Genomic DNA, 115,343 nt, shown 5'->3' on the forward strand with positions numbered 1-115,343 from the left:
ACACCGCACCCACCTGGCCCACCTCCAACGCCCCGGTCGCCGCGCCCTCTTCGACGTACGTCCTCGCCTACGGGTCCCAACTGGACGGCAACGTAGGCCTGGTGTTCCTCGAACCGCTGTCGGCGGCCGTGGTGAACGGGCTGCACCAGCAGGTGATGACGGCGCTCGGGCTACAGGCCGCGCCGGACACGCATCCGGTGCGGGAGCAGTTGCGGACGGTGGCGAGCGCCGAGGCGCTGGTGCTCAACCTGCCTTATTTGCGCGGGAGTCTGGGTTTCCGGATCACCTTGCGCGTGGACGGCCGGGACCGGGACGTGGACCTGCGGATGCGGCTCGCGAACCCGGTGGCGGCGGCCCGGTACGGGCAGGCCGAGGGCGCCGAGCGGGACGTCCGGGTGGAACGGCGTGGCATCGGTTCCCAGGAGTCGGTGTCGTCGGAGGCCTCCGGCAACATCCGTACGCTGATGCTGCCTTGGACCGCGCTGTTCCCGGTGAGCCGGGCGATCCCGGTGCGCGGTGTCGATGTCGCGCTGACCCTCGCACTCACGTTGAACCAGCTTTCGTCGACCGCGTCGGTGACCACCGTGGTGCAGTCGACGACGGCACAGCGCAGCAACGAGCCCTCGGAGCCCTACGACTTCACCGCCCTGTGGGACGTACGGCTGGACACTCCGGCGCTGGCCGCGCCCGTCACCTGGGGGGCGACGCAGGCGCACGGGCCGGTGACGTTCTGGTTCCCGCAGCATCTGGCGCGGGACGAGGAGGGGGAGTTGCCGGCGGCGGCGGGTCTGGACGTTCTGCCGGTGTGGGGCGTGGACACGGTGGCGGAGCCGGGGCGGCTGCTCGCGGAGGCGTTGCAGCACTTCGACGCCCAACTGCGGACGCTGGACAGGGACTCCCTGGCGGAGCTGGAGACGTTCCTGTCGGAGCCGTTGCTGCGGGGCACCCTGCCGATGCAGCGGGACCGGGGCGTCTTCTCGCCGGTGCTCCTCGACGGCTCGGGGCGCGCGGTCGGCATGTTCCAGTTGCTGACCGACGTGGAGGTGGGGGAGCCGCTGCGGCGGAGCGTCCCCGGGAAGATCAACCTGGAGAGCCACCTGATGCAGGTGGTGAAGATCGACGCCCAGTCGAGGTTCAGCAGCGGTGTGTCCCTGTCCGGGAGTGTCGGCCCGGCGTTCACCGGCGATCACACCGAGGGGCACCCGGACGCGTCCCGGCGTCCGGGCGGCGGTCTGCTGGGGCGGGTCTCGGTCCAGGCGGCGACGAACGGCGCGCTGACCCAGAGCGGCAGTGCGGCACTGATGCACGCGGTGCGCACCAACCGCAGTCATCTGCTGGCCCCGGCCCAGGTGCACCACACCCTGGTGCTGCATCTGCCGGGCGGCGGGCGGCGGACCTTCGAGCCGGGTGACTGGCCGCGCGGTATGCATCTGCGGGTGCTGACCGCAGAGGACGCTCAGGGGCATGCGCCGTCGGAGGACGAACTGCGGCTGCTCCCGGCGGAGTTGGAGCATCTGCGGGCGATCGGCACCACGGCGACACCGCTGGAGGTGCAGGGCACCGAACCCCTCTTCGTGCACGCCGAGAACTGGCTGCGGAGGGAGGGATTCCTGCCCGGCGACACCACCGCCCGCAACCGCGTGCTGCCCGACGAGGCGCTGGTGCAGGCCCAGTTGAACAATCTGCGCAGGTTCGAGCAGACCCGCTCGCAGGTCGGGCAGCGGGCCGCGGCGGACTCCATGGTGGACGGCGGCCACTCGCTCTTCCTGGAGATCCCGACCGTGAGTGGCACCCGCCGGGTGCGGCTGGTGCTCAGCGCGGTGCGCGGCGCGGGCGAGAGCACACACACCACGGTGCTGCCCGATGTGCAGGGCATCGGCCTGTCCTCGCTGTCGACGGTGGCCACCGACCAGAACGGCTCGCAGTACGGGGCGTCGTACGGCGGCGGCGGTTCGTTCGGACTGCCGGTGCGCGACGGTGCCTGGACCGTCGGCGGCACCGGCGACCATGTGCGCTCCCACCAGGTGCAGCACGACAACAGCGCGCAGCTGTCCCTCGGGCACGACCAACAGTTCATCGGCAGCGGGGCGGGCCAGCGCAGCGAGGTGTTCGAGGTGCCGGCCGACCTGGCGCTCGACCTGTACGAGGGACCGGGGGAGGAGCCCCTGCTGCGGTTCGCGCACGAGACGGTCCAGCAGCCGTACGTCCCGCACGGTACCCAGCAGCCCGGCCCGAACGACCCGGCCCCGCCTCCGCCGCCGGACCGGGTACCGGGTGCGTTGCGGCTGTCGGTGCCGACGCACCGTACGCTGCCCGCCGACGAGCCCGTCCCGGTGGCGCCCGGCGCGCACACCGTGCGGGCCGCCACCGACGCCGACCGCACGCTGCTCGATCTGACCGACGCGGCGGGCGCCCCGCTGCCCGACTCGGTACCGCTGCCGGACGACGCGATGGTGGAGGTGTTCCAGGCCTCGGCCGCGCTGGACGAGGCGTTCCGCGCAGTGCTCGGCAACACCTACACGGGGCATCCGGCACGCGGCCTGCTGGACGGGATGCGGGACGCGGTCGCGGAGCGAACTCCCGCTCCGGTGGCCCGTGTCGGACGCGCCGTCGGCGAGTCGCTGGCCGGCGCCGCGGCCACCGACCCGACCACGGTCACGGCCGAGATGCTGACCGCCGCCCGCAGCCCCGCCGCCCTGCTGGCCCGCGGCCACCAGGTGTTCAAGGGCGCCTACGTGATCGAGGGGCTCACCCTGCCCGGGCTCGCCGCCGACGAGGTGCTGTCGGTGGAGATCCGCGGCGCCCTGCGCGCGCCGCGGGCCTCGGACGAGATCACCCAGTACTTCGAGACCGGGCTCGGCGCCGCCGACGGCGCCGGACAGCAGCGCGGGGTGTCCAGTGCCGCGCAGTGGGCGGGCGGCCTCACCGCGGTCCGCAACAGCTCCTCGGTACAGACCCCGGGCTCCGACCAGGCCGCCGGCAACGACGGCGACGTCGGCGGCCTCGACGACGGTGCCACGCTGCTGCGCCGCGCCGACGACCCGGAGCAGCAGGAGGGCGCCGCCACGACCACCGCCGCGCCCCGCAGAACGACCCTCAACCCCTCGGGCCGCTACACCCGCACCACCCGCCGCGACAAGGCACGGGGGCTCGCCTCCTCGACGGTCGTGAACCGCACGGCCACCGAGAGCGGCGCCCAGCACCGCATCACCGCCGACGCGCTCCTGCTGGTCACCTTCCGACGCGGCACCCGCAACGCCGTGGGCAACGCGCTCGGGCAGGGCGAGGGCCGCGCCGTGACGGTGGCGGTCGAACTCCCGGACGCCGTACGGTTCCTGGCCACCCCGGCACAGATCCGGCGGCACGCCGCCTGGTTCACGACCGTGCCCGGGCTCACCCTGCCCGCTCCGGTACCGGGCTCCGTGCAGCTGCCGCGCCGCTTCGTCGCCTCCCGCGAGGTGGGCCTCGGCAGCGTCCAGGCGATGGACGAGTACACCGACGCCACCCGCACGGTGCAACGCCCCGACCTGCTGCGCCGCCAACTCCTCACCCTCGTCGAGGACGAGGCCCCCGGCACCACCCGCCCGGGCCACGCGTCGTACCTCTCCGGCGTCGCCACCCGCATCGCCGACCTCACCTCCACGGCGGGCCTGCGCACCCTGGCAGGCCGCGGCCCCGGCCACGTCCAGCGCTTCCGCTTCCGCCATGTCGGCTACGGCGGCGCCCGCCTCGTCGAGGTCACCCTCGCCGCCCAGCCGGACGCCGACGACCACGCGCTGCGACTGCTGCGCGGCCACCCCGCGGCAGCGGGCTCCGGCATCGAGCAGTACCACGGCCACACCCCGGCCTCGGTGACCGACCGGACCGCCGACAGCACCCGGCACTCCGGGTTCGTCCAGCTCCAGACCCGGCTCCCGAGGCCCACCGGCGGCCCCCGCACCGACCGCGCGGGCGCGCTGCTCGGCGCCGACACGGTGCGCGGCAACTCCGCCCGGGTCACCCGGGCAGCCGAGGACCGGCACTGGCTGCGCACCGACAACGTCGCCGACTTCGACGGCGTCCCGTACCGGATCGTCGCCACCGTACGGTCCACGCCGACCGCCGACTGGCTGGTGGACCTGCCGGGCAGCGTCCTCCAGCACGGCGTGCTCAGCCTCACCGACGCCGACGTCCCGCTGGCCAACCGCATCGCCCACCTCTTCCTCGGCCGCCCGGCGCGGAGCGTCACGGTGCACACCGCCGCCGCACTGCGCTTCACCGGCAGCGAGACCGCCGAACCCGCCCCGCCCGAGGCGCAGTTGACGGCGGGCCACTCGGTACGACGACCGACGCCGACCGGACGCCGCTTCACACCGGGCGGCCCCGCACCGGTCTTCGCCTTCGACGCGGGCACCGAACTCGCCACCGCGCTCGGCGAGGTGGCCCCGGCCCTGACCCGTTCCTGGCGCGCGCTCGCCGCCTCCGACTCCGCGGACGCCACCGCCGTACGGATCGGCGAACTCCTCCAGGCGGGCACGATCTCCCTGGACCACCCGCGCGGCTCCGCCGGCCTCACCACCACGGTGCCGGGCGCCTACCCGTTCCAGAGCGCTCCCGGCACCCCGCCCCGGCTCACCCTGGAGCTGTACCGGCCGCGCCCGGTGACCGACACCGGGGACGTGACGATCGACCGGGTCCGGCTCAGCACGGTCAGCGCGGGCTCCGCCTCGCACGCGGGCATCACCGGCAGCCTCGCGGCGCAGGGCGGCTTCAGCGCCGACGACTCCAACCGCCAACTCCTCGGCTTCACCGTGCCGGTACTGGCCCGCCAGCCCCAGGACCCCGGCACCGGCGCGGCCGTCGGCGGCACCCGCCGCGAGTGGCTCAAGCACGGCAACACCACCACCCCGGCGGGCTCGCGCGGCACCCGCAGCCACGAGATCCTCGCCGACGCCCTGCTCACCGTGCAGGGCCCGAACGGCACCCGGTACGTCTCCGGCACGGTCCGGCTGCGCCCCCTGGAGCGCGACCTCCTCGGCCACGGCGTCACCACCTCCCGCACCGACCCGGGCGTGTACGACGGCGCCTCCCTGACCCGCGAGGCCGCCGACGCGCAGGCACCGGGCGACCGCGCGGACGAGGTGCTGCGCGACTGGCGCACGGTCCCGCTCCGCGACCTCCCGACCCTGCTGTCCCAAGGCGTCCAGGCGGACCCCGAAGCACCCGGCCCCGACGACACGCTCCAGCTGTGGCTGGCCACGAACGGCAGCCCCGAGCAGACGGCCCGCGCCCTGTACGCCGCTTCGGGCACGGCCACGCTGCTACGGCGGCCCGTCGAACTCGCGCTGCGGGACGGCGAGGGCGTGCGGTTCCGGCGGTTCGACGCCGCCGGGAATCCCGACGTGACGCCGGGGTCGGACGAGCGGGACGAGGAGGAGGGGTACGGCGCGGGCCCGAGCGGCTCGGGTCAGGGCGGTGCGGGTCCGAGCAACGCGGGTCGGGACGGAGCGCGGCGGGACGGCCGGGGCGCCCCTGCTGACGACGCCTACTGGGCGGCCGTACGCGATCAGATAGGTGTGCTGGAGGTGGCCGGGCGCGCGGAGGACGCCGCGCGGGCGCAGGAGGCCCAGCTCCAGGCGGAGGTGCCGGACGCCGAACACGCGCTGGCGGAAGCTCTGCCGCCGCTGGCACAGGCGGAACAGGTCCTGGACGACGCCCGTACCGCCGCGGACACCACGACCGCCGAACGCGTCGCCGCCGAGCGGACCGTCGTGGCCGCCGCCCGCGCCGATCAGGAACGGGGCGCCCGTGTCACGGAGTTGACCGCGGATCTCGACGACCAGACCGAGCGGGTGGCGGACACGACCCGGGCGGCCGGGGAGTACCACGACGCGGTCCGGACGGCGGAGCAGGAACTGGCGGCGGCGGAACGGGCCGTACGGCAACCTGCCGACTCGGCGACACCGGGCGGGAGTTCGCAGCGCGCCGAGGGCAACTCCGCCGCGGGTGGCCCCGATTCACCCGCCCGGCGTGCGTCGCGCCGGAACCGGGCGGAACGCGCACTGCACCAGGCCCGGATCGCGGCCTCGGCGGCCGACCGCGCCGTCGAGACCGCCCGGCACGCCGCCGACGACACCACACGCCGGCTCGGTCTGGCCCGGGACGCGGCCCGCACCGCCGCCGAGGACCTGACCCGGGCCCGGACCATCGCCGTGACGGCGACCGCGACGGACCGCACGGCCCAGGCGGAACTCGCCGAAGCCACCGCACACCGCGACCAGCTGGCCGCCGCGCGGGACGAGGCCCGGGGGGCGTTGGACGCGCTCGGCCGCGACATCGCCGAGGCGCTGGCGGAACAGGCCGGGCAGGCGGCCCGGCAGCGCAACGCGCAACAGGATCTGGCCGACGTCGTCACCCTCCTGGAGACACAGCGAGCGGCGACCGGCGACGGCACGGCCCCCCTCCCGACCGGCTCCCTCGCCGCCACCCCGGCCACCTGGCCCCGCCGCACCCCCCGCCCGACACCGGCCCGCATCGGCCCGGGCCCGGCGCCCGAACAGACGGAGGACCCGCAGGAAGACCCTGAGGACGAGCCCGAAGTGGAGCCCCAGGAACGGGAGTTCCGGCCGGGCGGAGCCGCGGGCGTGACCGGCGGGGAACCCGAAGGCGAGGAGTCCGAGGGCGAGGAGTCCGAGGGCGACGAGGACGAGGACGGCGACGAGGAGAGCGACGGTGAAGACGATGGCGACGGCGGCGACGAGGACGGCGGCGCGAACGGGCAGCGCGGTGAAGGCTCCGGCGGTGCCCGATACCGCCTCGCCGTATCGCGGGCGGAGCGCCCAGCGACGTTCGTCCGTTCACTGGCGCGGCTCCTCGCCGCCCCCGGCACCTCCGCTCATGCCACCCCCGCCCCCACCTGGACCGGTACCCGCGACCCCCACGCCGCCCTCCTCACCTGGGCCCAGGTCGACGTGGCGGCTCACGGCGCCCCCGACGACGCGGTGCTCCCGGCGCCCGGCGCCTCGGTGCGGACCGACGCGCTGGCCGAAATCGGCGCTCTCACCGAGGAGTTGCGTGCCCAGTCGATCCTCCAGAACGGCACGGTGACCGTCGCGGAGGCCGGACTGGACGACGTCGCGCGCCTCGCCCTGGTGCTGGCCCGCCCCGACACCCCCGCCTACGTGTCCACCCTGGCCGCGCTGGTCGCACGCGACACCGGGCGGCCGGTCCAGGTGCTCGGCCCCGACGACCTCACCCACCGGTTCGGCCCGGCCGACGGCACCCCGCTCACCCTGTACTTCGACGGCAACCGGTTCTCGGTCGACCCGCCCGCCCCGGAGGACGACTGACCGGTCGTCACCCGATCACTTTTCTGGAAGGAACAGCATGTCCGGCAAGAACAGCCCGCAGCACCAGGCAGCGACGGGCGGGACGGAGCCCGCCCCGGCCCCGGACACCACCGCGGGCGGCGCCCCCGAGACCGAAGCGGCGGCACTTCCGCCGACCAGCGGCGAGACGACGGCCGCCCGCACCGGCGCCCCGGAGACGGCGGCGAAGACGGAGGCGGAGGCGGAAGCGGCACTTACGACACCGGCCCAACTCCCGGCCGCCGGCACGGGAGTTGCCGCGACAGCCGCTGCCGGTACCGACGAGACCGCGACCCCGGAAGCGGCAACCGGCACCCACGCCGACCCCGATACCGCCCCCGACCCGGGCGCCGACGCCCTGGCCGCGACGGCGGCCGGATCCGGATCCGGATCCGAGCCCGGCGAAGACGCAGCAGCAGCCGCCCCCGCCTTCGGCCGCCCCTCCCGAGGCATCCTCGCCGGAGCCGCGATCGCCGGCGCGCTGCTGATCGGCGTGCCGTTCCTGGTGTCCGGCATGCTCGGCAAGTCGGGTTCGGACTCGAAGCCGTCGGACCAAGTGGCCGACGCCGGCACGGTGTTGAACGGCGCGTCGCCGGACATCGGCGCCGGCGCCTACGGTTCGGCCAGTCCGGACCCGACGACGAAGCCGAACCCCTCGCTCACGACGGGCGGCGGCAAGAAGAACACGGTGAAGAACGGCGCGGGCGCCGCGGTGGCCGGCGGTGCCGGTGCCGGAGTGGTCGTGGGCAGTTCCGCCGAGGCCCCCAAGAAGGCTTCCTCCGGCGGGAGTTCGAAGAAGAAGTCCACCACGACCAAGGCCACGGCCACCAAGACCAAGACGGTGACCACCGCGCCCGGCACCACCATCTACGGCCACGCCTCCAACAAGTGCATCGAGATGGTGAGTCACAAGGGAACCGACGGTTCGCCGCTGCAGATCAACAGCTGCACCGGCAAGAACTGGCAGAAGTGGGACTTCCGTTCGGACGGCACGATCCGCTCGATGGGCCTGTGCATGGACGTCGCCTGGGGCTCGTCGGCGAACGGCGCGGTGATCCAGCTCGCGGTGTGCAGCGGCAACCCGGCCCAGCAGTTCCGCCTCAACTCCAGCAACGACCTGGTCAATCCGCAGGCCAACAAGTGCGTGGACGTCAAGGACCAGAAGACCGCGGCCGGCACCCGGCTCCAACTCTGGGACTGCAACGGCCAGGACAACCAGAAATGGAGCACCCGCTGAACACGGCGGTGCCGCCGCACCCGTAGAGGCACGGCGGCACCATGGACACCCAGACGCTCAAGCCCGGTGCTAGATGTCCCGGAAGATCTCGATCTGCGCCCCGACGGAGTTGAGCCGCTCCGCCAGATCCTCGTAACCGCGGTTGATGACATACACGTTCCGCAGCACGGACGTGCCCTCCGCCGCCATCATCGCGAGCAGCACGACCACCGCGGGCCGCAGCGCCGGCGGGCACATCATCTCGGCGGCCCGCCAGCGGGTCGGGCCCTCGACCAACACCCGGTGCGGGTCGAGGAGTTGGAGGCGTCCGCCGAGGCGGTTGAGGTCGGTGAGGTAGATCGCGCGGTTGTCGTAGACCCAGTCGTGGATGAGGGTCTGGCCCTGTGCGACCGCCGCGATCGCCGCGAAGAACGGCACGTTGTCGATGTTCAGGCCGGGGAACGGCATCGGGTGGATCTTGTCGATCGGCGCCTCCAGCTTGGAGGGCCGGACCGTGAGGTCCACCAGCCGGGTACGGCCGTTGTCGGCGACGTACTCGGGGGTGCGGTCGTGGTCGAGGCCCATCTCCTCCAGGACCGCGAGCTCGATCTCCAGGAACTCGATGGGCACCCGGCGGACCGTCAGCTCCGACTCGGTGACGACGGCGGCGGCCAGCAGGCTCATCGCCTCGACCGGGTCCTCGGAGGGGGAGTAGTCCACGTCGACGTCGATGGTCGGCACGCCGTGCACGGTGAGGGTGGTGGTGCCGATGCCCTCGACCTTGACACCCAGCGCCTCCAGGAAGAAGCACAGGTCCTGGACCATGTAGTTGGAGGACGCGTTGCGGATGACCGTGACGCTCTCGTGGCGGGCGGCGGCCAGCAGCGCGTTCTCGGTGACGGTGTCGCCGCGCTCGGTCAGCACGATCGGCCGACCGGGGGAGACGGACCGGTCGACCTGCGCGTGGTAGAGCCCCTCGGTCGCGGCGATGTCGAGCCCGAACCGGCGCAGCGCGATCATATGCGGCTCGATCGTGCGCGTCCCGAGGTCGCAGCCGCCCGCGTACGGCAGCTTGAAGCTGTCCATGCGGTGCAGCAGCGGGCCGAGGAACATGATGATCGAGCGCGTGCGGCGGGCCGCCTCCGCGTCGATCGACTCCATCTCCAGCTCGGCCGGCGGCACGATCTCCAGGTCGACGCCGTCATTGATCCAGCGGGTGCGGACGCCGATCGAGCCGAGTACCTCCAGAAGGCGGTACACCTCCTCGATCCGCGCGACCCGGCGCAGCACTGTGCGCCCCTTGTTGAGGAGCGAGGCGCACAGCAGTGCCACGCACGCGTTCTTGCTGGTCTTCACATCGATCGCGCCGGACAGCCGGCGACCGCCGACCACCCGCAGATGCATCGGACCGGCGTAGCCCAGAGAGACGATCTCGCTGTCCAGGGCTTCACCGATTCGAGCGATCATCTCAAGGCTGATGTTTTGGTTGCCGCGCTCGATGCGATTGACGGCGCTCTGACTGGTGCCGAGCGCCTCGGCAAGCTGCGTCTGTGTCCAGCCCCTATGTTGCCTGGCGTCACGGATGAGCTTGCCGATACGTACGAGGTAGTCGTCTGCCATGAGGCCGAGGTTATCTCAGATATGAGATGGCGCCTCTTGAGGGGGGCCGTTCGGGTGACGGCCGGTCAGCAATCCTGCCGGCTGCCGTCAGTCGTCCTTCTCGGTGCGCGTCTTGCGCCACCCGAACGGCCCGGGCAGGTTCATCGATGTCGTACGGCGCCCCGAGGTGCTGCGCGTGTACCGCGGGCCACTCTTGCCACCTGTCGTGAACGACATGGACCCCTTGTTGATGTTCAGCCGAAGCCAAGGAAGGATCCGGAAGCTCTTGCGGAACGTGAGCGGCATACCCGCCCCCTTTCGTCCCGCACCGGGTACCCCGAAGTCCCGGGAATATGGCGTCAGTTCAGCGGAGCGGGCGCCGGGGTGCCGTAGAAGGTGATCGACGGCCGGCCCCGCGAGGCGATGAAGTCGTTGAGCGCGTCGGCGAGGTCCGTGGGGGAGACGGCGTTGGCCGCCTCGGGCGCCTCGCTCGCGGCGACGCTGAACTTGATCGTGAGCCGCGGACGCTCGGAGCCCAGGGAACTCGCCCCCGCGAAGAGCGTTCCCGCGGGGAAGTCGACCGACGTGGTGTCCGCAGTGTCGATGGTGTCCGTGGTGGCCACCGCGGCCTGGGCCGGCCGTGCCGCCGCCGCGCCGCCGACCATCGCGCCGACGGCGGTCGTTCCGGAGTATTCGAGCAGGGATCGTCCGGTTGTGCGGGAGTGGAGGGCGGCCGGGCATGACCAATCCGCCCCCGTGTACTAGAGTTATCTCGACATCGAGATATATGCCGAGGTGCACCGCAGCCGCACACTCCGCCGATCCAGTAGTAAGGCTTGCCTAACTTAGCCTTACCTTAGCGGATCGGCCAAGACGTCGTAGCGGCAGGATGCGGTGGGAACGCGCACATCAATGAAGGAGACTGTCGTGTCGGCGAACAGCTTCGACGCCCGCAGCACGTTGCAGGTGGGCGACGAGTCGTACGAGATCTTCCGCCTGGACAAGGTGGAGGGCTCGGCCCGGCTCCCCTACAGCCTTAAGGTCCTGCTGGAGAATCTGCTCCGCACCGAGGACGGCGCGAACATCACCGCCGACCACATCCGCGCCCTCGGCACCTGGGACTCGCAGGCCCAGCCGTCGCAGGAGATCCAGTTCACGCCGGCCCGTGTGATCATGCAGGACTTCACCGGCGTGCCCTGCGTGGTGGACCTCGCGACCATGCGTGAGGCCGTGAAGGAGCTGGGCGGCGACCCGGCGAAGATCAACCCCCTGGCGCCGGCCGAGCTGGTCATCGACCACTCCGTCATCGCGGACAAGTTCGGCACCCACGAGGCGTTCGCGCAGAACGTCGAGCTGGAGTACGGCCGCAACCGCGAGCGCTACCAGTTCCTGCGCTGGGGCCAGACCGCGTTCGACGAGTTCAAGGTCGTCCCGCCGGGCACCGGCATCGTCCACCAGGTCAACATCGAGCACCTGGCCCGGACCGTCATGGTCCGAGGCGGCCAGGCGTACCCCGACACCCTGGTCGGCACCGACTCGCACACCACGATGGTCAACGGCCTCGGTGTGCTGGGCTGGGGCGTCGGCGGCATCGAGGCCGAGGCCGCGATGCTCGGCCAGCCGGTCTCGATGCTCATCCCGCGCGTCGTCGGCTTCAAGCTCACGGGCGAGCTGACCCCGGGCACCACCGCCACGGACCTCGTGCTGACCATCACCGAGATGCTCCGCAAGCACGGCGTCGTCGGCAAGTTCGTCGAGTTCTACGGCGAGGGCGTCGCCGCCACCTCCCTCGCGAACCGCGCCACCATCGGCAACATGTCGCCGGAGTTCGGTTCCACCGCCGCGATCTTCCCGATCGACGACGAGACCCTGAAGTACCTGCGCCTGACCGGCCGCGACGAGCAGCAGGTCGCGCTCGTCGAGTCGTACGCCAAGGAGCAGGGCCTCTGGCTGGACCCGGCCGCCGAGCCCGACTTCTCCGAGAAGCTGGAGCTGGACCTCTCGACGGTCGTCCCCTCGATCGCAGGACCGAAGCGCCCGCAGGACCGCATCGTCCTCGCGAACGCCTCCGAGCAGTTCAAGAGCGACGTGCGCAACTACGTCGCCGACGACGACGAGGCGGGCAAGGAGTCCTTCCCGGCCTCCGACTCCCCGGCCGCCAGCAACGGTGTACCGAGCAACCCGGTCACCGTCACCGCCCCGGACGGCTCGACGTACGAGCTCGACCACGGCGCGGTCACCGTCGCGGCCATCACCTCCTGCACCAACACCTCGAACCCGTACGTCATGGTCGCCGCCGCGCTCGTCGCGAAGAAGGCCGTGGAGAAGGGTCTGACGCGGAAGCCCTGGGTCAAGACCACCCTCGCGCCCGGCTCCAAGGTCGTCACCGACTACTTCGACAAGGCGGGGCTCACCCCCTACCTCGACAAGGTCGGCTTCAACCTCGTCGGCTACGGCTGCACCACCTGCATCGGCAACTCCGGCCCGCTGCCGGAAGAGGTCTCCAAGGCCGTCAACGACCATGACCTGGCCGTGACTTCGGTGCTCTCCGGCAACCGCAACTTCGAGGGCCGGATCAACCCGGACGTCAAGATGAACTACCTGGCGTCCCCGCCGCTGGTCGTCGCGTACGCCCTCGCCGGCTCCATGAAGGTCGACATCACCAAGGACGCGCTCGGCGTCGACCAGGACGGCAAGCCGGTCTACCTCGAAGACATCTGGCCGACCGAGGCCGAGGTCAACGACGTCGTCGCGAACTCCATCGGCGAGGACATGTTCAACAAGTCCTACGCCGACGTCTTCGCGGGCGACGCCCAGTGGCAGGCGCTGCCCATCCCGGAGGGCAACACCTTCGAGTGGGACGCCCAGTCGACCTACGTCCGTAAGCCCCCGTACTTCGAGGGCATGACGATGGAGACCACCCCGGTCTCGGACATCGCCGGTGCCCGCGTGCTGGCCAAGCTCGGCGACTCGGTGACGACGGACCACATCTCGCCCGCCGGTGCCATCAAGGCCGACACCCCGGCCGGCAAGTACCTCACCGAGCACGGCATCGAGCGGCGTGACTTCAACTCCTACGGCTCCCGCCGAGGCAACCACGAGGTCATGATCCGCGGCACCTTCGCCAACATCCGCCTGCGCAACCAGGTCGCGCCCGGCACCGAGGGCGGCTTCACCCGCGACTTCACGCAGGCGGACGCCCCCGTCTCCTTCATCTACGACGCCTCGCGCAACTACATCGAGCAGGGCATCCCGCTGGTCATCCTGGCCGGCAAGGAGTACGGCTCCGGCTCGTCCCGCGACTGGGCCGCCAAGGGCACCGCGCTCCTCGGCGTCAAGGCCGTCATCGCCGAGTCCTACGAGCGCATCCACCGCTCGAACCTCATCGGCATGGGCGTCGTCCCGCTCCAGTACCCGGCGGGTCAGACCGCCGAGTCCCTCGGTCTGACCGGCGAGGAGTCCTTCTCCGTCGCGGGCATCACCGAGCTGAACGACGGCACCACCCCGAGCACGGTCAAGGTCACCACCGACACCGGCGTGGAGTTCGACGCGGTCGTCCGCATCGACACCCCCGGCGAGGCCGACTACTACCGCAACGGCGGCATCCTCCAGTACGTGCTGCGCAACCTGATCCGCAACTAGCGGCTACGGCAAGGCAGTTGAGGGCCGCATCCCCGGCGACGGGGGTGCGGCTCTCCGCGTCTGTCCACCGCCCGTCCGCGCAGGTCATCGCCAGCGCTCAGGTGGAACACAGGGTTCCCCCAGCAGGCCGGGACAGAATCGGGACATGACTGGCACATCGGGGTCCCGCGGCAGCCGAGTGCGCGTGCTCATCGTCGACGACGAGCCCGCGCTCACCGAGCTGCTCTCTGTCGCGGTCACCGAGGCCGGCTGGCGGCCCTACCCCGCGCCGGACGGACACAGCGCGCTGCGCATCGCCCGCGGCTGCGCCCCGCACGCCGTCGTCCTCGACGGCATGCTGCCCGACCTCGACGGCATCCAGGTGCTGCGCCGACTCCGCTACGAGAACCCCCGGCTGCCCGTCCTCATGCTCACCGCCCGCGACGCGATCGAGCACCGCCTCGACGGCCTCGAAGCGGGCGCCGACGACTACGTCACCAAGCCCTTCTCCCTGGAGGAGGTCGTGCTGCGGCTGCGCGGACTGCTGCGCCGGGCGGGCAGCGAACAGACCCCGACCGACGACTCCGTACGGGTACTCGGCGATCTGGTCCTGACCGGCGAGACCCGCGAGGTGCGGCGCGCCGGTGAGCCGGTCCAGCTCACCGCCAAGGAGTTCGACCTGCTCACCCTGTTCCTCGACCATCCCCGCCAGGTGCTGAGCAAGGCGCAGATCCTCGACCAGGTGTGGAGCAGCTGCTTCGACGGCGGCGGCAACCTCGTCGAGGTCTACATCTCCAGCCTCCGCCGGAAGATAGACCGGGGCCGCGCTCCGATGATCCACACCGTGCGCGGGATGGGATACGCCCTACGGCCCGTGGAGGACGCCAGATGAACCTCCGTATCCGCAACCTCCGTACCCGCAAGCTCCGTATCCGCAACCGAGGCCGCCTGCACGGCCGTTCACTGCGCACCCGCCTCCTCCTCTTCATCAGCGCGACCCTCGTAGTCGTGTGCGCCGCGATGGCCCTCACCACCGTGTTCGTCCAACGCGCCTCTCTGCTGGGCGACTTGGACGACCGGGTCGGCAACGCCGCCGAGCGCAGTCTGGGCGGGGCCCAGCATCACCCGGACACGGCCGGGGACCTCGGGTTCCTCATGGAGAACGGTCACGCCGTCGGGACGCTCGCCGCGCGGTTCGACGCCAAGGGCTCGATCATCGCCGCCGCCGTCGTCAGACAGGACGCCCCGCCCCAGAACCTCACCGCCACCCAGCGCGCCGCTCTCGCGGGCATCACCGCCGACAGCGCGATGCACACCCGTACCGTCCCCGGCCTCGGCACCTACCGGCTCACGGCCCTCAACACCGATGGCGTCCGAGTCCTCACCGGCCTCCCGATGGACGACGTACAGGACATGATCAGCGGCCTGGTGGCGGTCGAGGCCGTCGTCGCCCTCGCCGGCCTGACCGTCGCGGGCTGCCTGTGCGCGGTCGTCATACGGCGGCAGCTACGGCCGCTGGGCCGGGTCGCCGCCACCGCGGTCGAGGTCTCCCGCTCGCAGCTCGGGCACGGCGAGGTCACCGCGCTCACCCGGGTGCCCGAGCGCGACACCGACCCCGGCAGCGAGGCCGGCCAGGTCGGCGCCGCGCTCAACCGGATGATCGACCACGTCGAGTCCTCGCTCGCCGAACGCCAGCGCAGCGAGGAGCAGATGCGCCGCAGCGAGGAACGCATGCGCCGCTTCCTCGCCGACGCCAGCCACGAACTCCGCACCCCGCTGGCCTCCATCGCGGGCTACGCCGAGCTGATGAACCGTGGCACCGACCGCATCGAGCCGGGGCTCGCCTGGCGCCGGGTCACCGCCGAGTCGGCGCGCATGACGGGCCTGGTGGAGGACCTCCTGCTGCTCGCCCGGCTCGACGAGGGCAGGCCGTTGCAGTCCGCCGAGGTGGACCTCGCGGCGGTGCTCGCCGAGGCGGTGTGGGACGCCCGCGCGGCCGGCACCGGCCACGAGTGGCAGCTCCAACTGTCCCTGGACGCCCCGGCCCTGGTCATCGGCGACGAGGCCCGCCTGCACCAGGTGTTGGCCAACTTGTTGGCCAACGCGCGTATGCACACGCCTGCTGGCACGACGGTCACGGCGAGCGTCCAGGCCACCGCCGCCCACACCGTCGTCATCCGGGTCCGCGACGACGGCCCCGGCATCCCCCCGGCCCTCCTCCCCACCGTCTTCGAACGCTTCACCCGCGCCGACGCCTCCCGCGCCAGGGCCGGCGGCAAGGAGGGCGGCTCCGGCCTCGGCCTGGCCATCGCGACGGCGATCACCGGAGCCCACGGCGGCCGCATCGACGTCACCAGCGTCCCGGGCCGCACGGAGTTCACCATCGAACTCCCCGCGGCCCAACTCCCGCCCGTCGAACCGGCGATGCGCGCCCGCACGGCGCCGGTCTAGAGAGCACCGGGCGCCGGCGGACGCGCATCACCGTGGCTGTCCTCGTAGGCCTAGGGAGTGGTCGTGAACCCGTCGAAGTCGGCCTCGCCAGTCGTGCCCGAGGCATGCGAGGTCTGGGTGAGGCCGACGTCCTGGGTGGCCGCGGCGGTCGGGACGTCGATGGTGCCGACCAGGTTCCAGGTGGCGTTGTCGGTCGAGTAATAGCCGCTGTACGAGGTGCCGTTGCGGACGAGCTTCAGCCACGAGGGGTAGGCGGCGGTACCGGCGGAGTCCTGCGAGTCGAGCTTTCCGTCACCGTCGCTGTCCCAGTCGAGGAGATAGCCGTTGCCCGGGGTCGCGACGAGCGCCACATACCCGGGGGACGTGTTCGACTGGGTGATGTCGTTGCGGACCATGATCCCGGCCTTCGCCCAAACATCGGTGTCCGACTGCGAGTTGAGCTTCACGGTCGTCACCGAACCGTCGTGCTCCGCACCCGGCAGATAGATCGAGCCGTACTCATTGGTGCCGTTGTACAGATCCGCACCCTGCGCCCGGATACCGAGTTGGGTACCGGACTCGCTGAAGCTCGCCGTGGTGGAGGCGAACGTCCGGTAAGGGGCGGTCACTTGATGGTTGACGGTGATCGTGTCACCGGCGCCGAGCCGGGTCTTCCCGCCCGACCGGAAGCGGTAACTCGCCGTCCCCTGGAAGTCGTTGGAGGCGAAGAGCTTGGTCGAGGGCGGGATGGACACGGAGTACGTGACCTTCAGCGCGTGACTGCCCCGGATCGTCCGGGCCCGTGTCACGTCACGCGTGGTGATCTTCGTGCCGGCCGGCCCGGTGAGGGTCAGGTCGGCATCGGTGACGGACCGAGACCCGCTGTCGGACAGGACCGCCGTCACCGTGCGGGTGGTGCTGTCGCTGGACGCGGGCGCCCAGTTGAGCCCGAACGACACGTCCGGAGCCGCACCGGTCACCGTGCGGTGGGTGGCGTGAACCCGGTACAGGACCACACCGTGCGCGGGCACATTGGCGGCGATCCGTCCCGCGGACTCGGTCAGCCGCTGGCTCCACAGATCCCGCAGGGCGTAGTCACGCGCCGCGGGCAGCCCCAACGCGGAAGCGGTAGTGGCGACTTCGCGGGGAGCCGACCCGGTGTTGAACAGACCGACCACGGCATCCCCGTCGGCCTCGGTCTTGGCGAACACCTGCGAATTGGCGTCCGAGGAGATCCGCTTGGCGTCGATACCGTCCTGGTCGACCGCGAGGACGTCGGTGTTCTTCAGCAACGCGAGGTCGGCCGGGTCGAGATGGGTCAGGTCGGTGCCGAGGATGAGCGGCGAGGCGGCCAGCGACCACAGACTCATCTGCGTCCTGCGCTCGTCGGGGGTGAGGCCGTTGTTCGCGCCGTTCCCGATTTCGAGGGAGTCGTAGTCGTTGTAACCGCCGGGCCCGCCGTACGGCGCCCAGGCCGCGACCTGGTCGAAGCGGGAGGCGATGGAGGCCCAGGTGGTCAGGGGGTAACTGCTGTCGTCCGGACCGCAGTAGCACTCGATGTCGCCGCCGGTGCGCCAGCCGTTGGAGAGCTTCTTCCAGGTGGCCGCGTTGTTGATGTCGAGGTTGTTGGACAGCTCCAGATGGATGGGCCGCCCGGTGTGATGCAGGGCGTCCGACCAGGCCTGGACGTCCTGTTGGTCGGACGTGCCGACACCGTCGATCTTCAGATAGTCGATGCCCCACCCGGCGAACTGCCCGGCCCACGAGTCGATGAAGGTCTGCGCGCCGGGCTTGGTGTAGTCGATGCCCACCATGCCACCGCAGTTGTAGTTGCTCTCCGTCGCCGTGGTGGCGATGTCCCGCGCGTGGTAACTGGTCCCCTTGATCTCGGTGTTCTTGGCGACCGCCTGCTGGGAGATGCCGGGCGTGACATACAGGCCGAACCTCAGCCCCAGGGAGTGCACATAGTCGGCGACGACCTGGACGCCGTTCTCACCGCCGCGCGGCGGGAACTTGACGGGGTCGGTGACCCAGCGGCCGTACTGGTCGACGTCCGGTCCCTGGCTGCCCGGGCACTGGTACCAGAAGTCGTCGACGTTGGCGTAGACGAAGCCGTTTTTCGCCAGGCCACTGGTCTTGAGCGCCTTCGCCTGCGCCTCGATGGTCTGCGCGGTCGGATTGCGCCGCACAAAGCTCCAACTGCTCCACCCCAGCACGGGTTTGAGCCCGACACCGTTGTCATCGGCCCGCGCGGAATGACCGCCGGTCGCGGTGACTCCCATGGTGAGCAGCAGCGCTCCGGTGAACGCGGCCAGTGCACCGCGGATCTGTCTTCTCATGAGCTGTTCCTCCATCGCAACGCCCACTCGACTCAGAAAACGTCAAGAACCAACCCCGTGGACGCGACAAGTGAACAGGACCGAACGCCAGTCACCACATGGCGCGCTTGGCCAAAACTGGGTCAAGTCTGTGGGGCCACTGTGGCGCCGGCCGGAGGAAGTCCTGTCTGTCCCACCCCGCACATCGGCTCGTTCGGTCATCGCGGCCATCTGCCGCCGCCCGTACGCCCGCCCAGCAACCGCGCCTGTTCCAGCTTCAGTTCGCCGAATCCCCGCCGTGCGTACGCGGCCAGCTCCGCGCTCGGGAACGCGACCAGCGACAGGTGCTCCGCGAAGTCGCCCCGCGCCCAGCGCGCCGTGGTGATCTCGTATCCGGCCGCGTGCGCGCACAACTCCAGCAGCAGCGGCGGCATCTCCGGCTCGCGCAGCAGATCCGCCCGTCCGACGACGAGTTCGCGCATCTCCCGCAGGGTCGGCAGGAAAACGGTCGCCACCCACAGCCGCCACTCGGCGAGTTCCTCGTCGGTCGGCGGAGTTCCGCCGCTGAAGGGCGAGATGCCTCCGGGCCGGGCGTGTCGCTCCACGAACGCGGCGAAGGTGCGGGCGTTGGCCTCCGTCAGCGCGAGCAACGGTCCGTAGAGGTCGCCGAGTTGACGATTGACCCGGGCGAGCCGCTCCTGTCGCTGGGTCAACCGGAGGCCGTTGAGGTATGTGGCGGCATACCCGGCGAAGGCCAGTGCGACCGTGACGACGACTGCGATCATGCCGGGATCGTATGAGACCCGGCTCCGAACAAGCCCGCCCCGAGCGCCACTTCACGCGCCGCCAGCCGTTTACAGCCACCCCAGTCCGCGCTAACTTCACGGACAAGTGGGGTGGGAGCGCTCCCACCCGCCCGACGGTCCGGAACCCGCCGGGTGGCCGGGTCGCCCCACCCCACGCATCCATCTCCGCACGTTCCTCGCACTCGCCGACCGAAGGGACGTAAAACTGTCATGCCTATGACAACCCCAACCCCAACTCCCCGCGCGGTACCGCGATTACGGCGCCCCACCCCCCACCGAGCCCTCTTCCTCGTCCTCCTCGCGCTCCTCACCACCGTCCCCGCCCTGGCCCTGATCCTCGCCACGGGTGGCCGGGCGGAGGCCCACGGCACCCCCATGAAACCCGGCAGCCGCACCTTCCTCTGCTGGCAGGACGCGCTCACCGACACCGGTGAGATCAAACCGATCAACCCGGCGTGCAAGGCGGCCCAACAAGTCAGCGGCACAACGCCGTTCTACAACTGGTTCTCCGTCCTGCGCTCCGACGGCGCCGGCCGCACCCGGGGCTTCGTGCCGGACGGTTCGCTGTGCAGCGGCGGCAACCCGAACTTCACGGGCTTCGATCTCCCGCGCGACGACTGGCCGTTGATGCATCTGACCTCCGGCGCGACGGTCGACTTCTCGTACAACGCCTGGGCGGCGCACCCGGGTTGGTTCTACGTCTACATCACCAAGGACGGCTTCGACCCGACCAAGACGCTCACCTGGGACGACATGGAGGACGCCCCGTTCCTCACGGTCGACCACCCGCCGCTGAACGGCACCCCGGGTACGGTCGAGGCCAACTACTCCTGGACCGGGCAACTTCCGGCGAACAAGTCGGGGCGGAACATCGTCTACATGGTGTGGCAGCGCTCGGACAGCGCGGAGACCTTCTACTCCTGCTCGGACGTCGACTTCGACGGCGGCAACGGCGAAGTGACGGGCATTCACGACCCGGGCAACCCCACCGACCCGGTACCCGGCGTCTGTTCGGCCACCCGGCACACGACCGGAACCTGGCCCGGCGGCTACCAGTCCGAGGTGACCGTCACCAACTCCGGCGACGTCCCGATGCTCGGCTGGATGGTCAACTGGGCACTCCCCGCAGGCCAGTCGGTCGCCAGTCTCTGGAACGGCAACGCGACCTACAGCGGCCAGGACGTGATGGTCCACAACGCCGACTGGAACGGCTCACTGAGTCCGGGGCAGAGCGCCACCTTCGGATACGTCGTGAACGGCGACGGCGGGGACACGGCAACTACCCTGCCCTGCCAGGTGGGTTGAGTCTGAGCTCGGGGCGGACCCGGTGGTCGGGGGCCACCGGGTCCGCGAGCCGGACAGGCAATGGGGGTTGAACCTGTCCGGGTGGTGCGTGGCTTGGGGCGACACTGCGGTGCGACAACGTTGTCGAATGGTCTGCATATGACTCTACCGCCCCAACGGACAACGATGTCAAGCCAGTTGGCCTGCGGGCGCCGTCCGAGTGGATGCCTTGCGTGCCCTCGCCGGCCCACGCGCTCTTCCGTGGTACGGGTGGCGCACGTTACTGTCCCTGCGGCTTGTGCGACCTGTGGTGCGCGACCCGTCCGAAGGAGGAGGGGCCGCGTCATGCGTTTCCGTCCCATGTCCCTGATGCTCGCCGCCGCGCTCGCGCTCGGCGGCGCCACCCCCGCCCTGGCGGCCACCACCGCCCCACCGCAACTCGTCAAGGACCCCAGCGCCTATGTCGATCCGCTGATCGGCACCAAGAACGGCGGCAATGTCTTCCCGGGCGCCGTCGTGCCCTTCGGCATGCTCTCCTGGAGCCCGGAGAACACCAGAGGCAGCGCGACGAGCACGGCCGCACCAGGCGGCTACCAGTACGACGCCACCCGCATCCGCGGCTTCAGCCTCACCCACATGTCCGGCACGGGCTGCGCGGGCGGCAGCGGCGACATCCCGTTCTACCCGTACGCCGGTGAGGTCACCTCGTCCCCGGCGAGCGACACCAAGGACGCCGTCTACGCCTCCGACTTCAGCCACACCGACGAGACCGCCGAGCCCGGCCACTACAAGGTGGGCCTCGCCTCCGGCGTCACCGCCGACCTCACGGCGACGGCCCGCACCGGCTCCGGCCGCTTCACCTACCCCGCCGACAAGCCGGCCTCGCTGCTGATCCGCACCGCCAACTCCGAGGTGGGGTCCGCCGATTCGGCGGTCACCATCGACCCGAAGACCAACACCGTCTCCGGCTCGGTCACCTCCGGCAACTTCTGCGGCTACCTCGACCCCGAGGGTCAACGCGCCTACTACACCCTGTACTTCACCGCCACCTTCGACCGCGCCTTCAAGACCACCGGCACCTGGCAGGACGACAGGCTCACCCCGGGTTCGACGAACGCCACCGGCGGCACGGGCGGCTTCACCACCGGCGGCCGTCCCGTCGCGGGCAAGGGCGCGGGCGGCTACGTCGAGTTCGAGCCCGGCAGTGGCCCGGTCGGCGTCAAGGTCGGTATCTCGTACGTCAGTCAGGCCGGCGCCAAGGCCAACCTCGCGGCGGAGAACCCGCCGAAGCGGTCCTTCGACGGCGTCGAGGACGCGGCCCACCGCGCCTGGCGCGACCAGCTCGGCGCGATCAAGGTGGGCGGCGGCACCGACCCCGAGCGCACCACCTTCTACACCGCGCTCTACCACTCGCTCCTGCACCCGAACGTCATCAGCGACGCCGACCGCAGATACACGGGCAGCGACGGCAAGGTGCACAAGGTCGGCCGGGGGCATCAAGCGCAGTACGGCACCTTCTCCGGCTGGGACATCTACCGGTCGCAGGTCCAACTGCTCACCCTCCTCAGCCCCCGCACGGGCTCGGACATCGCCCAGTCCCTCTACGAACTCGCCCAGCAGAACGGGGGAGTCTGGGACCGCTGGCTGCACGGCGCGAGCGGCACCCACGTCATGAACGGCGACCCCTCACCCACCGCCCTGGCCGGCATCCGCGCCTTCGGCGGCACCGACTTCGACCTCAAGGGAGCCCTCGCCTCCCTCGTCCAGGCGGCCACCGTACCCACCGCACAGGACCTGTCCTCCTCGGGCAAGCCGGTGCTCTCGGTGGGCCAACGCCCGTCCCTGGACAAGTACTTGAACCTGCACTACATGCCGTCCGTCTCCAACGCCTGGGGCGGCGCCGCCGAAACCCTGGAGATGTCCACGGCGGACTTCGCGCTCTCCCAACTCGCCACGGCGGCAGGGAAGAAGAGTACGGCATCCGACTTCGCCAAGCGCGCCCAGTGGTGGCAGAACAACTTCAACATCGCCGCCGACCCCACCGGCGGCTACATCGCCAACCGCAAGGCGGACGGCAGTTGGGTCACCGGCTTCACCCCCGGCACCGGCAACGGCTTCGTGGAGGGCACGGCCGCCCAGTACACCTGGATGGTCCAGCACAACCCGGCCGGCCTCTTCGCGGCGATGGGCGGCACCGACAAGGCCCTCGCCCGCCTCGACTCCTTCTTCCATGAGGCGGACGGCAGTTGGGCCTTCACGGGCAGCGGCGGCGACAAGTCCGAGCTGGACAACGAGCCGTCCGTCAACGTCCCCTACCTCTACGACTACGCGGGCGCGCCCTACAAGACCCAGGAGACGGTCAGGGCGGCCATGAAGCAGCTCTGGTCGACCGACCCGGCCGGCATCCCCGGCAACGACGACCTCGGCGAGATGTCGTCCTGGTACGTCTTCTCCGCCCTCGGCATGTACCCCCAGGTCCCCTCCCGCGCCGAACTCACCCTCGCCTCCCCGCTGTTCGAGCGCATCGAGATCAAGCGCCCGCAGGGCAACGACATCTCCATCCGCGCGAAGGGCGCTGCGACCGACGCCCCGTACATCCAGTCCCTGAAGGTCAACGGCCGTAGCACGCAACAGCCTTGGCTCTCGTCCTCGATCGTCAAGAACGGCGGCACCCTCGACTACACCCTCTCCACCACCCCGAACCGCACCTGGGGCAGCGCCCCTTCGGACGCCCCGCCGTCCTTCCGCACCGGCGAACAGCCGTACCAGATCGGCGTCGGCCCGACCGCCGCGACCCTCGCCCCCGGCGAGAGCACCAAGGTCAACATCAAGGCCCTGTCCTTGAGCGGCGGCACCGGCCCCGAGGTCCGCTACAGCGTCGAGACCCCCGCCGGAGTCACGGCAACTCCCGCGCAGGGCACGGTCGTCGACGGCTCCCAGGACATCACTCTCACCGCCGCCGACGACGTCACACAGGGCTTCCACGACGTGAAGGTCACCGTCACCTCGGGCGACACGTCGTACGAGCAGCCGGTGTCCCTGACCGTGGCCGCGCCCGGCACCCTCCTCGCCGCCTACAACAACACCGGCGTCTCCGACGACACCGGCGAGCACGACGAGGCGGACTACGACGGAGGCGGCTGGAGCTACTCCCTCCAGGCGCTCGCGGCGGCCGGGCTGACCCCGGGCGGCGCGGGCACGGTGGACGGGCTCGGCTTCACCTGGCCCAGCTCGCCCAACGGGCGCCCCGACAATGTCTCGGCGGCCGGTCAGACCGTCCAACTTCCGCAGCCCGCGGCCAACTTGTCGTTCATCGGCAGCGCGGTCAACGGCAACCAGCAGACGAAGGCGACCGTCACCTACACCGACGGCAGCACCGACGCGATCGACCTGTCCTTCACGGACTGGACGGTCGGCGGGGGTGGCGGCACCGTGCAGTACGGCAACGAGGTCGTCGCCAGGACCACGTACCGCAATGTAGCGGGTGCGGACAAGGATCCGGTCGTCACCTATGTGTTCGCCACCAAGCCGTTCGCGGCACCCACGGGCAAGACCATCAAGAGCGTGACACTTCCGGACGACACGGATCTCCATGTGTTCACCCTTGCGGTGAACTGACGTCCACAATGTGTGCCCTCGCCCGTTCTGGTGGCGGGGGCACATCGTCGCGTGCGAGCATCCGCAGATGGTGAAACGGCCGCAGCTGCCCGAGGAGTTCCGGGCCGAAGCCCGTACGGCCTTCGCGTTCCTGGTGGGGGACGAGGGCTTCGCGCCGCCGGAGGACATAGACGGCGGCCTGCGCTATCTGCGCGGGGATCTGATGGTGCGCGTCTGGTTCCTGGGCGGCGCCGAATCGGAGGTTCTGACACGACTGATCCCCCTGGCGCCGGACGGCACCAGGGGGAGCGGGGCGTGGCTGGACGACCTGTACGCGGCCGCCGCGTGCGGTCCGGCCCAGGATGTCCCCGTCTTCGCGTCGACCAGGAGAGGCGTGCTCAGACGGGTTCACCAACACGCGGAGGCGTTGCGGAAACTGCTGCCCCGCCTCCCCGTGTCGTGAGGTGAGCTCAGGCCAGCAGTTCCACTTCCGCGAGCGTCGCGGAACTGTCCAGTACCAGGCGGTAACGCGCGTACGAGCCCGGTGACTTGACCGAGAAGACGCGCGTCTGCTTGTCCCAGGTGAAGGACTCGCCGGAGCGCTTGTCGAGCGTCTTCCACGTGGTGCCGTCGGCAGAGCCCTGCAGGGTCCAGCCGGTCGGTGCCTGCGTGTGGTCCGCAGACGACGTGAGCGTGTACTGGATGCCCTTGGTGGCCTTGGCGATCGGCAGGTCCACCGAGGTCACCGTCGCGCTCGTGGCCGACGTGTTGTCGAACAGGGCGCCGACACCGGCGAGTTGGTCGCTGCGGGGTGTCGGCACCTTGTCGTTCTTGGTGATCGACACCGGCGCCGCGTTCTTGCCGCTGCCCCACGACGAGGGCTTGGAGCCCATGGAGAAGTCCAGCACTCCGCCCTTCTCCAGCAGCGAGTGGGGGAGTGAAGTCTTCGTCCAGTTCTGGCCGTTGACCTTCAGACCCTGCACGTAGATGTTCTTCGTGCTGTTCTTCGGCGCCTTGACGACCAGGTCCTTGCCGTTCTCCAAGTGCACGGTCGCCTTGGTGAACAGCGGGGAGCCGATGGCGTATTCGCCGCTGCCCATCACCAGCGGGTAGAAGCCGAGCGCGGAGAAGAGGTACCAGGCCGACTGCTCGCCGTTGTCCTCGTCACCGTGGTAGCCCTGCCCGATCTCGCTGCCGGTGTACAGCCGCGACAGCACCTCCCGCACGTCCTTCTGCGCCTTCCAGGGCTCACCGGCCGCGTCGTACATGTACGTGACGTGGTGGGCGACCTGGTTGGAGTGGCCGTACTGGCCCATGCGGACGTCCCGTGCCTCCGTCATCTCGTGGATGACACCGCCGTAGGAACCGGCGTTGGTGGGTGAAGCGGTCTCCGGGGTGCTGAAGTACTGGTCGAGCTTGTCGCCGAGGGCCTGCTGGCCGCCGTAGAGGTTGGCGAGGCCGCGGCTGTCCTGCGGGGCGGTGAAGGCGTAGCCCCAGCCGTCGGTCTCCGTGTAGTCGTAGCCCCAGATCTTCGGGTCGTAACTCGCCGAGTCCACCCGCCAGTTGCCCTTGGCGTCCTTGCCCTGGAAGAACCCGGCCTGCTTGTCGAACAGGTTCACATAGTCCTGGGCCCGGTTGAGGAAGTACTCGGACTCCTCCTTGTAGTGCTTCTCGCCGGTCTTCTTGTAGAGGGCCAGACCCATCTGCGCGATGCCGTAGTCGTTGTTGTAGCCCTCCATCGCCCAGGAGAAGCCCTCACCGGTGTCGGTGCTGGTGTAGCCGAGGAAGGGCGAGGTGGTCATGCCCTTGCGGCCCACACCGGACGCGGGCGGGACGACGGTCGCGTTCTTCACGGCCGCGTCGTAGGCCGACTTGGCGTCGAACTTCACGCCCTTGACGTACGCGTCCGCGAACGCCACGTCCGAGGACGTGCCGGTCATCAGGTCCGCGTAGCCGGGCGAGGACCAGCGCGAGGTCCAGCCGCCGTCCTTGTACTGCTGCACGAACCCGTCGACCATCTCACCCGCCTGACTGGGCGTCAGGAACGAGTAGGCCGGCCAGGTCGTCCGATACGTGTCCCAGAAGCCGTTGTTGACGTACACCTTGCCGTCGACGATCTTCGCGCCGGTGTGGGTCGGGGTGTCCTGGCTCGTCATCGGGGAGAACGGCGACGCGTACTGGTACGTCGAACCGACCTTCTCGAAGCCGGAGTTGGGGTACAGGTACAGCCGGTACATGCTGGAGTACAGCGTCGTCAGCTGGTCCGGCGTGGCGCCCTCCACCTCGACCTTGCCGAGCAGCTTGTCCCACACCTTCTGGGCCTGCTTCTTGACCGTGTCGAAGGAGGTGCCGTCCGGGATCTCCTGGCGCAGGTTGTCCTTCGCCTGGTCGACGCTGATCAGCGAGGTGGCCAGGCGCAGGGTGACCGTGTGGTCGGCGCCCGGCTTGAACTTCAGATAGCCCTTGACTCCGCTGGAGGAGCCGTCCGTCACCGGCGCGTCGAACGTGCCGTAGACGAAGAGCCGCGTAGCGCCGGTGGACAGCCCGGACTTGACGTCCGAGTAGCCGGTGACGGTCCCGTTGGTCTTGTCGAGGGTCAGGCCCGCCTGCTCGGTGACGTTGTCGAAGATGACGCTCGCGTCGTCGCCGGGGTAGGTGAAGCGCAGTGAGGCCGCGTGGTCGGTCGGGGCCATCTCGGCCTTGAGACCGTTCTCGAACGTGACGCCGTAGTAGTACGGGCGCGCGGTCTCGTTCTCGTGCTTGAACGCCAACTCCCGTGCCGTGGGAGAGGTGTTGGGGGTGCCCGAGGCTGCCGACGGCATCACCTGGAAGGTCTGCCGGTCGCCCATCCAGGGGCTGGGCTCATGGCTCAGGCTGAGCGCCTGGAGCGTCGGCAGGTTGTCGTCGTTGTTCGCGCGTGCGTAGTCGTAGAGCCAGCTCAGCGACGACGAATTCGTCACCGGGGTCCAGAAGTTGAAGCCGTGTGGCAGCGCCGCGGCGGGGAAGTTGTTGCCGCGCGAGAAGCTGCCGCTGGAGTTGGTGCCCCGAGTCGTCAGCGCGTAGTCGGACAGATGCGCCTTCGGCTTCTCCGGCGCGACCGACTTGAGGCTCACGTCGTCCAGCCAGCCGCGGAACTTCGCCGGCCCGCTGGGGGAGTCGTAGTCCAGCAGGATCCGGTCGACGGTCTTCCCGGCCGCGACCGAACCGATCCGCGAGAGGACGTTGTTCCACTGGTTGACGTAGAGGATCTTCGCCGCGCCCTGCCCCTGCGGAGTCAGCGCGAAGCCGTGCGAGTCCGTCGCGCCGAGATCACTGAGATAGGTGCCGTCCGTGAAGGCCAAGTCGACGGAGACGTTCGTGGCGTCGTAGTCGAGATCGCCGTCGGACATCTGCGGGAAGATCTTGTACGACAGCGCCGTGTCCTTGCCGACCGGCACGTTCACGTCGAAGACCTTGTTGTACGAGTACGCCCGTCCCGTGGCCGTGTGACGGCCCGCGTAGCGCAGTGCGCGCTTCCCGGTGAAGCCGGCGCCCGCCTTGGCGGTGGGGGAGCCGCTGGGGCCCCGGTCGACCAGCGAGAGCATGTCCTCGGGGATGGGCGCGGTGGTCCCGCCCGTCGAGAACTGGACGTCGGCGAGCTGAAGGATGCCGCTCGCGCCGTTGTTCTTCGTGATGTCGAGCCGGAAGTGCTGGTACTCGGCCGGCTCGGCGAGGTCGTACGACTTCGTCTGGAACCGGTCGGCGAAGGACTCGCCGGAGCGGGTGTCCAGGGTCTTCCAGTCCTTGCCGTCCGTCGAGCCCGACAGCGTCCAGTCCTTCGGATCGCGTTCGGCGAAGTCGTTCGCCGAAGTCAGGGCGTACGTCACTATTTTGGCCGGCTTGTCGAGGTCGAACTCGACCCAGCCCGTGGACGCGAACGTCAGCCACTTGGTGCCGGACTCGCCGTCGACGAGGTTCTCCTTCACCTCGCCGCCGCCGGTGTTCTCGGAGCTGGCCCGGACGTCGGTGACATGATCGGTCACATTTCCCGGGATGCCGGTGCTGTAGCCTCCGTCGACACCCGAGGCACGCTTGGTGCCGTCCGGCGCGGTGTCGACCGTGTTCAGCCAGTCCGGTGCCGGATCTCCCGACTCGAACGAGGAGGCGAACTCCCCGCCGGTCGGGGCCTTTGCGGGCAGGGCGACCGTCACCCCCTGCGAACCCACGAGCAAAGCCAGTGCGGCGGTCGACACGACCGCCGTACCCCACCATCTGTGATGCATACGAGGGCATCCTCCCTGCACGCTGGACAACGTTGTCAGATTCGACGCGCAAGCAACAGTAGGGAGTCAAGTGGCCAGGGATGTCAAGGGTGTTGAGTGAGGCATTCGAGGGCAATAACGCGGATTTCTCCGTCATCGAACGCACAGGGCGTTCATATTTCCGCGAGGTCTCACTTCGGAAAAGACCGACAACCTACCCTGCATTCGATCTTGCTCTGTCGGCGGGAAGTGGACTATACCTGTCGCGTTCGACACCGCTCTCACAGCAGCACGCACGAAGTACCTCTGCACGACCAAGCTCGACCTGACCGCGGTGCCGGGGAGGATCCGGTTCACCGCCTGAGTCCTGTTGAAGGCGAGGACTTGAGCATGGGATCCACTTCCGCCGAGAACAACGGTTCCAATGGCGTCGGCCGCCGTGACCTGATCAAGAGGTCGGCCGCACTCGGTCTGATCTCCGTACCCACGATGAGTTTCCTGTCCGCGTGCGCGAGCAGCGACAGCGGCTCGGACAAGAAGGCCACGGCGGGCACGAAGACCGCCAAGAACCCCCTCGCGGTGAACGCCACCGCGCCGATGGAGTTCGTGCTCTTCGACGGCGGTTTCGGAAAGGAGTACGCCGAGGACGCCGTAAAGATCTACGAGAAGGACTTCCCCAAGGCGAAGGTCAAGTTCTCCGCCACGCAGAAGATCCAGTCGACGCTGCAGCCCCGCTTCAACCAGGGCACCCCGCCCGACCTGATCGACAACTCGGGTGCCGAGCAGATGGACATGGGCGTCCTGGCCAGCAAGAAGCAGCTCACCGACCTCACCCCGCTGCTGGACGCCCCCTCCTACGACGACCCGTCGAAGAAGGTCCGCGACACCCTGCGGCCCGGCATCGTCGAGATGGGCCAGCTCGACGGCGACCCGGTCTGGATCATGTACTACGCCTACACGGTGTACGGCGTCTGGTACTCGCAGAAGGCCCTGGACTCGCTCGACGAGAAGTACCCCGAGACCTGGGACCAGATGCTCGCGGTCTGTGCGAAGGCCAAGAAGAAGGGCATGGCGGGCTGGACGTACGCGGGCAAGTACCCGTACTACCTTCCCTTCTCGCTCTACCCGATGATCGGCAAGGTCGGCGGCCGTGAGGTCCTCGACGCGATCGACAACCTGGAGCCGAACGCCTGGAAGCACCCTGCCGTCAAGGCCTGTTTCGAGGCCTACTACGAGCTCTTCAAGAAGGGCTACATCCTCAAGGGCACGCCTGGCATCGACCACATCCAGTCGCAGACCGCGTGGGCCCAGGGCAAGGCGCTGTTCATCCCGAACGGCTCCTGGGTGGAGAACGAGTCGGCCAACGTCATCCCCAAGGACTTCAACCTCGCGGTCTCCGCGCCGACCGGCATCGACAGCTCCGACAAGCTGCCCTTCGGCACCATCTGGGCGTCCGGCGGTGAACCCTTCATCGTCCCGGCCAAGGGGGCGAACGCGGCGGGCGGCATGGAGCAGCTGCGCATCATGCTCAGCGAGGCCTCCTCGAAGAACTTCACCAGCAAGGTGAAGTCGCTGACCGCGTACAACGGCGGCACCACCGGGATCACCCTCACGCCGGGCCTCACGTCCGGTGTGGCGGCGCTGAAGCTGGCCGGTGCCAACGTCTTGAACCCGCGTCTCCAGGACTGGTACGTGCAGTTGCAGAAGGAGCAGATCGGCGTGGCGGGCCTCGGCGAGATGATGGCCGGCCGGGCCACCCCGGCGGAGACCATCAAGAAGATCCAGGGCTACGCCGACGCGACCGCCAAGGACACGTCGATCAAGCACTACAAGCACCAGTGAGGATCCGTCACCAGCGGCGGCGCCCGCCCAGAGAACGGGGTCGGTAGCAATGCAGCACGGCAAGTACCGGTTCATCGTGGGGTTCCTGACGGTTCCCCTCGGGCTGTACGCGCTCTTCGTCGTATGGCCGTTCATCCAGTCCATCTACTATTCGTTCACGGACTGGACGGGGCTGAGCCCGGAATTCAAAATGGTCGGCTTCGACAACTACAAGAGAATGTTCCACGACGAGATCTTCTGGAAGTCGTTGCAGCACAGTCTCTTGTTCGCGTTGGTGCTGCCGCTGGTGACGATCAGTCTGGCGCTGTTCTTCGCATTCATGATCAACGTGGGTGGACGGCGCCGGGCGGGCGGCCCGGTGATCTCGGGCGTCCGCGGCTCCTCCTTCTACAAGATCGTCTATTTCTTCCCGCAGGTTCTGTCGATCGCGATCGTCGCCCTGTTGTTCGCCTTCGCGTACAACCCGGACAGCGGCGCGATCAACTCCCTGCTCCGCGGGATCGGGCTCGACAGCGTCCAGCCGCTGTGGCTCGGTGATCCGAGCCTCGCCCTGTGGTGTGTGATGGCGGTCCTCGTCTGGTCCTCGGTCGGGTTCTTCGTGGTCCTCTTCTCCGCGGGTATGGCGTCCATTCCGGCGGAGTTGTACGAGGCGGCGCTGCTCGACGGCGCCAACCGGATGACCACGTTCTTCCGCCTCACCCTGCCGCTGCTGTGGGACACCGTGATGTCCGGCTGGGTCTACATGGGCATCCTCGCGCTGGGCGCCGAGTCGTTCGCGGTCGTACAGATCATGACGACCGGTCCCGGCGGTCCCGACTACTCGACCACCGTCCTGGTCCTGTACGTGTACCAGAAGGCGTTCCGGGACGGACAGGCCGCCTACGCGACCACCATCGGCGTCGCCCTGCTCGTCGTCACGCTGGCCTTCGCCGCCATTGTGATGCGACTGGGCCGTCGTGAGCGGCTGGAGTTCTGATCACATGAAGACGACCGAGCCCCCCGTGCCAGCCGAGTCCGGTGTCCCCGTCGCCAAGGTCGACACACCGCCCGGAAATTCGCCGAAGCGGAAGAAGAAAGAGGGCAGAGTCCTCAGCGTCTTCTCGCACGGCATGCTCATCCTGTGGGCGTTCATGGTCGTCCTGCCGCTCGTGTGGGCGGTGATGACGTCCTTCAAGAGCGACAGCGCGATCTTCAGCTCGCCCTGGGCACTGCCGGACAAACTGCACTTCGACAACTGGGCGCGGGCCTGGACCGACGCCAACATGAGCGACTACTTCTTCAACACCATTCTGGTGGTGGGTGGTTCACTCATCGGCACGCTGGTGCTCGGTTCGATGGCCGCGTACGTGCTCGCCCGGTTCGACTTCCCGGGCAACCGCTTCATCTACTTCCTGTTCATCGGCGGCATGAGTTTCCCGATCATGCTCGCCCTGGTCCCGCTGTTCTACGTCGTCAACAACATGGGACTGCTGAACACGATCCACGGTCTGATCCTGGTCTACATCGCGTACTCGCTGCCGTTCACGGTCTTCTTCCTGACCGCGTTCTTCCGCACGCTGCCCACCTCGGTGGCGGAGGCGGCGTTCGTGGACGGGGCCTCGCACACCCGGACGTTCTTCCAGATCATGCTGCCGATGGCCAAGCCGGGCCTGATCAGCGTGGGGATCTTCAACTTCCTGGGCCAGTGGAACCAGTACATGCTGCCGACGGTCCTGAACACCGACCCGGACAAGCGGGTCCTCACCCAGGGCCTGGTGCAGCTCGCCGCCAGCCAGGGCTACAAGGGCGACTGGTCCGGGCTCTTCGCCGGTCTGGTGATGGCCATGCTGCCGGTGCTCGCCGCCTACATCGTCTTCCAGCGTCAGGTGGTACAGGGCCTCACCGCGGGGGCGCTCAAGTAGCGACCCGCCCCTGAATCGTGTGTGCCGCTCCGGGCCTCCGGAGCGGCCTGCACGCATGTGTGCAAGTACCCGGATGCGGTTCAACCTCTTGACGGGAGGCGACCCGAACAGCTCAGCTTAGAGTTCACTAGTTGGACATAGACGGGGCCTCATCGATGCGGTCCCGCGCGCAGGAGGTCGTCGTGGAGACTCCGGGGTCGCAGTCGTCACTGCACCGAGCCAATCTCGAACGGGTCGTGCGAGCGGTGCGGTTGGCCGGGTCGCTGACGCAGGCGGAGATCGCGAGGACGACGGGCCTGTCGGCCGCGACGGTCTCCAACATCGTGCGCGAACTCAAGGACGGCGGAACGGTCGAGGTCACGCCCACCTCGGCGGGCGGCCGCAGGGCCCGCAGCGTCTCGCTGAGCGGGGACGCCGGCATCGTCATCGGCGTCGACTTCGGGCACACGCATTTGCGCGTCGCGGTCGGGAATCTCGCCCACCAGGTGCTGGCCGAGGAGTCCGAGCCCGTCGATGTGGACGCCTCCTCGACGCAGGGGTTCGACCGGGCGGAAGAGCTGGTCAACCGGCTGATCACGGCGACCGGAGTGGACCGCTCCAAGATCGCCGGGGTGGGCCTCGGCGTGCCCGGCCCGATCGACGTGGAGTCGGGCACCCTGGGCTCCACCGCGATCCTCCCGGGCTGGACCGGCACCAGACCCGCGGAGGAGCTGGGCAGCCGTTTGGGCGTACCGGTGCACGTGGACAACGACGCGAACCTCGGCGCCCTCGGTGAGCTGGTCTGGGGCAGTGGGCGGGGCGTCAGGGACCTGGCGTACATCAAGGTCGCGAGCGGGGTCGGCGCCGGACTGGTCATCAACGGCAAGATCTACCGGGGCCCGGGTGGCACAGCGGGAGAAATCGGGCATATTACTCTTGATGAGTCCGGCCCTGTCTGCCGCTGCGGAAACCGGGGCTGCCTGGAGACCTTCACGGCGGCGCGCTATGTGCTGCCGCTCCTCCAGTCCAGTCACGGGACCGACCTGACCATGGAGGGAGTCGTGCGGCTGGCGCGGGACGGGGACCCTGGTTGTCGTCGGGTGATCGCCGACGTCGGCCGCCACATCGGCAGTGGAGTCGCCAATCTCTGCAATTTGCTGAACCCGAGCAGGGTGGTCCTCGGTGGCGATCTCGCCGAGGCCGGTGAGCTGGTGCTCGGGCCGATCAGGGAGTCTGTCGGCCGCTACGCGATCCCCAGTGCGGCGCGTCAACTTTCCGTTCTCCCGGGGGCACTTGGAGGCCGTGCGGAAGTGCTCGGAGCGCTCGCTCTCGCACTCAGCGAGATGGGCGATTCGACCCTTTTGGACGGGTCGCTGACCGCAGCGACACCTGTCTTCACTTAGAGAACGCACGACGCCGTTGCCATCTCGTTAAGTATTTACTTCTTGACGCCGAACGCGCGGCCGAGTTGACTTCCAGCCACCTCGGCCGCAACGACGCGGCCTCGTCAGGGAGGTTTCAAAGTGAACACGCGCATGCGTCGTGCCGCCGTTGCAGTGATCGCCACCACGATGGCCGTTTCGATGGCCGCCTGTGGCAAGGCGGGCGACGACAAGAAGTCCGACAGCAGCTCCAGCTCCGCGGGCGGCACCACCGCCAAGATCGGTCTGCTCCTGCCCGACAGCGTCACCACTCGGTACGAGAAGTTCGACAAGCCGTACTTCGAGGCGAAGGTGAAGGAGCTCTGCTCCGGCTGCACCGTCGAGTACAACAACGCGAACGCCAGCGCGGCCACCCAGGCCCAGCAGGTCAGCAGCATGATCACCAAGGGCGTCAAGGTGATCGTGGTCAGCGCGCAGGACTCCGCCGCGATCAAGTCCTCGATCCAGCAGGCCGTGGACAAGGGCATCAAGGTCGTCGCGTACGACCGGCTGGCCCAGGGCCCGGTCTCCGCGTACGTCTCCTTCGACAACGTCCAGGTCGGCAAGCTCCAGGGCGAGGCGCTCCTCACCTCGCTGGGCTCGAAGGCCACCAAGTCGTCCAAGATCGTCATGATCAACGGTGACGACGCCGACCCGAACGCCGCGCAGTTCAAGAAGGGCGCCCACGAGGCCCTCGACGGCAAGGTCGACATCGCCTACGAGCAGTCCGGCCTCTGGAAGGACAGCGTCGCGGGGCAGAAGATGTCCGCGGCCATCACCCAGCTCGGTGCCAAGAACATCGCGGGCGTCTACTCCGCCAACGACGGCATGGCCGGCGGCATCGCCACCGTCCTCAAGGGCGCCAAGATCGGCAGCATCCCGCTGACGGGTCAGGACGCGGAGCTCGCCGGTATCCAGCGCATCGTCGCCGGTACCCAGTCCAGCACCGTCTACAAGGCCTTCAAGCCGGAGGCCGAGGCGGCCGCCACGCTCGCCGTCGACCTGGCGCAGAACAAGAGCATCTCCTCGCTCGCCACCACGACCCAGACCAGCGGCTCCGGCAACAAGGTGCCCTCGCAGCTGCTGACCCCGGTGTCGGTCACCAAGGCCAACATCAAGGACACGGTCATCAAGGACGGTCTCTACACCGTCGCGCAGATCTGCACCGCCGACTACGCCGCGGCGTGCAAGGCGGCCGGTCTCCAGTAATCACCGCCCAGCGGTGACAGACCCCCTTCGGCGTCCGCCCCACCTTCCAACCCCGCTGTGGGGCGGGCGCCGATCGGAACCCGTGCGGACGCAGCCGTTGCCAACTGGCACCGGCCGCGCGCATGTTCATCTTGTAAATCTGTGCCTAGGCACAACCCTCCGCGGCTTTTGACAAGCGCGGCATCCCCGCCGGTCAGGCGGCGAAGGAGATGGTCAACGTGTCCGCTACGCCCGTGCTGGCGTTGCGCGGAGTCTCCAAGCGATTCGGTGCGGTGCAGGCCCTCACCGAAGTAGAGCTGGAGGTCCACGCCGGAGAAGTCGTCGCACTGGTCGGCGACAACGGCGCAGGAAAGTCCACCCTGGTGAAGACCATCGCCGGGGTGCATCCCATCGATGAGGGAGTCATCGAGTGGGAGGGCAACCCGGTCAGCATCAACAAGCCGCACGACGCCCAGGGACTCGGCGTCGCGACGGTCTACCAGGACCTCGCGCTGTGCGACAACCTCGATGTCGTCGGCAACCTCTACCTCGGACGTGAGCTGCTGCGCCACGGGGTCATCGACGAGGTCACGATGGAGAAGAACTCCCGTGAGCTGCTGAGCACGCTCTCCATCCGCATCCCGAGCGTGCGCATCCCGATCGCCAGCCTCTCCGGTGGTCAGCGACAGGTCGTCGCCATCGCCCGCGCGCTGATCGGTGACCCCAAGGTCGTCATCCTCGACGAGCCCACCGCCGCCCTGGGTGTCGAGCAGACCGCACAGGTCCTCGACCTGGTCGAGCGGCTGCGCGAGCGCAACCTCGGCGTCATCCTCATCAGCCACAACATGGCCGACGTCAAGGCGGTCGCCGACACCGTCAACGTGCTGCGCCTGGGCAAGAACAACGGCTCCTTCCCGGTGAAGGACACCAGTCAGGAAACGATCATCGCCGCGATCACCGGTGCCACGGACAACGCCGTGACCCGTCGTGCGGTGCGCAGCACGGAGGCGGCAAAGTGAGCGACACGTCAGACACCGTGAAGAAGGACGCGGTGGCCACGGCCAACGCCGCGCCCGCGGAGGACCCCACGGCGGCGGCCGCGTCCGCCACCGTCGTCGACCCGCGTCTGCTGGTCCGCGAAGAGGGCTACAAGGGCTACATCACCGAGTTCAAGCGCAAGGTCAAGGGCGGTGAACTCGGCTCGCTGCCGGTCGTCGCCGGCCTGATCGTCATCGGCATCATCTTCCAGGCGCAGAACAGCCGGTTCCTGAGCGCGGACAACCTGTCCAACATCAGCTACTACCTGTCGGCCACCGGCATGCTCGCCATCGGCCTGGTCTTCGTGCTGCTGCTCGGCGAGATCGACCTGTCCGTCGGCTCGGTCAGCGGTCTGGCGTCCACCCTGTTCGCCGTCTTCGTGGTCAACCACGGGATGAACGGCTGGCTGGCGCTGGTCCTGACGATCATCACGGGTATCGGAATCGGCGCGCTGCACGGCTTCTTCTTCGCGAGGATCGGCGTACCGGCGTTCGTCGTCACACTCGCCGGCTTCCTAGGCTGGAACGGTCTGATGCTGTGGCTGCTCGGTTCGAGCGGCACCATCAACATCCCGGACCAGGGTCCGGTGCACCTGCTCGGCCAGGGCTCCTTCTTCATGGACCAGTCGATCGCCGGTGCCTACATCCTGGCCGCGCTCGGCGTCGCCTCCCTGGCCTACGGCTCGCTCGTCGAGCAGCGTCGCCGCAAGGCCGCCGGGGTGCCGTTCCGGCCCACCAGCGAGATCGGGCTGCGGGTCGGTCTGCTCGCCGTGGCCGCGTTCGTCACCGCGTACGTGCTGAACTCCTCGGCCGGTGTCTCCAACTCCCTGGTGATCTTCCTCGCGTCCCTGGTGATCGTGGACTTCGTCCTCCGTCGTACCCCGTACGGCCGTAAGGTCTTCGCGGTCGGCGGTGGCATCGAGGCCGCGCGTCGTGCCGGTATCAACGTGTCCATGATCCGGATCACCGTGTTCGCCATCTCCGGCGGCTTCGCGGCGGTCGGCGGTATGTTCTTCGCCGGTCAGACCCAGAGCGCCACGCTCAACGCCGGCGGCGGCAACACCCTGATGCTGGCCATCGCGGCCGCGGTCATCGGCGGTACGAGCCTCTTCGGCGGTCGCGGCACCGTCTGGTCCGCCCTCCTGGGCATGCTCGTCATCCAGTCGATCCAGACCGGCCTCGACCTGCTCAACATGAACACGTCGATCCAGTACATGATCACCGGCGGCGTTCTGCTCGGCGCGGTCGTCATCGACTCGGTGTCCCGCAAGAGCCAGAAGGCGTCCGGTCGCGGCTGACCCGCCCCTTCGCGCAGACTGTGCCCGGTACCGAACACGGTGCCGGGCACAGTCATGTCGTAGGAAAGGCTGTTCGTGGGTACAGCCGATCGCGTGACGTATGACGCAGAGCCCGGGCGCCGTCCGCAAAGGCGGAACATTAGACTCGACAAGCCCGGCAACAGCTCGATCAGCTCTACTCGCAAGGAGGCACGGGTGCCGCTGCTGACCCGCATCAGGGGACCGCGCGATCTGGACCGGCTCAGCCTGGAGCAGCTGGACCAGCTGGCCGGGGAGATCCGGACCTTCCTCGTCGACGCCGTCTCCAAGACCGGCGGCCACCTCGGCCCGAACCTCGGTGTGGTCGAGCTGACCATCGCCCTGCACCGCGTCTTCGAGTCGCCGAAGGACCGGGTGCTGTTCGACACCGGCCACCAGTCCTACGTCCACAAGCTGCTCACCGGCCGCCAGGACTTCTCGAAGCTGAAGATGAAGGGCGGCCTCTCCGGCTACCCCTCGCAGGCCGAGTCCGAGCACGACGTCATCGAGAACTCGCACGCCTCGACGGTCCTCGGCTGGGCCGACGGCCTCGCCAAGGCCAACCAGGTCCTCAAACGCGACGACCACGTGGTCGCGGTGATCGGTGACGGCGCGCTGACCGGCGGTATGGCCTGGGAGGCGCTGAACAACATCGCCGACGCCAAGGACCGCCCGCTCGTCATCGTCGTCAACGACAACGAGCGCTCCTACGCACCGACCATCGGCGGCCTCGCGAACCACCTGGCGACCCTGCGGACCACCGACGGCTACGAGCGCTTCCTGGCCCGCGGCAAGGACCTCCTGGAGCGCACTCCGGTCGTCGGCAAGCCCCTCTACGAGACGCTGCACGGCGCGAAGAAGGGCCTGAAGGACTTCATCGCCCCGCAGGGCATGTTCGAGGACCTCGGTCTGAAGTACGTCGGCCCGGTCGACGGCCACGACATCGACGCCCTGGAGTCCGCGCTCGCCCGCGCCAAGCGCTTCGGCGGGCCCGTCATCGTGCACTGCCTCACCGAGAAGGGCCGCGGCTACCAGCCCGCCCTCCAGGACGAGGCCGACCGCTTCCACGGCATCAGCCCCATCCACCCCGACACCGGCCTGCCCATCAAGGCCTCCGGCGCCGACTGGACCTCCGTCTTCGGCGACGAGATGGTCGCCCTGGGCCAGGAGCGCGAGGACATCGTCGCGATCACCGCCGCGATGCTCCAGCCCGTCGGCCTGAAGAAGTTCGCCGACGCCTTCCCGGACCGCATCTACGACGTCGGCATCGCCGAGCAGCACGCAGCCGTCTCCGCGGCCGGCCTCGCCACCGGGGGACTGCACCCCGTCTTCGCCGTCTACGCCACCTTCCTCAACCGCGCCTTCGACCAGGTGCTGATGGACGTGGCCCTGCACAAGTGCGGGGTGACCTTCGTCCTGGACCGGGCCGGCGTCACCGGCACCGACGGCGCCTCCCACAACGGCATGTGGGACATGTCGATCCTCCAGGTCGTCCCGGGCCTCCGGCTCGCCGCACCCCGCGACGCCGACCAGGTCCGCGCCCAGCTGCGCGAGGCCGTCCAGGTCGAGGACGCGCCGACGGTCGTCCGCTTCTCCAAGGGCGCGGTCGGACCCGCCGTACCCGCCGTGGGCCGGATCGGCGGCATGGACGTGCTGCGCGCGCCCGGCACCGACGCACCGGACGTCCTGCTGGTCTCGGTCGGCGCCCTGGCGCCCATGTGCCTGGAGATCGCCGCCCTGCTCGACAAGCAGGGCATCACCACCACCGTCGTCGACCCGCGCTGGGTCAAGCCCGTCGACGAGGCCATGGCCCCGCTCGCGGAGCAGCACCGGGTGGTCGTCACCGTCGAGGACAACTCCCGTGTCGGCGGCGTCGGTTCGTCGATCGCGCAGGCGTTGCGCGACGCGGGCGTGGATGTTCCGCTGCGCGACTTCGGCATCCCGCCGCGCTTCCTCGACCACGCCTCCCGCGCCGAGGTGATGACGGAGATCGGCCTCACCGCGCCGGACATCGCCCGCCAGGTCACCGGCCTGGTCTCGAAGCTGGACGGCCGCTTCGACCGCCCCACCGCGGAGGTCGACTCGGTGGAGCCCGCACGCGACTGAGGCACGGTCAACGCCGCTGAACGGGCCGCTTCCACCACCCTTTGCAGTGGTGAAAGCGGCCCATTCGCGTGAATCCCCTCGCGCCGGGGCATACGCACTACGCCCCCTCTCGATCATGTCGAGGACGCCAAGCGTGGGAGGTACACCCGTGAGCAGCACACTCTTCCGGACGAAGAGAGTCGAACAGTCCATCAAGGACACCGAGGAACCGGAGCACGCGCTCAGAAAGTCTCTCTCGGCCCTGGATCTGACCGTGTTCGGCGTCGGCGTCGTCATCGGCACCGGTATCTTCGTCCTCACCGGCACGGCCGCCAAGAACACCGCCGGTCCAGCGGTCGCCCTGTCCTTCGTCGTGGCCGGCGTCGTCTGTGCCCTCGCGGCGCTCTGCTACGCCGAGTTCGCGTCCACGGTCCCGGTCGCGGGCTCCGCGTACACCTTCTCGTACGCCTCGCTCGGCGAACTCCCCGCCTGGACCATCGGCTGGGACCTGGTCCTCGAACTCGCCCTCGGCACGGCGGTGGTGGCCGTCGGCTGGTCCGGCTACATCCACTCGCTGCTGGACAACGCGGGCTGGCACCTGCCCGAGGCGCTCAGCGGCCGGGACGGCGCCCACGGCTTCGGCTTCGACATCCTCGCCGCCGCGCTCGTGCTCGTCCTCACCGCGATCCTCGTCCTCGGCATGAAGCTCTCCGCGCGGGTCACCTCCGTCGTCGTCGCCATCAAGGTCGCCGTCGTGCTCGTGGTGATCGTCGCCGGCGCCTTCTTCATCAAGGGCGACAACTACAAGCCCTTCATCCCCAAGGCACAGTCGGTGGAGGCGGGCGGAAACCTCAAAGCCCCGCTGATCCAGCTGATGTTCGGCTGGGCGCCCTCCAACTTCGGCGTCATGGGCATCTTCACCGCCGCGTCCGTGGTCTTCTTCGCCTTCATCGGCTTCGACGTCGTCGCCACCGCCGCCGAGGAGACCCGCAACCCGAAGCGCGACGTGCCGCGCGGCATCCTCGGCTCGCTGGTCATCTGCACCACGCTCTACGTCGCCGTCGCGGTCGTCGTGACCGGCATGCAGAAGTACAGCTCACTGTCGATCGACGCCCCGCTCGCCGACGCGTTCAAGGCCACCGGCCACCCGTGGTTCGCGGGCCTGATCAGCTTCGGCGCCGCGATCGGCCTGACGACGGTGTGCATGATCCTGCTGCTGGGCCAGGCCCGCGTCTTCTTCGCGATGAGCCGCGACGGCCTGCTGCCCCGCTTCTTCTCGCACGTCCACCCGCGCTTCCGCACCCCGTACCGCCCGACCATCCTCCTCGGCGTGATCATCGCGATCGTCTCGGGCTTCACGAGCCTCAGCGAACTCGCCGAACTGGTCAACATCGGCACGCTGTTCGCGTTCATCGTGGTCGCGATCGGCGTGGTCATCCTCAGGAACAAGCGCCCGGACCTGCCCCGCGCCTTCCGCACCCCCCTGGTCCCGGCCCTCCCGATCGTCTCGGTCCTGGCCTCCCTCTGGCTGATGCTCAACCTCCCCGCCGAGACCTGGCTCCGCTTCGCCATCTGGATGGCGATCGGCTTCGCCGTGTACTTCTTCTACGGCCGCACACACAGCCGCCTGGGCCTGCAACAGGCGGCGGAGGCGCGCGAGTCGACGGCACCGCCGAGCGGAAACGCGTCGTAGTTCCTTCGCGATCAACCCAGTTGGTTGTCCGGCCCGTAAGCCCCGCTCGCTGGAGGGGACTTGCGGGGCCGTATCGCGTGCCGGCCGTCGGGATCGTAAGTTCCGCTCGGTGGAGGGGGTTTGCGGGCCTCGTCGCATGCGGGTCAGCCCCGTACGCTGCGCGGCCCGGTGACCTCCGCGCCCAACTCCGTGACCCTGCGCCGCAGTTCGCGGTCCGCGGTGACCACCAGGCAGGGGCGGCCGTGGGCCTCGGCGACCAGTTCGACCATGCGGTCGTCGCCGCTGCCGGGTGCCGAGTCCACCCGTACGCCCGGGACGGACGCCACGCCACGGGCCGCGCCCTCCACGACGAGGACGAGTGCCACGGGGTCCGTGCGGCCCGGCAGACCGTCGCTCGCGAGCCGGTCGCGGAGGCGCTCGGCGGCACCCTTGCGGTCGCGCCACCAGCCGTCGGGCACCGAGCCCACGACGTTCGCGCCGTCGACGATCACCAGCAGGGGAGTGTCCTCGTCCATGGGGCAAGGGTCGCACGCGGGCCGGGGGCGCCCCGCGCGGCAGCGGCCGCCCCAATTACAGTGAACCGGTGAACGGCGACTGGCTCATGCGCGGCCGTGACGGCCGGCTCAGTGTGTATCTGCCCTCGGGCGACGCCGTCCTGTGCCGGGCGGAACGCGGCCCCGGCGGCCTCTGGAGCGACCCGCGCAAGGTCGGCGGCGACCAGAAGCTGCACCCGGGGCTGCTCGCCGTCGGACAGGGCGCGGACGGCTACGCCCACCTGGTGTCCTGGCGCCCCACGCGGCCCGGCGAGTCCGGGCTGGTCCACTCCACGCACTTCCGGCCCAGGCTCGCGGCCCTCGACTGGTATCCGATCGGCCACCCGAACAGGACGGGCGACCGCACCGGCGTACCGGCGGTCGCGGTCGACGCGGAGGGCCGCGCCCATGTCTTCGTGCGCAACGCGGCGGGCGGCGCGAGCATGCTGGCCCAGAAGGAGAAGGGCGGCTGGGGACCGTGGCGCGACCTCAAGGGGAGCGACGTTCATGAGGACCTGGCGGCGGTGACGGGGGAGTCCGGCACGGTCGAGCTGTACGCGGCGGTACCCGGCGCGATCCTGCACTGGCGCCAGGAGGAGACGGGTGAACAGCCGGTGTTGGAGGAGGCGATGGAGTCCGGCATCCGCCCCGGCACACTCCGCGCCCTGGCCACCTCGCCGGAGCACACCACCCTCTTCTACACGGACGACTCCGGCGACCTCTGCGTCTGGCGCCCCGGCACCAAGCCGCTCGCCCTCCTCCCCTCGGCAGGACCCGGCCCGGTCTCCGCGATCCGCTGCGAACTCGACGGCCACGACTGCACGTTGCTCGCGCAACGCTCGGCCAGCGGCCGGGTCGCCTTCGCCGCGTACCCCACGGAGCAGGAGTCGGCGGGCGCCTGGTGGACCGAGTCGGGCCCCCAACTCCCCGCGGACGCCGAGGTCTCCCTCACCCTGGACGAGGACGACCGGGTCGCCGCCGCCACGGTGTCCCCGTCCGACGGCCGGCTCCTGCTCACGCGGCGGAAGGACGAGGAAGGGCTGGCGCTGGGGGCCTGGCGGGAGGTCTGATCACCGGGGAACGGCTCCGCACCGGAGCCCGGGCACCTGCCCGCGGGCAACATATGATGACCGGTGTTTCAGCCAATCCGTACGCATGACGCGTCGGCATCAGGGGAGTGCGGCAGGCCATGCGGAAGAAGTCGTCAGGTCCCGTCGGCACCGTCCCTCCGGACGCGGCGGGCGCGCGGACCCCGGGACCGGCCGCGTCCGGTGCCGCCCACGGCGACTGGCTGACCCTCGGCAGGGACGACCGGCTCAGCCTCTACGCACCGACCGAGGGCGGCCTGCTGCGCTGGACCGAGACCACCGTGGGCGGAGCCGACTGGAACGGACCCCATCTCGTGCCCGGGGCCGGGCTGACCCACCTGACGGTGGTCCAGGGCGACGACTCCTACGTCCACTTCCTCGGCCGCCGGGAGCGCGTCGGCGCCGACGGGGCTCGCCGGGTGGACGTCGTGCACGCGATCCAGTACCAGACGGGGCTCGCCTTCACGGACTGGCGCTCACTGGGCAACCCGCACCCCGACCGGGAGCAGGGGCTGCTGCTGGGCCCGCCGGTGGGCGCGGTCGCGTCGGACGGCAGTGTGCATGTCTTCGCCCGGGGCGCGCACGGCGGTCTGGTGCTGCGCCGTGAGGCACCGAACGGCAAGTGGCGGGCCTGGGAGAACCTGCAGGGCGTCGGTCTCAGCCCGTGGCCCGCGCCGGTGGCCCTCGCCGGAGGGCGGATCGAGGTGTGCGTCGACGCCGAGACCGGGGTGTTCGTGTGGCGCCAACTCGAAGCAGGCGGTGACTTCACGGGCCCGCGGGGCTTCGCGCTGCGTCCCGCGCCGGGCACCGTCGCCGCGTTGGAGACCGGCCCGGAGCAGGCCACCTTCTTCTGGACCGACGCCGACAGCGGCGCCGCGGTCTCCTGGCGGGCGGGCGGCTGGCCGACGCCGCTGGGCGGCTCCCCGGCGCAGCGGCCGTACGCGACGCTGCGTACGACCCTGGACGGCTACGACTGCCTCGTCCTCGCCTACCGGGACCCCGACGGACACGCGGTGTTCGGCGTGGGCGGTGTCGGGGACGAGGGCAACGGCCTGTGGTGGTACGCGCTGACCGAGCCCTGCGAGGGCTCGCCGGCGCTGGCCAGGGACGGCCGCGGACGGGTGGTCATGGCGCTGATCGACCCCGAGGGCAGGCCGAGAGTGGCCCGGCAGGAGCCGGGCACGGGGCTGAGCCTGGGCCCCTGGTCCGAACTCTGACCCGTCCGCGCCGTACAGATCTCGCGCGGGCGGCTCAGCCGCCCGTCGCCGGTGACTTCTTCGCCGACTCGGGGATGGTCGAGTCGCTGCGGACCGCCTTCCAGAGTGTGCTCGCCTGCGGCTCGGCGGCCACCACCCGGTTCGGGTCGACCTTGTCGTACGCCACCGGGAGCATGATCGTCTCCATGGTGGACGGGTTGACGCCGTTCAGGCTGCGGCCGAACTCCGCGAGCTTGGTGAGCGAGGCGAGTTCGGAGTCGGTGGTCAGCGCGGCGGTGAGCTCGTCGGCGATCTTGTAGGCCTTGACCGGACTGCCCAGCAGGTCCTGCTTCTGGATCTCGGTGAGCAGCGCGAGCATGAACTGCTGCTGGAGACCTATCCGGCCGAGGTCGCTGCCGTCGCCGATGCCGTGCCGGGTGCGGACGAACTGCAGGGACTGGGTGCCGTTGAGCTTGTGGGTGCCCTTGGTCAGGTCCAGGCCGCTGGAGGTGTCGTGGATGTCCTGGTCGACGGTGATGGTCACGCCGCCGATCGCGTCCACCAGGTTCTTGAAGCCGGCGAAGTCGACCTCGACGTAGTGGTCCATGCGGACCCCGGACATCTGCTCCACCGTCTTCACCACACAGGCCGGACCGACCTGGGAGTAGATGGAGTTGAACATCACGCGCTTCGCCGACGCGACCGAGGAGCCGTTTGATTTTGTGCACTTCGGGCGGGTCACCAGGGTGTCGCGCGGGATGCTCACCGCCACCGCTTTCTTACGTCCCTCTGGTATGTGCATCACCAGCGCGGTGTCCGATCGGGCGCCGGAGACATTGCCCGTGTTCAGCTTCGCGTTGGCGCCGGCGCGGGAGTCGGAGCCCAGTATCAGGACGTTCTGGCCCGAGGTCGGCAGCTTCTCCGGACGGTCGTCACCGATCGCCTTGTCGATGTCGACGCCCTTGATGTTGCCGTCGATTCCGCTGTAGAGCCAGTAGGCCGTACCGCCCGCCGCCAGCACCAGGACCAGCAACGACACCAGGATGACGCGCCCGCGGCGTCTCTTGCGGGGTGGGGTGGCTCTCCGGCCGCCGGTCGACTTCCGGGCACGCCGGGGCTCGGTCGTGGCGCTGTGTGACATGGGGGTGCGGTTCCTCTCCTCACGGGCTCCGCTTCCGCGGAGGTGCGGGGCCCGGGTAGGGGGGATTCCGGCCCAACTGATACGAGCAGTGCAGTGGCAGAACTATAGGCATCCCCGTGACCCTGCTTTAAGCCGGGATGTACGGATCCTCAGGTAGCGATGAACGCCACATGGCCTGTCCTTGACCCATGGTTAGTATCTGTTAAGAATATGGGGATCCTGTGGCTCCCGGTGGAGGGGGCTCTGTCCGAGGTCACAGGGGCGGCAGTTGCGTGCCAGCGATGGGGCTGGGGGGCGTGCCGAGTCAGGGGGGTGTCCGCCCGCAGTGGGCTTCTCGACCAAGCTCAGCGGGCGAATTGTCTCGGTAGGAGTCGGAGTTGGCGGATCATCCGCGTCTCAGTGTTGTCGTTCCCTTTCAGGATGTTGAGTCTTATCTCGCGGAATGTCTGGAGTCGATCGCGCGTCAGTCGTTCCGCGACTTCGAGGTGATCCTCGTCGACGACGGTTCCACCGACCGTTCGACGGAGATCGTCGCCGAGTTCTGTGCGGCGGACCCGCGCTTCAGACTGATCCGCCAGGAGTCGCACGGGCCGGGGCACGCCCGGAACACCGGCCTGCGGGCCATGCATCCGCGCGGGGAGTTCGTCGCGTTCGTCGACGGCGACGACGTCATTCCCGAGTACGCCTACGAACTGCTCGTCCGCACCCTGGAGGAGTCCGGCTCGGACTTCGTCTCGGGCAACGTGCAGATGATGAACTCCACCAAGAAGTGGCAGTCACCGCTGCACAAGACCCCGATGCAGAAGAACCGGCGCGGCACCCACATCACCAAATTCGAAGCGCTCATCTACGACCGCACCGTCTGGAACAAGCTGTTCCGGCGGTCCTTCTGGGACTACCACTTCATCGAGTTCCCCGAAGGCGTCCTCTACGAGGACTCCTGGGTCAACATGTTCGCCCACTTCCGTGCCGCCAAGGTCGACGTCATCACCGACATCGTCTACTACTGGCGCCGTCGCGAGGGCGGCGCGGCCCCCTCGATCACCCAGCGCCACACCGAGCTGTCCAACCTGCGCGACCGGGTCGCCGCCGTCCAGTCCGTCAGCCGCTTCCTGGCCGAACGGCGCTCGCGGCTGTACGAGGAGAGCAAGCGCAAGTACGACCTCGCCTGCCTCAAGTCCGACCTGATGCTGCATCTGAAGGTCCTCCCGGACGCGGACGAGGAGTACCAGCAGGCCTTCATGGAGTGGGCCAACGAGTTCCTCGACGAGGCCGACGCCACCATCATCGACGAGCTGCCGGCGGACGCCCGGGTCAAATGGCTCCTGGTGCGCGACGGACGGCTGCCCGAGCTGCTGGAGGTCATCCAGTTCGAGCGGCGCGGCGGCCCGATGCCCGTCCAGCGCCGGTTCCACCGCTACCTCAAGTACCCCTACCTCGGGGACCGGGAGGTCGGCCTCGACAAGAAGGCCTACCGGCTCGACAAGGAGTTCTCGCTGCACGGCTCGCTCGGCGGGGCCCGCTGGAGCACGAACGGCCATCTGCTCACCCTGAGGGGCTCGGCATATGTCCGTCTGATCAACGTGCACAAGAAGCACATGTCGGTGAAGGCCATCGCCCTGCGCAACAAGAAGCAGGGGCGGATGGTGATCACCACGGCGAAGACCACCTACGCGCCGCAGGCCACCGAGCAGTCCAACCAGAATCGTTACTGCTACGACTGGGCAGGCTTCGAGGCCAGGATCGACACCACCCGGCTCAAGCGCAAGGGCCAGTGGGTCGAGGGCACCTGGGACGTCGCCGCCGGGGTGCTCAGCCGGGGCCTGTTCCGCTACCGGGGCATCGACCGGGGCGGCGCCGGATCCGCCGCCAACCCGCCGTACCGCTACGTCGACAAGAACACCCGCGTGCTGCCCGTGTTCCTCCAGGGCAAGCTCAAGCTACGCGTGGAGATCGTGCGCTGCCGGATCACCGGCCACCGCGTCAACGGCGACCAACTGGAGCTGAACGGCGTCTATCTCGGGTCCAAGGTCCCCGAGTGGGGCAAGCTCCGGGTCACCAGCATGAGCGGCACCGGGGAGCACGACGCACGGGTCCACTTCGGCGCCGGCGGCGAGGGCTGGTGCACGTTCACCGCCCGGGTTCCGCTGCGCGTCCTCATACCGGGATACCGAGCCGAGGCCCAGGCCGGGGCGGACGTGCCCCAATCCTGGGACATGGGCAGCAACGGCTGGAAGACCACCTTCCATGTCGAGGGCCGGAAGATGACCATCTATCCGGTGGTCGCGGAGGAGACGCCCGACGGGCACTACCGCATGCCCTCCGCGCTCCAGACCCGCGAGGGCGACCGCGAGGTCGTCGTCCACCGCAACGGCTCCGGCTACCTCGTGCTCTTCGAGCGCGCGACCCTGCCCACGGCGAGCGACTTCGCCTGGGGCGAGGACGGTTCACTGCAGATCACGGGCCGCTATCTGGCCGCCGACCGGCTGTCCGCGCGGGAGTACCGCGACGCCCATCTCGTGGTGCGCTCGCGGGCGCACGGGGCGGAACGCACCGTACCGCTCCAGTGGGACGGCAACGCGTTCCGCGCCGTCCTGTCACCGGCGGCCATGCGGACCCTGGCCGGCGAGATCCCGCTGGCCGCCGGGCGCTGGGACTTCTTCCTGCGCCGTCAGGACCTGTCCTCGGTGGCCCGCGAGGACCGCCTCGAAGACCTCATGGTGAAGATCGAGCAGTCCCTCGTCGCATCCTTCCCCCAGGACTTCGAGGAGAACGAGCGCCGCTACGAACTCCAGGCCGAGGCCTACGACCGGCTGTCCCTCCTCGTGCACTCCGCCATGCCCGACTACGCGCGCGGCCCGTACCGCCAGAAGCTGTTGCGCACCAAGGCCTACCCGGCCGCGCGGCGGAAGAAGGTACGCCCCGCGATCCTCTTCGACGCCTTCAAGGGCACCCAGTACTCCGACAGCCCCCGCGCCCTGCACGAGGAACTGGTGCGGCGGGGCGTCGACATCGAGCACCTCTTCGTCGTCCGCGACGACCAGGTCCAGGTCCCCCCGACCGCCACCCCGGTGCGCATGTGGTCGCCGCAGTGGTACGAGGCGCTGGCCACCAGCCGGTACATCGTCGCCAACAACCACCTGCCCGACTGGTTCCAGAAACGTGACGGTCAGATCGTCGTACAGACCTGGCACGGCACCCCGCTGAAGAAGATCGGCCATGACATCGAGGCCATCCACTTCGCGGACCAGCGCTATCTGGAACGGGTCGAGAAGGAGGTGCAGAACTGGGACATGCTGGTCTCGCCCAACAGCTTCTCCACCCCGATCCTCAAGCGCGCCTTCGGATTCCCGGGCGAGATGGTGGAGTCCGGCTACCCGCGCAACGACATCCTGCGCAGACCCGACACGGAGCAGCAGGAGCGGGAGATCCGCCGACGCATCGGCCTGCCCGACGGCAAGCGGGTCGTGATGTACGCGCCCACCTGGCGCGACGACCAGTTCTACGCGCCCGGCAAGTACAAGCTGGACTTCCGCGTCGACCTCGCGGACGCCCGGGCCCGCCTGGCCGCCGACCATGTGCTCCTGGTCCGCCGCCACCCCAACGTGGTCGACCCGGTGCCGGGGGCCGGCGACGGCTTCGTCTTCGACGTCTCGGACTACCCGGACATGGCCGATCTGTCCCTGATCACCGACGTGATGATCACGGACTACTCGTCCCTGATGTTCGACTACGTCAACACCGGGCGCCCGATCCTCTTCTTCACCTATGACCTGGACCACTACCGGGACACCCTGCGCGGCTTCTACTTCGACTTCGAGCGCAGCGCGCCCGGCCCGCTGGTGTACTCCTCCGAGGACCTGGTGACCGCGATCCGGGAGATCGACCGGATCCAGGACGCCTACGCCGAGCGCTACCGCTGGTTCCGGCGGGAGTTCTGCGACCTCGACGACGGCTACGCCTCGGCACGCCTGGCGGACCGGATGCTGGTCGCCGGCGGCGACCTCGCCCAGGAGGAGGCGCGGGCGCCCGCTGTCGGCTCCCTGGACACGAGTCACTCGGGCCGTCCGCTCACGCCGGTCAGCTGGAACGCCCAGCACTGGTTCACCCCGCAGCGGTACCCGGCGCAGCCCGCCACCGAGGTCCCCGGGTCCGTGAACGCGCTGCCCGCCCAGCCCGCGCCGGCCGACACCCTCGTCTCCCGTGGCGCACCGGACGGGCCGCAGCGGCGGATGGTGCGGCCGCAGCAGTCGGCCGCGCCCGCCGGTGCACAGCAGAATCGTTCCCGTGACGAGTCGTCACCCCCGGGAAGGGTCGTCGAGGGCGTGGTCGTATGACGGCGACCGAGCACGGCACCTCATGACGGAGCAAGCCGGTGGACCCTCGGCCCTCGACACCACCGTCGAGGGTCGCCGAGGGTTTCGCTCAGCCCGTGCGCACCCTAAGGAGCAGGGCGAAGTGATCCGACCTGCCGGTGTCACGCACCGTGCAGCGGACCCTGGGCAGCCCGGCGAAGAGGTAGTCGAACTTGTGGCCCGACACATGGGTCGCCCGGCCCGCCCGGGAGGACCCGGAAGCCTGGTCGCACTCCCGCTGGGCGGTGTAGGGGCCGGACGGCCACACCCAGGAGAAGGGGTTGCGGGATCCCGGCGGATTCACGTTGAGATCACCGCCGTACACCGTGCGGCGGGCGGCCCCCGCGTGGGCCAGGGCCTTCAGCTGGTCGTCGCGGAACTCCCAGCCGGGGTGCGCGGCGTCGCTGTGCCGCGGGCTCAGATGGGCGGTGCACACCCGGAGGTCGTGCGCCGCGACCGTGGCGCACAGGATCCCGCGCCGCACCCCCACCGTGGGCTGTTGCGAGGCCACGGAGGCGACGGCCGACAGACGATAGGCGGACAGGATCGCGAAACCGGCGGTACCCGCCCCGGGCGTCGCGCACCGGATCGGTGTCGTACGCCCGGCCCGGTCGCCGCTGGAGTACGCACGGAACGCCGTGTGCCAGGACGTGCCGAGTCCCCGGCGCGCCGACTCCAGCTCCGCGCCGCAGGTCTCCTGAAGGAAGATCACCCGAGCCCCCGCCCGCGTGGCGAGATGGTTCAACTGCGTCTTCTTCTCCGCCCAACTGCCGGTGTCGGCGCACCCCCACTGCCGGACACCGCACATGTTCCACGTCGCCACGGTCAGCGCCCGGGTGGACGCGGCGGAGCGGGTGGGCCCGTACGTCTGGACCATGGTCACCACGGTGGCGAGTCCCAGCAGCGCCGCCGCGGCGACGGCGAGCCTGCGCCACGGGATGCCCATGTGCCCGGTCCCGGGCGGGGAGGTAGCGGGATGCATCACGACATCATGGCCGACCTCCCGATCCGGCCTCGCACCGGCCCGGCTCCGCAGCACCCGACGAGAGCGAAAGCGCACCATGTCTGAAGCAACTGCCAAGGGCCGCAAGGTGATCGGCGGGATCGACGCCTCGGGCGGCCACCCCGTCGAGTACCGGTTCACCCACGCCCGCAGCGGCAACCGGCATCTGATGGTCGTCTTCGCCAACATCTACGCCCCGGACGACTACGGCTGGGCCACCGGCATCCTCGACAACCTGCGCTCCAACATCCTCTGGATCCGCGACCGGTTCGACGACGGGAACACCTACTACCTGTGCAGGGAGATGGACTTCACGGTCGAGCAGTCCGTGATCGGGCTCATCACGAGAGTGATGAAGTCCCTCGGGCTGACCCCGGGAGACGTGACCCTGTGGGGCAGTTCGAAGGGCGGCAGCGCGGCGCTGTACTTCGGGCTCAGATACGGCTTCCGCAATATCGTCGCCAGCGTCCCGCAGTTGCGGATCGGCACCTTCGTGCGCGACGTCTATCCCGACACCGGCCAGCACATGCTCGGCGAGGCGATGACGGACGACGACGTCCGCGTCCTCGACGCGGTCCTGCCCGACCTGCTGGCCTCGGGAGCCAGTCCGGAGACCAACCTCTACCTGGTGTCCTCGCCCCAGGACGAGCAGTATCCGACCCAGGTGGAGCCCTACCTCGGGCTGTTGCAGCGGTACCCGAACTTCAACCTCATCTTCAGCGAGTCCCCGTTCATCACCGACCACGGCAAGGTGACCCAGCGCAACACACCCCCGCTGCTGGGCATCGCCTACCTCCTCGTCGAGGGGATCGCGCCACGCCTGGGGCTCACCAGACACGGCTACGAGGAACCCGACGCCGACAAGTCGGGCATCACGTCCTTCCTTGAGTCGACCGCCGTGGTGCAGGGCTCGTTCGCCGCACCGGTCGTGACCGCGCCCCGCCGGCACGACCTGCTGTCCACGATGCACGTCCGCCTCGCCGGCCGGGCCCCCGGCGCGGTACGCGTCAGCATCTGGGAGCACGGCAAATACCTGGCGTCGGCGCCGGTCGACGCCGACGGCGGATGGACCTGGCACCGGGAACAGCCGTGGGCCGCCGGTGAACACCGGGTCCGGCTCTTCGCTGTCGATGCCAGCGGCTACCAGTCCGAGCGTACGGAGGTGCGGTTCACCACCTCCGAACACGTCACGGCACCGGTGCCGGACTCCCCGGAGCCCCGCCGGACCCTGCTGCCCCCGCTGGTGCACACGCCGGAGCCCTACCAGCAACTCCTCGACGTACAGGTCCGGTTGACCGGCGCGGCCAACGGCGCCACCCAGGTGGGCTTCCGGGAGAACGACGTCTTCCTGGGTTCCTGCCCCCTCGCCCACGACGGCCGCTGGCTCTGGAACGCGGACTGGCGGTGGACCGAAGGCCCGCACACCGTCGAGGTGTTCGTGGTGAACGCCGCCGGCGACGAGTCCCCGCCCGCCCCCGTCACCTTCGCGGTCATCCCGACCCCGGCCGCCCCCGCCCACTGAACCCAGACACCCAGGAACGGATGACGCCCATGTCCCCAGCACCCGTGAACGGGAGGCACCTGCTCACCGGCATCGAAGCCGCCGGGGCGTTCCCCGTCGAGTACCGGTTCGCCCACGCCCAGAAGGGCAACCGGCACCTGGTCGTCGTCTTCGCCAACTTCTCCGCACCCGGTGACTACGGCTGGTCCAACGGGGTGTTCGACAAGCTGCGCGCGAACATCCTCTGGATCCGGGACAACTTCGAGGGCAAGCAGAGCTACTACCTGTGCAGGGGAATGGACTTCGGCCTGGAGCAGTCCGTCGTCACCCTCATCTCGAACGTGATGAAGTCCCTCGACCTCACCACGGAATCCGTCACGCTCTGGGGCGGCTCGAAGGGCGGCAGCGCGGCCCTCTACTTCGGCCTGAAGTACGGCTTCAAGAACATCGTCGCCATCGCGCCCCAGTTCTCGATCGGCACGTACGTGAAGAACGTGCACCCCGGTACCGCCCGGTTCATGCTCGGTGAGGGCGTGCCGGAGGAGAACGTACGGATCGTGGACTCGCTCGTCCCCGACCTGGCCCGCTCCGGCGCCAACCGCGCGGCCAACATCTACCTGGTCTCCTCCCCGCAGGACGACCAGTATCCGACCCAGGTGGAGCCGTTCCTCGGGCTCTTCCAGCACTACGAGAACTTCAACTTCGTCTTCAGCGACTCCCCGCACATCGCGGACCACACCCAGATCGCGGGACGCAACGTCCCCATGCTGATGGGAATCGTCAACCTCCTCATCGACGGCATCGCCCCACGACTCGGGTTCGTGAGCAACGGCTTCGAGGAGCCGAACCGCGACCGGTCCGCCATCGACTCCTACCTCGCCGCCACGAGCAGGGTGCGCGGGGACGAGTTCCTGCCCCCCGCGGTGACGGCACCCGGGCCGGGCGCGGAACTGCGCAGGGACGCCGTACGGCTCACGGGCCATGCCCCGGGGGCGGTCCGGGTGGTCGTCTGGGAGCACGGCAAGTACCTCGGACAGACCGATGTCGACGCCCACGGCGCCTGGTCCTGGGAGCTCGGCAGGGCCTGGAGCAAGGGCGAACACCCCGTGAAGGTCTACGGAGTGGACGCCTCGGGCTTCCAGTCCCGGCGGACCGAGGTGCGCTTCACGGCCGTCGACTCCGGCGCTGCGGCGGTCGCCCAGCCCATGGAGCGGGCTTCCGTCATCTCGACGGCCGGGCCGAGCACCACCGCACCGGTGGTGCTCGAACCGGTGGCCCACGAGCAGGTGATGGACTCACGCGTCGTCTTCGCCGGCTCGGCCGCCGCTTCCACCCAGGTGGGGTTCCGGGAGAACGGAGTCCTGCTGGGCGGCACGGCCGTCGCCCTGAACGGCAGCTGGTCGTGGGAAGCGGGGTGGCAGTGGGCCGCGGGGGCGCACGTCATCGACGTCTTCGCTGTCGACGCCTCCGGTACGGAGTCCCCGGCGACCAGGGTCCCCTTCACCGTCATGCAGACCTCCACCGGAGCGACACCCGCGTCGTACTACGGCGGAACGTACTGAGGCACCGGGCAACCAACCCGCGGACCGAAGGGTCGTACACCCCATGACAGTCGGACGAAGAATCTTCCTCGGCGCCTTCACCGCGGGCGCCGTCACCGTCGCAGCCGGCCCGGACGCGGCGGCCGACGGCGAGTACACCGAGTACACCGCGCCCGCCCAGTTCTACGGCACCTCCACGACCGCCCACACGGTGACCATCAACCACAAGGCCACCTCCGGGTCGGCGGTGGCACTCAACGTGACCTCGGACAACCCCGAGACCTCGGCGATGTATCTGACCGGTGTGGAGACCGGCCGGGGCACGCTGAAGATCGCGCACGTGGGACACGCCGACGGCTCGGACGCGAACGCCTCCGCCCTCTCCATCGACCTCCAGACGACGGGCACGGCCTCCCAGGGCATCTACCTCACCGCCACCAACGGCGCGACCAAGGGCGCCCTGCTCGTCCTGCGCAACAACGACGGCCTGGACGACCTCGTCGTCAAGGGTACCGGCCGGATCGGCGTCGGCATCGACCGCGGGGCCACACCCCAGTCCCAACTCCACGTGGTCCAGCGCACCGGCGCCGCCTCGGCCATCCTCGCCGAGGGCGCGGTACGCCTCGCGAACGTCACGGCGGAACCGACCAACGCGCCCGCCGCGGCCGGCGGCGGCTCCCTCTACGCCCGCGACGGCAAGCTGTTCTGGAAGGGCTCCGCCGGCGCGGTCACCCAACTGGCCTCCGCGTAAGGGGAATTCGGCATGCAACTCACCCCCGACGAACTCATCTCCGAGTTCCACGACGCCGTCATGGAGCTGTACTTCGCCCGCAAGCGCATCGCCAACTTGGAGGCGGAGAACGCCGAGTTGAAGGCGAGGCTGGCAGCGACCGACGCCGAGGCATGAGAAGAGGGCCCCCGCCCAAAGGCGGAGGCCCTCCCCAAGTCACGTCCGTACGGCGGTTGTTACGCCGGAACGCTGGCCACACCCGGCGCCAGGAACGGCTTGCCGTTCACCCGCTCCGACACACCCTCCCGGTCCAGGTACGGCGTGATGCCGCCCAGGTGGAAGGGCCAGCCGGCGCCCGTGATCAGGCACAGGTCGATGTCCTGCGCCTCGGCGACGACACCCTCGTCGAGCATCAGCCCGATCTCCTGCGCCACCGCGTCCAGGACCCGGTCCCGCACCTGCTCCTCGGTCAGCACGGAGTCGCCCTGCTGGAGCAACGCGGCGACCTCGGGGTCGAGTTCGGGCTTGAAGCCGTTCTCGGCGGAGTAGACGTAGAAGCCGCGCTTGCCCGCCTTGACGACGGCCGCGAGGTTCCGGGAGACCGTGAAGCGGTCCGGGAAGGCCCGGTTGAGAGTCTCCGAGACATGCAGCCCGATGGCCGGACCGACCAACTCCAGCAGCACCAGCGGGGACATGGGCAGGCCGAGCGGCTCGACGGCCTTCTCCGCGACCGCGACCGGGGTGCCCTCGTCGATGACGTTCTGGATCTCGCCCATGAAGCGGGTGAGGATGCGGTTGACGACGAACGCCGGGGCGTCCTTCACCAACACCGCTGTCTTCTTCAGCTTCTTGGCCACCGCGAACGCGGTCGCGAGCGAGGCGTCGTCCGTCTGCTCGCCGCGCACGATCTCCAACAGGGGGAGGATCGCGACCGGGTTGAAGAAGTGGAAGCCGACGACCCGCTCGGGGTTCTTCAGCTTCGACGCCATCTCGGAGACGGACAGCGAGGAGGTGTTGGTGGCGAGGATCGCGTGCGCCGGGGCGACCGCCTCGACCTCCGCGAACACCTGCTGCTTGACGCCGATCTCCTCGAAGACGGCCTCGATGATGAAGTCGGCGTCGGAGAAGCCCTCGGCCTTGTCCAGCACACCGGTGACCAGGGCCGTGAGGCGGTTGGCCTTGTCCTGGTTGATACGGCCCTTGCCGAGCAGCTTCTCGATCTCGGCGTGGACGTAGCCCACACCCTTGTCGACGCGCTCCTGGTCGATGTCCGTGAGGACGACCGGTACTTCGAGGCGGCGCAGGAAGAGCAGGGCGAGCTGCGAGGCCATCAGACCCGCGCCGACCACACCCACCTTGGTGACCGGACGCGCCAGCGACTTGTCGGGCGCACCCGCCGGACGCTTGCCGCGCTTCTGGACGAGGTTGAACGCGTAGATGCCGGCGCGGAGTTCGCCACCCATGATCAGGTCGGCGAGGGCCAGGTCCTCGGCGTCGTAGCCCTGCTGGAGGTCGCCGTTCTTCGCGGCCCCGATGATGTCGAGGGCGCGGTAGGCGGCCGGGGCAGCCCCGTGCACCTTGGAGTCCGCGACGAAACGGCCCTTGGTGACGGCCTGGTCCCAGGCGTCACCGCGGTCGATCGCCGGACGCTCGACCTTGATGTCGCCCTTGAGGACGTTCGCCGTCCAGATCAGCGACTGCTCCAGGAAGTCGGCGCCCTCGAAGAGCGCGTCGGCGATCCCGAGGTCGAAGACCTGCTGGCCCTTGAGCTGCTTGTTCTGGTTGAGGCTGTTCTCGATGATCACCGAGACGGCCTTCTCCGCGCCGATCAGGTTCGGCAGCAGCGCGCAGCCGCCCCAGCCGGGGACGAGGCCGAGGAAGACCTCGGGCAGCGAGAACGCCGCGATGTGCTTCGATACCGTGCGGTACTCGCAGTGCAGACCGACCTCGACACCGCCGCCCATGGCCGCGCCGTTGTAGTACGTGAAGGTCGGGACCGCGATGTCCGCGAGGCGCTTGAAGACCTCGTGTCCGCCCTTGCCGATGGCGAGCGCGTCGTCGTGGTTCTTGAGGAGCTCGACGCCCTTCAGGTCCGCGCCGACGGCGAAGACGAACGGCTTGCCGGTGATGCCGACACCGACGATCTCGCCGGCCGCGGCCTCCTTCTCGACCTGGTCGATGGCGGTGTTCAGGTTCGCCAGCGAGGCCGGGCCGAAGGTGGTCGGCTTGGTGTGGTCGAAGCCGTTGTCCAGCGTGATGAGCGCGAACCGCCCGGCGCCGTACGGCAGTTCCAGGTGGCGGACGTGCGCGGACGTCACGACCTCGTCCGGGAACAGCTCGGCCGCACCCTTCAGAAGCTCGGTGGTGGTGCTCACTTGTCCCCCTCGAAGTGCGGGTTCTCCCAGATGACCGTGGCGCCCATGCCGAAGCCGACGCACATGGTGGTCAGGCCGTAGCGGACGTTCGGTTGCTCCTCGAACTGCCGGGCCAGCTGCGTCATCAGACGCACACCCGACGAGGCCAGCGGGTGACCGAAGGCGATCGCGCCGCCGTACTGGTTGACGCGCTCGTCGTCGTCCGCGATGCCGTAGTGGTCGAGGAAGGCCAGCACCTGTACGGCGAAAGCCTCGTTGACCTCGAAGAGGTTGATGTCCTCGATACCGAGGCCCGCCTTGGCGAGCGCCTTCTCGGTCGCCGGGATCGGGCCGTAGCCCATGACCTCCGGCTCGACGCCCGCGAAGGCGTACGACACGAGACGCATCTTCACCGGCAGGTTGTGCTCGCGCGCGAAGTCCTCGCTGGCGATGATCGAAGCGGTGGCACCGTCGTTCAGCCCGGCCGCGTTACCGGCGGTGACCCGCCCGTGCACACGGAACGGCGTCTTCAGACCAGCCAGGTTCTCCAGGGTGGTCCCCGGACGCATCGGCTCGTCGGCGGTGACAAGACCCCAACCGGTCTCGCCCACCTGCTCGTTGGTGTTGCGCACCGAGATCGGCACCAGGTCCTGCTGGATCTTGCCGTTGGCGTACGCCTTGGCGGCCTTCTCCTGCGAACGCACCGCGTACTCGTCGGCACGCTGCTTGGTGATGTGCGGGTAGCGGTCGTGCAGGTTCTCCGCGGTCATGCCCATGAACAGCGCGGAGTCGTCGACCAGCTTCTCGCTCACGAACCGCGGGTTCGGGTCCACGCCCTCGCCCATCGGGTGACGGCCCATGTGCTCGACCCCACCGGCGATGACGGCGTCGTAGGCACCGAAGGCGATGGAGCCCGCGGTGGTCGTGACGGCGGTCAGGGCGCCCGCACACATACGGTCGATCGAGTAACCGGGCACCGACTGCGGCAGCCCGGCGAGAATGCCCGCGGTCCGCCCCAGGGTCAGCCCCTGGTCACCGATCTGCGTGGTCGCGGCGATGGCGACCTCGTCGATCTTCGCGGGGTCGAGTCCGGGGTTGCGGCGCAGCAGCTCCCGGATCGCCTTCACGACGAGGTCGTCGGCCCGGGTCTCGTGGTAGATGCCCTTCGGGCCCGCTTTGCCGAACGGGGTGCGGACGCCGTCGACGAAGACGACGTCCCTGACGGTACGAGGCACGATTGGCTCTCCTCCAGGGTGCGGGATCGGCACTGCCGCGATGCGCTGAGCGCGCGCTCAGTACCCATGCTACTTGCGGGTAACCAACCTGCCCACCCCCGGGGCCCCAAGCGGTGAACGTCACACTCCGAAGACCCTTGCGCCCTACATGCCTGCACATGTCGCCCAAGGATCTTGGCGCGATCTCGACGTTCCCGGACCAGTTGACGCGCCCCTTTAAGGGGCGCGGGGAACTGCGCGACGAGCCACAGCGGACCCGCACTCGCGCTACAACAGAAACCTCTTACGGCGCTTTGGCGGTCAAAGCCTCCACCAAAACCGGCGCAACCTGTTCAACCTGCCAAGCCCGAGCCCCGTACCCCGCAAGCGCGGCCCCCACAGACTCCACATCCACACTCTTCGGCGGCTCCCAGCAAACCCGCCGCACAGTGTCCGGAGTAATGAGGTTCTCCTGAGGCATGTTCAGCCCCTCGGCCACCGCCGACACCGCAGCCCGCGCCGCGGACAACCGAGCCGCAGCCTCAGGATCCTTGTCGGCCCAAGCGCGAGGCGGAGGCGGCCCAGTGACCGGCTGCCCAGGCTGCGGCAGCGCAGAGTCGGGAAGGGCCTTCGCCCGATCGACCGCCGCCTGCCACTGCTCCAGCTGCCGCCGCCCCATCCGATGCCCGAATCCGTTCAACCCGGCCAGCGCCTGCACGTCGACGGGAAGAGAGAGCGCGGCCTCCACGATCGCCGCGTCCGACAGCACCTTCCCCGGCGACACATCCCGCCGCTGCGCGATCCGGTCCCGCGTCTGCCACAGCTCCCGTACGACACCGAGCTGCCGACGCCGCCGTACCTTGTGCATCCCGGACGTACGACGCCACGGATCCTTGCGGGGCTCGGCCGGCGGCGCCGCCGCGATCGCGTCGAACTCCTGGCGGGCCCAGTCCAGCTTGCCCTGCCGGTCGAGTTCCTTCTCCAGCGCGTCCCGCAGATCGACGAGGAGCTCGACGTCGAGGGCGGCGTAGCGCAGCCAGGGTTCGGGCAGCGGGCGGGTGGACCAGTCGACGGCGGAATGTCCCTTCTCCAGGACGAATCCGAGGACGTTCTCGACCATCGCGCCCAGGCCGACCCGCGGGAATCCGGCGAGCCGACCCGCCAGCTCGGTGTCGAAGAGCCGCGTCGGCACCATGCCTATCTCGCGCAGACAGGGCAGGTCCTGGGTGGCGGCGTGCAGCACCCACTCGACGCCGGAGATGGCCGTACCGAGGCCGGAAAGATCGGGGCAGGCCACGGGATCGATGAGTGCGGTGCCCGCGCCTTCACGGCGCAGCTGCACCAGATAGGCGCGCTGCCCGTACCGGTAGCCGGACGCGCGCTCGGCGTCGACGGCCACGGGACCCGTGCCGGCGGCGAAGGCCGCGATCACCTCGGCGAGGGACTCCTCGTCGGCGATCACGGGCGGAATGCCCTCTCGGGGCTCGAGCAAAGGGATCGGCGCCGTTTCGACGTCGTCCGGAGGGGCGCCTCCGGTGGTTCGCAGTGAGCTGTCTGCTGCGGTTTCTTGGGCGTCGGTCACCTGTCAAGGGTATCCGTGTATGGACAACGCCCGCCGACGGAACGTTCCGTCGACGGGCGTCTGGGGGTCGTAAACCAGTCAGGTAAGTGAAAGATCCGGTTCACGGCTCGATGGGGGAGCGGGAAGGAGAGCCGAAGGGGGTGTGGGGACGGGGTTGCGGGACAGGGTCAGTGGATGATTCCGGTGCGCAGCGCCACCGCGACCATGCCGGCGCGGTCACCCGTGCCGAGCTTGCGGGCGATGCGGGCGAGGTGGCTCTTGACGGTCAGTGCGGACAGGCCCATGGAGACGCCGATCGCCTTGTTCGACTGGCCCTCCGCGACCAGACGCAGGACCTCGACCTCTCGGCCGGACAGTTCGCGGTAGCCACCCGGGTGGCTCGGGGAACCCGGGGGGCGGCGGTGCATACGGGCGGCGGCGGAGCCGATGGGGGCGGCGCCGGGTCGGGTGGGGAGCCCGACGTTGTTACGGGTGCCGGTGACGACGTAGCCCTTGACGCCGCCCGCGAGGGCGTTGCGCACGGCACCGATGTCGTCGGCGGCGGACAGGGCCAGGCCGTTGGGCCAGCCTGCGGCTCTGGTCTCGGAGAGCAGGGTGAGACCGGAACCGTCGGGAAGGTGGACGTCTGCCACACAGATGTCGCGGGGGTTGCCGATGCGGGGACGAGCCTCCGCGACGGACGAGGCCTCGATGACGTCGCGCACACCGAGCGCCCACAGGTGGCGGGTGACGGTGGAGCGTACGCGCGGGTCGGCCACGACCACCATGGCGGTCGGCTTGTTCGGGCGGTAGGCGACCAGGCTTGCGGGCTGCTCGAGGAGAACGGACACCAGGCCTCCTGGGGTGTGGGACGACTTTCAAGGTCACAGTCGTCTTCGGCACCAAACCCCAGGTCCTTTAGAGAAAGATCACGATTTAGTGAGTATCAATCAGTTCAATTCGGACACGCTGTCGATCGTTCGGTGAACGAAACGGCTCGTTCGAGGGGCCACTCCTGATTGAAAGTGGCCGTATCGACAAAGACACCGGAAATGGTCGGTAAGACCTCGGTGTGCCTCGGGTAAGGCTCAGCGTGACTGCGGGCCCCGGCGTTGCGGCAGCGTGACGATGGACGCGTCGCCCGGACCCGCCGGCGGCAGGCCCGCGACCTGGGCCAGCAGATCGCACCAGGAGGCCAGATGCGCCGCCGTGTCCGGGACACCGCCCAGCCCCTCGCGCGGAGTCCACGAGGCGCGGATCTCGATCTGGGACGCGGACGGGCGCTCGGACAGCCCGCCGAAGTAGTGGGAGCTGGCCCGCGTGACGGTGCCGCTCGGCTCGCCGTACGTCAGTCCGCGCGCCTGGAGCGCACCGGTCAGCCACGACCAGCACACGTCGGGCAGTAGCGGGTCCGCCGCCATCTCCGGCTCCAGCTCCGCGCGCACCAGCGTCACCAGCCGGAACGTGCCGTGCCAGGCGTCGTGCCCGGCCGGGTCGTGCAGCAGCACCAGCCGGCCGTCGGCCAGGTCCTGATCGCCGTCGACGACCGCTGCCTCCAACGCGTACGCGTAGGGGGCGAGCCGCTGGGGCGCGGGCGTCGGATCGATCTCGATCTGCGGCCGCAGCCTGCTGTTCCGCAGCGCCTGGACCGCTGCCTGGAAAGCCGGCGGCGCCGTACCGCCCCCATCCCGGTCCCCCTCCTTGGAGTCGTCCATCCCGTCAGCGCCATCCGACAATCGTCCCTGAGCCGCAGCCATGCGGGAAGATTAAGGGGAACGGAGGCATCGTGCGGGACTAGACACCCGCTCTTGCGTTCAGCACACCGTGTAATCGCCTTCTGCCGCCGTGCGAGACTTGCCCTCGTGAGTGCCAACCAGAGCCCCGCGGGCCAGCAGCAGACCGCCACTTACGACTCCGCCTTCATGAAGGCGTGCAGGCGCGAGCCCGTCCCGTACACACCGGTGTGGTTCATGCGGCAGGCCGGGCGCTCGCTGCCGGAGTACCACAAGGTGCGCCAGGGCATCCCCATGCTGGAGTCCTGCACGCGGCCCGAGCTGGTCACCGAGATCACCCTCCAGCCGGTGCGCAGGCACGACGTGGACGCGGCGGTCTACTTCAGCGACATCGTCGTCCCCCTCAAGGCAATCGGCATCGACCTCGACATCAAGCCCGGCGTCGGCCCGGTCGTCGAGAAGCCGATCCGCACCCGCGCGGACCTGGCCCAGCTCCGCGACCTCACCCCCGAGGACGTCTCCTACGTCACGGAGGCCATCGGCCTGCTGACCGCCGAGCTCGGTTCCACCCCCCTCATCGGCTTCGCCGGCGCCCCGTTCACCCTCGCGAGCTACCTCATCGAGGGCGGCCCGTCCCGCACGTACGAGAACGCCAAGGCGATCATGTACGGCGACCCCGAGCTCTGGGCCGACCTCCTCGACCGCCTCGCCGACATCACGGCCGCCTTCCTCAAGGTCCAGATCGAGGCGGGCGCCAGCGCCGTCCAGCTCTTCGACTCCTGGGCCGGCGCGCTCGCCCCGGTCGACTACCGCCGCTCGGTGCTCCCCGCCTCCACGAAGGTCTTCAAGGCCGTCGAGGGCTACGGCGTCCCGCGCATCCACTTCGGTGTCGGCACCGGCGAGCTGCTCGGCCTGATGGGTGAGGCCGGCGCGGACGTCGTGGGCGTCGACTGGCGCGTCCCGCTGGACGAGGCCGCCCGTCGCGTCGGCCCCGGCAAGGCGCTCCAGGGCAACCTGGACTCGACCGTCCTGTTCGCCCCCACGGAGGCCGTCGAGGCGAAGACCCGCGAGGTCCTCGACTCGGCGAAGGGCCTGGAGGGGCACATCTTCAACCTCGGGCACGGCGTGATGCCGTCCACCGACCCGGACGCGCTCACCCGGCTCGTCGAGTACGTCCACACGCAGACGGGCCGATAGGCGCCCTCACCACGTGTGCCGGGGCCGGGCCCGCCTGCCGAACAGCAGGCCGCGCGGTTCCGGCGGCGGGGGAGTGCCCGCCTTGAGCGGCCAGGCCAGCAGCATGCCCGCCAGGAACCCGACGACATGCGCCGCGTACGCCACGGTGCCCGCGTCGGAGACGCCCTCGCCGGACGAGTAGAACGCCTGAAGCACGAACCAGAAGCCCAGCACCAGCCAGGCCGGCAGGCGCAGCGGCAGGAAGAACAGGAACGGCACCAGGACCCACACCCGGGCCTTCGTGTACAGCACCAGATAGGCGCCCAGGACACCGGCGATCGCCCCGGAGGCGCCGATCAGCGGGTCGGTCGAGTCGGCGTTGAGCAGCGCGAAGCCGTAGCCCGCCGTGTAACCGCACACTACGTAGAAGAGCGTGTAGCGGATGTGGCCCATGCGGTCCTCGACGTTGTTGCCGAAGATCATCAGGAACAGCATGTTGCCCAGCAGATGGATCCAGCTGCCGTGCAGGAACATCGCGGTGAAGACGCTCAGCGGGGCCGACTTGTCGTAGCTCGGCGGGCCGACGGCGCAGCCCGCGCCGCCGGGGCCGGCCTGGACGGCGCCGGTCGGGACGATCTGGGGCATCTGATGGTGGATCAACTCCCGCGGTACGGCCGCGTAGTGGTCCAGGAACGCCTGCAGATGGCACAGCTGCGAGAGGTCGCTGCCGCCCGCCACGGAACCCGCTATTCCGGGCGTGAACAGGAAGACGAGCACGTTCGCGGCGATGAGCGCATACGTCACCCAGGGCGTGCGGCGCACCGGGTTCACGTCATGGACGGGGATGACCACAAGGGATTAGTGCCCCCGATCCGCGCGGCGAACCGGTGAACACCGCCGTCCGCCTGTGCGTATGACTCCTCAACCGCCTGCGGCGCGGGGAAGGCGTGTCGCGGGGACGACGTGAGGAACAGGCGATGAACGACCGGATTTCCCCTCAGATGACCGCCACGCCCGACGGCGAGGCCGAGATCTCCCTGGTGGTGCGCCTCCCCTGGGAAGACGTCGCCAGGCTCGGCCAGGAAGCGGGACGCCTGGCCGCGCAGATGCAGCGGCCGGTGACCCTGGACGAGGCGGTGAGCAACCGGCTGCGGTCCAACGCGCTGGGTGCCCACGCGAAGCCCGCGACGGCGGCACAGCCCGCCGCGATGATGCCGCCGAGCGCGTCGGTGTCCTCGCTGCCCGCCAGGCCGCCGGCCGAGCAGGCACGGCAGGCCATAGACCGCATCAACGGAACCGCGTAACCACGCTCAACGCCCGCTCGCCTGGACCTTGGCGGTCGCTTTTCGGGCCGCCACCAGGACCGGGTCCCACACCGGTGAGAACGGCGGGGCGTAACCCAGGTCCAGGGCCGTCATCTGCTCCACCGTCATCCGGGCCGTGAGGGCGACCGCCGCGATGTCGACACGCTTCGCGGCGCCCTCCCGGCCGACGATCTGCACGCCCAGGAGACGGCCGGTCCGGCGTTCGGCGAGCATCTTCACCGTCATGAGGGAGGCCTCGGGGTAGTAGCCCGCGCGGCTGGTCGACTCGATGGTGACCGCCTCGAACTGCAGCCCCGCGCGGTGGGCGTCCTTCTCGCGCAGTCCGGTACGCGCGATCTCCAGGTCGCACACCTTGCTCACGGCCGTACCGACCACCCCCGGGAAGGTCGCGTAACCGCCGCCCGCATTGGTGCCGATGACCTGCCCGTGCTTGTTGGCGTGGGTCCCCAGGGCGATGTGCCGCTCCTGCCCGGAGACCAGGTCGAGGACCTCGACGCAGTCGCCCCCGGCCCAGATGTTCTCGTGCCCGCGCACCCGCATCGCCATGTCGGTGAGCAGCCCGTCGTGCTGCCCGACCGGCAGCCCGGCCGCCTTCGCGAGCGTCGTCTCGGGCCGCACCCCGATCCCCAGGACCACCACGTCCGCCGGATACTCCGCGTCCTCGGTGACCACCGCCCGCACCCGCCCGTCGTCCCCGGTGCGCAGCTCGGTGACATGGGCGTCGTTGACCATGGTGATGCCCAGGCCCTCCATCGCCTTGTGCACCAGCCGCCCCATGTCCGGGTCGAGCGTCGACATCGGTTCCTTGCCCCTGTTGACGACGGTCACGTCATACCCGCGGTTGACGAACGCCTCCGCCATCTCCACCCCGATGTACCCGGCCCCGACCACCACGGCCCGACGCCCACGCGTGCGTGCCAGCGAGTCGAGCAACGCCTGCCCGTCGTCGAGCGTCTGCACCCCGTGCACTCCGGGCGCGTCCACCCCGGGCATGTCGGGCCGGATCGGCCGCGCCCCGGTCCCGATCACGAGTTTGTCGTACGACGTCCAGGACTCGGCCCCGGAATCGACGTCACGCGCGCGTACCCGCCCGCCCGCGACGTCCAGCTCCACGACCTCGGTCCGCATCCGCAGGTCGATGTCACGCGCCCGGTGCTCCTCGGGGGTGCGGGCGATCAACTCCTCCGGCGCGGACACGTCACCACCCACCCAGTACGGGATGCCGCACGCCGAGTACGACGTGAAGTGGCCGCGCTCGAAGGCCACGATCTCCAACTCGTCCGGCCCTTTCAGGCGACGTGCCTGCGACGCCGCGGACATGCCCGCCGCGTCGCCTCCGATGACGACCAGTCGTTCCCGGGTGCCCCTCGCACGGCTCATGTCCATGCGAACACGCTACGGGGGCCGGTCATTTCAGTCCTGCCCACCCGACTCCTCCAGCCGGGCCGCCGGAACGGTCGCGGCCCGACGCGCCCGTACGAGACGCAGCCACACGACGAGCGCCAGCGCCGCCACGGCCGCGAACGGCAGCACCGCGCCGAGCGCCAGGGCGATCCAGCGCAGCATCGTCACGAAGACGTGCCAGCCGCCCGCCACGGCGTCCACGAAGCCGGGGCTGTCGTCCTTCGCGGCGGCCTGCGACAGGGACAGGGTGATGGTGGCCAGGCCGGTGCGGTCCTTCAGGGAGGCCTGTTGGGCGAGCAGCGCCTCCAGGTCGGACTCGCGGGTGCTCAACTCGCCCTCCAACTGCACCACATCGCTGAGCTTGGTGGCCCGGTCCATCAGCTCACGCACGCGTGCCACGCTGGCCCGCTGCGAGGTGATGCGGCTCTCCACGTCCACCACCTGGTCGGTCACGTCCTGAGCCTTCGCCGTCCGCTCCAGGAGCTTGCCCGCGCCCTCCAGATCGGCGAGGGCCTCGTCGTACTTGTCGGTGGGCACCCGCAGGACGACCCGCGTGCGCTCGTGGCCCTGCCCGTCGCGGCTGGTCGACTCGTTGCCGACGAACCCGCCCGCGTTCTCGGTGGTGGTCCGCGCCTCGTCGAGCGCCTTCGGCACGTCCTTGACCCGGACGGACAGGGAGGCCGTACGGATGATGCTGCTCGCGGTGAGCTTGGGCGTCGTCTTGGTGTTCCTGGCGTTGCCGCTGCCGGACGCGCCCTCCTGCTGGGCGGTGTCCGGGGCGACTGCCTTGGCGCCCGCGCCGGCATCGCTGGCGGAGGTCGCCTTGTCCGCGCTGCCGCTGCACCCGGCCAGCGCGAGCGCCGAGGCCAGCAGCAGACCGGCCAGGGCCTGGACGGGGCGTGCGGAGTGTCGTGTGCGCATGGGTCGGTACCCCCGAGGATCGTCGTGACGACTGACGCTCCTTCGACGCCGGGACCGGGCGGGACGTTGGCCGGAAACGGTCCCGATGCGGTCACGGTCGGGACTCGCACCGGACACCGGGCAGGACACCGGGCCGGAGCCGGACTGTCAGTGGGGTCTGAGAGGCTGGGAACATGCGCGAAGTGGAGACCCGTACGGGCACAGGGCATGTCGTCGTCATCGGCGCCGGGATCGGCGGGCTGGCCGCCGCACACCGGCTGCTGGACAGAGGCGTGCGCGTGACCGTCGTCGAGGCGTCGGACCGGGTCGGCGGCAAGCTGCTGCCCGGCGAGATCGCGGGCGCCCGCGTGGACCTCGGCGCCGAGTCGATGCTGGCCCGCCGCCCCGAGGCCGTCGCACTGGCCCGCGAGGTGGGCCTCACCGACCGCCTCCAGCCGCCCGCCACGGCCACCGCGTCGATCTGGACCCGGGGTGCCCTGCGCCCCATGCCCAAGGGCCACGTCATGGGCGTCCCCGGCACCGCCGCCGCCCTCTCCGGAGTCCTCTCGGACGAGGGCCTGCACCGCATCGAGCGCGACGCCGATCTGCCCCGCACGGAGGTCGGCGACGATGTCGCGGTCGGTGAGTACGTGGCGGCACGCCTCGGCCGCGAGGTCGTCGACCGTCTCGTCGAGCCCCTCCTGGGCGGGGTCTACGCGGGCGACGCGTACCGCATCTCGATGCGCTCCGCCGTCCCGCAGCTCTACCAGGCCGCGAAGACCCACGACTCGCTCACCGAGGCCGTCCGGGGCATCCAGGAGCGCGCCGCCGCCGCACAGCAGACCGGCCCGGTCTTCATGGGGATCGAGGGCGGAGTGGGCCAACTCCCGCTCGCCGTCGCGGAGTCGGCACGGGCGCGGGGCGCCGAGATCCTGACCGGGACACCGGTGACGGAGCTGCGCCGCAGCGGGACATCGGGCTGGCGGATCGTCGCCGGAGACCGCGTGCTCGACGCGGACGGGGTGATCGTCGCCGTACCGGCCCCGGTCGCCGCCGAGCTGCTGCGGCCCGAAGCACCGGGCGCCGCCGCCGAGTTGAGCGCCGTCGAGTACGCGTCGATGGCCCTGATCACCCTCGCCTACCGCCGCGCGGACATCGAACTCCCCGAAGGCAGCGGCTTCTTGGTGCCGCCGGTCGACGGCCGCACCATCAAGGCGTCCACCTTCGCCTCCCAGAAGTGGGGCTGGATCGCCGACGAGAACCCGGACGTGCTGGTTCTGCGCACCTCGGTGGGCCGGTACGGCGAGACGACGATCCTGGAGCGCGACGACACCGGCCTCGTGGACGTCTCCCGGCACGACCTGCGCGAGGCCACCGGCCTCGAAGCCACGCCCCTCGAAACCCGAGTCACCCGCTGGACCGACGGCTTGCCGCAGTACCCGGTCGGCCACCACGCGCGCGTGGCCCGCATCCGCGAGCACGTGGGCAAGCTCCCCGGCCTGGCGGTCTGTGGCGCGGCCTACGACGGTGTCGGCATCCCGGCCACCATCGCGAGCGCGTACGCGGCCGTCGAGCGGCTGACCGGTGACCCGGTGCCGAGCGCCTCCGGCGGAGCGGGAGAATAGCCCCATGAGCGACGACGCCCCCACCACCGAGCCCGACCGCATCCCGAACAAGGGCAAGCTGGCCAAGGACCTCAACGAGGCCATCCGCTACACCCTGTGGTCCGTCTTCAAGCTGAAGGACGTGCTGCCCGAGGACCGCGCGGGATACGCCGACGAGGTCCAGGAGCTGTTCGACCAGCTCGCCGCGAAGGACGTGACCGTCCGCGGCACGTACGACGTCTCGGGCCTGCGTGCCGACGCCGACCTCATGATCTGGTGGCACGCCGAGACCGCCGACCAGCTCCAGGAGGCGTACAACCTCTTCCGCCGCACCAAGCTCGGCCGCGCCCTGGAGCCGGTCTGGTCGAACATGGCGCTGCACCGCCCCGCCGAGTTCAACCGCTCGCACATCCCGGCCTTCCTGGCCGACGAGACGCCGCGCAACTACGTCAGCGTGTACCCGTTCGTGCGGTCCTACGACTGGTACCTGCTGCCCGACGAGGACCGCCGCCGCATGCTCGCCGACCACGGCAAGATGGCCCGCGGCTACGCGGACGTGCGCGCCAACACGGTCGCGTCCTTCTCCCTCGGCGACTACGAATGGCTCCTGGCCTTCGAGGCCGACGAACTCCATCGCATCGTCGACCTCATGCGCCACCTCCGCGCCTCCGAGGCCCGCATGCACGTCCGCGAGGAGGTCCCCTTCTACACGGGCCGCCGCAAGGACATCGCAGACTTGGTAGCCGGCCTCGCATAGTCGCCCTGTTTTTAGTCTTTTAGGGGCGCGGGGAACTGCGCGACCAGCCCCCACCGGGCGGCAGACTACTTACTGCCCGGTCGCGCAGCCTTCGGCTCAGCATGCGGCGCACAAGCAGCCCGCCGCTCCGGCAACCGCCCTTCCAGCAGGTAAGCGTCCAGATACCCGTTGACGCACTTATTGGATCCACCGGCGATCCCATGGGTCCCCGCATCCCGCTCGGTCACCAACACCGAGTCGGACAACCGCCGTTGCAACTCAAGCGCCCCGTCGTACGGCGTAGCCGCATCCCGCTCGGCAGCAAGGATGAGCACTGGCGGCAACTCACCCGGCCCGGTCCGCACATCAAGCGGCTGCTGACGCGGCGCGGGCCAATACGCGCACGGCAGATTCATCCACACGTTGTCCCACGTCTCGAACGGCGCCACCCGCGCCAGCCGCGTGTTGTCCCGGTCCCAGACACTCCACTCGGTAGGCCAGGCCGCGTCGTTGCACTCGACGGCCGTGTACACCGCGTTCCCGTTCTCCGCCTCGACAGCGGCCCCCGGCGTCGGCCCGGCCTGCTGGATCAGCTGCTTCGGGTCGCCCTTCAGGTACGACGACAACGCGGCGGCGCTGTGCGGCCAGTAGTCGTCGTAGTACCCGGCGGACAGGATCGCGCCCTGCAACTGCGCAGGACCGACCTTCCCGCCCGCGGGCTTCTCGGCGAGCCGCGCCTCGGCCTTGCGGTAGTTGCCGAGCACCTTCTCCGGCGTGTCGCCGAGGCCGTAGACGTCGTCGTGCTTGGCGATCCACTCGCGGAAGTCCGTCCAGCGGCCCTCGAACGCGGCCGACTGGTCGAGGTTGTTGCGGTACCAGATCTGCTCGGGGTCCGGGTTCACCGCCGAGTCGAACACCATCCGCCGTACGTGGGAGGGGAACAGCGTCGCGTACAGCGCCCCGAAGTACGTCCCGTAGGACGCGCCCATGAACGTCAGCTTGTCCTCGCCGAGTGCGGCGCGCAGGACGTCCAGGTCGCGGGCGTTGTTCAGGGAGTTGTAGAAGCGGAGCTTGCTGCCGGAGCGCTTGGCGCAGCCGCGTGCGTAGCTCTTGGCCTCGGCGATGCGTTCCTTCTTGTACGACTCGGAGGGGTACGTCGGCGACTGCGAGGGTGCCTTGAAGAAGTGCTTGGGGTCCTCGCAGGACAGTGGCGCCGACTTGTCGACCCCGCGGGGGGCGTAGCCGACGAGGTCGTAGGCCGACGCGATGCGCTTCCACTCGGGGAGCATGCCGATCAGCGGGAAGTAGAGGCCGGAGGCGCCGGGGCCGCCGGGGTTGTAGACCAGGGAGCCCTGGCGGGGGACTCTGCGCTTGCTGTTGTGCGGGTCCTTGTGGGTGGCGCGGGCCCGGCCGACGGTCAGTTTGATCTGCTTGCCGTCGGGGTGCGCGTAGTCGAGCGGGACGGAGACCGTGCCGCACTCCATGGTGCCGGGCAGGTCCTGCGCGTCGGGGCACTTCCCGAAGTCGATGCCCCGCGCGCGGGCGTGCGCGGCGGCCAGCGCGGTGCCGGTCAGCTCGGCGGCCCGGACGCCGGGAACGCCCGGGGTACCGGTGGCCGGGGCGGCGGCGAGGGTGGTCAGCAGCAAGGACCCGGCGGCCGAGTACAGGGCGGCGGCTCGCATGGTGGGGTATCCCTTCGGAGCACGGCAGCAACAGAAGGGATGTTTCGTTCGCTTGTTGACGAAGGCAAGCACCGTCGGGCGGTGTCGGCCCCAATGACCCCTGTGCGCCCCCGGGGAGCGCCTTCACGCTGTGGTCAGCGGCGCCACTCGTCGAACTGCTCGCGGTACTGCTCGCGATGCGCGAAGGCCGCCCGCAGATCCGGCTCACCGACCGCGCGGATGCCGCGTACGGCGACGGACGTCAGATACGTACGGTCGTCCCCGCTGCCCGCGTGCCGCGCAAGCGTGCCCAGCAGCCGCTGACCGGCCGGGGAGGCCCAGCGCGAGTACGGGTGCACCTCGACCCGCGCGATGGCCAGACAGCTCAGCGTGAGGGCGAGCGGCAGCCCGAACCAGAGCGCGACCAGCCCCCGCGGCATCTCGGCCCCCGGCGTCAGCAGCGCGATCACGCCCAGCGCGAGCACGACGAGCGCGGCGGCCCGCACCTGCCGTACCCCCGCCGCAACGGTCGTACCGCTGCCGTCCGGTACGGCGAGACCCGCGTCGACGAGCCGGACCGCGACGTCGCGCACCGCGTCCGTGGCCGCCGCGTTGGCCCGCACCGGGCCGATCCTGGACTGTCCTTCGGGCCCGATCGCGCCTATCACCGACCGCTCGATGGCGTCCCGGCCGCGCGGGTCGACGACGGTCGCCCAGCCGGTGTGGGCGAGCAGCAGCCGGTGCTGCCGCGCCATGGAGACGAGCGTCAGATCGGCGACCCGCGCGGGACCGCCGGACAGGAACGCCGCCTCGTAGAGCGTCAGATCGTGTCCTTGGCCCGCGTCGTCCGTGTCGACGGCCGCCGCTCTGACGGCGGCCAGGCACAGCCGCGTGCACGCCGTGCTGGCGACGGCCCAGGCCAGGAGCAGGAGGAGGACCCAGAACATGCCAAGTTTCTATGCCAAAGGCCCAGTGCGACGCCATGCCTTGTTCACAATCCGGACGGAGCGTTGTCGGTATGTGACGTTCCGAATGTCCGGAAACGAACCACGGCCGAAAACAGCTCTACGGCTGGTTCGGCGCCGGTGGGCTGGAGGCGGCCGGCGGGAGTGTGTAGGTCGGGGAGACCGACGGGGTCAGCGGGACGACCTGGCCGGGGTCGGCCGCGGCGGAGACGCTGGGTACGGGCGAGCTCGACGTGGCCATGTCCCGGGCCAGCGCGCCGAAGTCGACGTAACCGGTGGCCTCCAGGACCTTGATGTGGTCCAGGACGGTCGTGTTCGCGTCGTCGGCGAGGGCGCGGACCAGGGAGTTCTGGGTGGTGGCGCGGACCTGCGCGACCACCGTGAACACCTTGCCGTGCGCGAGACGCAGGATGTTGGCGAACTCGCGGTCGAAGTCCACGCCCTGCGCCGCGTTCAGTGTGGCGAGCCACTGCTGTTGCTGCGCGTTGGGCTGGTTCGGCAGCGGCAGCCCGAGCCGGGCGGCGACGTCACGCACCCGCTCGTCGAGGAACGTGTGCCCGTCGATGAGGTGCTGACCCGCCGTCCGTACGGCCGCGGTCGTGCCCTTCTCCTCGGCCTGCCGGCCGGCCGGCAGCTCCCACAGCCCGGCCAGCCGGACCTTGGTGACGAAGTCCCGGTCCAGCGCGGACAACGGCCCGTACTGCGTGGTCACGGTCTGGTCGCTGAGCACGCTGGCACCGGTCGTCCCGGACCGGTCGGCGTAGGACCAGACCGGGAAGACCAGCGCGGCCAGGGTCGCGGTCAGGCCCATGATGATGACGCCTGTGCCACTGAATATGCCTCGGCCCTGTACGGGGGGTCGCGGTCGCATGGGATGCCTCCTGTCACGGCACCGCACATGAGTGTGCTTTTCGTGCGCTTCTCGTGCGGAACCGCAATATTACTGTGGAGTCACTGTCACCTTCCAAGGCCCCACGTCAGCGCCGCCGCCCGCCCGCTGTCGACCCCTCAACGCCGCAGCAGCACCCGCCGGGTGGCGCGGGCGAGCCGGACCGCGGGCCGCGTCGAACGCGGCGCGGGCCCCGAGCGCTCCAGCCACCACTCCCGCAACTCCCGCCGCGCCCCGGCGTCCTCGGGCCCGCCCGAGAGCAGCAACTGCCCGGCGAAGTCCAGCGCGTCACGCCGATAGCCGCCGGTCATCGGGTGCGAGTGGGCGTACGCGAGGAAGGCCGGCCGGTACGACTCCCCGAGGATCAACGGCAGTTCGGGAGCCACCTTGGCCACGACATCGGCCCGCTTCACCCCGAGCGCTCGCGCCTGCACACCGAGCCGAATCCGGTCGAACCCGTCGGGAACGGGCGTCCCGGCGACCAGGGCGGAGAGCAGGGCGGTCTGGGCGAGGGCGAGGCGTTGGCGGGTGCAGTCGGAGGACTGCGGTGCGGCCGGGGAAGTGGGAGGGGTGGGCCGAGCAGAGGCGGTGGTGGTCTCGGGCGTGGGTGCCGCCTCCCGCGAGGGCACCCTGCTCGCGGCCGACCGTGCCCATCCCTTGGTCAGCGCCCCCTGAATCGCCTCCAACTCCCGCTCCAGCGCGGCCGGTTCGGGGAAGTTGTCGTCGCGCTCCAGCAGCACCCCCGGCGGGGAGACGCGGGACGCCAGGTCGGTGAGGATCGCGAGGACGGAGGCGGGGACGGGGTGGGCGTGGGTGTCGTGCCAGACGCCGTCGCGTTCGACGCCGCCCGCGACATGGACGTAGGCGATGGCCTCGACGGGGAGTTCGGCGAGGGCCTTGGCCGGGTCCTCGCCGCGGTTGACGTGGTTGGTGTGCAGGTTGGCGACGTCGATGAGGAGGCGTACGCCGGTGCGGTCGGCCAGTTCGTACAGGAACTGGCCCTCGGTCATCTCCTCGCCCGGCCAGGCGAGGAGCGCGGCGATGTTCTCGACGGCGAGGGGTACGGGCAGCGCGTCCTGGGCGATGCGGATGTTCTCGCAGAGGACGTCGAGGGCGTCGCGCGTGCGCGGGACGGGCAGCAGGTGGCCGGCTTCCAGGAGCGGGGAGGCGGTCAGCGGGCCGCCCGCGCGGACGAACGCGATGTGTTCCGTGACCAGCGGCGCGCCCAGCGCCTCGACCCGCTCGGCGAGTGCCGTCAGCCTGCCCCCGTCGGGGCGGTCGGCGCCGCCGAGGCCGAGGGAGACGCCGTGCGGGATCACGGTCACGCCGCGCTCGCGCAGCCGTATCAGCGAGTCGGGGAGGTGGCCGGGGCAGACGTTCTCGGCCACGGCCTCGACCCAGTCGATGCCCGGCATGCGCTCCACGGCGTCCGCGATCTCCGGCCGCCAGCCGATGCCCGTTCCCAGTCGCTCCATCGTCCGTCCCCGTTCTCCAGGCAAGCCATGAACTCCACAAGTTCGCTGTTCGGTGTGACGGGGGTATCACCCACGGGCAAGGCCCCGAACCTCGGCCGCGTCACCTTCAGAGCAACATTTGAGGTTCGGGGCCCGGACTCGGGTGGCCGGGGGCGGCCTAGCCCAGCACGCCGTTCGAGTCGACCGGATCCGGTCGGCCGGTGTTGACCGTGCCCGGGGCCGCCGGGGACGGCCGGGAGGTGGTCCGGATGTTCGGGCTCGCCTCGGCGACGGGGGCCGAGGGCGCCACCTGGCCGGGCACCGGCGCCGCGGGGCCGGTCGGGCTCGCGGTCGAGGCGTTGGCGATCGAGTTGGCGATCGAGTCGAAGTCGACCCGCCCGGTCTTCTCCAGGATCGTGATGTGATCGAGCACGGTCTGGTTGGCGTCCGACGCCAGCTGTCGTACGAGCGTGTTCCGGGTGGTGTTCCGTACGGCGCCGATGGCCGGGAAGATCTTGCCGTGCGCGGCCCGCAGCAGGTTGGCGAACTTGTACTCGTACTCGGCGCCGGTCGCCGCGCTCATCTCCCGCAGCCAGCCCTGCTGTTGCTCGTTCGGCACGTTCGGCAGCGCGACACCGAGCTGGGCCGCGATGATCCGCACCCGCTTGTCGAGGTCGGCGTGACCGACGATGAGATGGTCCCCGGCCTCCTTGATCGCCTGGCTGGGCGCCCGCTCGATCGCCTGCTGCCCGGCCGGCAACTCCCACAGCCCGGCCAGCCGCACCCGCACGATCAGATCCCGGTCGGCGGCCGTCAACGGCCCCACTCGGTGTTCACGGTGCCCGCCGCCACGTTCGCCTGCCCGGTCCCCCCACGGTCGGCGTACGACCACATGGGAAAGACGAGCGCACCGGTGGTGGCGACGATGGTCGCGATGAACACAGCCGTACCGTTGATACGACGCAAGGGAGCCTCCCGGGGGAACCAACTGGTCGTTGGAAAAGTGACGCTTGGCCAGTGCCAGGAGGTACGCGCGGGCATGTCGCCTTGTTCAAAGGGAGGGCAGGTTCTCTCAAAGGGCAGGCAAAGGAAGCGAGTTCAGCGGCTCTTCGTCGGCCAGTGCTCCGGCGTCCGGCCCAGCAGCCGTAGCGCCTCGTCCAGCGGGCCGGCGTCCGGCGGTACGTCGAGCGGCGGGGCGAAGGCGAACCCCGGTCCGCGTACGGCCGGTTCGGTGGGCACCAGCTGGGCCACCACCAGGGCGATGCCCAACACGTCGTCCGACAGGTCGAGTTCCACGTCGAGGGTGGCGGTGACGTCCCAGGCGTGGACGACGTAGTCGATGAAGTGGAAGCCGATCGCCGTCCGGCCGGGGAAGCTCGCGCCCAGCTCTGGAAGCGCGAACTCCCGCTCGGTGGCGCCGGGTTCGGCGAACGCGGCGAGGACAGCGGTGGCCGCCGCGCGGTGCGTCCGGGCCGGCTCGCTCAGGTCCGCCGGCTCCCGCCAGTACGCCCTGTCCCGGCCCGCCCCGCGCGCGGCGGCCGCGAACCCGTGATGCTGCGCGGCCATGTGCGCCACGAGCCGCCGCAGGTTCCACCCCGCGCAGGGGGTGTCCCGCTCCCAGTCCTCCTCCTGCGCCAACTCCACTACGCGCAGCGCCTCGTACACGGCGATCCGGTCGAGCTCGACGATGTCCGTTCCGGTGGCTGTCATGGGACGTGAGCCTAAAACTGTGCGAACGGTCGTGCTACTTGTTTTCGGCCGAAGTGGCAGGGAGGTGCAAATGCGGTGCGGATCAAGGGACTTGAGGGGCTTCAGGCGCTTCAGGGACTTGAGGAACTTCCGAAGGGGTTACGGCCGCGCTCCGCAGCCGTGCCGTTATGCCGACACGGGCCCGGCGGTACGCGGTCTCCTCGTCGTGCAGTACGGAGACCACATTGGCCGTCTCCATCAACGCGACGATCTCGAAGGCGAGTTGGGGTATGTCGGTGTCGGCCCGCAACTCGCCCGCGTCCCGGGCCTCGGCGACCGTCCGCTCCACGAGGGCCGTCCAGTCCCGCTGCGCGCCGACCACCGCGTCGTGCACCGGCCCGGACCGGGCGTCGAACTCGGCGATGACCTCGTAGAAGAAGCAGCCGCCCGGGAAGACCCGCCCCCGCGAGTACTCCAGCCACAGCTCGCACAGCCGCCACAACCGGCCTACGCCGAACGGGAGTTCGGCGGCGGGCTTGATGACCTTCTCCGTGTAGATGCGGGCGGCCTCGCGCACGGTGGCCAGTTGCAGCTCCTGCTTGGAGCCGAAGAGCGCGAACACCCCGCTCTTGCTGAGCTCCAGCTCGGTGGCCAACCGGCCGACGGACAGCGCCTCCAGGCCCTCGACGGAGGCGATGTCGACGGTACGGCGCAGGACGAGTCGCCGGGTGCGGTTGCCCCGCTCGACCCGGCCGTCGAGTCGTGTCGTACCCGCGTCCCCGTCAGCTGTCCTTGTCGCTCCGCCTGCGCTCATGGTGGTCCACCCTAAGCAACACAGGGGAAACGGACCCTTCCTAGGATGCGACGGATGCACCTGATCGTCCTGGACGCCCCCACCGAGTGGAGCCGGTTCGCCGAGGGTTCCGTCGAGCGCCGCATGCTGCTCGCGCTCGGCGACCACCTCGGCACGCCCTTGCGGCCGAAGCCGCTCATGCTGCCCGACGGCAGTCGGGTCGAGGTCGAGGGGATCGACGCGGGCTGCCGCGTACTGGTCCAACTGGTCGGCAACCAGGGCGCGTACAAACCCGCCTACCGCAACAAGGTCATGGCGGACATGTTCAAACTGCTCTGGCTGCGGGAGTCCGTACCGACCGCCGAGCGCGCGGTGCTGCTGGTCACCGAGCTGATCGTGCAGGCCCTCGGCGGCTGGGTGGCGCGCGCCGCGGCGGACCTCGGGATCGAGATCCACGTCTTCGACGGCAGCGCGGTCGCTCCGCTGAGATCTTCTTCGAAGCCAGACGTAAAACGCCCGTAACAGTCAACTGCGCTGTCCCGAAACACAATCTTCCTACGGTCGGGGGCACCTAAGCGGATTTCCGCGTGGCAGTCAGTCGCACTCGCTACGCACGCTCTCCGACTTCCAGGATCGGGCACTTGTGCCCGCGACATGGATGGGAGCGTGAAGGTGACTGGTACGCCAGCACTCGAACTGCGGTCGGTACGACGGGTCTACGGCTTCGGGTCCGCCGCCACCACGGCCCTCGACGACGTCCACCTGACGGTGCCGTCGGGCCGTTTCGTCAGTCTCATCGGCCCCAGCGGCTGCGGTAAGTCCACTCTGCTGCGTCTCGTCGCGGGCCTCGAACAGCCGGACCTCGGTGAGGTGTTGGTGCACGGGGTGACACCGGCGGACGCGTGCGCGGCCAAGATGATCGGCCTGGTGCCGCAGAGCCCCGCGCTGCTGCCGTGGCTGTCCGTCCTGCGCAACGTCACGCTGCCGCAGAAGATCAACCGGGGTGCGGGCAGGCGGCGCGAACGCATCGCCGACTTCGCCGAGCGGCAGGCCGCGACCGTCCCCGACATGAAGGAACTCCTCGTCAAGGCCGGTCTCGGCGACGCCCTGCACAAACTTCCCGCGCAGTTGTCCGGCGGCATGCGCCAACGCGCGGCGATCGTGCGGGCGTTCGGGCTGCAGCCGGATGTGCTCGTCATGGACGAGCCCTTCTCAGCGCTCGACGAGTTCACCCGCGAGAGCCTTCAGGACCAACTCCTCGACCTGTGGGAGGAGTTGAGGACGACCGTCCTGTTCGTCACCCACTCCGTCTCCGAGGCCGTACGGCTCTCCGACACCGTCGTCGTCATGGCGCCGAACCCCGGCCGCATCGTCGAGAGCATCGACGTCGATCTGCCCCGGCCGCGCGGTGAACGGCTCTTCGGGGAACGGCGGTTCCACGAGTACGAGGACCTGGTGAGAGAGCGGCTGCGGCGCGCGTGGAGCAGTGAAGCCGCGTGAGTGGGGGCGTGAGGGACATGACCGTTGCCGACGAACGCACCACCGCTCCGGTGGCGAAGACACCGCCGCCTGTCGAACCGTCCCGGTTCAGCCTGAAGCACCCGAGGTCGCGGATCGCGTGGATCCGGCCGGCCGTGTGGCTGCCGCTTGTCGTGATGCTGGTGCTGCTTGGCGGGCTCTGGCATTGGGGGGCCGAGCAACTTCCCTATCTGCTACCGCCATTGTCGGATGTCGGTGGCTCGCTCTCCGATGAACTCGGCTACTACGTCCACAACGCGCTGGTGACCCTTGGTGAGGCTACGGCCGGGCTGGGGATGGGGTTCGTGGGGGCGTTCGTCCTTGCGGTGCTGACGAGTGAACTTCCGTTGGTGCGGCGGGCGGTGATGCCGATCGCTGTCGTCCTCAATGTCACGCCGCTGGTGGCTGTCGCGCCGGCCCTTGTCGTGGCTTTCGGGTTCGGGCCGATGCCCAAGCTGATCATCACTGGGTTGATCTGTTTCTTTCCGATTCTCATCAACACGGCTACGGGGTTGCGGTCTGTGCCGCAGCAAGTGTTGCAGGTGTATCGGACGATGGACGCGAGTCGGGTCGAGTTGCTGTGGCATGTGCGCGTTCCTCATGCCCTGCCGTATCTCTTTGCTGCGCTGCGGATTGTCTTTCCGCTGTCGATCATCGGGGCGGTGGTGGCGGAGATGTCGGCGTCCGGGTCTACGGGGGGACTGGGCACCGCGATCAGTGTGGCCTCTTCGATGAATCAACTCCCTGTTGTTTACGCCTCGATCCTCGTGCTTGCGGTGATGGGCGTGTTGTTGTTGCTCGCGGTGACTGTCGTTGAGCGGCGTGTGCTGTATTGGCACGACAGTAATCAGGACTGAGCGCTGCGCGGCTCGGTCGTTATTTAGCTGCGGGCCGGTGGGGGCTGGTCGCGCCCGCGCGGCGGAGCCGCATATCGATACAGCCCCGCGCCCCTTTCGGGGCGCTCAACTCACCGGCATACAGCCAGTTTGGAGTCACCCATGCCTCGTTATCTCGTCACCAGATCTACCCTCGTCGCCGCCGTGTTGGTGCTCGGAGTCGCCGGATGTGGCTCCGGGTCGGATGACAGTTCCTCCGCCGGGTCGGCCGGGTCCGCCATCTCCGCGAAGCGGTGTGCTGAGAACAAGGCTGCCGGGAAGATCACGTATCTCTCCGGGTATCAGTTCCAGTCCTCGGTCTCGATTCTTGAGTACATCGCCGCTGCCAAGCTCGGCTACTTCAAGGACCTTTGCCTCACCGTCGATCTCAAGCCCGGTAGTGGTGACACCGCACAGAACACCAAGCTGCTCGCCGGGGGACAGGCGACCGTGTCCGCGATCTCCGAGCAGGATCTGATCCAGGCGCAGGCCAACGGGATTGACATCAAGGGGATTTCCTCGTACTCGAATGCCGGGCTCGACATTCTGATGACCAACAAGGACATCACCGATCTGACCCAGCTGGACGGGAAGGTCGTCGGGCACAAGGGGTATGTGCCCGCCACCGTCGAGGCGATGCTGGTCAAGGCCGGCGTCAAGTGGGACTCGCTGAAGTTGGTCAAGGAGGGGTACGACCCCTCGGTGTTGCCGCGTAAGCAGGGCGGCCTCGAAGCGCTCACCGGGTTCATCTCGAACGAGCCCAATCAGCTCAAGGCGGCCGGTAAAGACGTCACGGTGTGGAAGCCGGTCGACTACAAGATTCCGAGTTCGATCGGCGCGATGGCGGTCAACCCGGCGTTCGCCAAGGCGCATCCGCACGCCGTCGAGGACATTCTGCGGGCTGCCTTGCACGCGTACGCGTACTGCTCGGCCAGCGAGGCGCACATCACCGAATGCGTGGGCTACGCGGCCAAGTTGTCCGGCCCGACCTACGACAAGAAGCTGAACGCGACGATCTGGAAGACCGAGACGCAGGTCGTCAAGGAGAACCCGACGCCGGGGCAGCCGCTGGGCGGGATCGACTCCGCCAACGTCACCCAACTCGTCGCCATGCTGCACCAGTTCAAGATCGTGCCGAGCAGTGTGACCGCCGCCAAGGCCACAGGGTGGTTCGACACCTCCTTCGTCAAGGACATCTACAGCGGCGACAAGCTCGTCTGGCCCGCGCCGTAGGAACGCAAGAGACCCGCAGAGCCGTAGAAAAAGCAGAGCCGTAGAAAAAGCAGAGCCGTAGAAAGGTCCGTGACGTGCCCGCGAAAGAGTATGGAATCTTCCTTCCCATCGGGAACGGCGGCTGGATGCTGTCCACCACCGCGCCGCATCCCGAGGCGACCTACGCGTACAACAAGCGTGCCGCCGTGCACGCGGAGAGCATCGGGCTCGACTTCGTTATGTCGATGGCCAAGTGGCGTGGTTTCGGCGGGAGTACGGACCACTGGGGCCGCTCGCTGGAGTCGATGACGATGATGGCGGCGCTCGCCGAGGCGACCAGCCGGGTCAAGATCTGGGCGACTCTGCACGCGAATGTCCACAATCCCGCGATCGCGGCGAAGATGCTCACCACGCTTCAGGACATCTCCGGCGGGCGGGCCGGGATGAACATCGTGAACGGGTCGTACGCGGGGGAGTTTGAGCAATTCGGGGAGTGGGACCCGGAGTTGAGTCACGAGGACCGTTACCGGATGACGGAGTTGTGGACGGAGGCGGTCACCCGGCTGTGGACCGAGGACTCGGTCACCCTGGGCACCCCGTACTTCGACCTCGTCGACTGCGAGTCCCGTCCGCATCCGGCGACCCGGCCGACCCTCATCAGCGCGGGCCGGTCCGAGGACGCCCGCCGCTTCCAGGCCCGGTACGCCGACGGCGCCTTTCTCGCCGCTGACAGCCTCGAAGACATGCGGTCGCTCTCGGCGGACGTGCATGCGCGGGCCAAGGCCAACGGCCGTGTGTGCAAGACGTATTCGATGCTCACCGTCGTCCAGGACGACACCGACGAGCTGGCCGTCAAGAAGGTGAAGGAGTGGGGCGTCGGCGTCGACCGCGAGGCGCTCGCCCATATGCGGCACACCTGGGGCGTCCCCGCGGACCAGGCCCGCGCGTGGGCCGATGGCGCCGACGGGGAGGCGGCCTTCCAGACGCCGTACGTCGCCGGCAGCGCCCGTACGGTCACCGAGCACATCGAGTACATCGTGCGCGAGGCCGACCTCGACGGACTCATGCTGATCTTCCCGGAGTACGACGAGGACATGCTGCTGTTCGGCGAGACCGTGCTGCCCGAGCTGCGCGCCCGCGACGAGGTGGCGGCCTGATGTCCGACCTGCGGGACAGACAACTCGCCCAGCTTGCCGGGCCGTTCAGCAAGCCCGCGCTCGTCGTGGTCGACGTGCAACGGGACTTCGCCGATCCGGACCGGCTCGGGGCGTACGGCCTGACGGACGCGGCGCTGGCCGCACTCGACCGTACGGTCACCCGTATCGCCGAACTCGTCGACGCCGCGCGCGCCGCCGAAGTGCCGGTTGTCTGGGTCGAGTTGGGCAGCGACCCGGCGCGTCCGTGGCGGTCCGGCAACTGGCTGCGCGAGGGCGACTACGACGCGCCCATGAGCCCGGACGAGCCGTGCCGTGTCGGGACGGTCGGCGCCGAGTGGTATCAAATGCGGCCGGAGGAAGGGGAGTTGCGGGTCGTCAAGCGCGGCTACAGCGGCTTCCTCGGCACCGATCTCGACGCGCGGCTGCGCGCCGCCGGCCACGACTGGCTCACCGTCGTGGGCCTGACGAGCGAGTGCTGCGTGTACGCCACCGCCCAGGACGCCGTCCAACTCGACTGGCCCGTCGTCGTACCGCAGGACACGACGACCGCCTACGACCACCACGTCAACGCCGCCGCGCTTTTCCAACTGGGCCTGAACGTGGCCGTGTTGAGCGACGCCGACGAAGTGGTCGAGCTGTGGAAGAAGGCCGCGCGATGACCGGAATGCACATCGGCTACGACCTCTCCTTCACCCACACCGAAGGCGCCTGGGCGCGACAGGGCTCCTGGATCGGGCGGGACTTCCCGGACGTCCGGATGTTCATGGAGCTGGCGCAGACCGCCGAACGCGCGGGCGTGGGCCTGCTGTTCTTCGGCGACGGCAGCGGTATCCCCAGCACCTGGCGGGGCAGCATCGCACCGGCCGTCGAGTGGGGCATCCAGTGGCCGCGCCACGACATGTCACCGGTGATCGCCGCGATGTCCACGGTGACGGAGAAGGTCGGCTTCGGGCTGACGTACTCCTCGACCTTCATGCATCCCTTCTACGTCGCACGGCTGTTGAACTCGCTCGACCATGTGACCGGCGGCCGGATCGCCTTCAACGTGGTCGCCTCCACACGCGGCGCGGACGCGGCGAACTACGGGTTCAGCGAGCTGATGGACCACGACCTGCGCTACGAGCGGATGGAGGAATTCGTCGACGTCTGCAAGGCGTTGTGGGACTCCGTGGCGCCGGACGCGATCGTGCGCGACCGCGGCACGGGTCGGTTCGCCGATCCCGAGAAGGTGCACCCCATCGACCACGACGGGCGCTTCTTCACCGTCAAGGGACCGCTCGCGTCCGTCCCCGGTCCGCAGTACCACCCGCTCATCGTCCAGGCGGGCAACTCGTCCCGGGGCATTGCCGCTTCGGCCCGCTTCGCCGACCTCGTCTTCGGCTTCGGCGGCAACCTCGCCGGCCAGCAGCGCCACCGCAAACTGCTCGACGAGGCGCTCCTCGCCGAGGGGCGGGACCCGGAGCACGTGGGCATCCTCTGGGCCACCCAGGTGATCGTCGGCCGCACGAAGGCCGAGGCGCTGGCGCGCTGCGAGGCGGTGCACGAGTTCTGGAACGAGGAGGCCGTCGCCACCTACCTCTCGCACAACGCCGGCTACGACTTCTCGACGCTTCCGGCCTCCTTCCAACTGGGCGAGCTGCGCGACGAGTTGGCGGCGGCCAACGCGAGCCCCGCGGGGATCGTCGGCTCGCTCGTCGCGGAGTTCGGCGCCGACCACACCATGAGCCGTAGCGAGTTCTTCGCCCACGGACGGGGGAGGGCGACGGGCCTGGACCACAGCGTCGTCGGCGAACCGGCCGCCGTGGCCGACGCGTTGGAGGAGAACTTCGCCGCGACCGGATCGCGCGGCGGCTTCATGTTCTCCAGCCCGCTGGCCATGCCCTCAGGCTTCGCCGGGATCAGCGAACTGCTGCTGCCCGAACTGCGCCGCCGGGGTGCGCTCGCGCCGCCGTATCAGGGGCCAACTCTTCGCGAGAACCTGGCAGTTTGAGATGCCCGCGGAGAGCGAGAGCGAGAGCGAGAGTGATGGTGAGGTTGGGGATGGGGGTGCGGGCGTGCGGCGCGAATGGTTCGCGCTCGGCAGCCTCTGCACCGGGTTCTTCATGCTGCTGCTGGACAGCACGATCACCTCGGTCGCGCTGCCGTCCCTGATCAGCGGGCTGCACGCCGACGAGACCGCCGCGATGTGGGTCAACAGCGGCTATCTCATCGCCTACGCGGTGCCGTTGGTCGTCGCGGGGCGGCTGGGGGATCGGTACGGTCATCGGCGCGTCCACCTGGTCGGGCTCGCGGCCTTCACGCTCGGGTCGCTGCTGTGCGCAACTGCCGCCTCCATCACGGCACTTGTCGCGTGGCGGGTGGTGCAGGGCATCGGGGCCGCGCTGATGACACCGCAGTGCCTGACTCTCATCAAGGCGTTGTTCCGGCCGCCGCGGCTCGCCGTGGCGCTCGGGGTGTGGGGCGCGGTCGGGGGAGCAGCGGTGGCCGTAGGGCCGTTGCTGGGCGGTTTCCTTGTGGCTGCCGGCGGTTGGCCTGCGGTGTTCTGGGTCAACGTCCCTGTCGGTGTGGGCGCGTTGGTGGCCGTTGCCGTGTTCGTACCGGTCCTGCCGCGACAGGAGGCGCGTATCCCGGTGTGGGCGATCTGCGCGAACGCGAGCGGGGTCGGCGCGCTGGTGATCGGCATCCAGGGCACGGATGCGACGAGTGGCGAAGTGCTGGGCGTTCCAAGGTGGTTGCTCATCGCCGTCGGAGTGGTGGTTGTCGCGGGCGTGGTGTGGTTCCAGCGCCGGGACGGTCAACGTGCGCTGGTACCGGTCGAGTTGTTGCGCAGTCGAGGGTTCGTCGTCGCGGCCTGGGCCGGCGCCGCGGCGGCCTTCTGCTCGGGGTCGGCGATGATCCCGCTGATGCTGTACCTCCAGCGGGAGCGCGGGCTCGATGTCGGCGCGGCTGCGCTCACCCTCGTACCGATGGGCGTGGTCTGCCTGTTGGGGGCGCCGGTGTCGGCTCGGCTCAACAACGGGATCGGGTCCCGCGCGGTCGCCGTCATCGGCTCCGGCGCCCTCGTCCTGTCCATCGGGACATCGGCGGTGCTCGTGGCGACGGACGCCCCGATCTCCGCCCTGACCGTCACCTTCGCGGTGTACGGGGTCGCCAACTCCTTTGTCTGGTCGCCTCTTTCGATCGCGGCGGTGACCTCGGTAGGCCCGGACGAGGTCGGGGCGGCGTCCGGAACCTTCAACGCCATGAAGCAACTCGGTGCGGTGCTCGGCAGCGCGGTGTGCGCGGTTCTGCTGGCCGGGCACGGGTACGCGGTCACGCTCGGCGGGCTCGCGGTGGTCGGAGTGCTCTGCCTCCTGGCGTGCGCACTTCTCCGCACCGAGTCTCCCGGCAATGGAGCCCTGCCGGTGTCCGCCGCCGCGCCACAACTACCCACGGGAGTCGCCTGATGAAGCCCGATGAGAGCTGATGAGGCCTCATGAAGCCTGATGCAGACGGGGGTTGCACGATGACGGCAACGGAAGGCATGGCAGGCCTGGAGAATCTGGACGGCATCACCTCGGACCCGGGGGAGATCACGAGGGCGTTCTCCGGGTTCCCGTCGGGGGTCGCGGCCCTCTCCGCGCGCGTCCACGGCGACCCGACCGTCATGATCGTCTCGTCGTTCGCGGTCGGCGTCTCCCACAACCCGCCCATGGTCTCCTTCGCCGTACAGCACACCTCGACGACCTGGCCGGTACTGTCCCGCGCGGTGGCGATCGGCATCTCCGTGCTCGGCGAGGCCCACGGCGACAAGGCCCGCCAACTCGGCTCCCGCAGCAAGGCGGGCCGGTTCGCCGACCTGCGCACGGTGGAGGCGGAATCCGGCGCGATCTTCCTCGACGGCGCTCCGGTGTGGCTGGAGTGCACCGTCGAGCACAGCTATCCGGCCGGCGATCACGACATCATCGTGCTGCGGGTGCTGGCGATGCGGTCCGACGATGAGACGAGCCCGTTGGTGTGGCATCGAAGGACGTTGAAAATGCTGGGTGGTTGAGGCGCTTCACCCTGGGGAGGGGCTTGTGGCGGACGGCCCGCGCCTGGTCCGCCGGAGCCGCTCGGGAAGCGGTCTGCGGTAGTCGGGCAGCAGCCGCCGGGCGAGGAGCGCGGACTTCAGGAAGGCGCGGACGGCGCGCTCGCGGCGCGGGGAGAGCCAGCCGATCCGGTGGAGCCGGCACACTCGCTCGCCGGCCAGATACCGGGTGAGATCCCTGCCGAACGCCCGTAAGGGGACCGGGAACCAGCGCTCGGCGAAGAACTCCATCATCGCGGTCGCGACACGGTGGCCGGACTCCGTCGCCTCGTACGGCCGGGATTCAAACTTCGAGGCGAACTCGGTCATCGCGTCCCAGTCCTCGGGGAAAGCCTCGTCGGCCAGCGGGCCGGACTCGCGCTCCAGGAGTCGGAAGAGGGCCTGCGCCCAGTGATGCCAGGCGGTCTTCATGCTCTCGCTCGTACCGGGCAGGCCCAGCGAGGTCTCCAGACGGTCGGCGGACGTCGCCAGCAGGACCAGGGGATAGACGAAGTCGTCGACGTCGTCGAAGTTGCCGGGCAGGTGCGGCGTGCCGCGGGAGATGGCCAGGTGAATACGGTTGAGTCGGTCGGCGGCCTTGCGGCCCGCGGCGCTCGACAAGCCGTCCACCATCCAGGCCATCAGGAACTCGTTGCCGTCCTCGAAACGCCGCCGGGGTCTCCTCTCCAGCTTCCCGGTGTGGGCCAGGGTGGCGGATCCGAAGCCCGGCTGCATCATGCGCATGGTGCCCGGATAGACCATCATCGCCAGCGCGAACTCGGGGACGCGGTGGCCGACGTAGAGCGAGATCATCCGCTCCCAGTCGGTGTCCGGGTCCATCCGGGCCAGTTCGCGGTCGACCCATTTGTAGCCACGGCGCACGATCGGTTCCCCCTCGCGGACTTTCAGAAGGGGGACGCTCCGGCGGGGCTGTCCGATGCCACGAACCGTCGTGATCTGAGTCACTTCGACCGTCTGCCATGGTGTGAGTCGTGGCGTGAGTCGTGGGTCTCCACCCGAGGGTGGAGCCGCTGAATCAGCCCGTGGGTGGTGGTGGTCGACGCAGGTCGGAGCGCAGCCTTGTGCCATGGGCTCACTACATTCCGCACTCGTCGCTCTCACCGGCATCTGTGTCGCGATCTTCGTCGTGGCCTGGATCGCGGGCGCCGTCTACTTCGGCGTGAAGAGCGAGGCCGGGCCGGGCGGCTGGGTGCGCGGTCTGCGCCGCACGCTGCCCCGGCGGGCGCTGCTGATCGCGGGCTCGTACGCGTTCTCCCTGCTCGTCAGACACACCCCGGACTCCTTCTGGCACCACCTCCAGTACTGGCAGCCGGAGCTCGCTCTCCTGGGCGCGGTGCTCGTCGTCGCCTCCACCGCCCTGCTGCTGTGGGCCCGTTGGGTGCTGGGCGTCATGTGGGCCAGCATTCCGCTGGTCCACGAACACCACGAACTGCGCACCGAGGGCCCGTACCGAATAGTGCGGCACCCCATCTACACCGGGCTCCTCGGCCTGGTCCTCGGCGGGATGCTGGCCTGCGGCTTCGGCGTGTGGATCGTGTTCCTGGCCGTCGCCGTGCCGTGGCTGCTGCGCCGGGTGCGCATCGAGGACGGGATGATGGCCGGGCAGTTCGGTGCGTCCTACGACGCCTACCGCGCCCGCGTTCCGGCGCTGATCCCGTGGACCCGGCCCGCTCCGGCCGGACCCCGGGCCGTCGACAGCCGGCACGGGTAGTTCGGGTCGGTCGTGTGGTGGTCACGGCGCCAATTTCCGCCCCAAGAGCGGAAGTTGACGGGGTCACCTGTCGGATTGCTGTCATCCCGGTGCCGCTGTTGCCCATGTCCACAGCTCGTCACTAACGTGCTCATGGAGATTTCAAAGGGAAATCTGATGGAGGGTCTGCAATGCCCCTGCCAGAACGCCCGGCAACGTTGTCCTCGGCCCGCACGGCGACCGCTCCCGAATCGCTCTGTCCGCCGACGAGGCGCGACCATTTCGGCTGACCGTCCACCGCTGACGCGCACGTGGGCCCAGGCGCCCTGACGCACGAACGACACCTCGCAGGAACAGCGCCCGGCCAAGACGCGTCGTCACGCGACGGCGGCCGTCCTTCCTCACCCCACCTGTCACCCCCCACCCTCCTCCAGGCATGTCCCCGCCCGGAGCAGAAGGAGAGTTCCGTGAACTCCACGCACAGCGAGCGTCTGGATTACCTCGTGGTCGGTGCCGGTCCCGCCGGGCTCCAGCTCGGGCAGTTACTCCAGGCGGCCGGGCACGGATACCGGATCCTGGAGAGCGGCCACGCCCCCGGCACGTTCTTCGGCACCTTCCCCCGCCACCGCAAGCTGATCTCCATCAACAAGGTGTACAACGGCACGGACGATCCCGAACTGAATCTCCGGATGGACTGGAACTCCCTGCTGTCCCCGGACCCGCACCTGCTCTTCAGCCGCTACAGCAAGCGCTATTTCCCGCACGCCGACGACCTGGTGCGCTATCTCGCCGACTTCGCCGAGGCGTTCAAGTTGGACATCGCCTACGACACCCGGGCGGAGCGGATCCAGCGGGACGAGGACGGCTTCACCGTCACCGATCAGCACGGCCACGAACACCGCGCCCGTCGGCTGGTCGTCGCCACCGGACTGACCCGGCCCAACACCCCTGAGATCCCCGGCATCGAGACCGCCGACGACTACTCCGTCGTCTCCGTGGACCCCGAGGACTTCATCGACCGGCGCGTCCTGATCATCGGCAAGGGCAACTCCGCCCTGGAGACCGCTGACAACCTTGTCGAGACCGCCGCCGTCATCCATGTCGCCGGCCCGCACTCCGTCCGCATGGCCTGGAACAGCCACTACGTCGGCCATCTCCGCGCGGTCAACAACAATTTCCTCGACACCTACCAACTCAAGTCGCAGAACGCCCTGTTGGACGGAAACGTGCTCTCCGTCGAGAAGGACCCCGACGGCATGTACCGCGTCCGCTTCAGCTTCTCCCGGGCCGACGAGGTCGTGAAGGAACTGCGCTACGACCGGGTCATCGTCTGCACCGGATTCCGCTTCGACGCCTCGATCGTCGACCCGGAGTGCAGCCCCGCCCTGGTCATCGACGACCGCTTCGCCGCCCTCTCCCCGGCGTACGAGTCGGTGAACGTGCCAGGTCTCTACTTCGCCGGAACACTCATGCAGCAGCGCGACTTCAAGAAGTCCACCGGTGGCTTCATCCACGGCTTCCGGTACGCCGTACGCGCCCTGAGCCGCATCCTCGACGAACGCCATCACGAACAGCCTTGGCCCCAGCGGCAGTTGGAGAGCGACCCGGCCGCGCTGGCGGACGCCGTGGTGGCCCGGGTCAACCGCAGCTCGGCACTGTGGCAGCAGTTCGGTGTCATCGGGGACCTGATCGTCACACCGCCCGGCGAACCGGCGAGGTACCACGAGGAGGTGCCGGTCGCGTACGCCCACGAACGCGAACTCCCCGGCAGCGTCGACTACTTCACCGTCACCCTGGAGTACGGCCCCGACCACGACAAGGTCGACCCCTTCGACATCACCGTGCGCCGCACCGCCCAGAACTCGGTCGACGACGCCTTCGACGCGGCGTATCTCCACCCGGTGATCCGCCACCACGGCGGCGGTGAACTTCTCGGTACCCATCACATGGCCGAGAACCTGGAGAACCACTGGGACGACCCGGAGGTCCACCACGCCCCACTGGCCGCGTTCTTCGCCCGCGAGCTGGACCGTCGGTCGGCTCCGGCGGGGCGGTGAGCGGCGTGCAGTACACCGTCCGCGACTTCGAGACCGCGGCGCGCGCCGAACTGGACCCCGTGTACGCCGACTTCATCGCCGGCGGGGCACGTGACGAGATCACCGTACGGGCCAACGAGGCGGCGTTCGGGCGGCTTCAGTTGCTGCCCCGGGTGCTGCGGGGAAGTGCCGAACGGGAGTTGGGCATCAGCCTGCTCGGCAGCCGGGCGAGCCTGCCGGTCCTGCTCTCCCCGACCGCATTCCACAAACTGGTCGATCCCGAAGGGGAGTTGGCGACCGCCCGGGCCGCCGCCGCAGCCGGTGTGATCATGATCGTCGCCATGGCGTCCACGGTGGCGGTGGGCGAGATCGCCGACGCGGCCCGCGCGGCCGGCGACGACGCGACCCTGTGGTTCCAGCTCTACATCCAGCCCGACCTGGACATCACGGAGGAGCTGGTCCGGCGGGCCACCGACGCGGGCTGCACCGCGCTGGTCGTCACCGTGGACTCACCGGTGCTGGGCGCGGGCGAGCGCAACCGGCGCAATGGCTTCCACGACCTGCCGCCGGGCCTGCGCTGCGAGAACCTGGTGGACCTGCGCGACGGCGAGCGCGGCCACGTACGCCAGATCGCCATGTCCCCCGAACTGAACTGGGAGCACATCGACTGGCTGCGCGGCGTCACTTCCCTGCCCATCCTGCTCAAGGGTGTCCTGCACCCGGAGGACGCCCGGCTCGCGGTCCGGCACGGCGTCGACGGGCTGTTGCTGTCGAACCACGGCGGCCGCCAACTCGACACCGTCCCCGCCACGTTGGAGCTGCTGCCGGAGATCCTGGCCGCGGTCGAGGGCCGCGTCCCGGTCGTGCTCGACGGAGGCGTCCGGCGCGGCACCGACGCGGTCAAGGCGCTGGCGCTCGGCGCGTCCGCGGTGGGCATCGGCCGGCCTGTGATGTGGGCCCTGGCCGAGGGCGGTGAGAAAGGCGTACGACGTCTCCTCGAACTGCTGCGGGACGAACTCGACGACACCCTCGCCCTGTGCGGGGCGTCCGCACTCGCCGACCTGACACCCGATCTGGTCCGGGTGCCCGCATGGGGTCCCGTCCCTGGTCCCGCCGTGACACCGGGGACGGACCGACGATTCGGCGGGGTGGTCGCGTGAGCCCCACCGGTTGGCTTCTTCTGGGTCTGGCCGTGGCCCTGGTGGCCGGTCTGCCGTACTGGCTGCCCAGGACCGTGATCGCGCTGCGGGTGCGGATCTTCGCCCGGGTGGGCGGCGAGGAAGGGGTCCGGGCACCGGGCAGGGAGGTGCCCGCCGAGGAGTTCAAGAAGGTGTACGGGCATCCGGCGGCCAACGGCCGCAGCCGGGGCGCCGCGCTCTCCGACCTGTTCTGGTACTGGCTCTCGCCGGGCCCGGAGGTGCACCAGGAGCACCTGGAGCCCGGACCGCGCTACGACGACGTGGCCCGGACCACCCGGCAGATCCTGGCCGGGCTGTCCAGGGAGCAGTGGACGGAGCTGGTCGGCCGCTGCACCCGCCGGGTGCTCGACGAACTCGACGGCCACGCGCGCGTGCACCGGGTCAGACTGCGCGACCTGATGATGCCCGTCTGGGCCGAGGTCTACTACGAGGTGGTCTTCCGCGCACCCTGTCCGCGACACGTCCGGGACCTGATCACCGCGAACGCGGACGACGTGGTCAGCGCCCTGAAGTGCACCGGCCTGCGCCACATGGACCGCCGGGCCCGCCTCACCGCCCACCTGCGGGACCGGCTCGCGCACGACCCGCCGCCCGTGCCGCTGCCATCCACGCTCACCGCGCGGGAGCAGGCGTACTACCTGCAGGGCACGTTCTTCAACACCGCGGTCGTGCAGATGTCGGAGGCGATGGCCCATCTGCTGCTGGCCCTCGCCACCCACCGGCCGGTGCAGGACCGGCTGGCGTCCGGAGAGGAGGGCCCGGACTTCCTGGACGGGGTGATCAACGAGACGCTCCAGCACTTCCCGCTCTTCGGAGTGGCCCACCGGATCACCTCGGGGGAGATCCCCCGGGACGGGCGCGACCCCATCCCGGCCGGTTCGGTCCTGCTGTTCAACTACCCCGAGTACCAGGGGTCCGGAGGCGACCCGTTCGACCCGGACCGGTGGCTGAACGCGGACACGAGGCCCTCCGCCTCCATACCGTTCGGGGTGACCGCCAACCGTCCCTGCCCGGCGCGGGGTTTCGCCGTCCTGACCATGAGGGTCGCCGCGGAGGAGGTCCTGCGCCGCTTCCGACTCGACTCCTCGGTGGAACACACCCGTTCGCTGCCCAGCCGCGGTCCCTGCCTGCTCGTCGCACGCACCGGGGCCGAGGGCGCCCGGTTGCGGACCCGGCTCGCGGTGCTGCGCCTCGCCGACAGCTGGGAGGGCGTCTGGCGCAGCCTCGTCCAACTCGTCCTCGGCAGCTACATGGTGTGGGACGCCCGGCGTCAGGGCCTGTGCCGGAACTATTTCGCCGCCTCGTCCGGCGGCTCCACCACCTCTGTCCCAGCCGGCCGATGAGAGGACCGAGACCATGACTCCCGTGGAGCTCGCTCCCGCCTTCTTCCTGGCCGTCGTCGTGATTCTGCTGACCTGCCGGCTGGTCGTCCTGCTGGCAGGCCGCTTCGGCCAACCGCCCGTGGTCGGCGAGATGATCGCCGGGGTACTGCTCGGCCCCTCCCTGTTCGGGCTGATCGCCCCAGGCACCTCCGCCCATGTCTTCCCGCCCGAACTGAAGCCGGTGCTGTACGTGGCCGGCCAGATCGGTCTGGTGGCCCTGATGTTCGGCGCCGGTTACGAGTTCCGGGCGCACGCGGGACGCGGTCTGGCCGGCACCGCCGTCGCCGTCTCCTCGGCCGGCGTGGGGATCCCGCTGGTGCTGGGCGTGGGACTGACCCTCGTGGCCCACGGCCATGTCGGCATCTTCGTCGACGGGGTCTCGGTGTGGGTGACGGCGGCGTTCGTCGGCGTCGCGCTGGCGATCACCGCCTTCCCGATGCTGGCCCGGATCATCACCGAACGCGGGCTGGCCGGCTCGCGGTTCGGCTCACTCGCCCTGGCCTCCGGCGCCACGGACGACGCCGTGGCCTGGATCATGCTGGCGGGCGTGCTGAGCGTGGCCTCGGGCAAGGTGCGGCCCATCCTGGAGGCCGTCGGCGGCACGCTGCTGTTCGTCGCCGTACTGCTCCTACTGGGGCGCCGCCTGCTGGCCTGGATCGTGAACCGCCCGGGCCTCGGCGACGACACCCGCCTCCTCTTCACGGTCGCCGCGCTGTTCTGTGCGGCCTGGTTCACCGACATCAGCGGCCTGTACTCCGTGTTCGGGGCGTTCTGCGTGGGGATGGCCATGCCACGCGGCGAGGCGTCCGAACGGCTCGTGCGGACCACCCAGTCCGTGACCCAGGTGGTGTTCGTGCCGATGTTCTTCACCTACTCCGGCCTGAACACCCGGTTCGACGTATTCTCCGACCCGCCCGTGCTGCTGTTCGGGGCGGCCGCGGTCGTCCTGGCCGTGGCCGGAAAGTTCGGCGGCTGCTGGGCCGCCGCCCGGCTGCGCGGCGAACCCGGTCCGGTGGCCGTCCGGGTCGGCGCCCTGATGAACGCCCGTGGTCTCATGCAGCTGATCGCGCTCAACATCGGGCTGTCGGCCGGCATCGTCAGCGAGGAACTGTTCACCGCGCTCGTCCTCGTCGCCCTGGTCACCACGGTCATGACGGTTCCGGTGCTGAGCCTGCTGGACCGCCGCGACGCCAGATCCCGGACAGCGGAGGAGGCACCCGAGGAGGAGGACGAGGAGGAGGACGAGGAGGAGGTGGCGGCGGCGCCGAGTTGAGCGAGCGCCTGCGGGGTGACGGGCGCCGGGAGACGGGCGGCATGCGACGGGCGGCAGACGGCGTGGCGCACCCGGCGTGTGTTCGGCGGCGAGACCGTCACGACGCGCTCAGCGCCGAAGCGTTCGATGATCGCGCGGCCCCGAAGGGGCGTCGGCCGACCAGCCGTCGCCCCGGCCGGGCAGCCGTCGCCCCGGCCGGGCAGCCGTCGCCCCGGCCGGGCAGACTCCGATACGGCCGGGCAGACTCCGATACGGCCAGGCAGGCCACCGACACGGCCGTACGCCTTCCGCAACGAACCGATCTGCGCGGGCGCCCCGGTTGCGCTGCCTCAGCCGCGTCGCCGCAGCGCCGGATGCTCCGTCACGACGGTCGCCGAGCCCGGCGCGATCTCCGTGAACCCCGCGTCCTTGACCAACGGCAGCCCGCTGCTGGTGAGTTCGGTCCAACGGGCGGGGTCGGCGGTGCGGACCGAGAGCGGGAAACCCGCCTGGCGCCAGGCGGTCCGCTCCTCGTCCGACAGTTCCCACCAGGCGAGTTGGGCGCCGTGGCCGGTCTGGGCCATCGTCTTGCCGGCGGACATGTCGAGGTCGGGATTCAGCCAGAGCACCGGCGCCGTAGGGTCCGCGTCGGCCGGCGGTTCGGGGTCGTCGAGGTCGGTGCCGGAGACCTGGAGCCGGGCCAGGTCCTTGGGCCAGCCGTCGAGCGGGACGGGCGGGAAGACCCGTACCTCCGCGGACTTCCCGGTCACGGTGATGCCCGGCAGCGCCTCGGCCCGCCGCCACTCGGCACCGCGTGCCCGCCGGACCACCTTCCGGATACGCGCGTCCTGCCAGTCCCGCATGACCTCCGCCCACTCCCCGTCCCCGACGGCCCGCTCATCGCTCAGGATCGTCAGCACAGCGCGAGCGGCCGTCTCCAACGCGTCGGTACGGGCCGGGGGAGCATCCCGCTCGATCCGCACAACCAACGGCAACACGAACTGTGGTGCCTCATCGCGAACGGTCCGCTCATTACGAAAGGGGTCGACACTGTCGCCGGGAACGGTGGAATCACTGGTCACACCCGCCAGTCTGCCAGGCGGACGTTCGGTACCTGAAAGTACCGCTGAGGGGATTGCCTAGAGGCGCGGGGAACTGCGCGACCAGCCACAACGAACCCGCAGTCGCCGAACGACATATTCACCCCACCCCTCCTGCGAGAGAATGCCCCGATGCGACGCGATCTACAGCTGAACAACGTCGGCCGCCGCTACGGAATCCACGGCCCCTGGATCCTCCGCGGAGTAAACCTGGAGTTGGCGCGCCACACCCTCACCCGCGTCGAGGGCCCCAACGGCACCGGCAAATCCACCCTCCTCCGCCTCCTCGCCCGCATAGACGCCCCCACCGAAGGCAAGGTCACCGGCCGCCCCCGCACGGCGTACGTCCCCGAACGCTTCCCCCAGGCACTCCCCTTCACCGCCGAGGCCTACCTCACCCACCTCGGCACGGTGCACGGCCTCTCCCGCGCGGCAGCGCCCCGCGCCGCGAGCGAGTGGCTCGACCGCTTCGGCGCCGGCGCCTACGCCCGTACCCCCATGACCCGCCTCTCCAAGGGCAGCAGCCAGAAGGTAGCCGTAGCCCAAGCCCTGCTCGCTGAGCCGGAGTTGCTCGTCCTCGACGAGGCATGGACCGGCCTGGACGAGGACGCGAGGGCAGAGCTGGAACGGGCGGTGGCCGAACGCACGGCGGCCGGCGGAGCCGTGGTCTTCGTCGACCACGATCCACGCCGCCTCGCGGGGGCACCTCACAGGACGTACACGGTCACGGACGGAACCCTCAACCTCCGCACGGACAAGCCCACTTCACCGTCCGGACCGCAGGTATCGCTGGACGTGCAGGGCCCGCCGGGAGGCCAACTTCCGCCCGAGGCAGGCCAGTTCCTCACTTCATCCACGGAACTCACCCCCGGTACCCACCGCCTCACCGTCCCCGCCTCCCACTCGGACGTCCTGCTCCGCGCCCTGCTGACGGCCCACCCGCCCTGGCACGTGGTGAGCCTGAACCAGCGCGCCGACCTCCCCCTCGACGACGAAAGCCCCCGGTGACCGCGATGTCCACGATGACGGCCCTCCTGCGCTACCAGGCCGCCCTTCTCCTGCGCTCGCAACGCTGGCTCCCGCCGTTCATCCTGTACGCCGCGTTCCTTGGCATCGGCGTCCAGGGCGGCCAGCCGGTGCTCGACTCGCTCGGCTACACGGCCGCGGCCCTGCTCCCCGTAGCGGCCTGGCTGGTGCGGATCTGTACGACCAACGAGCCGCCCGCGGCGCGCAGTTGTGTCGCGGCGGCGGTCGGACCCGGCCGGGCCCACCTCGCCTGTCTGCTGGTCGCGCTGACCACCGCGGCGGCGCTCGGCACGGCGGCGACCCTCGTCGTCACGCTGATCAGCGACCCGGCGAGCGCCGATCACCGTACCCGGGTGTCGCTCCTCGCCGCCGCCGCGGCCGGTCTGCTCGCGACCCTGGCCTGCGCCCTGCTCGGCACGGCGGTCGGCGCGCTCACCAACTGGCCGCTGCTGCGCTCACCCGGCCGGGCCGTGCCCGCGATGCTGCTGGCGGCGTTGCTCGCCGTGGTGGTGACCGGTTCCCCGGCGCAGGCGGCGGTCAGTGGCCTGGTCACCGGCTCGCAGTCCGGCACGGTCCCGGTCCCGCTGCTGCCGCTGGCCGGTGCGGCCCTGGTCGCGGCGGCCGTGACCGCCGTGACCTGCGCCCTCACCTCCCGCCGCTCACCCTGAACAGGCGGTGCGCTGTGCCTCCTGCCACTCGCACACGGGGCACAGCGTGATCCCCTTGTGCGACTCCGGGTACTCCGTCGGTTCCCGGCACAGCACGCACTCCGCGTACACCGGTGCCGGCTCTTCGTCGCTCATGCGACCAGCGTAAGAGGAGTGCGCGACCCTCGGTCGATCTCAGCGGTGCCGGTCCGCCGCCCCGATCAGCTCGGAGACCTTGACGAACCGGTACCCCTTCTTCCGCAGCTCGGGCACGATCATGCGGACGGCCTTCTCGGTCGCCGGGGCGGCACTGCGCGTGCAGTGCATGACGACGACAGAGCCGGGCTTCACACCCTCCAGCACCTGCTGGGCCACCGCGTCCGAGTCCGTCGCGAACGCGTCGCCGCTCACCACGTCCCACTGCACCGCCGTGACACCGACCGCGCTCAGCGTCTTCAGCGCCTGCCGGTCGTAACACCCGCCGGGGAAGCGGAAGTACGGCATCGCGTTCGGCACGCCAGCCTTCTTGAACGCCGTGTACGCCCGCTCCACATCCGCCTTCATCCGGTCCGGGGACACGGTCGGCAGGCCGTAGCAGTCGCCGGTGAAGGCGTAGTGGCTGTACGAATGGTTGGCGATCTCGAACTGCGGGTCCCGCCCGATGGCGCGGGCCTCGGCCGGGTACTCGTCGGCCCATCGCCCCGTCATGAACACGGTCGCCGGCACCTTCAGCGTGCGCAGCGTGGAGATCAGCTGCGGATTGTCGAAGTGCTCGCCCTTCGCCGCGCGCGGCCCCTCATCGGCGGTCATGTCGGCGTCGAAGGTCAGCGCGACGGTCTTACCGCCGACCCGCGGACCGTTCTTGAAGACGGGGGTCAGCCCGGCGGGACCGGGCGCGAGCGTGGGCGGCCGCGAGGAGACGGCGGCGGTGGGCGCGCTGGGCGCCGGACGGCTGGCGTGGGGCGCCGAGGGGGCCCCGCAGGCGGTGAGCGCGGCGCCGAGTGCACAGGCGGCGGCGACTCGTCGTACTCGAATGGTCACTGTAGGAACATAAGAGGATAAAAAGGATTAGGCGGCCATCGACACGGAGTGAGCGGTCAGTCGGTGGACAGCAGCCGCTCCCGGCACGCCTCCACATCGAAGTCCGCCTTGGGGTACTGCGGGTCCAGTGCCGTCAGGTGTTCCAGGAGCAGGCGGCTGATGGCCCAGTTGCGGTACCACTTGCGGTCGGCCGGGATCAGGTACCAGGGGGCCGCCGGGGTGGAGCAGCGGGCGAGGGCGATCTCGTAGGCCTGCTGGTACGCGGGCCACAGGGCGCGTTCCTCGATGTCGCCGGGGTTGAACTTCCAGTACTTGTCCGGGTTGTCGAGCCGTTCGAGCAGGCGGCGGCGTTGTTGGTCGTAGGAGATGCGGAGGAAGCACTTGACGACGGTCACGCCGTCGTCGGCCAGGGACTTCTCGAAGCGGTTGATCTGGGTGTAGCGGTCGTTGATCTCGCGGTGCGGGGCGAGTTCGCGGACGCGGGCGATGAGGACGTCCTCGTAGTGGGAGCGGTCGAAGATGCCGATCTCGCCGGGGTGGGGGAGGGCGCGTCTGATGCGCCAGAGGAAGTCGTGTTTCCGTTCCTCCGGTGTGGGTGCTTTGAAGGCGCTGATCCGGCAGCCGGAGGGGTTGAACAGGCCGATGACGTGCGTGACCGTGCCGCCCTTGCCGCTGGTGTCCATGCCCTGGAGGACCAGGAGCAGGCGGCGTCCGTCGCCGGCGGTGCTTGCTGCCCACAGGCGTTCTTGCAGGTCGGCGAGGTGTTCGCCCATCCGGGCGGTGTCCTTGAGACCGGCGGCCTTGTCGGCGGGGCCGCCGGGGGTGCCCGCGGCGTCGTAGGAGCCGCCGGAGTCGTCGGAGTCGGCGGAGGAGAGGTCGACCGGGCCGCCGACGGGGACGCGCAGCAGGTCGGCGAGGGGGACCGCCTTGCTCTTCGCGCCCTTTTCCGCGTTCTTGCGTTTCGCGCCCTTCTTGGCCATGGGGGCACCTCTTCCGGTCGGCTCCCTCGATCCTGCGGCGCGGGGGCCAGGCCCGCCAGTCAGCGGGCGTGACTACTGCTCCACGGCGGGCGGCGGCGGAACGGGAGGCGGCTGTTGCGGCTGCGCGCGTTCCAGGAAGCGCAGCAGCTCGACCGGGAAGGGCAGCACGAGCGTCGAGTTCTTCTCGGCCGCGACCGCCACCACCGTTTGCAGCAGCCGGAGTTGGAGTGCGGCGGGCTGTTCGGACATCTGCTCGGCGGCCTCGGCGAGTTTCTTGGAGGCCTGCAACTCGGCATCCGCGTTGATGATTCGGGCCCGGCGTTCACGGTCGGCCTCGGCCTGGCGGGCCATCGAGCGCTTCATCGTCTCGGGGAGGGAGACGTCCTTGATCTCCACGCGGTCGATCTGCACGCCCCAGCCGACGGACGGGCTGTCGATCATCAACTCCAGCCCCTGGTTGAGCTTTTCGCGGTTGGAGAGCAGATCGTCGAGGTCGCTCTTGCCGATGATCGAGCGCAGTGACGTCTGGGCCATCTGCGAGACCGCGAAGCGGTAGTCCTCGACCGTGATGATCGCGTCGGCCGCGTTGACGACCTTGAAGTAGACGACCGCGTCGACGCGCACGGTCACGTTGTCGCGGGTGATGCCCTCCTGCGCGGGCACGGGCATCGTCACGATCTGCATGTTGACCTTGCGCAGCTTGTCCACGAACGGGACGACCATGGTGAACCCGGGCGCCCGCACCTCGCCGGCCACCCGCCCGAGGCGGAAGACCACCCCGCGCTCGTACTGCTTGACGACCCTGGCCGCAGCGGCGACGTAGACCACGCACGCGGAGCCGGTGGCAGCGCCCGCCACCAGCAGTTCCTGGAGCATTCTGACCCCCTAGCGGAGAGGCCTTTTGTCTGCTCCTGCAAGGGTATGCCCGGTGCCTGCCCCGGGGCCACGATCTCCCCGGAGCAGGCACCGGCACCGCTGCTACTTCGCCGCCGTGACCTGTATCGCGGTGACCTTCACTGGCTCGGTACCGGCCGCGCTGTGCCGCTCGGCCCAGTTCTCCAGGGCCGTACGGCAGGCGTGGTCCAGGTGGTGCAGGCCGGAGAGGTGCAGTTCGACCGGTCGGTCCTGGGGGAGCGCCTCCAGGCTGTCGAGGATCTTCGGCAGCCGTAGGAAGGTCGCGTTGCCGGAAAGGTAGGCCTGGACCGGGCCCGCGCCCTTGTCGACGACCTCCAGCTTGATGTGCGAGGCCTCCCACGCCGTCTTCGCGACGGCCAGCGCGAGACCGATGAGAACGCCCTCGAACATGCTGACCGCGACGATCGACACGGCCGTGACGACCAGGATCAGCGCCTCGCCCCGGTGCTCGCGCCACAGCGACACGATCTCCCGGACCGGGATCAGCTTGGCGCCGGCGTGCACGAGGATGCCCGCCAGGGCCGGGATCGGGATGTAGGCGAGGACGTTCGGCAGCAGTGCCGCGAACAGCAGCAGCCATACGCCGTGCATGACCCGGGACGCCTTCGTCCGCGCGCCCGCCTGCACGTTCGCCGCGCTGCGCACGATCACCGCGGTCATCGGCAGTGCGCCCAGCATCCCGCACAGCGCGTTGCCCGCGCCCTGCGCCACCAACTCCTTGTCGTACTCGGTGCGTTGACCGGAGTGCAGCCGGTCGACCGCCGCCGCGCTGAACAGCGACTCGGCGGACGCGATCAGCGTGAACGCGACGATCGTGCCCAGCAGCCCGACCTGCGCCAGCTCACCGAACTCACTCAGCGGCGGCGGCTGCAACGAGCCGAGCAGACCCTGCACTTCGACGGTCGCCACCGGCAGCCCGAACGCGAGCGCCGCGAGCGTCGCCAGTCCTACGGCGGCCAACGGACCCGGCACCGTACGGACCTTGGCCGGCATCCGCTTCCACAGCACCAGTACGGCGATGGTCGCGGCGCCGAGCGCGAGCGAGGCCAGCGCCTTCGTGCTCCCGACGGCGTCGACGAGCGCGCCGGGCAGCTCGACTATCTTGTCCGGGCCCGAGGCGGGGGCCTTCGCCCCCGCCACCGAGTACAACTGCCCGGCGATCAGCACCAGTCCGATACCGGCCAGCATGCCCTCGACGACCGAGACCGAGATGGCCCGGAAGTAGCGCCCCAACTTCAGGACGCCCATGGCGATTTGAAGCACACCGGTGGTGAGGACGATGACTCCGAGGGCGGGCAGCCCGTACTCCCGCACCGCCTCGAAGACCAGCACGGTCAGACCGGCGGCGGGCCCGGACACCTGGAGGCTGCTGCCCCGCATGAATCCGGTGACGAGCCCGCCCACGATGCCGGTGACCAGGCCGAGTTCGGCCGGCACACCGGAGGCGACGGCCACACCCACGCAGAGCGGGAGCGCGACCAGGAACACGACGAGGGAAGCGGCGAAGTCCTGCCGCAGATGAGGGAATTTGGTCAACATCGCGACGCTCACAGGGCCTTGAAGGTGTCGGTTGCTGGGTCGTGCGTGAGCACGGCACCGGTGTGGACCTCGTAGAACCATGCGTGCAGCGACAGTTGACGGTCCTTCAGTTTCTTCTCGATGTACGGGTACGAGCGCAGCCTGAGCAACTGCGTCAGGACGTGGGCCTGCACGCCTTCGGACACGGCCGGATCCGCGACCGCGCCTTCCGGCCGCGGGGTGGCGTGCGTGAGCCAGTCGCGCACGGCCGGTACGGCGGTCAGGTCGTCGCCGCGCACCAACGCGCCGACGGCGCCGCAGTGCGAGTGGCCGCAGACCACGATGTCCGAGACGCCGAGGACCTCCACGGCGTACTCGATGGTGCACGCCTCGCTGGTGGGGTGTTGGGAGGCGTACGGCGGGACGATGTTGCCGGCGGTGCGCAGCTCGAAGAGCTGGCCGGGGCGGGCGCCCGTGATCAGGGCCGGGACGACCCTGGAGTCGGAGCAGGTGATGAACAGCACCTGCGGGGACTGGCCTTCAGCGAGTTTGGCGAACTCCTCAGGGCGTTGTCCGAACGTACGGGCGTTGTCGATGAGGGGCTGCATGACGTGTTTGTTCCTCCTGGCGCGCCCTCTGGGCGCGTCGGGCTTGCATGACAGTGTCTGTGGGGGAATTGACTGCCTGCTCGACTCTCAGCAGCGGAAGACCTGAAGTGCCGCCGGAGTGTGTGCTGCCGAGGATCTCGATGTGCGGTGCGGCGCTCTGCCGGGCGCCACCGAAGTGGGTACGGCCGCCGGGTCCGGTGTCAGAAGGGGACGCGCGGGCGTCTCGGGCCCGCAGTCGGCGGTGCGGTAACGGTCACGCAGGCGGAGCGGGACGGTGGGAGTCCCGGAGGCGCCGCAGTCGCGGAACGTGATGGTCTCGGCGCGCAGGGCCTTGCCGCTGAGCTTGAGGCCGGGCTGGGTCTTGGCCTCCGCATGACGCGCTGTGTGCGCGGGTGCGAAGGAATCCGTGGATGCGAAGAACTGGAGGGCGAACAGGACGAGGGTGAGGAGCGTCACGACGGTCCGAGCCGTCCTACCTCGGAACATGCGCCCCCCTTCAGCCAGTTCGTGTACCTAGTGCAGACCAAGGCCAGGTCAACGGCTGGTCAAGTAACACGGTAACCCGGTGAAGTTGTTTGCAGGGTTAACGCGGCGTTTCCGATGCAAGAGAGCGTGAAAAGCGCGCCTGGGCTGGCGTGAACTAAGCGGTTTTGACGAGGCCCTTGGCGTCCCGGGCGAGCGCGGTGAGGCGGGAGATCGCGCGGAAGTACTTCTTGCGGTAGCCGCCGTTCAGCATCTCCTCGCTGAACAGCCGGTCGAAGGGCAACCCCGAGGCCAGGACCGGCACTTCACGGTCGTAGAGCCGGTCCGCGAGGACGACGAGCCGTAGCGCGGTCGACTGGTCGGGTATCGGCTGGACGTCGGTGAGGCAGACGGCCTTGAGGTCGTCGGTGAGGGCGCCGTAGCGGCTGGGGTGGACCTTGGCGAGGTGGGCGAGCAGGTGCGGGAAGTCGTCGAGGGAGGCGCCCACGGTGGCGTATGCCGCCTTCGTCACCTGCTCGTCGGAGAACGGCGCCGGGGCCTCCGGCAGGCCGCGGTGGCGGTAGTCGTCGCCGTCGATGCGCAGCGAGCGGAAGTGCGCGGACAGGCCCTGGATCTCGCGCAGGAAGTCGACGGACGCGAAGCGGCCCTCGCCGAGCTTGCCCGGCAGCGTGTTGGAGGTGGCGGCGAGCGCCACGCCCGCGTCGACCAGCTTGCCGAGCAGGGTCGACACGAGGACGGTGTCGCCCGGGTCGTCCAGCTCGAACTCGTCGATGCACAGCAGCCGGTGGCCGGAGAGCGTCTGCACCGTCTTCTGGAAGCCGAGCGCGCCGACCAGGTTCGTCAGCTCGACGAAGGTCCCGAAGGCCTTGAGCGCGGGCTCGGCCGGGGTCGCGTGCCAGAGGGAGGCGAGGAGGTGGGTCTTGCCGACGCCGTAACCGCCGTCCAGGTAGACACCACGGGGGCCGGCGGGTGTCTTGGCCCTGCCCTTGCCGAAGCCGAGGAAGCCGCGCTTGGCGCCGGCGGCCGCATGCGCCCCGCCGAGTCCGGCGGCGAAGGTCTCCAGGACGCCGACCGCCTCGGTCTGGCTGGGCTGGTTCGGGTCCGGGATGTACGTGCCGAAGCGCACCGAGTCGAAGCGCGGCGGCGGCACCATCTCGGCGACCAGCCGGTCCGCGGGGACGTACGGCTCACGGGCGCACAAGGACAGCGGGGCCGCGTCTGCTATCGGGCTGATCCCGGAGGCGGCGGCGGAGGAGGATGACACGGTTCATCAGTCTAGGGGGCGTGCCACACTGCACGACATGCGACGCCTGTTCCCTGTGACGGATGAAACAGCAGCCCAGGCCTCGAACGGGGCCCCCGGTGCGGATGTGACGGACCGGGAGTGGGGGCTTTCGGAGCTGGCGGAGGTGTACGCCTACCCCGCCGCCGACGGCCCCTGGCTGCGCGCCAATATGGTGTCCACGCTGGACGGGGCCGGTCAGCACGAGGGCCGTTCGCAGCCCATCTCCGGCCCCGCCGACATGCGGATCTTCGGCACCCTGAGGGCGCTGGCCGACGTCGTGGTGGTCGGTGCGGAAACGGTACGCCAGGAGGGCTATCGGCCCGCACGCGCGCGTGCGGAGTTCGCGACGGCACGCACGCGTGCCGGGCAGGGGCCCGCCGCCGTGATCGCGGTCGTCACCGCCAGCCTCGACCTGGACTTCTCGCTTCCGCTTTTCGCCTCGCCCCTGGTGCCGACGCTGATCCTGACGGGTGCCCAGGCGCCCGCGGACCGGATCGCCGCCGCCGAGAAGGCGGGCGCCCGGGTGGTGGTCGCCGGTGACGGTGCCGGCGTGGACCCCGCGCGGGCCGTACACGCGCTCGCCGAACTGGGGCACACCCGGCTGCTGGCCGAGGGCGGGCCACGGCTGCTCGGGCAGTTCGTGGCCGCCGGAGTGCTCGACGAGCTGTGTCTGACCCTCTCGCCGATGCTCGTGGCGGGGGAGGCGCAGCGGATCTCCGGCGGGCCGTCGGTTAAGGTTCCCCAGCACTTCGAACTGGTGTCCCTGCTGGAAGAGGCCGGGTTCCTGTTCGGTCGCTACCGTCGGACCTGAGAACGGGCGGAATGATCCGTTCCGTTTGTCTTTCGACGGGCACACTAAATCCGGCAGTACCCGTGCGATCACGGGGCAGGATGGTTTCCGCAGGGCCTGGCAGGCCCACGGAGGAGAGAGGGCCCGAGGGTCCTCGAAGGAGAAAGGGCGCCTGGTGTTCACAAGCGTACTGATGATCGAGAAGGCCCTTACGTCCGCCGACGTGGAGTTCGTCACCACCTTGCACGGTGACGAGACCGTCTCCTTCCACGTGTTGCTCCAGCCCCGCGGCGACCAGGCGGACCGCCTGCTGCGGGCCATCGACGACGTCGCCCTCGGCGAACTCGACGAGGCGGCACACGAGCGGGAGACCCCCGAGGGCAAGGACGCGGCGGCGCTCGGCGCGCAGGCCCTTTCGGTGTCCCTGGACGCCCTGCACGCGGCGGGCAGCGCGGCGGAGGGACGGCTCATCGAGGACCACCCGCTGGACGCGCTGAAGACCCTGGTGGACGAGATCGGCGCGGACGAGGTGATCGTGCTGACCGACCCCCACTACGTGGAGGAGTTCTTCCACCGGGACTGGGCCTCGCGCGCGCGTCACAAGGTCGGCGTACCGGTGCTGAAGCTGTTCTCGCACAGCAAGGAGTAGCGGCCGGCGGGTGTCCGTGATTGTCAGTGGCACCGCATAGGCTTGCCGCTGAACGTCCGCCGTACCCGTACGGAACCAGCACGCACAGGGAGACACACATGGCACCCGGCCTTCCCACCGCCATGGACCGACCGCACTTCATCGGCATCGGCGGGGCCGGGATGTCGGGGATCGCCAAGATCCTCGCGCAGCGCGGGGCGAAGGTCGCGGGCAGTGACGCCAAGGACTCCGCGACCGCCGACGCCCTGCGCGCCCTGGGTGCCACCGTGCACATCGGACACGCGGCGGAGCACCTCGCCGACGACGCCACCTGCGTGGTCGTGTCGTCGGCGATCCGCAAGGACAACCCCGAGCTGGCCCGCGCGGCCGAGCTGGGCATCCCGGTCGTCCACCGTTCGGACGCCCTGGCCCGCCTGATGGACGGCCTGCGCCCGATCGCCGTGGCGGGCACCCACGGCAAGACCACCACGACGTCGATGCTCGCGGTGTCCCTGACCGCGCTGGGCCGCACCCCGTCGTACGCGATCGGCGGCGACCTGGACGCCCCGGGTTCGAACGCGCTGCACGGCGACGGCGAGATCTTCGTCGCCGAGGCGGACGAATCGGACCGCAGCTTCCACAAGTACGCACCCGAGGTCGCGATCGTCCTCAACGTGGAGCTCGACCACCACGCCAACTACGCGTCCATGGAAGAGATCTACGAGTCCTTCCAGACCTTCGCCGACCGGATCGTGCCGGACGGCACCCTGGTGATCTCGGCGGACCACGAGGGCGCGCGGGAGCTGACCCGACGAGTCTCCGACTCCGTGAAGACGGTGACGTACGGAGAGGCGGCAGACGCCGACGTCCGCATCCTGTCCGTCGTCGCGCAGGGCCTGAAGAGCGAGGTGACCGTCCTCCTCGGCAGTGAGGAGCTCACCTTCACCGTCTCGGTCCCCGGCCGGCACTACGCGAGCAACGCGGTCGCGGCTCTCGCCGCCGGCGTCGCGCTCGGCATTCCGGCCGCGGACCTGGCGCCCGCGCTCGCCGCGTACACGGGCGTGAAGCGGCGCCTCCAGCTCAAGGGCGAGGCGGCCGGCGTCCAGGTGATCGACTCCTACGCCCACCACCCCACGGAGATGACCGCCGACCTGGAGGCGATGCGCGCGGCGGCCTCCTCCGCGCGGCTGCTGGTGGTCTTCCAGCCGCACCTCTTCTCCCGCACCCAGGAGCTCGGCAAGGAGATGGGCCAGTCCCTCGCCCTCGCGGACGCGTCCCTGGTCCTGGACATCTACCCGGCCCGCGAGGACCCGATCCCCGGCGTCACCAGCGACCTGATCATCGAGGCCGCGCGTGCCGCGGGCGCCGATGTGACCCCGGTCCACGACAAGGCGGACGTGCCCGAGGCCGTCGCGGGAATGGCGAAGCCCGGTGATCTCGTTCTCACCATGGGAGCGGGCGATGTGACAGACCTCGGCCCGCGGATCCTGGACCGTCTCGCGAAGTAAGGGGCTGAGCTGCATGTCGTACGACGTCGAAAAGCCGGACGAGGAATGGCGCGCGGAGCTGAACCCGGCCGAGTACGCGGTGCTGCGGCAGGCCGGCACGGAGCCCGCCTTCGTCGGTGAGTACACCGACACCAAGACGACGGGCGTCTACTCCTGCCGGGCCTGTGGCGCCGAACTGTTCACGTCCACGGAGAAGTTCGAGTCCCACTGCGGTTGGCCGTCCTTCTACGACCCGAAGGACACCGACGCGGTCGAACTGATCCAGGACCGCTCGCACGGGATGGTGCGCACCGAGGTGCGGTGTGCCCGGTGCGGGTCGCATCTCGGTCACGTCTTCGAGGGCGAGGGCTATGCGACGCCGACCGATCAGCGGTACTGCATCAACTCCATCTCGCTGCGCCTGACGCCCGAGGAGGACTGACGACGCCCGACGCGGCCTGAAGACGCTCCGTGGCGGAGCAACCCTTCGCCACGGGGTTCGCGCGGACTCTATGCTCGTCCGTGGCCACGCGTCCCTAGGGCCGGGCGCGCCGGGCGCGCATGTCGTCACAGTCTGTACGGGGGGCTCGGTGCGTACACGTTTCGCCGTACTCGGACCGGTGAGGGCCTGGCGCGGCGACACGGAACTGCCGCTGGGGCCCCCGAAACAGCGTGCTCTGCTCGCGTTGCTGCTGACCGAGGCGGGGCATCCGGTCGCCGTCCACGAGATCGTCGACGCGCTGTGGGGACAGGACCCGCCGGACAGTGCGGTCAACGTCGTCCAACGGCACGTCGGAGCGTTGCGGCGGCTGCTCGAACCCGATCTTCCGGCCGGGGGCGCGTCCCGTCGGCTGGTGCGCGGCTCGGGTGGCTACCGGCTCGACGTGGACCCCGACAGCCTCGACCTGCTGCGCTTCCGGGCCCTGCGGCAGCGGGCGGAGCAGGCAGTGCGGGACGGTGAACCTCCCACCGCCACCGGGCTGTTGATCGAGGCGCTGGCCCTGTGGCGGGGTCCCGCGGCCTCCGGGATCGCCGCCGAGGTGCGGTCCCACCCGGCCTTCACCGCCCTCGACGGCGAGCACCTGGCCGCCGTCAAGGAGGCCGCCGAACTCGCGCTGGAAGCCGGACCGGGCCTGGGCGCACGGGTGTTGGTGACGCTCCGACAGGCCGCCGCGCAGCATCCGTTGGACGAGGGGTTGCAGGCCAGGCTGATCCTGGTGCTCGCGGCGACCGGTCACCAGGCCGAGGCGCTGGACGTCCATCGGACCGTACGCACCCGCCTCGCCGACGAGTTGGGCGTGCGGCCGGGCCCCGAACTCCAGGCCGCTCTGCAACGGGTCCTCGGCCACACCCACGCCCAGCGCGCCGCGCCGCCGTCCGGAAGCGCGGGGTCGGCCGAGGACGCGGAAGGGACGGCACAGCAGGACGCCGTCGCCACGATCCGGCCCGCCCAACTCCCCGTGGATCTGCCCGCGTTCACCGGCCGGCGCGGTGAACTCGCCCGCGTCCGGGAGCTGTTGTGCGCGTCCGACGCACCGGCCTCGACGGTGGTGATCAGCGCCATCGGCGGCATGGCCGGCGTCGGCAAGACGACCCTGGCGGTGCACTGGGCGCACAGCGTCGCCGACCGGTTCCCCGACGGGCAGCTCTACGTCAATCTGCGCGGCTTCCACCCCAGCGGTTCGATCATGAGCGCGGCCGAGGCCATCCGCTCGTTCCTCGACGCGTTCGGCGTCCCAGGGCACCGCATCCCCGCCGGTCTCGACGCGCAGGCCGCGCTGTACCGCAGCCTCCTCGCCGACCGCCGCGTCCTCATCGTGCTGGACAACGCCCGCGACACCGAGCACGTCCGCCCGCTGCTGCCCGGCGCCCCCGGCTGCCTGGTCGTCGTCACCAGCCGCAACCAGCTCTACGGCCTGGTGGCCGGCGAGGGCGCGCACTCGCTGACGCTGGACGTGCTCACCGAGGCGGAGGCACGCGAGTTCCTCGCCCGTCGGCTGGGCGCCGAACGGATCGCGCACGAACCCGACGCCGTCGCGGAGATCATCACCCTGTGCGGCCGCCTCCCGCTGGCGCTGGCCGTCGTCAGCGCCCGCGCGGTCGTGAACCCGGCCTTCCCGCTCGCGTCCATCGCCGCCGAACTCTCCGAGAGCGAGGACAGCCTCGACGCGTTCGCGGGAGAGGCCCCCGCCGCCGACGCCCGCAGCGCGTTCTCCTGGTCGTACCAACTCCTCAGCCCCGCCGCCGCCCGGGTGTTCCGTCTGTTCGCCCTGCACCCGGGACCCGACTGCTCGCTCGCCGCCGTCGCGAGCCTCGCCGGGCAGCGGGTCGGCCAAGTCCGGCCGGTCATGGCGGAGTTGGCTCGCGCGCACCTCATCTCCGAGCCCCTGCCCGGCCGTTACGGCTGTCACGAACTGCTGCGCGCCTACGCCGCCGAACTGGGCCGGGCACACGACTCCGCGCAGGAACTGGAAGCGGCCCGGCGGCGCATGCTCGACCACTATCTGCACAGCGTGCACGCGGCCGACAGCGTTCTGATGCCCACCCGGGACAGCATCCAACTGCGCCCGCACACCGCCGGGGTGACCGTCCCGCGACTGCTCGACCAGGCGGCGGCGGCCGCCTGGCTGGAGACGAACCGGTCGGTCGTGCTCGCCGCGATCGAGCAGGACGCCCGGCACGGCAGCGGCGAGCACAGCTGGCAGTTGGCCCTGGTCCTGGAGCTGTACCTGGACCGGAGCGGCCGCTGGTCCGAGCAACTCGACGCGCAGACAAGGGCAGTTGAGGCGGCCCAGCGCCTGGGCGACATATCCGGCCAGGCGTTCGCCCACCGCGCGCTCGGCTTCGTCAGCGGTCGCCTCGGGCGGCCGGACGAGGCCGACGCACACATGGCGCGCGCCCTGGAGCTGTTCGGCGAGACCGGCGACCGGGTCGGCCTGAGCAGGACCCACCGCAGGCTCGCGTTCCTGGCCAACGGGCGTGGACGGCACGAGGAGGCCCTCGACCACTACGCCGAGGCGAGCGCCCTGTGCCGCGCGGCCGGCCGGCGCGACGGCGAGGCCGGCATCGCCAACGAGGTCGGCTGGACGTACATCCTGATGGGCAAGTACGAGGACGCCCTGACCGAGTGCGGCCACGCGGTCGCGGCCCACCGGGAGACGGGCGACCGCAATGGCGAGGCCGCCGCCCTGGACAGCCTCGGCTATGCCCATCACCATCTGCGCGACCACGAGCGGGCGTTGGAGTGCTACGAGCAGGCACTGCGGCTGTACCGGGAGATCCGGGACCGCTATCTGGAGGCCGACACCCTGGTGCACATCGGCGACACCCGCCGCGAGGCCCACCAGGACACGCGGGCCGCGCTCGCCTGGCGTGAGGCACTCGGCATCCTCGACGAGATCGGCCACCCGGACGCCGAGCAGGTCCGCCACCGGCTGACCGACCTCGCTGAACCCGATCGGTCCCGGCGACAGTAAAACGTCAGCGTCCCGAAAGCGGGCCCTGCCTACGCTCCCCGCTCCGCTCCACCCGGAGCCGGAGGCGCGTACGGCATTCCCCTTCAGGACTGGAACATGACCCCCACGACTTCCGCGGACCTCCCCAAGGCCGCGCACCGCAACCAGCTGCTGCACACCATGATGAGCGACCACGCGAAGGCACTGCTCGCCTACGCCGACAAGCTGCTGAACGACCGTCACACGGCGGAGGACATCGTCCAGGAGACCCTCATCCGCGCCTGGCCGCACGCCGAACGCCTCTACAGCACCGAGGGATCGGTCCGCGGCTGGCTGCTCACGGTGACCCGCAACCTCGTCGTCGACCGGATGCGCAGCGCCGTCGCACGCCACGAGACCATCGGCGCCGAGGACCGGGACCTGCCGCTGCCCGACCACTCCGGCGCCGTGCTGGCCTCGGTGGAGGCGACCGGCCTGTTGCGGCGGCTGTCCCACGAGCACCGGGAGGTCCTGCTGCACACCTATCTGTGCGGCCGGACCGTGCAGGAGACCGCCCGCATCCTCGGGATACCCGCGGGCACCGTCAAGTCCCGCCGCCACTACGCCCTGAACATCCTGCGCGCCGAGGCCGGCAAGGGACTCAGACCGGAACGGTGAGCCGGACATCGAGGACCGGAAGGTCGACGTGGCCGTCGGCGTCGGTGTGCCAGCGCCAGTGCGCGCCCTCCACCTCGCCGTACACCAGGCCGGTCCAGCCCGCCCCGCCCGGCCCGCACAGGGCGGCCAGTTCGGCGGCCTCCCGCTCACCCGGCGTGCCCGCCACCACGACCAGTCCCCGTACCGGACGGCGTGCCGCACCGGCGCGCACCGTCCCGCGCCCCGCGTCCGGCGCCACCGGAGCGGGGGCGTCGACCCGGGGAAGCTGCCGCAGCTCCGTCGGCACGGTGAGCGGCAGGGCGCTGTCCGCCCCGCGCAGCACGGTCACCGGAGTCTCCGGCCGGGTGCGCGCGATCTCGGCGAGCAGGTTCTGTACGACATCCCGGGCCACCGCCCGGTCACCGCTCACGCTGAGGACGCCGTCCAGGCGGCTGAGGTCCACGAACACGGGCTCGCCGTCGGCGTCCGTGCCCGCCCGGACGAGACAGGACGCGGCGATCGAGGCCTGTGAGGCCGAGGTGGTGTCGTCGCCGGTGGACAGCCAGCCGGCGGCGGCCGCCGCGGGGCGGCGCCAGCGCGTGCCGTCGATGTTCGTCCACGGCGCGTCGACCGTGTCGGAGGCCGTCAGCCACACCGTCACACCGGAGCCGTCGACGCGCAGCGCGTGCACCGGCCGCTCGGGCTGCTGCCGGCCGGGCGCGAAGTCGCCCAGGACGCCGTAGGCCCGGCGTACCGAATCGGCGTCGGTCGCGAACCGGCGGCCCGTCGCCCGGCGCAGCGCGAGTCGGCGGCGGCGCCGCATCGGCTCGCCCAGCCGCCATACGGTGCGCAGGACGGCGGCGTACGCGGCGCGCACCTTCCGCCTGCCCACGATGCCCGCGGTGATCAGGGCGAGCAGGATCGCACCGAGCAGTGCGACGGCCGCGGCCAGCGGGAACGTGAACGCCGCGGACTTCCCGGTGCTCGGCGCGGCCGACTGCTGTCCCGAACTCGGGGCGGCGGAGGCGGAGTTCTGGCTCCCGGTGTCCCGGGCCAGCTGGACGTCGGACCCCGAGGCGTCCTGCGGCAGGCGCAGGATCCAGCCGGGGTGCAGCTGGTCGTCCGCGCCGTTCAGCGCCCCGCCGTCCTGCTGCGCCTGGCCGCGGTTGAGGGTGAGGATCTCGCCGACCCGTGAGGCGTCGCCCAGGGTGGCCGTGGCGATCGACTGGAGGGTGGCCAGCTGCCCGCCGGTCTGCGCCGGGTCCGGGACCACGAACACCTTGATCAGGTCGTCGGCGGCGGGTGCCGCGCTCGCGGCGGCGGCCCCGCCGAGCGCCATGAGGCACGCCGCCAGCAGCGCCGCCAGGGCGTGCCGGAGCGTCCGTGGCAGGCGGTGCGCCCTGTCGGTCGCCGGCCCGTGCTCGGGCTTGTCGCCCGCGCCGTTGGTCATCGTGTCCACCCATGCCCTCCGAGTTTCCGTTGCACCGACTACACGGAGCCGCAGGCCGAGAACGTTCGATGTGAACTCGCCCGAACCTTTCGGAACTTGGCGAGAACGTGCGAGGTGAACTCGCTTGAACCTTTTACGACACCGCCCCCGTGTACCTGCCGACCACACGTCACAGGCAGCGCACCGGGGGATCGCACATGGCACGTCGGCACTCCAGGCCCGAGGACTTCCAGCTCGTCGGCATGGACTCGGACCCGACACCCGGCGACCCCGACCTGATCCAGGGCGTGATGAAGCGCTACCGCGATATCGGCGACGCGGCGGAGAAGGCGCTGAACGTCCTGAAGAAGGACGGCTCGATCTCGCAGGGCCGCGGTTCGGCGATGGACGCGCTGAAGGACAAGATCGGCGACGATCTCCCGGACAAGCTCACCAAGACGGTGACCTCCTACCACGACGCCGCCCAGGCCTACAGCGACTACATGCCGCGGCTGCGCGAGGCCCAGGACACCTTCGACCGGGCCGTCGATCAGGCGCAGTCCGCCGCACCGCAGGCGAACCAGGTGCCCAAGGAGCTCAGCGCCACCCCGACCGACGCGGAGAAGTCGGCAGCGCGCAGCACTCAGGACGCCATCGACGCCGGCCAGGCCCAGCTGGGCGCGGCCAGGAGCCTGGCCGACCAGGCCAGGACGATGCGGGAGAGCGCGCAGCGGCAGTGTGCCGACGTGCTGGACCGGGCGGCGCAGGAGGCGATTCCGGAGCGGAACATCTTCCAGAAGATCGCCGACTTCTTCAAGGACTTCCCGTTCGTCCAGATCCTGCTGGCCGCCCTCGTCGCCGTCGTGGCGGTGTTCTTCCCGGTGGTCGGCGCGTTGCTCGGCGGGGCGTTGTTCCTGTTCAACCAAGTCGTCGCCAGTCAGACCGGGGGTATCAAAGCCGGCGACTTCGTCCTCGGTCTGATCGGGATCGTCCCCGGCGGCGCCCTGCTGAAGCTCGGCGGCAAGGCCGTCCAGGCGATCGCGCCGGCCGCCGTGGCCGCCGTGAAGAGCTCCGGGTTCATCACCAAGACCGCCGGCACGATCACCAAGGTCAGCGAGTCCCTCACCAACAGCAAGATCGTCAGCGGTGTCCTCGCCAACCCGATCGGCAAGGTGGCCACGGAGGTCACCGGCAAGTTCCTGACCAACTCGGCGCTGGAAGCGGCCGGTAAGGCGGCCAACGGCGACAAGATCACGGCCGCGGGCGTCTTCGCCGGAGCCGCCGCCGGTGCCGTGGCCGGCGTCGCCTTCAAGGGCGGCATCGGCGCCATCGGCAAACGGCGCGGGAACCCCGACGTCGAGGTGGGCAAGGGCGGCCGGTTCGGCGACACGTCGGAACCGGCGGCGGCGGACAGCCTGGGCAAGCGGGCGTCCGACCAGGTCGGCAACTTCGTGGAGGAAGGCGCCACCCTCGGCACGAAGATCGGCGTCGGCGTCGCCCAGGGCGGCGACCTCAACGAGGTGGCGGCCGGCGAGATCGCCAACTCCGCGTCGAAGCTGGCCGTCGGGCCGGTCGGCACGGCGGGCCTCGGCCGCGTGGTCGACGGCGTCACCGACAAGATCCCGATCAAGGGCCAGGTCAGGCCGGCGCCCGTGGTGCCGAACGTGCCCGCGGCCCAGCCGCCGGCCCCCGTCGTACCCCCGCCGCCGCCCCCGCGCCCGGTTCCGGTGGAGCCCGCCGATGTGCCGTTGCCGCCTTCGCCGACCCGCCCGGTGCCACCCCCGCTGGCGCCTACGCGTCCCGCTCCGGTGGATCCCGCGAATGTCCCGCTGCCGGACTCGCCCACCACCACGGGACGCCCCGCGGTCCCGCCGATCAACACCTCCGACGCGCAGTCGAACACCGGCACCGCGTCACCGTCCGACGGATTCGTCACCGCACCGACCAGCCCCACGAGCCCCACCCCGTCCGACGGGTTCGCCACCGCACCGACGAGTCCCACGGACGGCGCGGACACCGGCGGCAACGCCAACTAGCCGTCCCGCACCGCACGTTCGCGCACCCAGACCTCCATCCCCGAAGGGATGGACCGCACCACCGACAACCTGCAAGGAGAACTCCCATGCCCAACTACGCCGTCAACTCGGACACCACCGCGTCCACTTCGCAGGCCCTCCTCAACGACTTCTCCCAGCTCCAGGACAAGCTCAACGAGGTCAAGGGCAAGATCTCCACCCTGCTCGCCGACGGCTACAGCACGCCGGCCGCCCAGCAGAAGTTCTCGCCGTTCTTCGACGAGTTCGCCAAGGGCTTCGACCAGGTCAACCAGGGTCTGCAGGGCATCGGCCAGTACGTGAAGGCCGTCGGCGAGGCCTTCGACCAGACCGACAACCAGCTCGGCTCCAACCTCGGCTGACCCACCGGCCCGGTCCGCCACCACGGCGGGCGGTGCCGTACCCACCTCTCCACCAGAAGGATGATGAGCAGTGCGATTGACCGTCAGCGTTCGTGATCCGCAGGTCGAGGGGGTGTCCACCACCGTCGCCGTGGAAACCGAACCCTCCGCGCAGGCGGGCCGGTTGGCAGCCGAGCTGGCACGCGCCGTCGGGTACGCGGGGGTGGCGGCGGGGGAGCCGCCCCTCTACATCGGCCCGACGCCCGTCGAACCGCACACCACCCTCTCGGCGGCCGGGGTGCGCGACGGCATGGACCTCGGACTCGGCGCTCCCGTACCCCGGGAGCCCGAGCCCGAGGGCCGCACCGAGGTCCGGGTGGTCTCGGGACCGGGCGCCGGAACCGTCTTCCGGCTCGTCCCGGGCGACTACGACATCGGCAGCGGCCCGGTGTGCCGCGTCCGCCTCGCCCCAGGTATCCCGAGCCTCGCGGCCCGGGTCCGGGTCCGGCTCGACGGCAGCGCCCAACTCCTTGTGACCAACGGGGCGTTGCTCGACGGCAAGTCCGCGCAGGCGCCGTCCCCGTGGCGGGAGGGCAGCCAACTCGCCGTCGGCGACATCCTGTTGGAGCTGACCTCGCAGCAGACGGCCCGCGCTCCGCTGACCCCGGCGCAGGACGGTCTCGGCCTGGAGTTCAACCGGCCGCCGAGGTTCCTGCCGCCCGCGGCGGGCGCCAAGTTCCGGTTGCCGACCCCGCCGGTCAAGCCCGACAAGCGGCCCATCCCGCTGCTGCCGATCCTGCTGGTGCCCGCGGCCGGCGCCGCGATCGCCATCTTCGTCACGCACCACTGGTCCTTCGTCTTCATCGCGCTGCTCTCCCCGATCGCCGCCCTGATCACCCAGTTCGGCGGCCGCAAGCAGGCGATGCTCAAGTACCTTGAGAAGAAAGAGGAGTACGAGCAGACACTGGCCCGCGTGCGCGCCGACGTCGACGCCGCCGTACTCGGCGAACAGCACAACCTCCGCCTCTCCCTGCCCGATCCGGCCACCCTGCTCCAGATGGCGGTCCAGCCCTCGGAGCGGCTGTGGGAACGCCGTTGGCAGGACCCCGACTTCCTCTCCGTCCGCGTCGGCACCGCCGACCTGCCCTCCTCCGTCAGCGTCGACGACCCGGACCAGGACGAGCACCGGCGCTCCACCGTGCCGACGCTGAACCAGGTGCCCGTCAGCGTGGCGCTGCGCAGGGCCGGCGTCGCGGGCGTCGCAGGACCCGGCGCGACCCGGCTGGCCGGCTGGCTCGCCGCCCAGGCCGCCGCCCTGCACAGCCCCACCGACCTGCGCCTCGTCGTCCTCGCCGGACCCGACGGTGAACGCGACTGGTCCTGGATCCGCTGGCTGCCCCACACCCAGGCGCAGGGCGAGGACGCCTACGCCCTGATCGGCTCCACCGCCGACTCCCTGGCCCGGCGCATCGGCGAACTCGGCCAGCTCGTCGCCTCCCGGGTCGCGGCGGGATCCGACCTGATCCGCGGCGGAGCCAACGGCTACCCCGACATCCTCGTCGTCCTCGAACAGGCGCGCAGGGCCCGCTCGTTGCCGGGTGTGATCGCGCTCCTGCGCGACGGACCGTCCGTGGGCGTCCACACCATCTGCATCGATCGTGAGGAGCGGCTGCTGCCCGAGGAGTGCGGCGCCGTCGTCGTCACCGAGGCGGGCGCCACCACGTCCAGGGTGCGCACCGGCTCCGGCGCCGCGCTGGAGAACGTCCGCAGCGACTCGCCCGAGCCCGACTGGTACGAACACTTCGCCCGCGCGCTCGCCCCCCTGCGCGGAGTCGGCGACAGCGACGAGAGCGCACTCCCAGGCGCCGTACGCCTGTTGGACCTCCTGAAGGTCGAACCGCCCACCGCCGAGGCCGTCGTGGCCGGCTGGTCGCTCGGCGGCCGCAGCACCCGGGCCATCCTCGGGATCGGCTACGACGGTGAGTTCGCCGTCGACCTGGTGCGCGACGGCCCGCACGCCCTGATCGCCGGCACCACCGGCTCCGGCAAGTCCGAGCTGCTGCAGACCCTGGTCGCCACCCTCGCGGTGGTCAACCGGCCCGACGAGATGACCTTCGTGCTCGTCGACTACAAGGGCGGCAGCGCCTTCGCCGAGTGCGCCGACCTGCCGCACACCGTCGGCCTGGTCACCGACCTCGACACCCGGCTCGTGGAGCGGGCGTTGGTCTCTCTCGGTGCCGAACTGCGGCGCAGGGAGACCCAGTTGGCGCAGGCGGGCGCCAAGGACATCGAGGACTACCTCGACAAGCGCTCGCGCGGCGGCAACGTACTGCCCCCGCTGCCCCGACTCCTCCTGGTCGTCGACGAGTTCGCGTCCATGGTGCGCGAACTGCCCGACTTCATCTCGGGGTTGGTCAACATCGCGCAGCGCGGCCGGTCGCTCGGCATCCACATGGTGCTCGCCACCCAGCGCCCCGGCGGCGCGGTCACCCCGGACATCCGCGCCAACACCAACCTGCGGATCGCGCTGCGCACCACCGACACCTCCGAGAGCCGCGACATCATCGACGCGCCCGACTCCGGCGAGATCTCCCCGGCCAACCCCGGCCGCGCCTACGCCCGGCTCGGCCCGTCCGCCCTGCTGCCCTTCCAGTCCGGCCGCGTCGGCGGCCGCAGGCCCGGCGGCCAGCCCGCCGCGGGAACCGAGGTGACCGTCCGCGCGGAACCGGTGACCTGGCAGAACCTCGGCGGCCCGCTGCCCAGCGCCCGCTCCCGCGGTGGCTCCACGGCGGCGCAGACCGAGGCCGTCACCGACCTCGCCGTACTCACCGGAGCCATCGCCCAGGCGGCCCGGCTCGCGGACGTACCGCGCCAGCCGAGCCCCTGGCTGCCGGCCCTGCCCACCCTGCTCCCCTGGACGGCACCGCCCTCGCCCAAGCCCACCCTTGAGCGCGAGGCGGCCCTGCCCGCCGTCGAGTACGGCATGGTCGACCTGCCCGCACAGCAGACCCGCACCGCGCTGGTCCTCGACCTCGACCGGGCCGGCCATCTGCACATCGTCGGC

87 protein-coding genes and 1 pseudogene (1 of these 88 running past the window's edge) are annotated in these 115,343 nt (G+C 70.1%); 53 read left to right on the forward strand and 35 right to left on the reverse strand.

Going from position 1 to position 115,343, the window contains the following annotated elements; translation table 11 throughout:
• Window positions 1-101: 101 nt before the first annotated feature.
• Entirely contained in the window at window positions 102-7,328 is a 7,227-nt protein-coding gene (locus SPR02S_RS43205; protein ID WP_245607721.1) for a hypothetical protein, read from the forward strand.
• 37 nt (window positions 7,329-7,365) lie between these two features.
• Window positions 7,366-8,583 carry a ricin-type beta-trefoil lectin domain protein gene (locus SPR02S_RS43210; protein ID WP_019063275.1) on the forward strand — a complete coding sequence of 406 codons (1,218 nt, stop codon included), beginning with the start codon at window positions 7,366-7,368 and terminating at the stop codon, window positions 8,581-8,583.
• A gap of 69 nt (window positions 8,584-8,652) precedes the next feature.
• Here SPR02S_RS43210 and SPR02S_RS43215 read toward each other — a convergent pair whose 3' ends face one another.
• From SPR02S_RS43215 to SPR02S_RS43225, 3 genes are all read right to left on the reverse strand, one after another.
• Complete coding sequence (locus SPR02S_RS43215) at window positions 8,653-10,182, reverse strand: helix-turn-helix domain-containing protein (protein ID WP_019063276.1); 1,530 nt, start codon at window positions 10,180-10,182, stop codon at window positions 8,653-8,655.
• 87 nt (window positions 10,183-10,269) lie between these two features.
• Window positions 10,270-10,467 carry a DUF4236 domain-containing protein gene (locus SPR02S_RS43220; protein WP_019063277.1) on the reverse strand — a complete coding sequence of 66 codons (198 nt, stop codon included), beginning with the start codon at window positions 10,465-10,467 and terminating at the stop codon, window positions 10,270-10,272.
• Window positions 10,468-10,520: 53 nt separating this feature from the next.
• Window positions 10,521-10,826 (reverse strand): hypothetical protein, encoded by a 306-nt coding sequence (locus tag SPR02S_RS43225; protein WP_019063278.1) that lies wholly within the window; start codon window positions 10,824-10,826, stop codon window positions 10,521-10,523.
• Window positions 10,827-11,088: 262 nt separating this feature from the next.
• Between SPR02S_RS43225 and acnA the strand changes: the two genes are divergently transcribed.
• From acnA to SPR02S_RS43240, 3 genes are all read left to right on the forward strand, one after another.
• Window positions 11,089-13,803, forward strand: coding sequence for an aconitate hydratase AcnA (gene acnA, locus SPR02S_RS43230; RefSeq protein ID WP_019063279.1), 2,715 nt, complete (start codon window positions 11,089-11,091; stop codon window positions 13,801-13,803).
• A 145-nt stretch (window positions 13,804-13,948) separates the two neighbouring features.
• A complete protein-coding gene (locus SPR02S_RS43235) occupies window positions 13,949-14,674 on the forward strand; it encodes a response regulator transcription factor (protein ID WP_026151399.1) in 726 nt (241 codons plus the stop codon).
• The gene (locus tag SPR02S_RS43240; protein ID WP_019063281.1) at window positions 14,671-16,233 is read left to right on the forward strand and encodes a sensor histidine kinase; all 1,563 of its coding nucleotides are present in this window, start codon (window positions 14,671-14,673) and stop codon (window positions 16,231-16,233) included. The genes SPR02S_RS43235 and SPR02S_RS43240 overlap by 4 nt, the downstream gene beginning before the upstream one ends.
• A gap of 50 nt (window positions 16,234-16,283) precedes the next feature.
• Here the strand turns inward: SPR02S_RS43240 and SPR02S_RS43245 are convergent, their stop codons facing one another.
• Both SPR02S_RS43245 and SPR02S_RS43250 read right to left on the reverse strand, forming a co-directional pair.
• Window positions 16,284-18,551, reverse strand: a complete 2,268-nt coding sequence (locus SPR02S_RS43245) for a glycoside hydrolase family 27 protein (protein WP_245607717.1) — start codon at window positions 18,549-18,551, stop codon at window positions 16,284-16,286.
• A 197-nt stretch (window positions 18,552-18,748) separates the two neighbouring features.
• Window positions 18,749-19,315 (reverse strand): hypothetical protein, encoded by a 567-nt coding sequence (locus tag SPR02S_RS43250; protein ID WP_019063283.1) that lies wholly within the window; start codon window positions 19,313-19,315, stop codon window positions 18,749-18,751.
• A gap of 237 nt (window positions 19,316-19,552) precedes the next feature.
• Between SPR02S_RS43250 and SPR02S_RS43255 the strand changes: the two genes are divergently transcribed.
• The 3 genes from SPR02S_RS43255 to SPR02S_RS43265 all read left to right on the forward strand — a co-directional run bounded on the left by SPR02S_RS43255 (window position 19,553) and on the right by SPR02S_RS43265 (window position 24,680).
• Window positions 19,553-20,641 carry a lytic polysaccharide monooxygenase auxiliary activity family 9 protein gene (locus tag SPR02S_RS43255; protein ID WP_052347140.1) on the forward strand — a complete coding sequence of 363 codons (1,089 nt, stop codon included), beginning with the start codon at window positions 19,553-19,555 and terminating at the stop codon, window positions 20,639-20,641.
• Between the two features lie 324 nt (window positions 20,642-20,965).
• A complete protein-coding gene (locus tag SPR02S_RS43260; protein ID WP_026151401.1) occupies window positions 20,966-24,238 on the forward strand; it encodes a GH92 family glycosyl hydrolase in 3,273 nt (1,090 codons plus the stop codon).
• Window positions 24,239-24,305: 67 nt separating this feature from the next.
• Window positions 24,306-24,680, forward strand: coding sequence for a hypothetical protein (locus tag SPR02S_RS43265; RefSeq protein ID WP_019063287.1), 375 nt, complete (start codon window positions 24,306-24,308; stop codon window positions 24,678-24,680).
• 7 nt (window positions 24,681-24,687) lie between these two features.
• Here the strand turns inward: SPR02S_RS43265 and SPR02S_RS43270 are convergent, their stop codons facing one another.
• Window positions 24,688-28,479 carry a GH92 family glycosyl hydrolase gene (locus tag SPR02S_RS43270; RefSeq protein WP_019063288.1) on the reverse strand — a complete coding sequence of 1,264 codons (3,792 nt, stop codon included), beginning with the start codon at window positions 28,477-28,479 and terminating at the stop codon, window positions 24,688-24,690.
• A gap of 369 nt (window positions 28,480-28,848) precedes the next feature.
• Between SPR02S_RS43270 and ngcE the strand changes: the two genes are divergently transcribed.
• From ngcE to SPR02S_RS43315, 9 genes are all read left to right on the forward strand, one after another.
• The gene (gene ngcE, locus SPR02S_RS43275) at window positions 28,849-30,300 is read left to right on the forward strand and encodes an N-acetylglucosamine/diacetylchitobiose ABC transporter substrate-binding protein (RefSeq protein WP_019063289.1); all 1,452 of its coding nucleotides are present in this window, start codon (window positions 28,849-28,851) and stop codon (window positions 30,298-30,300) included.
• 49 nt (window positions 30,301-30,349) lie between these two features.
• On the forward strand, window positions 30,350-31,276 hold the full coding sequence (locus tag SPR02S_RS43280; protein WP_019063290.1) for a carbohydrate ABC transporter permease: 927 nt from the start codon (window positions 30,350-30,352) through the stop codon (window positions 31,274-31,276).
• Window positions 31,277-31,280: 4 nt separating this feature from the next.
• Window positions 31,281-32,201 (forward strand): carbohydrate ABC transporter permease, encoded by a 921-nt coding sequence (locus SPR02S_RS43285; protein ID WP_019063291.1) that lies wholly within the window; start codon window positions 31,281-31,283, stop codon window positions 32,199-32,201.
• A gap of 182 nt (window positions 32,202-32,383) precedes the next feature.
• Window positions 32,384-33,583 (forward strand): ROK family transcriptional regulator, encoded by a 1,200-nt coding sequence (locus SPR02S_RS43290; protein WP_019063292.1) that lies wholly within the window; start codon window positions 32,384-32,386, stop codon window positions 33,581-33,583.
• 132 nt (window positions 33,584-33,715) lie between these two features.
• A complete protein-coding gene (locus SPR02S_RS43295; protein WP_026151402.1) occupies window positions 33,716-34,810 on the forward strand; it encodes a sugar ABC transporter substrate-binding protein in 1,095 nt (364 codons plus the stop codon).
• Window positions 34,811-35,019: 209 nt separating this feature from the next.
• A complete protein-coding gene (locus SPR02S_RS43300; protein ID WP_019063294.1) occupies window positions 35,020-35,808 on the forward strand; it encodes an ATP-binding cassette domain-containing protein in 789 nt (262 codons plus the stop codon).
• Window positions 35,805-37,124, forward strand: a complete 1,320-nt coding sequence (locus tag SPR02S_RS43305) for a sugar ABC transporter permease (protein WP_019063295.1) — start codon at window positions 35,805-35,807, stop codon at window positions 37,122-37,124. Before SPR02S_RS43300 ends, SPR02S_RS43305 begins: the two co-directional genes overlap by 4 nt.
• A 195-nt stretch (window positions 37,125-37,319) precedes the next feature.
• Window positions 37,320-39,248 carry a 1-deoxy-D-xylulose-5-phosphate synthase gene (dxs, locus tag SPR02S_RS43310; RefSeq protein WP_019063296.1) on the forward strand — a complete coding sequence of 643 codons (1,929 nt, stop codon included), beginning with the start codon at window positions 37,320-37,322 and terminating at the stop codon, window positions 39,246-39,248.
• A 148-nt stretch (window positions 39,249-39,396) separates the two neighbouring features.
• On the forward strand, window positions 39,397-40,920 hold the full coding sequence (locus SPR02S_RS43315; protein WP_019063297.1) for an amino acid permease: 1,524 nt from the start codon (window positions 39,397-39,399) through the stop codon (window positions 40,918-40,920).
• 143 nt (window positions 40,921-41,063) lie between these two features.
• Here the strand turns inward: SPR02S_RS43315 and SPR02S_RS43320 are convergent, their stop codons facing one another.
• Window positions 41,064-41,435: a PIN domain-containing protein gene (locus SPR02S_RS43320; RefSeq protein ID WP_019063298.1), complete on the reverse strand. Its 372-nt coding sequence runs from the start codon at window positions 41,433-41,435 to the stop codon at window positions 41,064-41,066.
• A gap of 68 nt (window positions 41,436-41,503) precedes the next feature.
• On the opposite strand from SPR02S_RS43320, the gene SPR02S_RS43325 reads away from it, so the two are divergent.
• Window positions 41,504-42,523: a PLL family lectin gene (locus tag SPR02S_RS43325; RefSeq protein WP_019063299.1), complete on the forward strand. Its 1,020-nt coding sequence runs from the start codon at window positions 41,504-41,506 to the stop codon at window positions 42,521-42,523.
• Between the two features lie 119 nt (window positions 42,524-42,642).
• On the forward strand, window positions 42,643-43,758 hold the full coding sequence (locus SPR02S_RS43330) for a DUF8189 domain-containing protein (protein WP_019063300.1): 1,116 nt from the start codon (window positions 42,643-42,645) through the stop codon (window positions 43,756-43,758).
• A gap of 34 nt (window positions 43,759-43,792) precedes the next feature.
• Here SPR02S_RS43330 and SPR02S_RS43335 read toward each other — a convergent pair whose 3' ends face one another.
• Window positions 43,793-44,878, reverse strand: coding sequence for an LCP family protein (locus tag SPR02S_RS43335; protein WP_019063301.1), 1,086 nt, complete (start codon window positions 44,876-44,878; stop codon window positions 43,793-43,795).
• Between the two features lie 377 nt (window positions 44,879-45,255).
• Here SPR02S_RS43335 and SPR02S_RS57600 point away from each other — a divergent pair, with 377 nt between their 5' ends.
• Window positions 45,256-49,215: a bifunctional glycosyltransferase/CDP-glycerol:glycerophosphate glycerophosphotransferase gene (locus tag SPR02S_RS57600; protein ID WP_019063302.1), complete on the forward strand. Its 3,960-nt coding sequence runs from the start codon at window positions 45,256-45,258 to the stop codon at window positions 49,213-49,215.
• 88 nt (window positions 49,216-49,303) lie between these two features.
• Here SPR02S_RS57600 and SPR02S_RS43345 read toward each other — a convergent pair whose 3' ends face one another.
• The gene (locus SPR02S_RS43345; protein WP_106437132.1) at window positions 49,304-50,215 is read right to left on the reverse strand and encodes an endonuclease/exonuclease/phosphatase family protein; all 912 of its coding nucleotides are present in this window, start codon (window positions 50,213-50,215) and stop codon (window positions 49,304-49,306) included.
• A gap of 79 nt (window positions 50,216-50,294) precedes the next feature.
• Between SPR02S_RS43345 and SPR02S_RS43350 the strand changes: the two genes are divergently transcribed.
• From SPR02S_RS43350 to SPR02S_RS64185, 4 genes are read left to right on the forward strand one after another with little or no spacing between them, the layout of a single operon-like run.
• On the forward strand, window positions 50,295-51,758 hold the full coding sequence (locus SPR02S_RS43350; RefSeq protein ID WP_019063304.1) for a hypothetical protein: 1,464 nt from the start codon (window positions 50,295-50,297) through the stop codon (window positions 51,756-51,758).
• Window positions 51,759-51,787: 29 nt separating this feature from the next.
• On the forward strand, window positions 51,788-53,299 hold the full coding sequence (locus SPR02S_RS43355; protein WP_026151404.1) for a hypothetical protein: 1,512 nt from the start codon (window positions 51,788-51,790) through the stop codon (window positions 53,297-53,299).
• Between the two features lie 43 nt (window positions 53,300-53,342).
• Window positions 53,343-54,029 carry a hypothetical protein gene (locus SPR02S_RS43360; RefSeq protein WP_019063306.1) on the forward strand — a complete coding sequence of 229 codons (687 nt, stop codon included), beginning with the start codon at window positions 53,343-53,345 and terminating at the stop codon, window positions 54,027-54,029.
• 12 nt (window positions 54,030-54,041) lie between these two features.
• Window positions 54,042-54,185, forward strand: coding sequence for a hypothetical protein (locus SPR02S_RS64185; protein WP_019063307.1), 144 nt, complete (start codon window positions 54,042-54,044; stop codon window positions 54,183-54,185).
• A gap of 59 nt (window positions 54,186-54,244) precedes the next feature.
• On the opposite strand, the gene SPR02S_RS43370 is transcribed toward SPR02S_RS64185, so the two are convergent.
• The 5 genes from SPR02S_RS43370 to SPR02S_RS43390 form a co-directional block, all read right to left on the reverse strand.
• Window positions 54,245-56,383 (reverse strand): 3-hydroxyacyl-CoA dehydrogenase NAD-binding domain-containing protein, encoded by a 2,139-nt coding sequence (locus SPR02S_RS43370; RefSeq protein ID WP_019063308.1) that lies wholly within the window; start codon window positions 56,381-56,383, stop codon window positions 54,245-54,247.
• Window positions 56,380-57,597 (reverse strand): thiolase family protein, encoded by a 1,218-nt coding sequence (locus tag SPR02S_RS43375; RefSeq protein WP_019063309.1) that lies wholly within the window; start codon window positions 57,595-57,597, stop codon window positions 56,380-56,382. The genes SPR02S_RS43370 and SPR02S_RS43375 overlap by 4 nt, the downstream gene beginning before the upstream one ends.
• 283 nt (window positions 57,598-57,880) lie before the next feature.
• A complete protein-coding gene (locus SPR02S_RS43380) occupies window positions 57,881-59,158 on the reverse strand; it encodes a ribonuclease D (RefSeq protein WP_078623168.1) in 1,278 nt (425 codons plus the stop codon).
• 167 nt (window positions 59,159-59,325) lie between these two features.
• On the reverse strand, window positions 59,326-59,988 hold the full coding sequence (locus SPR02S_RS43385) for a response regulator transcription factor (protein ID WP_019063311.1): 663 nt from the start codon (window positions 59,986-59,988) through the stop codon (window positions 59,326-59,328).
• 237 nt (window positions 59,989-60,225) lie between these two features.
• Window positions 60,226-60,852 (reverse strand): DUF3000 domain-containing protein, encoded by a 627-nt coding sequence (locus tag SPR02S_RS43390; protein WP_019063312.1) that lies wholly within the window; start codon window positions 60,850-60,852, stop codon window positions 60,226-60,228.
• 147 nt (window positions 60,853-60,999) lie between these two features.
• Here SPR02S_RS43390 and hemE point away from each other — a divergent pair, with 147 nt between their 5' ends.
• Window positions 61,000-62,067, forward strand: a complete 1,068-nt coding sequence (gene hemE / locus SPR02S_RS43395) for a uroporphyrinogen decarboxylase (RefSeq protein WP_019063313.1) — start codon at window positions 61,000-61,002, stop codon at window positions 62,065-62,067.
• A 6-nt stretch (window positions 62,068-62,073) separates the two neighbouring features.
• Here hemE and SPR02S_RS43400 read toward each other — a convergent pair whose 3' ends face one another.
• Window positions 62,074-62,898 (reverse strand): rhomboid family intramembrane serine protease, encoded by an 825-nt coding sequence (locus SPR02S_RS43400; RefSeq protein ID WP_019063314.1) that lies wholly within the window; start codon window positions 62,896-62,898, stop codon window positions 62,074-62,076.
• A gap of 125 nt (window positions 62,899-63,023) precedes the next feature.
• Here SPR02S_RS43400 and SPR02S_RS43405 point away from each other — a divergent pair, with 125 nt between their 5' ends.
• The gene (locus SPR02S_RS43405) at window positions 63,024-63,350 is read left to right on the forward strand and encodes a hypothetical protein (protein ID WP_019063315.1); all 327 of its coding nucleotides are present in this window, start codon (window positions 63,024-63,026) and stop codon (window positions 63,348-63,350) included.
• Between the two features lie 6 nt (window positions 63,351-63,356).
• Here SPR02S_RS43405 and SPR02S_RS43410 read toward each other — a convergent pair whose 3' ends face one another.
• Together SPR02S_RS43410 and SPR02S_RS43415 are read right to left on the reverse strand one after the other, a co-directional pair.
• A complete protein-coding gene (locus tag SPR02S_RS43410; RefSeq protein WP_019063316.1) occupies window positions 63,357-64,757 on the reverse strand; it encodes an FAD-dependent oxidoreductase in 1,401 nt (466 codons plus the stop codon).
• A gap of 27 nt (window positions 64,758-64,784) precedes the next feature.
• Window positions 64,785-65,696: a DUF4349 domain-containing protein gene (locus SPR02S_RS43415; protein WP_019063317.1), complete on the reverse strand. Its 912-nt coding sequence runs from the start codon at window positions 65,694-65,696 to the stop codon at window positions 64,785-64,787.
• Between the two features lie 173 nt (window positions 65,697-65,869).
• Here SPR02S_RS43415 and hemG point away from each other — a divergent pair, with 173 nt between their 5' ends.
• Both hemG and hemQ read left to right on the forward strand, forming a co-directional pair.
• Window positions 65,870-67,300, forward strand: a complete 1,431-nt coding sequence (gene hemG / locus SPR02S_RS43420) for a protoporphyrinogen oxidase (protein WP_019063318.1) — start codon at window positions 65,870-65,872, stop codon at window positions 67,298-67,300.
• Between the two features lie 4 nt (window positions 67,301-67,304).
• A complete protein-coding gene (hemQ, locus tag SPR02S_RS43425; RefSeq protein WP_019063319.1) occupies window positions 67,305-68,036 on the forward strand; it encodes a hydrogen peroxide-dependent heme synthase in 732 nt (243 codons plus the stop codon).
• Between the two features lie 65 nt (window positions 68,037-68,101).
• Here the strand turns inward: hemQ and SPR02S_RS43430 are convergent, their stop codons facing one another.
• The 7 genes and pseudogenes from SPR02S_RS43430 to SPR02S_RS43460 form a co-directional block, all read right to left on the reverse strand.
• Window positions 68,102-69,697, reverse strand: a complete 1,596-nt coding sequence (locus SPR02S_RS43430; RefSeq protein WP_019063320.1) for an alpha/beta hydrolase — start codon at window positions 69,695-69,697, stop codon at window positions 68,102-68,104.
• A gap of 134 nt (window positions 69,698-69,831) precedes the next feature.
• A complete protein-coding gene (locus tag SPR02S_RS43435) occupies window positions 69,832-70,623 on the reverse strand; it encodes a TIGR04222 domain-containing membrane protein (protein WP_019063321.1) in 792 nt (263 codons plus the stop codon).
• A 118-nt stretch (window positions 70,624-70,741) separates the two neighbouring features.
• Window positions 70,742-71,512, reverse strand: a complete 771-nt coding sequence (locus tag SPR02S_RS43440) for a DUF4142 domain-containing protein (protein ID WP_026151406.1) — start codon at window positions 71,510-71,512, stop codon at window positions 70,742-70,744.
• Between the two features lie 137 nt (window positions 71,513-71,649).
• Window positions 71,650-73,005, reverse strand: a complete 1,356-nt coding sequence (locus SPR02S_RS43445) for an MbnB/TglH/ChrH family RiPP precursor modification enzyme (RefSeq protein WP_019063323.1) — start codon at window positions 73,003-73,005, stop codon at window positions 71,650-71,652.
• 157 nt (window positions 73,006-73,162) lie between these two features.
• Window positions 73,163-73,950, reverse strand: a pseudogene (locus SPR02S_RS57605) (DUF4142 domain-containing protein).
• Between the two features lie 132 nt (window positions 73,951-74,082).
• Window positions 74,083-74,694, reverse strand: coding sequence for a TIGR03086 family metal-binding protein (locus SPR02S_RS43455; protein ID WP_019063324.1), 612 nt, complete (start codon window positions 74,692-74,694; stop codon window positions 74,083-74,085).
• 82 nt (window positions 74,695-74,776) lie between these two features.
• On the reverse strand, window positions 74,777-75,487 hold the full coding sequence (locus tag SPR02S_RS43460; protein ID WP_019063325.1) for a TetR/AcrR family transcriptional regulator: 711 nt from the start codon (window positions 75,485-75,487) through the stop codon (window positions 74,777-74,779).
• Between the two features lie 45 nt (window positions 75,488-75,532).
• Between SPR02S_RS43460 and SPR02S_RS43465 the strand changes: the two genes are divergently transcribed.
• From SPR02S_RS43465 to SPR02S_RS43505, 9 genes are all read left to right on the forward strand, one after another.
• Window positions 75,533-75,988, forward strand: a complete 456-nt coding sequence (locus SPR02S_RS43465) for a hypothetical protein (RefSeq protein ID WP_026151407.1) — start codon at window positions 75,533-75,535, stop codon at window positions 75,986-75,988.
• Window positions 75,989-76,138: 150 nt separating this feature from the next.
• Entirely contained in the window at window positions 76,139-76,966 is an 828-nt protein-coding gene (locus SPR02S_RS43470) for an ABC transporter ATP-binding protein (protein WP_245607718.1), read from the forward strand.
• A 17-nt stretch (window positions 76,967-76,983) separates the two neighbouring features.
• Window positions 76,984-77,841, forward strand: a complete 858-nt coding sequence (locus SPR02S_RS43475; protein WP_026151408.1) for an ABC transporter permease — start codon at window positions 76,984-76,986, stop codon at window positions 77,839-77,841.
• Window positions 77,842-77,982: 141 nt separating this feature from the next.
• Entirely contained in the window at window positions 77,983-79,092 is a 1,110-nt protein-coding gene (locus SPR02S_RS43480) for an ABC transporter substrate-binding protein (RefSeq protein ID WP_019063329.1), read from the forward strand.
• 74 nt (window positions 79,093-79,166) lie between these two features.
• Window positions 79,167-80,228, forward strand: a complete 1,062-nt coding sequence (locus tag SPR02S_RS43485; protein ID WP_026151409.1) for an LLM class flavin-dependent oxidoreductase — start codon at window positions 79,167-79,169, stop codon at window positions 80,226-80,228.
• Window positions 80,228-80,887, forward strand: coding sequence for a cysteine hydrolase family protein (locus SPR02S_RS43490; RefSeq protein ID WP_019063331.1), 660 nt, complete (start codon window positions 80,228-80,230; stop codon window positions 80,885-80,887). Before SPR02S_RS43485 ends, SPR02S_RS43490 begins: the two co-directional genes overlap by 1 nt.
• Window positions 80,884-82,218, forward strand: a complete 1,335-nt coding sequence (locus SPR02S_RS43495) for an NtaA/DmoA family FMN-dependent monooxygenase (RefSeq protein ID WP_019063332.1) — start codon at window positions 80,884-80,886, stop codon at window positions 82,216-82,218. The genes SPR02S_RS43490 and SPR02S_RS43495 overlap by 4 nt, the downstream gene beginning before the upstream one ends.
• Window positions 82,219-82,282: 64 nt before the next feature.
• Window positions 82,283-83,674 carry an MFS transporter gene (locus SPR02S_RS43500; protein WP_019063333.1) on the forward strand — a complete coding sequence of 464 codons (1,392 nt, stop codon included), beginning with the start codon at window positions 82,283-82,285 and terminating at the stop codon, window positions 83,672-83,674.
• Between the two features lie 59 nt (window positions 83,675-83,733).
• Window positions 83,734-84,261, forward strand: coding sequence for a flavin reductase family protein (locus SPR02S_RS43505; RefSeq protein ID WP_245607719.1), 528 nt, complete (start codon window positions 83,734-83,736; stop codon window positions 84,259-84,261).
• A gap of 6 nt (window positions 84,262-84,267) precedes the next feature.
• Here the strand turns inward: SPR02S_RS43505 and SPR02S_RS43510 are convergent, their stop codons facing one another.
• On the reverse strand, window positions 84,268-85,158 hold the full coding sequence (locus tag SPR02S_RS43510; protein WP_019063335.1) for an oxygenase MpaB family protein: 891 nt from the start codon (window positions 85,156-85,158) through the stop codon (window positions 84,268-84,270).
• A 205-nt stretch (window positions 85,159-85,363) separates the two neighbouring features.
• Between SPR02S_RS43510 and SPR02S_RS43515 the strand changes: the two genes are divergently transcribed.
• The 5 genes from SPR02S_RS43515 to SPR02S_RS43535 all read left to right on the forward strand — a co-directional run bounded on the left by SPR02S_RS43515 (window position 85,364) and on the right by SPR02S_RS43535 (window position 91,877).
• Complete coding sequence (locus SPR02S_RS43515) at window positions 85,364-86,008, forward strand: methyltransferase family protein (RefSeq protein ID WP_019063336.1); 645 nt, start codon at window positions 85,364-85,366, stop codon at window positions 86,006-86,008.
• Window positions 86,009-86,454: 446 nt separating this feature from the next.
• The gene (locus SPR02S_RS43520) at window positions 86,455-88,044 is read left to right on the forward strand and encodes an NAD(P)-binding domain-containing protein (RefSeq protein ID WP_019063337.1); all 1,590 of its coding nucleotides are present in this window, start codon (window positions 86,455-86,457) and stop codon (window positions 88,042-88,044) included.
• 5 nt (window positions 88,045-88,049) lie between these two features.
• Window positions 88,050-89,183, forward strand: a complete 1,134-nt coding sequence (locus SPR02S_RS43525) for an alpha-hydroxy acid oxidase (RefSeq protein WP_043258876.1) — start codon at window positions 88,050-88,052, stop codon at window positions 89,181-89,183.
• Window positions 89,180-90,565: a cytochrome P450 gene (locus SPR02S_RS43530; protein ID WP_019063339.1), complete on the forward strand. Its 1,386-nt coding sequence runs from the start codon at window positions 89,180-89,182 to the stop codon at window positions 90,563-90,565. The genes SPR02S_RS43525 and SPR02S_RS43530 overlap by 4 nt, the downstream gene beginning before the upstream one ends.
• A gap of 13 nt (window positions 90,566-90,578) precedes the next feature.
• A complete protein-coding gene (locus tag SPR02S_RS43535) occupies window positions 90,579-91,877 on the forward strand; it encodes a cation:proton antiporter (protein ID WP_019063340.1) in 1,299 nt (432 codons plus the stop codon).
• Between the two features lie 329 nt (window positions 91,878-92,206).
• Here SPR02S_RS43535 and SPR02S_RS43540 read toward each other — a convergent pair whose 3' ends face one another.
• Window positions 92,207-92,938 (reverse strand): aminoacyl-tRNA hydrolase, encoded by a 732-nt coding sequence (locus tag SPR02S_RS43540; RefSeq protein WP_026151411.1) that lies wholly within the window; start codon window positions 92,936-92,938, stop codon window positions 92,207-92,209.
• Window positions 92,939-93,088: 150 nt separating this feature from the next.
• Here SPR02S_RS43540 and SPR02S_RS43545 point away from each other — a divergent pair, with 150 nt between their 5' ends.
• Both SPR02S_RS43545 and SPR02S_RS43550 read left to right on the forward strand, forming a co-directional pair.
• A complete protein-coding gene (locus SPR02S_RS43545) occupies window positions 93,089-93,964 on the forward strand; it encodes an ABC transporter ATP-binding protein (RefSeq protein ID WP_019063342.1) in 876 nt (291 codons plus the stop codon).
• Window positions 93,965-93,978: 14 nt separating this feature from the next.
• Window positions 93,979-94,650 carry a hypothetical protein gene (locus SPR02S_RS43550; RefSeq protein WP_026151412.1) on the forward strand — a complete coding sequence of 224 codons (672 nt, stop codon included), beginning with the start codon at window positions 93,979-93,981 and terminating at the stop codon, window positions 94,648-94,650.
• Here the strand turns inward: SPR02S_RS43550 and SPR02S_RS64190 are convergent.
• The 8 genes from SPR02S_RS64190 to zapE form a co-directional block, all read right to left on the reverse strand.
• Window positions 94,642-94,785, reverse strand: a complete 144-nt coding sequence (locus SPR02S_RS64190) for a hypothetical protein (protein ID WP_019063344.1) — start codon at window positions 94,783-94,785, stop codon at window positions 94,642-94,644. The genes SPR02S_RS43550 and SPR02S_RS64190 overlap by 9 nt on opposite strands.
• Window positions 94,786-94,824: 39 nt before the next feature.
• A complete protein-coding gene (locus tag SPR02S_RS43560; protein ID WP_019063345.1) occupies window positions 94,825-95,670 on the reverse strand; it encodes a polysaccharide deacetylase family protein in 846 nt (281 codons plus the stop codon).
• Between the two features lie 56 nt (window positions 95,671-95,726).
• Entirely contained in the window at window positions 95,727-96,650 is a 924-nt protein-coding gene (locus tag SPR02S_RS43565; protein WP_019063346.1) for a PPK2 family polyphosphate kinase, read from the reverse strand.
• Window positions 96,651-96,722: 72 nt separating this feature from the next.
• Window positions 96,723-97,526: a slipin family protein gene (locus SPR02S_RS43570; protein ID WP_019063347.1), complete on the reverse strand. Its 804-nt coding sequence runs from the start codon at window positions 97,524-97,526 to the stop codon at window positions 96,723-96,725.
• Between the two features lie 102 nt (window positions 97,527-97,628).
• Complete coding sequence (locus SPR02S_RS43575; RefSeq protein ID WP_019063348.1) at window positions 97,629-99,104, reverse strand: SulP family inorganic anion transporter; 1,476 nt, start codon at window positions 99,102-99,104, stop codon at window positions 97,629-97,631.
• An 8-nt stretch (window positions 99,105-99,112) separates the two neighbouring features.
• Window positions 99,113-99,691 (reverse strand): carbonic anhydrase, encoded by a 579-nt coding sequence (locus SPR02S_RS43580; RefSeq protein ID WP_019063349.1) that lies wholly within the window; start codon window positions 99,689-99,691, stop codon window positions 99,113-99,115.
• A gap of 87 nt (window positions 99,692-99,778) precedes the next feature.
• A complete protein-coding gene (locus SPR02S_RS43585; protein ID WP_026151413.1) occupies window positions 99,779-100,177 on the reverse strand; it encodes a hypothetical protein in 399 nt (132 codons plus the stop codon).
• Between the two features lie 154 nt (window positions 100,178-100,331).
• A complete protein-coding gene (gene zapE / locus SPR02S_RS43590) occupies window positions 100,332-101,438 on the reverse strand; it encodes a cell division protein ZapE (protein ID WP_019063351.1) in 1,107 nt (368 codons plus the stop codon).
• A 37-nt stretch (window positions 101,439-101,475) separates the two neighbouring features.
• On the opposite strand from zapE, the gene SPR02S_RS43595 reads away from it, so the two are divergent.
• The 6 genes from SPR02S_RS43595 (at window position 101,476) to SPR02S_RS61055 (ending at window position 108,476) form a co-directional block, all read left to right on the forward strand.
• Window positions 101,476-102,270 (forward strand): pyrimidine reductase family protein, encoded by a 795-nt coding sequence (locus SPR02S_RS43595; protein WP_026151414.1) that lies wholly within the window; start codon window positions 101,476-101,478, stop codon window positions 102,268-102,270.
• Window positions 102,271-102,424: 154 nt separating this feature from the next.
• Window positions 102,425-102,898 (forward strand): hypothetical protein, encoded by a 474-nt coding sequence (locus SPR02S_RS43600; RefSeq protein WP_019063353.1) that lies wholly within the window; start codon window positions 102,425-102,427, stop codon window positions 102,896-102,898.
• A gap of 98 nt (window positions 102,899-102,996) precedes the next feature.
• On the forward strand, window positions 102,997-104,385 hold the full coding sequence (gene murC, locus SPR02S_RS43605; RefSeq protein WP_019063354.1) for a UDP-N-acetylmuramate--L-alanine ligase: 1,389 nt from the start codon (window positions 102,997-102,999) through the stop codon (window positions 104,383-104,385).
• Window positions 104,386-104,398: 13 nt separating this feature from the next.
• Window positions 104,399-104,806, forward strand: coding sequence for a peptide-methionine (R)-S-oxide reductase MsrB (gene msrB / locus SPR02S_RS43610; RefSeq protein WP_019063355.1), 408 nt, complete (start codon window positions 104,399-104,401; stop codon window positions 104,804-104,806).
• Window positions 104,807-104,954: 148 nt separating this feature from the next.
• Window positions 104,955-107,840, forward strand: a complete 2,886-nt coding sequence (locus SPR02S_RS43615; protein WP_026151415.1) for an AfsR/SARP family transcriptional regulator — start codon at window positions 104,955-104,957, stop codon at window positions 107,838-107,840.
• Between the two features lie 96 nt (window positions 107,841-107,936).
• Window positions 107,937-108,476: a sigma-70 family RNA polymerase sigma factor gene (locus SPR02S_RS61055; RefSeq protein WP_019063357.1), complete on the forward strand. Its 540-nt coding sequence runs from the start codon at window positions 107,937-107,939 to the stop codon at window positions 108,474-108,476.
• Here the strand turns inward: SPR02S_RS61055 and SPR02S_RS43625 are convergent.
• Window positions 108,460-109,914 carry a hypothetical protein gene (locus tag SPR02S_RS43625; RefSeq protein ID WP_019063358.1) on the reverse strand — a complete coding sequence of 485 codons (1,455 nt, stop codon included), beginning with the start codon at window positions 109,912-109,914 and terminating at the stop codon, window positions 108,460-108,462. The genes SPR02S_RS61055 and SPR02S_RS43625 overlap by 17 nt on opposite strands.
• Before the next feature lie 188 nt (window positions 109,915-110,102).
• Here SPR02S_RS43625 and SPR02S_RS43630 point away from each other — a divergent pair, with 188 nt between their 5' ends.
• The 3 genes from SPR02S_RS43630 to SPR02S_RS43640 form a co-directional block, all read left to right on the forward strand.
• Entirely contained in the window at window positions 110,103-111,920 is a 1,818-nt protein-coding gene (locus tag SPR02S_RS43630; protein WP_026151416.1) for a putative T7SS-secreted protein, read from the forward strand.
• A gap of 86 nt (window positions 111,921-112,006) precedes the next feature.
• Window positions 112,007-112,300 carry a WXG100 family type VII secretion target gene (locus SPR02S_RS43635; protein ID WP_019063359.1) on the forward strand — a complete coding sequence of 98 codons (294 nt, stop codon included), beginning with the start codon at window positions 112,007-112,009 and terminating at the stop codon, window positions 112,298-112,300.
• A 70-nt stretch (window positions 112,301-112,370) separates the two neighbouring features.
• Window positions 112,371-115,343: the 5' portion of a type VII secretion EssC family protein gene (locus SPR02S_RS43640; protein ID WP_245607720.1), read on the forward strand. It continues 1,419 nt past the right edge of the window; the window shows 2,973 of its 4,392 coding nt (coding positions 1-2,973); the start codon lies at window positions 112,371-112,373; its stop codon lies beyond the right edge, outside the window.

The organism is Streptomyces prunicolor NBRC 13075, assembly GCF_000367365.1.
Lineage (GTDB): Bacteria > Actinomycetota > Actinomycetes > Streptomycetales > Streptomycetaceae > Streptomyces > Streptomyces prunicolor.

Coding starts and splice junctions, on each gene's coding strand:
- SPR02S_RS43210 (WP_019063275.1), top strand. CDS start 7,366: ATGTCCGGCAAGAACAGCCCGCAGCACCAGGCAGCGACGGGCGGGACG.
- SPR02S_RS43215 (WP_019063276.1), bottom strand. CDS start 10,182: ATGGCAGACGACTACCTCGTACGTATCGGCAAGCTCATCCGTGACGCC.
- SPR02S_RS43220 (WP_019063277.1), bottom strand. CDS start 10,467: ATGCCGCTCACGTTCCGCAAGAGCTTCCGGATCCTTCCTTGGCTTCGG.
- SPR02S_RS43225 (WP_019063278.1), bottom strand. CDS start 10,826: ATGGTCGGCGGCGCGGCGGCGGCACGGCCGGCCCAGGCCGCGGTGGCC.
- SPR02S_RS43235 (WP_026151399.1), top strand. CDS start 13,949: ATGACTGGCACATCGGGGTCCCGCGGCAGCCGAGTGCGCGTGCTCATC.
- SPR02S_RS43240 (WP_019063281.1), top strand. CDS start 14,671: ATGAACCTCCGTATCCGCAACCTCCGTACCCGCAAGCTCCGTATCCGC.
- SPR02S_RS43245 (WP_245607717.1), bottom strand. CDS start 18,551: ATGAGAAGACAGATCCGCGGTGCACTGGCCGCGTTCACCGGAGCGCTG.
- SPR02S_RS43250 (WP_019063283.1), bottom strand. CDS start 19,315: ATGATCGCAGTCGTCGTCACGGTCGCACTGGCCTTCGCCGGGTATGCC.
- SPR02S_RS43255 (WP_052347140.1), top strand. CDS start 19,553: ATGACAACCCCAACCCCAACTCCCCGCGCGGTACCGCGATTACGGCGC.
- SPR02S_RS43260 (WP_026151401.1), top strand. CDS start 20,966: ATGCGTTTCCGTCCCATGTCCCTGATGCTCGCCGCCGCGCTCGCGCTC.
- SPR02S_RS43265 (WP_019063287.1), top strand. CDS start 24,306: ATGGTGAAACGGCCGCAGCTGCCCGAGGAGTTCCGGGCCGAAGCCCGT.
- SPR02S_RS43270 (WP_019063288.1), bottom strand. CDS start 28,479: ATGCATCACAGATGGTGGGGTACGGCGGTCGTGTCGACCGCCGCACTG.
- ngcE (WP_019063289.1), top strand. CDS start 28,849: ATGGGATCCACTTCCGCCGAGAACAACGGTTCCAATGGCGTCGGCCGC.
- SPR02S_RS43280 (WP_019063290.1), top strand. CDS start 30,350: ATGCAGCACGGCAAGTACCGGTTCATCGTGGGGTTCCTGACGGTTCCC.
- SPR02S_RS43285 (WP_019063291.1), top strand. CDS start 31,281: ATGAAGACGACCGAGCCCCCCGTGCCAGCCGAGTCCGGTGTCCCCGTC.
- SPR02S_RS43295 (WP_026151402.1), top strand. CDS start 33,716: ATGCGTCGTGCCGCCGTTGCAGTGATCGCCACCACGATGGCCGTTTCG.
- SPR02S_RS43300 (WP_019063294.1), top strand. CDS start 35,020: ATGGTCAACGTGTCCGCTACGCCCGTGCTGGCGTTGCGCGGAGTCTCC.
- SPR02S_RS43320 (WP_019063298.1), bottom strand. CDS start 41,435: ATGGACGAGGACACTCCCCTGCTGGTGATCGTCGACGGCGCGAACGTC.
- SPR02S_RS43330 (WP_019063300.1), top strand. CDS start 42,643: ATGCGGAAGAAGTCGTCAGGTCCCGTCGGCACCGTCCCTCCGGACGCG.
- SPR02S_RS43335 (WP_019063301.1), bottom strand. CDS start 44,878: ATGTCACACAGCGCCACGACCGAGCCCCGGCGTGCCCGGAAGTCGACC.
- SPR02S_RS43345 (WP_106437132.1), bottom strand. CDS start 50,215: ATGCATCCCGCTACCTCCCCGCCCGGGACCGGGCACATGGGCATCCCG.
- SPR02S_RS43350 (WP_019063304.1), top strand. CDS start 50,295: ATGTCTGAAGCAACTGCCAAGGGCCGCAAGGTGATCGGCGGGATCGAC.
- SPR02S_RS43355 (WP_026151404.1), top strand. CDS start 51,788: ATGTCCCCAGCACCCGTGAACGGGAGGCACCTGCTCACCGGCATCGAA.
- SPR02S_RS43360 (WP_019063306.1), top strand. CDS start 53,343: ATGACAGTCGGACGAAGAATCTTCCTCGGCGCCTTCACCGCGGGCGCC.
- SPR02S_RS64185 (WP_019063307.1), top strand. CDS start 54,042: ATGCAACTCACCCCCGACGAACTCATCTCCGAGTTCCACGACGCCGTC.
- SPR02S_RS43390 (WP_019063312.1), bottom strand. CDS start 60,852: ATGGACGACTCCAAGGAGGGGGACCGGGATGGGGGCGGTACGGCGCCG.
- SPR02S_RS43405 (WP_019063315.1), top strand. CDS start 63,024: ATGAACGACCGGATTTCCCCTCAGATGACCGCCACGCCCGACGGCGAG.
- SPR02S_RS43410 (WP_019063316.1), bottom strand. CDS start 64,757: ATGGACATGAGCCGTGCGAGGGGCACCCGGGAACGACTGGTCGTCATC.
- SPR02S_RS43415 (WP_019063317.1), bottom strand. CDS start 65,696: ATGCGCACACGACACTCCGCACGCCCCGTCCAGGCCCTGGCCGGTCTG.
- hemG (WP_019063318.1), top strand. CDS start 65,870: ATGCGCGAAGTGGAGACCCGTACGGGCACAGGGCATGTCGTCGTCATC.
- hemQ (WP_019063319.1), top strand. CDS start 67,305: ATGAGCGACGACGCCCCCACCACCGAGCCCGACCGCATCCCGAACAAG.
- SPR02S_RS43430 (WP_019063320.1), bottom strand. CDS start 69,697: ATGCGAGCCGCCGCCCTGTACTCGGCCGCCGGGTCCTTGCTGCTGACC.
- SPR02S_RS43435 (WP_019063321.1), bottom strand. CDS start 70,623: ATGTTCTGGGTCCTCCTCCTGCTCCTGGCCTGGGCCGTCGCCAGCACG.
- SPR02S_RS43440 (WP_026151406.1), bottom strand. CDS start 71,512: ATGCGACCGCGACCCCCCGTACAGGGCCGAGGCATATTCAGTGGCACA.
- SPR02S_RS43445 (WP_019063323.1), bottom strand. CDS start 73,005: ATGGAGCGACTGGGAACGGGCATCGGCTGGCGGCCGGAGATCGCGGAC.
- SPR02S_RS43455 (WP_019063324.1), bottom strand. CDS start 74,694: ATGACAGCCACCGGAACGGACATCGTCGAGCTCGACCGGATCGCCGTG.
- SPR02S_RS43460 (WP_019063325.1), bottom strand. CDS start 75,487: ATGAGCGCAGGCGGAGCGACAAGGACAGCTGACGGGGACGCGGGTACG.
- SPR02S_RS43465 (WP_026151407.1), top strand. CDS start 75,533: ATGCGACGGATGCACCTGATCGTCCTGGACGCCCCCACCGAGTGGAGC.
- SPR02S_RS43475 (WP_026151408.1), top strand. CDS start 76,984: ATGACCGTTGCCGACGAACGCACCACCGCTCCGGTGGCGAAGACACCG.
- SPR02S_RS43480 (WP_019063329.1), top strand. CDS start 77,983: ATGCCTCGTTATCTCGTCACCAGATCTACCCTCGTCGCCGCCGTGTTG.
- SPR02S_RS43490 (WP_019063331.1), top strand. CDS start 80,228: ATGTCCGACCTGCGGGACAGACAACTCGCCCAGCTTGCCGGGCCGTTC.
- SPR02S_RS43495 (WP_019063332.1), top strand. CDS start 80,884: ATGACCGGAATGCACATCGGCTACGACCTCTCCTTCACCCACACCGAA.
- SPR02S_RS43505 (WP_245607719.1), top strand. CDS start 83,734: ATGACGGCAACGGAAGGCATGGCAGGCCTGGAGAATCTGGACGGCATC.
- SPR02S_RS43515 (WP_019063336.1), top strand. CDS start 85,364: ATGGGCTCACTACATTCCGCACTCGTCGCTCTCACCGGCATCTGTGTC.
- SPR02S_RS43535 (WP_019063340.1), top strand. CDS start 90,579: ATGACTCCCGTGGAGCTCGCTCCCGCCTTCTTCCTGGCCGTCGTCGTG.
- SPR02S_RS43545 (WP_019063342.1), top strand. CDS start 93,089: ATGCGACGCGATCTACAGCTGAACAACGTCGGCCGCCGCTACGGAATC.
- SPR02S_RS43550 (WP_026151412.1), top strand. CDS start 93,979: ATGACGGCCCTCCTGCGCTACCAGGCCGCCCTTCTCCTGCGCTCGCAA.
- SPR02S_RS64190 (WP_019063344.1), bottom strand. CDS start 94,785: ATGAGCGACGAAGAGCCGGCACCGGTGTACGCGGAGTGCGTGCTGTGC.
- SPR02S_RS43565 (WP_019063346.1), bottom strand. CDS start 96,650: ATGGCCAAGAAGGGCGCGAAACGCAAGAACGCGGAAAAGGGCGCGAAG.
- SPR02S_RS43570 (WP_019063347.1), bottom strand. CDS start 97,526: ATGCTCCAGGAACTGCTGGTGGCGGGCGCTGCCACCGGCTCCGCGTGC.
- SPR02S_RS43575 (WP_019063348.1), bottom strand. CDS start 99,104: ATGTTGACCAAATTCCCTCATCTGCGGCAGGACTTCGCCGCTTCCCTC.
- SPR02S_RS43580 (WP_019063349.1), bottom strand. CDS start 99,691: ATGCAGCCCCTCATCGACAACGCCCGTACGTTCGGACAACGCCCTGAG.
- SPR02S_RS43585 (WP_026151413.1), bottom strand. CDS start 100,177: ATGTTCCGAGGTAGGACGGCTCGGACCGTCGTGACGCTCCTCACCCTC.
- SPR02S_RS43595 (WP_026151414.1), top strand. CDS start 101,476: ATGCGACGCCTGTTCCCTGTGACGGATGAAACAGCAGCCCAGGCCTCG.
- murC (WP_019063354.1), top strand. CDS start 102,997: ATGGCACCCGGCCTTCCCACCGCCATGGACCGACCGCACTTCATCGGC.
- msrB (WP_019063355.1), top strand. CDS start 104,399: ATGTCGTACGACGTCGAAAAGCCGGACGAGGAATGGCGCGCGGAGCTG.
- SPR02S_RS61055 (WP_019063357.1), top strand. CDS start 107,937: ATGACCCCCACGACTTCCGCGGACCTCCCCAAGGCCGCGCACCGCAAC.
- SPR02S_RS43630 (WP_026151416.1), top strand. CDS start 110,103: ATGGCACGTCGGCACTCCAGGCCCGAGGACTTCCAGCTCGTCGGCATG.
- SPR02S_RS43635 (WP_019063359.1), top strand. CDS start 112,007: ATGCCCAACTACGCCGTCAACTCGGACACCACCGCGTCCACTTCGCAG.